117 protein-coding genes and 2 tRNA genes (2 of these 119 running past the window's edge) are annotated in these 106,876 nt (G+C 70.8%); 53 read left to right on the top strand and 66 right to left on the bottom strand.

The genetic code is table 11. The features are described 5' to 3' along the window. Positions 1–426 carry the 3' portion of a MarR family transcriptional regulator gene (locus tag ACIQID_RS16195; RefSeq protein ID WP_312675795.1) on the top strand. The gene continues 42 nt to the left of window position 1, outside the view, so only the last 426 of its 468 coding nucleotides appear in the window; its start codon lies beyond the left edge, outside the window; it ends in the stop codon at positions 424–426. Positions 427–488: 62 nt separating this feature from the next. Continuing rightward, entirely contained in the window at positions 489–1,577 is a 1,089-nt protein-coding gene (locus ACIQID_RS16190; protein WP_400287005.1) for an alkene reductase, read from the top strand. A gap of 17 nt (positions 1,578–1,594) precedes the next feature. Here the strand turns inward: ACIQID_RS16190 and ACIQID_RS16185 are convergent, their stop codons facing one another. Together ACIQID_RS16185 and ACIQID_RS16180 are read right to left on the bottom strand one after the other, a co-directional pair. Beyond that, on the bottom strand, positions 1,595–2,380 hold the full coding sequence (locus ACIQID_RS16185) for a DNA/RNA non-specific endonuclease (protein WP_400287003.1): 786 nt from the start codon (positions 2,378–2,380) through the stop codon (positions 1,595–1,597). A 43-nt stretch (positions 2,381–2,423) separates the two neighbouring features. Continuing rightward, entirely contained in the window at positions 2,424–3,113 is a 690-nt protein-coding gene (locus tag ACIQID_RS16180; protein WP_312675789.1) for a DedA family protein, read from the bottom strand. A gap of 194 nt (positions 3,114–3,307) precedes the next feature. Here ACIQID_RS16180 and ACIQID_RS16175 point away from each other — a divergent pair, with 194 nt between their 5' ends. The 4 genes from ACIQID_RS16175 (at position 3,308) to ACIQID_RS16160 (ending at position 6,191) form a co-directional block, all read left to right on the top strand. Beyond that, a complete protein-coding gene (locus ACIQID_RS16175; protein WP_153245002.1) occupies positions 3,308–3,457 on the top strand; it encodes a hypothetical protein in 150 nt (49 codons plus the stop codon). A gap of 50 nt (positions 3,458–3,507) precedes the next feature. Then, on the top strand, positions 3,508–4,863 hold the full coding sequence (locus tag ACIQID_RS16170; protein ID WP_400287000.1) for an aminotransferase class I/II-fold pyridoxal phosphate-dependent enzyme: 1,356 nt from the start codon (positions 3,508–3,510) through the stop codon (positions 4,861–4,863). Next, positions 4,860–6,107 carry an aminotransferase class I/II-fold pyridoxal phosphate-dependent enzyme gene (locus ACIQID_RS16165; protein WP_400286997.1) on the top strand — a complete coding sequence of 416 codons (1,248 nt, stop codon included), beginning with the start codon at positions 4,860–4,862 and terminating at the stop codon, positions 6,105–6,107. Before ACIQID_RS16170 ends, ACIQID_RS16165 begins: the two co-directional genes overlap by 4 nt. Positions 6,108–6,120: 13 nt before the next feature. After that, positions 6,121–6,191: transfer RNA gene (locus tag ACIQID_RS16160), tRNA-Cys, on the top strand. 25 nt (positions 6,192–6,216) lie between these two features. On the opposite strand, the gene ACIQID_RS16155 is transcribed toward ACIQID_RS16160, so the two are convergent. After that, on the bottom strand, positions 6,217–7,068 hold the full coding sequence (locus ACIQID_RS16155; RefSeq protein ID WP_331202114.1) for an AraC family transcriptional regulator: 852 nt from the start codon (positions 7,066–7,068) through the stop codon (positions 6,217–6,219). Between the two features lie 122 nt (positions 7,069–7,190). Here ACIQID_RS16155 and ACIQID_RS16150 point away from each other — a divergent pair, with 122 nt between their 5' ends. Continuing rightward, positions 7,191–7,736: a peroxidase-related enzyme gene (locus ACIQID_RS16150; protein WP_312675780.1), complete on the top strand. Its 546-nt coding sequence runs from the start codon at positions 7,191–7,193 to the stop codon at positions 7,734–7,736. A 65-nt stretch (positions 7,737–7,801) separates the two neighbouring features. Here ACIQID_RS16150 and ACIQID_RS16145 read toward each other — a convergent pair whose 3' ends face one another. Then, the gene (locus ACIQID_RS16145; protein ID WP_400286992.1) at positions 7,802–8,506 is read right to left on the bottom strand and encodes a glutamine amidotransferase; all 705 of its coding nucleotides are present in this window, start codon (positions 8,504–8,506) and stop codon (positions 7,802–7,804) included. A 26-nt stretch (positions 8,507–8,532) separates the two neighbouring features. Between ACIQID_RS16145 and ACIQID_RS16140 the strand changes: the two genes are divergently transcribed. Beyond that, positions 8,533–9,213 (top strand): HAD-IA family hydrolase, encoded by a 681-nt coding sequence (locus ACIQID_RS16140; RefSeq protein ID WP_400286989.1) that lies wholly within the window; start codon positions 8,533–8,535, stop codon positions 9,211–9,213. Here the strand turns inward: ACIQID_RS16140 and gabT are convergent. Beyond that, on the bottom strand, positions 9,197–10,540 hold the full coding sequence (gene gabT / locus ACIQID_RS16135) for a 4-aminobutyrate--2-oxoglutarate transaminase (RefSeq protein ID WP_400286986.1): 1,344 nt from the start codon (positions 10,538–10,540) through the stop codon (positions 9,197–9,199). The two genes, ACIQID_RS16140 and gabT, sit on opposite strands and share 17 nt — an antisense overlap. Before the next feature lie 74 nt (positions 10,541–10,614). Here gabT and ACIQID_RS16130 point away from each other — a divergent pair, with 74 nt between their 5' ends. After that, on the top strand, positions 10,615–11,394 hold the full coding sequence (locus ACIQID_RS16130; RefSeq protein ID WP_400286983.1) for a YggS family pyridoxal phosphate-dependent enzyme: 780 nt from the start codon (positions 10,615–10,617) through the stop codon (positions 11,392–11,394). A 7-nt stretch (positions 11,395–11,401) separates the two neighbouring features. On the opposite strand, the gene ACIQID_RS16125 is transcribed toward ACIQID_RS16130, so the two are convergent. From ACIQID_RS16125 to ACIQID_RS16100, 6 genes are all read right to left on the bottom strand, one after another. Next, a complete protein-coding gene (locus tag ACIQID_RS16125; RefSeq protein ID WP_060922967.1) occupies positions 11,402–11,608 on the bottom strand; it encodes a CDGSH iron-sulfur domain-containing protein in 207 nt (68 codons plus the stop codon). Next, the gene (locus ACIQID_RS16120; RefSeq protein WP_400286979.1) at positions 11,605–12,651 is read right to left on the bottom strand and encodes an iron-containing redox enzyme family protein; all 1,047 of its coding nucleotides are present in this window, start codon (positions 12,649–12,651) and stop codon (positions 11,605–11,607) included. The genes ACIQID_RS16125 and ACIQID_RS16120 overlap by 4 nt, the downstream gene beginning before the upstream one ends. A gap of 104 nt (positions 12,652–12,755) precedes the next feature. Beyond that, positions 12,756–13,625 carry an endo alpha-1,4 polygalactosaminidase gene (locus tag ACIQID_RS16115; RefSeq protein ID WP_400286976.1) on the bottom strand — a complete coding sequence of 290 codons (870 nt, stop codon included), beginning with the start codon at positions 13,623–13,625 and terminating at the stop codon, positions 12,756–12,758. Next, complete coding sequence (locus ACIQID_RS16110) at positions 13,622–15,028, bottom strand: MFS transporter (protein WP_400286973.1); 1,407 nt, start codon at positions 15,026–15,028, stop codon at positions 13,622–13,624. The genes ACIQID_RS16115 and ACIQID_RS16110 overlap by 4 nt, the downstream gene beginning before the upstream one ends. Before the next feature lie 38 nt (positions 15,029–15,066). Next, the gene (locus ACIQID_RS16105; protein WP_400286970.1) at positions 15,067–16,143 is read right to left on the bottom strand and encodes a YbdK family carboxylate-amine ligase; all 1,077 of its coding nucleotides are present in this window, start codon (positions 16,141–16,143) and stop codon (positions 15,067–15,069) included. 5 nt (positions 16,144–16,148) lie between these two features. Then, on the bottom strand, positions 16,149–16,415 hold the full coding sequence (locus tag ACIQID_RS16100; protein WP_187662351.1) for a Rho termination factor N-terminal domain-containing protein: 267 nt from the start codon (positions 16,413–16,415) through the stop codon (positions 16,149–16,151). Positions 16,416–16,536: 121 nt separating this feature from the next. Here ACIQID_RS16100 and ACIQID_RS16095 point away from each other — a divergent pair, with 121 nt between their 5' ends. Continuing rightward, complete coding sequence (locus ACIQID_RS16095; protein WP_164498167.1) at positions 16,537–16,701, top strand: hypothetical protein; 165 nt, start codon at positions 16,537–16,539, stop codon at positions 16,699–16,701. A gap of 69 nt (positions 16,702–16,770) precedes the next feature. Here ACIQID_RS16095 and ACIQID_RS16090 read toward each other — a convergent pair whose 3' ends face one another. Further along, complete coding sequence (locus ACIQID_RS16090; RefSeq protein WP_370670658.1) at positions 16,771–16,959, bottom strand: CsbD family protein; 189 nt, start codon at positions 16,957–16,959, stop codon at positions 16,771–16,773. Positions 16,960–17,168: 209 nt separating this feature from the next. Between ACIQID_RS16090 and ACIQID_RS16085 the strand changes: the two genes are divergently transcribed. Then, complete coding sequence (locus ACIQID_RS16085; RefSeq protein WP_025102514.1) at positions 17,169–17,570, top strand: hypothetical protein; 402 nt, start codon at positions 17,169–17,171, stop codon at positions 17,568–17,570. 21 nt (positions 17,571–17,591) lie between these two features. Here ACIQID_RS16085 and ACIQID_RS16080 read toward each other — a convergent pair whose 3' ends face one another. Further along, complete coding sequence (locus tag ACIQID_RS16080; RefSeq protein ID WP_400286963.1) at positions 17,592–17,939, bottom strand: hypothetical protein; 348 nt, start codon at positions 17,937–17,939, stop codon at positions 17,592–17,594. A 291-nt stretch (positions 17,940–18,230) separates the two neighbouring features. Here ACIQID_RS16080 and ACIQID_RS16075 point away from each other — a divergent pair, with 291 nt between their 5' ends. Then, positions 18,231–18,725 (top strand): FBP domain-containing protein, encoded by a 495-nt coding sequence (locus ACIQID_RS16075; RefSeq protein ID WP_400286960.1) that lies wholly within the window; start codon positions 18,231–18,233, stop codon positions 18,723–18,725. Here ACIQID_RS16075 and ACIQID_RS16070 read toward each other — a convergent pair. The 6 genes from ACIQID_RS16070 to ACIQID_RS16045 all read right to left on the bottom strand — a co-directional run bounded on the left by ACIQID_RS16070 (position 18,722) and on the right by ACIQID_RS16045 (position 24,399). Next, a complete protein-coding gene (locus tag ACIQID_RS16070) occupies positions 18,722–19,543 on the bottom strand; it encodes a PaaX family transcriptional regulator C-terminal domain-containing protein (protein WP_400286957.1) in 822 nt (273 codons plus the stop codon). The two genes, ACIQID_RS16075 and ACIQID_RS16070, sit on opposite strands and share 4 nt — an antisense overlap. Continuing rightward, positions 19,533–20,846, bottom strand: coding sequence for a kynureninase (locus ACIQID_RS16065; protein WP_400286954.1), 1,314 nt, complete (start codon positions 20,844–20,846; stop codon positions 19,533–19,535). Before ACIQID_RS16065 ends, ACIQID_RS16070 begins: the two co-directional genes overlap by 11 nt. A 1-nt stretch (position 20,847) precedes the next feature. Continuing rightward, the gene (locus ACIQID_RS16060) at positions 20,848–21,834 is read right to left on the bottom strand and encodes an amidohydrolase family protein (RefSeq protein ID WP_400286951.1); all 987 of its coding nucleotides are present in this window, start codon (positions 21,832–21,834) and stop codon (positions 20,848–20,850) included. Further along, positions 21,834–22,685, bottom strand: coding sequence for a tryptophan 2,3-dioxygenase (locus ACIQID_RS16055; protein ID WP_400286948.1), 852 nt, complete (start codon positions 22,683–22,685; stop codon positions 21,834–21,836). Before ACIQID_RS16055 ends, ACIQID_RS16060 begins: the two co-directional genes overlap by 1 nt. Positions 22,686–22,770: 85 nt before the next feature. Next, the gene (locus ACIQID_RS16050) at positions 22,771–23,823 is read right to left on the bottom strand and encodes an alpha/beta hydrolase (RefSeq protein ID WP_400286945.1); all 1,053 of its coding nucleotides are present in this window, start codon (positions 23,821–23,823) and stop codon (positions 22,771–22,773) included. A 51-nt stretch (positions 23,824–23,874) separates the two neighbouring features. Then, the gene (locus tag ACIQID_RS16045) at positions 23,875–24,399 is read right to left on the bottom strand and encodes a TetR/AcrR family transcriptional regulator (RefSeq protein ID WP_400286942.1); all 525 of its coding nucleotides are present in this window, start codon (positions 24,397–24,399) and stop codon (positions 23,875–23,877) included. 78 nt (positions 24,400–24,477) lie between these two features. On the opposite strand from ACIQID_RS16045, the gene ACIQID_RS16040 reads away from it, so the two are divergent. Next, positions 24,478–25,188, top strand: coding sequence for an MBL fold metallo-hydrolase (locus ACIQID_RS16040; RefSeq protein WP_400286939.1), 711 nt, complete (start codon positions 24,478–24,480; stop codon positions 25,186–25,188). A gap of 161 nt (positions 25,189–25,349) precedes the next feature. On the opposite strand, the gene ACIQID_RS16035 is transcribed toward ACIQID_RS16040, so the two are convergent. From ACIQID_RS16035 to ACIQID_RS16025, 3 genes are all read right to left on the bottom strand, one after another. Next, positions 25,350–25,877, bottom strand: a complete 528-nt coding sequence (locus ACIQID_RS16035) for a cysteine hydrolase family protein (RefSeq protein ID WP_400287142.1) — start codon at positions 25,875–25,877, stop codon at positions 25,350–25,352. A gap of 107 nt (positions 25,878–25,984) precedes the next feature. Next, positions 25,985–27,424 carry a purine-cytosine permease family protein gene (locus ACIQID_RS16030; protein WP_400286936.1) on the bottom strand — a complete coding sequence of 480 codons (1,440 nt, stop codon included), beginning with the start codon at positions 27,422–27,424 and terminating at the stop codon, positions 25,985–25,987. 44 nt (positions 27,425–27,468) lie between these two features. Beyond that, on the bottom strand, positions 27,469–28,752 hold the full coding sequence (locus ACIQID_RS16025) for a M18 family aminopeptidase (protein WP_400286933.1): 1,284 nt from the start codon (positions 28,750–28,752) through the stop codon (positions 27,469–27,471). A 227-nt stretch (positions 28,753–28,979) separates the two neighbouring features. Here ACIQID_RS16025 and ACIQID_RS16020 point away from each other — a divergent pair, with 227 nt between their 5' ends. Continuing rightward, positions 28,980–29,843 carry an EamA family transporter gene (locus ACIQID_RS16020; protein ID WP_400286930.1) on the top strand — a complete coding sequence of 288 codons (864 nt, stop codon included), beginning with the start codon at positions 28,980–28,982 and terminating at the stop codon, positions 29,841–29,843. Positions 29,844–29,852: 9 nt separating this feature from the next. Here ACIQID_RS16020 and ACIQID_RS16015 read toward each other — a convergent pair whose 3' ends face one another. After that, on the bottom strand, positions 29,853–30,506 hold the full coding sequence (locus ACIQID_RS16015; protein ID WP_231729504.1) for a response regulator transcription factor: 654 nt from the start codon (positions 30,504–30,506) through the stop codon (positions 29,853–29,855). Between the two features lie 334 nt (positions 30,507–30,840). On the opposite strand from ACIQID_RS16015, the gene ACIQID_RS16010 reads away from it, so the two are divergent. Beyond that, entirely contained in the window at positions 30,841–31,875 is a 1,035-nt protein-coding gene (locus ACIQID_RS16010) for a sensor histidine kinase (RefSeq protein WP_400286925.1), read from the top strand. 215 nt (positions 31,876–32,090) lie between these two features. Here ACIQID_RS16010 and ACIQID_RS16005 read toward each other — a convergent pair whose 3' ends face one another. After that, the gene (locus ACIQID_RS16005; RefSeq protein ID WP_331202092.1) at positions 32,091–32,834 is read right to left on the bottom strand and encodes a GntR family transcriptional regulator; all 744 of its coding nucleotides are present in this window, start codon (positions 32,832–32,834) and stop codon (positions 32,091–32,093) included. Positions 32,835–33,004: 170 nt separating this feature from the next. Here ACIQID_RS16005 and phnD point away from each other — a divergent pair, with 170 nt between their 5' ends. Genes phnD through ACIQID_RS15975 form a run of 6 tightly spaced genes read left to right on the top strand, consistent with a single transcriptional unit; the run spans position 33,005 to position 39,509 of the window. After that, positions 33,005–33,928, top strand: a complete 924-nt coding sequence (phnD, locus tag ACIQID_RS16000) for a phosphate/phosphite/phosphonate ABC transporter substrate-binding protein (RefSeq protein ID WP_312675746.1) — start codon at positions 33,005–33,007, stop codon at positions 33,926–33,928. A 28-nt stretch (positions 33,929–33,956) separates the two neighbouring features. Continuing rightward, positions 33,957–34,784, top strand: a complete 828-nt coding sequence (gene phnC, locus ACIQID_RS15995) for a phosphonate ABC transporter ATP-binding protein (protein ID WP_331202091.1) — start codon at positions 33,957–33,959, stop codon at positions 34,782–34,784. Next, a complete protein-coding gene (phnE, locus tag ACIQID_RS15990) occupies positions 34,781–36,571 on the top strand; it encodes a phosphonate ABC transporter, permease protein PhnE (protein WP_400286920.1) in 1,791 nt (596 codons plus the stop codon). Before phnC ends, phnE begins: the two co-directional genes overlap by 4 nt. Next, a complete protein-coding gene (locus tag ACIQID_RS15985; RefSeq protein WP_400286917.1) occupies positions 36,568–37,707 on the top strand; it encodes a TIGR03364 family FAD-dependent oxidoreductase in 1,140 nt (379 codons plus the stop codon). The genes phnE and ACIQID_RS15985 overlap by 4 nt, the downstream gene beginning before the upstream one ends. Next, positions 37,704–38,411, top strand: a complete 708-nt coding sequence (locus tag ACIQID_RS15980) for an HAD family hydrolase (protein WP_400286914.1) — start codon at positions 37,704–37,706, stop codon at positions 38,409–38,411. The genes ACIQID_RS15985 and ACIQID_RS15980 overlap by 4 nt, the downstream gene beginning before the upstream one ends. A 9-nt stretch (positions 38,412–38,420) precedes the next feature. Beyond that, positions 38,421–39,509, top strand: coding sequence for an alcohol dehydrogenase catalytic domain-containing protein (locus ACIQID_RS15975; RefSeq protein ID WP_400286911.1), 1,089 nt, complete (start codon positions 38,421–38,423; stop codon positions 39,507–39,509). A 3-nt stretch (positions 39,510–39,512) separates the two neighbouring features. Here the strand turns inward: ACIQID_RS15975 and ACIQID_RS15970 are convergent, their stop codons facing one another. Further along, entirely contained in the window at positions 39,513–40,022 is a 510-nt protein-coding gene (locus ACIQID_RS15970) for a CinA family protein (protein WP_312675737.1), read from the bottom strand. A gap of 266 nt (positions 40,023–40,288) precedes the next feature. On the opposite strand from ACIQID_RS15970, the gene ACIQID_RS15965 reads away from it, so the two are divergent. Continuing rightward, the gene (locus ACIQID_RS15965) at positions 40,289–40,966 is read left to right on the top strand and encodes a DUF6766 family protein (RefSeq protein ID WP_400287140.1); all 678 of its coding nucleotides are present in this window, start codon (positions 40,289–40,291) and stop codon (positions 40,964–40,966) included. On the opposite strand, the gene ACIQID_RS15960 is transcribed toward ACIQID_RS15965, so the two are convergent. After that, positions 40,942–41,475 carry an FHA domain-containing protein gene (locus ACIQID_RS15960; protein ID WP_400286907.1) on the bottom strand — a complete coding sequence of 178 codons (534 nt, stop codon included), beginning with the start codon at positions 41,473–41,475 and terminating at the stop codon, positions 40,942–40,944. The genes ACIQID_RS15965 and ACIQID_RS15960 overlap by 25 nt on opposite strands. Positions 41,476–41,673: 198 nt before the next feature. On the opposite strand from ACIQID_RS15960, the gene ACIQID_RS15955 reads away from it, so the two are divergent. The 3 genes from ACIQID_RS15955 (at position 41,674) to ACIQID_RS15945 (ending at position 44,001) form a co-directional block, all read left to right on the top strand. Beyond that, positions 41,674–42,012, top strand: coding sequence for an ATP-dependent DNA ligase (locus ACIQID_RS15955; protein WP_312675734.1), 339 nt, complete (start codon positions 41,674–41,676; stop codon positions 42,010–42,012). A gap of 112 nt (positions 42,013–42,124) precedes the next feature. Further along, entirely contained in the window at positions 42,125–43,024 is a 900-nt protein-coding gene (locus ACIQID_RS15950) for an SDR family oxidoreductase (protein WP_400286903.1), read from the top strand. Between the two features lie 59 nt (positions 43,025–43,083). Next, positions 43,084–44,001, top strand: coding sequence for a DMT family transporter (locus tag ACIQID_RS15945; protein WP_312675731.1), 918 nt, complete (start codon positions 43,084–43,086; stop codon positions 43,999–44,001). A 22-nt stretch (positions 44,002–44,023) separates the two neighbouring features. On the opposite strand, the gene ACIQID_RS15940 is transcribed toward ACIQID_RS15945, so the two are convergent. Together ACIQID_RS15940 and ACIQID_RS15935 are read right to left on the bottom strand one after the other, a co-directional pair. Next, positions 44,024–44,788 carry a YidC/Oxa1 family membrane protein insertase gene (locus ACIQID_RS15940; protein WP_400286899.1) on the bottom strand — a complete coding sequence of 255 codons (765 nt, stop codon included), beginning with the start codon at positions 44,786–44,788 and terminating at the stop codon, positions 44,024–44,026. Between the two features lie 64 nt (positions 44,789–44,852). Beyond that, a complete protein-coding gene (locus ACIQID_RS15935) occupies positions 44,853–45,125 on the bottom strand; it encodes a DUF6412 domain-containing protein (protein ID WP_280564960.1) in 273 nt (90 codons plus the stop codon). 93 nt (positions 45,126–45,218) lie between these two features. Between ACIQID_RS15935 and ACIQID_RS15930 the strand changes: the two genes are divergently transcribed. Continuing rightward, positions 45,219–46,256 (top strand): NAD(P)H-dependent flavin oxidoreductase, encoded by a 1,038-nt coding sequence (locus tag ACIQID_RS15930; RefSeq protein ID WP_400286895.1) that lies wholly within the window; start codon positions 45,219–45,221, stop codon positions 46,254–46,256. Between the two features lie 28 nt (positions 46,257–46,284). On the opposite strand, the gene purU is transcribed toward ACIQID_RS15930, so the two are convergent. Beyond that, the gene (purU, locus tag ACIQID_RS15925) at positions 46,285–47,136 is read right to left on the bottom strand and encodes a formyltetrahydrofolate deformylase (RefSeq protein ID WP_400286892.1); all 852 of its coding nucleotides are present in this window, start codon (positions 47,134–47,136) and stop codon (positions 46,285–46,287) included. Between the two features lie 83 nt (positions 47,137–47,219). Here purU and ACIQID_RS15920 point away from each other — a divergent pair, with 83 nt between their 5' ends. After that, positions 47,220–48,434 carry a cation:proton antiporter gene (locus ACIQID_RS15920; RefSeq protein ID WP_062632981.1) on the top strand — a complete coding sequence of 405 codons (1,215 nt, stop codon included), beginning with the start codon at positions 47,220–47,222 and terminating at the stop codon, positions 48,432–48,434. Beyond that, the gene (locus ACIQID_RS15915; RefSeq protein ID WP_400286888.1) at positions 48,431–48,901 is read left to right on the top strand and encodes a glutaminase; all 471 of its coding nucleotides are present in this window, start codon (positions 48,431–48,433) and stop codon (positions 48,899–48,901) included. Before ACIQID_RS15920 ends, ACIQID_RS15915 begins: the two co-directional genes overlap by 4 nt. Before the next feature lie 2 nt (positions 48,902–48,903). Here the strand turns inward: ACIQID_RS15915 and ACIQID_RS15910 are convergent, their stop codons facing one another. Genes ACIQID_RS15910 through ACIQID_RS15895 form a run of 4 tightly spaced genes read right to left on the bottom strand, consistent with a single transcriptional unit; the run spans position 48,904 to position 52,255 of the window. Further along, a complete protein-coding gene (locus ACIQID_RS15910; protein ID WP_400286885.1) occupies positions 48,904–49,620 on the bottom strand; it encodes a GMP synthase in 717 nt (238 codons plus the stop codon). Positions 49,621–49,660: 40 nt separating this feature from the next. Continuing rightward, entirely contained in the window at positions 49,661–50,410 is a 750-nt protein-coding gene (locus ACIQID_RS15905; RefSeq protein WP_400286882.1) for a LysR substrate-binding domain-containing protein, read from the bottom strand. A 10-nt stretch (positions 50,411–50,420) separates the two neighbouring features. Next, on the bottom strand, positions 50,421–50,696 hold the full coding sequence (locus tag ACIQID_RS15900) for a hypothetical protein (RefSeq protein WP_331202076.1): 276 nt from the start codon (positions 50,694–50,696) through the stop codon (positions 50,421–50,423). Then, on the bottom strand, positions 50,693–52,255 hold the full coding sequence (locus ACIQID_RS15895) for a PspC domain-containing protein (protein WP_400286878.1): 1,563 nt from the start codon (positions 52,253–52,255) through the stop codon (positions 50,693–50,695). Before ACIQID_RS15895 ends, ACIQID_RS15900 begins: the two co-directional genes overlap by 4 nt. Before the next feature lie 114 nt (positions 52,256–52,369). Here ACIQID_RS15895 and ACIQID_RS15890 point away from each other — a divergent pair, with 114 nt between their 5' ends. Beyond that, a complete protein-coding gene (locus ACIQID_RS15890; protein WP_400286875.1) occupies positions 52,370–53,596 on the top strand; it encodes a PspC domain-containing protein in 1,227 nt (408 codons plus the stop codon). Beyond that, positions 53,589–54,248, top strand: coding sequence for a LuxR C-terminal-related transcriptional regulator (locus ACIQID_RS15885; protein WP_400286872.1), 660 nt, complete (start codon positions 53,589–53,591; stop codon positions 54,246–54,248). Before ACIQID_RS15890 ends, ACIQID_RS15885 begins: the two co-directional genes overlap by 8 nt. 6 nt (positions 54,249–54,254) lie before the next feature. Here the strand turns inward: ACIQID_RS15885 and ACIQID_RS15880 are convergent, their stop codons facing one another. The 5 genes from ACIQID_RS15880 to ACIQID_RS15860 form a co-directional block, all read right to left on the bottom strand. Further along, complete coding sequence (locus ACIQID_RS15880; RefSeq protein WP_136050897.1) at positions 54,255–54,662, bottom strand: DapH/DapD/GlmU-related protein; 408 nt, start codon at positions 54,660–54,662, stop codon at positions 54,255–54,257. Positions 54,663–54,743: 81 nt separating this feature from the next. Further along, on the bottom strand, positions 54,744–55,517 hold the full coding sequence (locus tag ACIQID_RS15875; RefSeq protein WP_400286868.1) for a DNA-formamidopyrimidine glycosylase family protein: 774 nt from the start codon (positions 55,515–55,517) through the stop codon (positions 54,744–54,746). After that, positions 55,517–56,311 (bottom strand): EI24 domain-containing protein, encoded by a 795-nt coding sequence (locus ACIQID_RS15870; RefSeq protein WP_400286865.1) that lies wholly within the window; start codon positions 56,309–56,311, stop codon positions 55,517–55,519. Before ACIQID_RS15870 ends, ACIQID_RS15875 begins: the two co-directional genes overlap by 1 nt. A 47-nt stretch (positions 56,312–56,358) precedes the next feature. After that, positions 56,359–60,942, bottom strand: coding sequence for an ATP-dependent helicase (locus tag ACIQID_RS15865; RefSeq protein WP_400286862.1), 4,584 nt, complete (start codon positions 60,940–60,942; stop codon positions 56,359–56,361). 72 nt (positions 60,943–61,014) lie between these two features. Next, a complete protein-coding gene (locus tag ACIQID_RS15860) occupies positions 61,015–62,643 on the bottom strand; it encodes an ABC-F family ATP-binding cassette domain-containing protein (RefSeq protein ID WP_400286859.1) in 1,629 nt (542 codons plus the stop codon). A 283-nt stretch (positions 62,644–62,926) separates the two neighbouring features. Here ACIQID_RS15860 and ACIQID_RS15855 point away from each other — a divergent pair, with 283 nt between their 5' ends. Next, entirely contained in the window at positions 62,927–63,196 is a 270-nt protein-coding gene (locus ACIQID_RS15855) for a hypothetical protein (RefSeq protein ID WP_400286856.1), read from the top strand. Here the strand turns inward: ACIQID_RS15855 and ACIQID_RS15850 are convergent. Next, a complete protein-coding gene (locus ACIQID_RS15850) occupies positions 63,169–63,849 on the bottom strand; it encodes an alpha/beta hydrolase (RefSeq protein ID WP_400286853.1) in 681 nt (226 codons plus the stop codon). The genes ACIQID_RS15855 and ACIQID_RS15850 overlap by 28 nt on opposite strands. A gap of 66 nt (positions 63,850–63,915) precedes the next feature. Here ACIQID_RS15850 and ACIQID_RS15845 point away from each other — a divergent pair, with 66 nt between their 5' ends. Both ACIQID_RS15845 and ACIQID_RS15840 read left to right on the top strand, forming a co-directional pair. Continuing rightward, positions 63,916–64,521, top strand: coding sequence for an NUDIX hydrolase family protein (locus tag ACIQID_RS15845; RefSeq protein ID WP_259954327.1), 606 nt, complete (start codon positions 63,916–63,918; stop codon positions 64,519–64,521). A gap of 222 nt (positions 64,522–64,743) precedes the next feature. Further along, positions 64,744–66,519, top strand: a complete 1,776-nt coding sequence (locus tag ACIQID_RS15840) for a hypothetical protein (RefSeq protein ID WP_312675707.1) — start codon at positions 64,744–64,746, stop codon at positions 66,517–66,519. A 108-nt stretch (positions 66,520–66,627) separates the two neighbouring features. Here ACIQID_RS15840 and ACIQID_RS15835 read toward each other — a convergent pair whose 3' ends face one another. After that, positions 66,628–67,695 (bottom strand): threonine aldolase family protein, encoded by a 1,068-nt coding sequence (locus ACIQID_RS15835; RefSeq protein ID WP_400286848.1) that lies wholly within the window; start codon positions 67,693–67,695, stop codon positions 66,628–66,630. Between the two features lie 60 nt (positions 67,696–67,755). Here ACIQID_RS15835 and ACIQID_RS15830 point away from each other — a divergent pair, with 60 nt between their 5' ends. Next, positions 67,756–69,189, top strand: coding sequence for an MFS transporter (locus ACIQID_RS15830; protein WP_400286845.1), 1,434 nt, complete (start codon positions 67,756–67,758; stop codon positions 69,187–69,189). An 18-nt stretch (positions 69,190–69,207) separates the two neighbouring features. Here the strand turns inward: ACIQID_RS15830 and ACIQID_RS15825 are convergent, their stop codons facing one another. Together ACIQID_RS15825 and ACIQID_RS15820 are read right to left on the bottom strand one after the other, a co-directional pair. After that, complete coding sequence (locus tag ACIQID_RS15825; RefSeq protein WP_400286843.1) at positions 69,208–69,867, bottom strand: SDR family NAD(P)-dependent oxidoreductase; 660 nt, start codon at positions 69,865–69,867, stop codon at positions 69,208–69,210. 102 nt (positions 69,868–69,969) lie between these two features. Then, entirely contained in the window at positions 69,970–71,421 is a 1,452-nt protein-coding gene (locus ACIQID_RS15820; RefSeq protein ID WP_312675699.1) for a DUF6421 family protein, read from the bottom strand. 72 nt (positions 71,422–71,493) lie between these two features. Between ACIQID_RS15820 and ACIQID_RS15815 the strand changes: the two genes are divergently transcribed. Next, entirely contained in the window at positions 71,494–71,952 is a 459-nt protein-coding gene (locus ACIQID_RS15815) for an Lrp/AsnC family transcriptional regulator (protein WP_312675697.1), read from the top strand. A gap of 7 nt (positions 71,953–71,959) precedes the next feature. Here the strand turns inward: ACIQID_RS15815 and ACIQID_RS15810 are convergent, their stop codons facing one another. Next, entirely contained in the window at positions 71,960–72,985 is a 1,026-nt protein-coding gene (locus ACIQID_RS15810; protein WP_400286838.1) for a DUF5937 family protein, read from the bottom strand. Between the two features lie 45 nt (positions 72,986–73,030). On the opposite strand from ACIQID_RS15810, the gene ACIQID_RS15805 reads away from it, so the two are divergent. Genes ACIQID_RS15805 through ACIQID_RS15795 form a run of 3 tightly spaced genes read left to right on the top strand, consistent with a single transcriptional unit; the run spans position 73,031 to position 74,700 of the window. Further along, positions 73,031–73,390 carry a cupin domain-containing protein gene (locus ACIQID_RS15805; protein WP_312675694.1) on the top strand — a complete coding sequence of 120 codons (360 nt, stop codon included), beginning with the start codon at positions 73,031–73,033 and terminating at the stop codon, positions 73,388–73,390. Between the two features lie 14 nt (positions 73,391–73,404). Beyond that, the gene (locus ACIQID_RS15800; RefSeq protein WP_292786005.1) at positions 73,405–73,695 is read left to right on the top strand and encodes a DUF4287 domain-containing protein; all 291 of its coding nucleotides are present in this window, start codon (positions 73,405–73,407) and stop codon (positions 73,693–73,695) included. 36 nt (positions 73,696–73,731) lie between these two features. After that, positions 73,732–74,700 (top strand): 1,4-dihydroxy-2-naphthoate polyprenyltransferase, encoded by a 969-nt coding sequence (locus ACIQID_RS15795; protein WP_400286834.1) that lies wholly within the window; start codon positions 73,732–73,734, stop codon positions 74,698–74,700. A gap of 135 nt (positions 74,701–74,835) precedes the next feature. Here ACIQID_RS15795 and ACIQID_RS15790 read toward each other — a convergent pair whose 3' ends face one another. The 3 genes from ACIQID_RS15790 to ACIQID_RS15780 all read right to left on the bottom strand — a co-directional run bounded on the left by ACIQID_RS15790 (position 74,836) and on the right by ACIQID_RS15780 (position 77,193). Continuing rightward, positions 74,836–75,126, bottom strand: coding sequence for a DUF4229 domain-containing protein (locus tag ACIQID_RS15790; protein ID WP_312675691.1), 291 nt, complete (start codon positions 75,124–75,126; stop codon positions 74,836–74,838). A gap of 9 nt (positions 75,127–75,135) precedes the next feature. After that, on the bottom strand, positions 75,136–76,062 hold the full coding sequence (locus ACIQID_RS15785) for a hypothetical protein (protein WP_400286830.1): 927 nt from the start codon (positions 76,060–76,062) through the stop codon (positions 75,136–75,138). Positions 76,063–76,365: 303 nt separating this feature from the next. Continuing rightward, the gene (locus ACIQID_RS15780) at positions 76,366–77,193 is read right to left on the bottom strand and encodes an SDR family oxidoreductase (RefSeq protein WP_400287138.1); all 828 of its coding nucleotides are present in this window, start codon (positions 77,191–77,193) and stop codon (positions 76,366–76,368) included. Between the two features lie 220 nt (positions 77,194–77,413). Between ACIQID_RS15780 and ACIQID_RS15775 the strand changes: the two genes are divergently transcribed. Both ACIQID_RS15775 and arfB read left to right on the top strand, forming a co-directional pair. Then, positions 77,414–77,489 (top strand) — tRNA-Met (locus ACIQID_RS15775). 41 nt (positions 77,490–77,530) lie between these two features. Next, the gene (gene arfB, locus ACIQID_RS15770; RefSeq protein ID WP_312675689.1) at positions 77,531–77,971 is read left to right on the top strand and encodes an alternative ribosome rescue aminoacyl-tRNA hydrolase ArfB; all 441 of its coding nucleotides are present in this window, start codon (positions 77,531–77,533) and stop codon (positions 77,969–77,971) included. Here the strand turns inward: arfB and ACIQID_RS15765 are convergent. Next, complete coding sequence (locus tag ACIQID_RS15765; RefSeq protein WP_312675687.1) at positions 77,937–78,602, bottom strand: TetR/AcrR family transcriptional regulator; 666 nt, start codon at positions 78,600–78,602, stop codon at positions 77,937–77,939. The two genes, arfB and ACIQID_RS15765, sit on opposite strands and share 35 nt — an antisense overlap. 70 nt (positions 78,603–78,672) lie before the next feature. Here ACIQID_RS15765 and ACIQID_RS15760 point away from each other — a divergent pair, with 70 nt between their 5' ends. Continuing rightward, a complete protein-coding gene (locus tag ACIQID_RS15760; RefSeq protein ID WP_400286825.1) occupies positions 78,673–79,950 on the top strand; it encodes an MFS transporter in 1,278 nt (425 codons plus the stop codon). Between the two features lie 37 nt (positions 79,951–79,987). Here ACIQID_RS15760 and ACIQID_RS15755 read toward each other — a convergent pair whose 3' ends face one another. From ACIQID_RS15755 to ACIQID_RS15745, 3 genes are all read right to left on the bottom strand, one after another. Next, positions 79,988–82,060 (bottom strand): bifunctional lysylphosphatidylglycerol flippase/synthetase MprF, encoded by a 2,073-nt coding sequence (locus ACIQID_RS15755; protein WP_400286822.1) that lies wholly within the window; start codon positions 82,058–82,060, stop codon positions 79,988–79,990. 49 nt (positions 82,061–82,109) lie between these two features. Further along, positions 82,110–82,763 (bottom strand): DsbA family protein, encoded by a 654-nt coding sequence (locus ACIQID_RS15750; protein WP_400286819.1) that lies wholly within the window; start codon positions 82,761–82,763, stop codon positions 82,110–82,112. Positions 82,764–82,827: 64 nt separating this feature from the next. Then, positions 82,828–83,247: a hypothetical protein gene (locus ACIQID_RS15745; RefSeq protein ID WP_400286816.1), complete on the bottom strand. Its 420-nt coding sequence runs from the start codon at positions 83,245–83,247 to the stop codon at positions 82,828–82,830. 76 nt (positions 83,248–83,323) lie between these two features. Here ACIQID_RS15745 and ACIQID_RS15740 point away from each other — a divergent pair, with 76 nt between their 5' ends. The 3 genes from ACIQID_RS15740 to ACIQID_RS15730 are packed head-to-tail and all read left to right on the top strand — an operon-like array spanning position 83,324 to position 86,197. Beyond that, entirely contained in the window at positions 83,324–83,674 is a 351-nt protein-coding gene (locus tag ACIQID_RS15740) for a PLD nuclease N-terminal domain-containing protein (protein WP_136052640.1), read from the top strand. A gap of 14 nt (positions 83,675–83,688) precedes the next feature. Further along, entirely contained in the window at positions 83,689–85,338 is a 1,650-nt protein-coding gene (gene menD / locus ACIQID_RS15735) for a 2-succinyl-5-enolpyruvyl-6-hydroxy-3-cyclohexene-1-carboxylic-acid synthase (RefSeq protein ID WP_400287136.1), read from the top strand. Positions 85,339–85,354: 16 nt separating this feature from the next. Then, complete coding sequence (locus ACIQID_RS15730) at positions 85,355–86,197, top strand: polyphosphate kinase 2 family protein (RefSeq protein WP_312675682.1); 843 nt, start codon at positions 85,355–85,357, stop codon at positions 86,195–86,197. Between the two features lie 12 nt (positions 86,198–86,209). Here the strand turns inward: ACIQID_RS15730 and ACIQID_RS15725 are convergent, their stop codons facing one another. Further along, complete coding sequence (locus ACIQID_RS15725) at positions 86,210–87,463, bottom strand: isochorismate synthase MenF (protein ID WP_400286812.1); 1,254 nt, start codon at positions 87,461–87,463, stop codon at positions 86,210–86,212. Between the two features lie 55 nt (positions 87,464–87,518). On the opposite strand from ACIQID_RS15725, the gene ACIQID_RS15720 reads away from it, so the two are divergent. Genes ACIQID_RS15720 through ACIQID_RS15695 form a run of 6 tightly spaced genes read left to right on the top strand, consistent with a single transcriptional unit; the run spans position 87,519 to position 93,470 of the window. After that, positions 87,519–88,082, top strand: a complete 564-nt coding sequence (locus ACIQID_RS15720; RefSeq protein WP_400286809.1) for a hypothetical protein — start codon at positions 87,519–87,521, stop codon at positions 88,080–88,082. After that, positions 88,079–88,798: a class I SAM-dependent methyltransferase gene (locus tag ACIQID_RS15715; protein WP_259955222.1), complete on the top strand. Its 720-nt coding sequence runs from the start codon at positions 88,079–88,081 to the stop codon at positions 88,796–88,798. The genes ACIQID_RS15720 and ACIQID_RS15715 overlap by 4 nt, the downstream gene beginning before the upstream one ends. Before the next feature lie 43 nt (positions 88,799–88,841). Beyond that, positions 88,842–89,903 (top strand): polyprenyl synthetase family protein, encoded by a 1,062-nt coding sequence (locus ACIQID_RS15710; RefSeq protein ID WP_312675675.1) that lies wholly within the window; start codon positions 88,842–88,844, stop codon positions 89,901–89,903. A 56-nt stretch (positions 89,904–89,959) separates the two neighbouring features. Next, the gene (locus tag ACIQID_RS15705; RefSeq protein ID WP_400286804.1) at positions 89,960–91,333 is read left to right on the top strand and encodes an FAD-dependent oxidoreductase; all 1,374 of its coding nucleotides are present in this window, start codon (positions 89,960–89,962) and stop codon (positions 91,331–91,333) included. A 60-nt stretch (positions 91,334–91,393) separates the two neighbouring features. Continuing rightward, the gene (locus ACIQID_RS15700) at positions 91,394–92,422 is read left to right on the top strand and encodes a hypothetical protein (protein WP_312675673.1); all 1,029 of its coding nucleotides are present in this window, start codon (positions 91,394–91,396) and stop codon (positions 92,420–92,422) included. A gap of 37 nt (positions 92,423–92,459) precedes the next feature. Beyond that, positions 92,460–93,470 carry an alpha/beta hydrolase gene (locus tag ACIQID_RS15695; RefSeq protein WP_312675671.1) on the top strand — a complete coding sequence of 337 codons (1,011 nt, stop codon included), beginning with the start codon at positions 92,460–92,462 and terminating at the stop codon, positions 93,468–93,470. Here the strand turns inward: ACIQID_RS15695 and ACIQID_RS15690 are convergent. Next, positions 93,461–94,093 carry a GntR family transcriptional regulator gene (locus ACIQID_RS15690; RefSeq protein WP_312675669.1) on the bottom strand — a complete coding sequence of 211 codons (633 nt, stop codon included), beginning with the start codon at positions 94,091–94,093 and terminating at the stop codon, positions 93,461–93,463. The genes ACIQID_RS15695 and ACIQID_RS15690 overlap by 10 nt on opposite strands. A gap of 569 nt (positions 94,094–94,662) precedes the next feature. Further along, positions 94,663–94,995: a helix-turn-helix domain-containing protein gene (locus ACIQID_RS15685; RefSeq protein WP_400286799.1), complete on the bottom strand. Its 333-nt coding sequence runs from the start codon at positions 94,993–94,995 to the stop codon at positions 94,663–94,665. A gap of 67 nt (positions 94,996–95,062) precedes the next feature. Here ACIQID_RS15685 and ACIQID_RS15680 point away from each other — a divergent pair, with 67 nt between their 5' ends. Together ACIQID_RS15680 and ACIQID_RS15675 are read left to right on the top strand one after the other, a co-directional pair. Beyond that, complete coding sequence (locus ACIQID_RS15680; RefSeq protein WP_400286796.1) at positions 95,063–95,926, top strand: hypothetical protein; 864 nt, start codon at positions 95,063–95,065, stop codon at positions 95,924–95,926. A 93-nt stretch (positions 95,927–96,019) separates the two neighbouring features. After that, positions 96,020–96,805: a GAF domain-containing protein gene (locus ACIQID_RS15675; protein ID WP_400286793.1), complete on the top strand. Its 786-nt coding sequence runs from the start codon at positions 96,020–96,022 to the stop codon at positions 96,803–96,805. A gap of 839 nt (positions 96,806–97,644) precedes the next feature. On the opposite strand, the gene ACIQID_RS15670 is transcribed toward ACIQID_RS15675, so the two are convergent. From ACIQID_RS15670 to ACIQID_RS15645, 6 genes are all read right to left on the bottom strand, one after another. Then, positions 97,645–98,019 carry a hypothetical protein gene (locus tag ACIQID_RS15670; protein ID WP_400286790.1) on the bottom strand — a complete coding sequence of 125 codons (375 nt, stop codon included), beginning with the start codon at positions 98,017–98,019 and terminating at the stop codon, positions 97,645–97,647. Beyond that, the gene (locus ACIQID_RS15665; protein ID WP_400286787.1) at positions 98,016–98,450 is read right to left on the bottom strand and encodes a hypothetical protein; all 435 of its coding nucleotides are present in this window, start codon (positions 98,448–98,450) and stop codon (positions 98,016–98,018) included. Before ACIQID_RS15665 ends, ACIQID_RS15670 begins: the two co-directional genes overlap by 4 nt. A 107-nt stretch (positions 98,451–98,557) precedes the next feature. Beyond that, on the bottom strand, positions 98,558–100,030 hold the full coding sequence (locus ACIQID_RS15660) for a right-handed parallel beta-helix repeat-containing protein (RefSeq protein ID WP_400286784.1): 1,473 nt from the start codon (positions 100,028–100,030) through the stop codon (positions 98,558–98,560). A gap of 75 nt (positions 100,031–100,105) precedes the next feature. Next, the gene (locus tag ACIQID_RS15655) at positions 100,106–102,322 is read right to left on the bottom strand and encodes a tape measure protein (protein ID WP_400286781.1); all 2,217 of its coding nucleotides are present in this window, start codon (positions 102,320–102,322) and stop codon (positions 100,106–100,108) included. A gap of 116 nt (positions 102,323–102,438) precedes the next feature. After that, positions 102,439–102,672 (bottom strand): hypothetical protein, encoded by a 234-nt coding sequence (locus ACIQID_RS15650; RefSeq protein ID WP_144881133.1) that lies wholly within the window; start codon positions 102,670–102,672, stop codon positions 102,439–102,441. Beyond that, positions 102,665–102,826 carry a hypothetical protein gene (locus tag ACIQID_RS15645; protein WP_288873033.1) on the bottom strand — a complete coding sequence of 54 codons (162 nt, stop codon included), beginning with the start codon at positions 102,824–102,826 and terminating at the stop codon, positions 102,665–102,667. Before ACIQID_RS15645 ends, ACIQID_RS15650 begins: the two co-directional genes overlap by 8 nt. Before the next feature lie 558 nt (positions 102,827–103,384). Here ACIQID_RS15645 and ACIQID_RS15640 point away from each other — a divergent pair. Then, on the top strand, positions 103,385–103,606 hold the full coding sequence (locus tag ACIQID_RS15640) for a hypothetical protein (protein ID WP_400286777.1): 222 nt from the start codon (positions 103,385–103,387) through the stop codon (positions 103,604–103,606). Between the two features lie 49 nt (positions 103,607–103,655). Here the strand turns inward: ACIQID_RS15640 and ACIQID_RS15635 are convergent, their stop codons facing one another. The 7 genes from ACIQID_RS15635 to ACIQID_RS15605 all read right to left on the bottom strand — a co-directional run. After that, positions 103,656–104,234: a hypothetical protein gene (locus ACIQID_RS15635; RefSeq protein WP_400286774.1), complete on the bottom strand. Its 579-nt coding sequence runs from the start codon at positions 104,232–104,234 to the stop codon at positions 103,656–103,658. A gap of 9 nt (positions 104,235–104,243) precedes the next feature. Then, a complete protein-coding gene (locus tag ACIQID_RS15630; protein ID WP_400286771.1) occupies positions 104,244–104,462 on the bottom strand; it encodes a hypothetical protein in 219 nt (72 codons plus the stop codon). Next, entirely contained in the window at positions 104,459–104,596 is a 138-nt protein-coding gene (locus tag ACIQID_RS15625) for a hypothetical protein (RefSeq protein ID WP_400286768.1), read from the bottom strand. Before ACIQID_RS15625 ends, ACIQID_RS15630 begins: the two co-directional genes overlap by 4 nt. A gap of 214 nt (positions 104,597–104,810) precedes the next feature. Then, complete coding sequence (locus ACIQID_RS15620) at positions 104,811–105,602, bottom strand: helix-turn-helix domain-containing protein (RefSeq protein WP_400286765.1); 792 nt, start codon at positions 105,600–105,602, stop codon at positions 104,811–104,813. 202 nt (positions 105,603–105,804) lie between these two features. Next, entirely contained in the window at positions 105,805–106,224 is a 420-nt protein-coding gene (locus ACIQID_RS15615) for a hypothetical protein (protein WP_400286762.1), read from the bottom strand. Beyond that, a complete protein-coding gene (locus ACIQID_RS15610; RefSeq protein ID WP_400286759.1) occupies positions 106,221–106,544 on the bottom strand; it encodes a hypothetical protein in 324 nt (107 codons plus the stop codon). Before ACIQID_RS15610 ends, ACIQID_RS15615 begins: the two co-directional genes overlap by 4 nt. Continuing rightward, a protein-coding gene (locus ACIQID_RS15605) for a hypothetical protein (RefSeq protein WP_400286756.1) crosses the window boundary here: on the bottom strand, positions 106,544–106,876 show its 3' portion. Its footprint extends 159 nt past the window's final position; only the last 333 of its 492 coding nucleotides appear in the window; the start codon falls outside the window, past its right edge — the gene reads right to left on this strand; the stop codon is at positions 106,544–106,546. The genes ACIQID_RS15610 and ACIQID_RS15605 overlap by 1 nt, the downstream gene beginning before the upstream one ends.

Raw genomic sequence — 106,876 nt, 5'->3', positions numbered from 1 at the left:
GACGACCTCGATCAGGCGGTCGCGCGCGTCGAGCACGAGCTCGGCCGGCTGTTCGCGCGCATCCGCGTCGGGTGGCGAGAGGCCGCGGTCACCGTGCATCCGGATCTCCAACCGCTCGGGTACCAGGTCCTGACCTCGATCCTGGCCGGACGGGCGACCTCGGCCGGTGCCCTCATCGAGCGGCTGCAGACCGACAAGTCCGCCGTGAGCCGACAGGTCCGCCAGCTCGAGCAGCTCGGGCTCGTCGAGAGCATCCCGGATCCGGACGACCGCCGCGCCCGGGTCCTGGTGGCGACCCCGCTCGCCGAGGAGCGCGTCGCCCTCGCCCGCTCCCGCTACGAGGGACGCATCGGCGAGCGCCTGCGCGGCTGGACGGCCGCCGACCTCGACCACTTCGCGAACCTCGTCGCCGACCTGGGCGGTTGATACACCGGAACACCTGGTCGATTCACGGGAATACAGCGACGGGCCGTGTCCTTTGCCCCTCTGTGACTCTCTACGACTCCGCCGACTTCGGCGCGCTCCACCTGTCCAACCGTGTCGTCATGGCGCCGCTCACCCGCACGCGTGCGGACGCCGACGGCGTGCCGACCGCGATCATCGAGGAGTACTACCGCCAGCGCGCGGGGCAGGGTCTGATCATCTCGGAGGGGGTCTGGCCGGTCCTCGAAGGCAAGTCCTACCCCGGGCAGCCGGGCATCGTGACCCCGGCGCAGATCGATGGATGGCGTCGTGTGGCCGACGCCGTGCACGGCGAGGGCGGCACCATCGTCATGCAGCTCATGCACGGGGGTCGTGTCGGGCACCCGGACATCTCGGGCGAGCCGCGCGTCGTCGCGCCGAGCGCCCTGGCCGCCCCCGGCCAGACGCGGACGCCTCGGGGCAAGGCCGATCTGCCGGTCGCGCACGCCCTCACCCTCGACGAGATCCCGGTGGTCGTCGAGCAGTTCGTCCAGGCCGCGCGCAACGCGATCGCGGCCGGCTTCGACGGCGTCGAGGTGCACGGCGCCAACGGCTACCTCGTCCACGAGTTCCTGTCTCCCGTCTCCAACGTCCGCGACGATCAGTACGGCGGCTCGCCGGAGAACCGCGCGCGCTTCGCGATCGAGGTGACCACGGCGGTCGCCGCCGCCGTGGGTGCCGACCGGACCGGCATCCGGCTCTCGCCGGCCCACGGCATCCAGGGCGTCATCGAGGACGACGCCGCCGACGTGCGCGCGACCTACACCGCGCTGGCCGAGGGACTCGCACCTCTGGGGCTGGCCTTCGTCGACGTGCTGCACCCCGAGCCCTCCGGAGACCTCGTCCAGGCCATCCGCCGGGCGGCGGGCGCGCCGCTGATCGTCAACACCGGCTTCGGCGTCGAGACCACCCGTGCGGTGGCCGAGGAGCTCGTTGCCGAGGACTGGGCCGACGCGGTCGCGGCGGGGCGTCCCGTCATCGCCAACCCCGACCTCGTGGAGCGGTGGCGGACCGGGGCCGAGCTGAACGAGCCGCGTCCGGAGCTGTTCTACGGGTCGACCGCCGAGGGCTACATCGACTACCCGTCGCTGGAGGTCGCGCGCGCCGGCGAATGACGCGGGGGCGCCCGCTGTCAGAGGACGATGTCGTCGGCGGTGTGCAGCGGGCGCCATCCGGTCTCGCGGATCCCGCGTCGGGGGAGGACGTCGGCGTCGGGCAGGGGGCCGAGGTCGACCCCGGTGAGGACGGCGATCTCGGAGACCGGCACCTGGAACGTGCGGAAGGCCCCGAGCGACGCCACGGCGAGGGCACCCTCCCGGGTGTCGACGAGCTCGGTCTGGTCGAGGAGGAACGCGGCGGCGGCGAGTCGGCCCTCGGCATTCCAGGCCGCGATCTTCCAATACCGGAGGGGGACGCGGATGCCGCGGTACGGCGGGTCGGTGTCGGCCAGGACGGGAGCGGTGAACACGGACAGGCGCTGCGCGGTGGCCTCCGCATACGCGAGCACATGATCCTCCAGTCCGAGCCAGAGGTCTTTCGACTGGTTGAACACGGCCGCCTGGGGCGCGGCATTGGTGTACGTGAAGGTCGCCTCCATGGCCGCGCGGGCCTCGGCGAGCTCGCCCCAGCCCGGATCGCGTCGGCGCACGAGATGCCCGCGGTCGAGGTCGTTCCGGGCGTAGACGGCAGGCCCCGCCTGCTCCTCCGCCGGCACCCGGGGATCGAGGCGCCACTCACCCGTCCGAGGGAGATCCCGCAGGCGGGCGCCGTCGATGGTGACGGCGGTCACCGCGGCGAGCCGCCGTTCCGGATCCAGCAGCACCGTGAACCGGGGTGCGGGGAGCGTGCGCACCGGCATCGGCGGCACGGGCAGCGGGAGCGGGATGCCGAGGAACCCGGGGTCGTAGCCGTCCGTCATGTCTCCATCGTGCCGCGCCCCGCTGACATCGCGGAGCCGTCGCTCAGGCGGGACCGTTGTCCTCGGCGCGCCGTGCGGCGGCCTCGCGCATGCGGCGGCGGATGCGCAGGGCGATGAACACCAGGAGCAGCAGGATGAGCAGGCCGACGACCACGTCGGAGATCACGCCGCTCCACTGCTCGAGGATCGGCCGGATGGCGGGGCCGAAGGCGAAGCCGAGGCCGATCCAGATCCCGTTCCAGACCGCGGATCCGACCAAGGTGTACAGCGTGAACTTCCACAGCGCCATGCGTTCGATGCCGGCGGGGATCGAGATGAAGGAGCGCACGAGGGGAACGCAGCGTCCGAACAGCACGGCCCCGCCGCCCCAGCGGGCGAAGAACGCCTCGGCCTTGTCGAAGTCGTCGTGGTCGAGGAGGGGGATGCGTCCGACGATGCGCCGCGTGCGGTCGCGGCCGACGGCGGCACCGAGCGCGTACCAGATCCACGCGCCGACGAGCCCGCCGATGGTGGCAGCGGCCCAGGCGCCCCAGGCGTTCATCCGCCCGTCGTAGGCGAGGAAGCCCGCCGCGGGCAGGATCGCCTCGGACGGGATCGGCGGGACGAACGTCTCGATGAGCACGGCTAGGCCGACGCCGACCTCACCCAGGGTCTCGATCAGGCTGAGCACCCAGCCGATGAAGCCGTCGTAGCCGGGGGCCGAAGCGGCGAGGGGCAGGGAGCCGGGGGTCATCGTGTCCTCTGTCGGGGGATCGCGGTGATCGTGCGGAGAGCGGGCCCGACGAACGGACACCGCCTCTGCACGGTATCGCCCTTCCCTGGACTCCGCCTGCGTGCGCAGGGAGCGGGAGGAGTCGGCGTTGTCAAGGCGCTCGCCGCCGTGCGACGGCACGCCGATCATGGAACCCCATCGACCGAGGAGGCACCATGACCGATCCGCGACAGGACGAGACGACCGGGTTCCAGGGGGAGCCCCCGACCGCGAACAACGGCGAAGGCGACGCACCGGAGGTCGACGTGACCGATCTGGAGCCGGAGGAGATCGAGGACGGGGTGGAGGTCGACGACCGTCCCTGAGCGGTAGGGGAGATTTTGACATAGGTCAAAATCTCCCCTACCGTCGAGTCATGGGCACGGCGGAGAGCAGAGACGGCGAGACCGACGCGATCAGCGGTGTCACCGCCGCCGAGATCACGGAGAGCGTGCGCGACCTCGTGGAGCGGGGCACCCTCGTCGCCGGCGACCGCCTCCCTCCTGTCCGCACCCTCGCGCAGCGCCTCGGCGTCAACCGCAACACCGTGCTCGCGGCCTATCGCTCCCTCGTGACGGCGCGCATCGCGACCACCGGCGGGCGCACCGGCACGACGGTGCTCGGGCCGGCCGCCACCCCGGACGAGGGCTTCACGCCCGGGACGGCCCTGCGCGACATCGCCAGCGGCAACCCCCAGACGGCCCTGCTGCCCGATCTCGCCGCGGCCCTCGCGACCGTGCATCCCCGGTCCGTCCTCTACGGCGAGTCCGTCATCGACGCCGATCTCGCCGAGTGGGCGACCCGATGGATCGCCGAAGACCAGCCGCGCCCCTTCCGGCTCTCGGTCACCGCGGGCGCCGTCGACGCCGTGGAGCGGCTGCTCGCCCAGACGCTCGTGCACGGCGACCGGGTGGGCCTCGAGGACCCCTGCTTCCTCTCCAGCATCCAGACGGCGCGGCTGGCCGGATACACCCCCGTCGCGATCCCGGTCGACGAGGAGGGGATGACCGTGGAGGGAGTGCGCGAGGCTCTGGAGGCCGGCGTGCGCGCCATCGTCTGCACGGCACGTGCGCACAACCCCACCGGGGTCAGCACCAGCCCCGCCCGTGCCGCCGAGCTGCGGGAGGTGCTCGCGCCCCATCCCCACGTCCTGGTGATCGAGGACGACCACTTCTCCCTGCTCGCCCCCACGCCCTACGCGAGCATCATCGGCCCCGCGCACGAACGCTGGGCCCTCGTGCGGTCGGTGTCGAAGTTCCTCGGACCGGACATGCGCCTGGCGGTGACGGCGTCGGACCCCGTCACGGCGGAGCGCCTCGCCCTCCGGCTCAGCCCCGGGACCATGTGGGTGAGCCACGTCATGCAGCAACTCGCCGCGGCCATGCTCCGTGACGAGGAGGTCCATCGGCTGATCGCGGCGGCCGGCGCCCGCTATGCCGCCCGCAACCGGTCCTTCGTGGCACTCCTCGCCGCTCGCGGGGTGGAAGCCTTCGGGGAGAGCGGCCTGAACGTGTGGGTCGACGTCCGCGAAGAGGCCGCCGTGGTCGCGGCGCGACTGGCACGACGCGGGTGGCTCGTCCGCCCGGGGTCCGACTTCGCGCTGGAGGAGGAATCCGCCGGAGGGCGCCATGTGCGGGTGACCGTGCACGATCTCGACGACGCGGAGCTTCGACGTCTCGCCGACGACGTCGCCGCAGCCGCAGGCCCCGCCTCGACCGAGGAGGACGCGTGACGCCGGGCGAGCCCGCGGGGGTCTTCCGGGTCGGGCGGTCGTCGCGACTGGACGGCGTGCTCTACGACCTGCGCGGTCCGGTGGCCGAGCGCGCCGCGGAGCTGGAGGCCCGCGGCGAGCAGATCCTCCGCCTGAACATCGGCAATCCCGCGCCGTTCGGCTTCGAGGCGCCGCCGGTCATCGTGGAGGCGCTGCGTGCGGCGCTTCCCCGTGCCCACGGCTACTCCGAGTCCCCCGGTCTGCCGGAGACGCGCGAGGCGATCCGTGCGCACTATGCGCGCCGTCCCGGGTTCCCCGCGGTCGGGATCGATGCGGTGACCGTGGGCAACGGGGTGTCCGAGCTCGTGGGCCTCACCCTTCAGGCCCTGCTGGAACCGGGAGACGAGGTGCTCATCCCGAGCCCCGACTACCCGCTGTGGACGGCATCGACCGTCCTCGCCGGAGGAGAGCCCGTCCACTACCCGTGCGTGGAGGAGGCCGGCTGGCTCCCCGATCTGGAGGCCATGGCCGCGGCGATCGGCCCGCGCACGGTGGCGATCGTCGTCATCAATCCGAACAACCCGACCGGCGCGGTGTACGACCGTGCGACGCTGGAGGGCATCGCGGATCTCGCTCGACGCCACGGTCTGCTCCTCCTCTCGGACGAGATCTATGACCGCGTCGTGTACCCCGGCTTCACGCACCTCTCCACGGCGCAGGTCGCTCCCGACGTGCCGTGCGTGACCTTCGCGGGACTCTCGAAGACGCATCGCGTCGCCGGATACCGGGCGGCCTGGGCGCTGACGACCGGGTTCGCCGCAGACGATGCGTTCCTCTCCGGGGTGCGGCTGCTCGCCTCGATGCGGATGTGCGCGTCCGTTCCGGCACAGCATGCGATCACGGCGGCGCTGGAGCGCGACACGTCGCTCGACGCCCTCGTCGCGGCGGACGGGCGGCTGACGATGCAGCGCGACGCGGCGACGGCGGCGCTGCGGGAGATCCCCGGTGTCGAGGTCCAGGAGGCCGGTGGCGGGCTCTACCTCTTCCCGAGGCTCGACCCGGAGGTCTACGGCATCCAGGACGACGAACGCCTGGTGCTCGACTTCCTCGACGCGGAGCGCGTGCTCCTCGTGCACGGGCGGGCGTTCAACGGCGCGGACTCGAACCACGTGCGCATCGCCTTCCTGCCCGAGACGGAGGTCCTCGTCGATGCCGTGCAGCGTTTCGGCAGGTTCCTGCAGGGGTACTCGCCGCCCGGCGCGTGAGGACGCCTGACCCGGTGGAGTGACCGAGTGGCCAGGTCGCGGTCCGCAAGACCGTGCACGCAGGTTCGATTCCTGCCTCCACCTCCGAGCCGGTACCCCGCGGCCGGCGTCAGGCCGCGAGGCCGAGCCAGGCGCGCGGCGAATGACCGAGCCGCTGAGCGAACGCGCGGGAGAACGCCGAGGCACTGGCGTAGCCCAGATCGGCGGCGACCGCACTCACCGACATGCCGGCGCGCAGCTGCTCCTGGGCGATCGTGAGCCGCCACTCCGTCAGGTAGTCGCCCGGCGCGCGGCCGACGACCTCCTTGAAGCGCGCCGCGAAGGCGCTGCGCGACATGGCTGCGGTGCGCGCGAGCGTGTCGAGACTCCAGGGCTCGCCGGGCGCCTCGTGCATCGCCACGAGTGCGGGTGCCAGACGCTCGTCCGACAGTCCGGGCAGCAGTCCCGGGGGAAGCGCCAGCTCACCGGAGTGGTCGAGCATCCAGCGGAGGAGCTGGATGAGCACGACCTCGAACATCCGGTCGGCGAGCAGGGGACGACCGCAGCGCACGTTGTCGACCTCGGCGAAGAGGAGGTCGAGCGCAGGCGCGAGGGTGGCCACTTCGTCGAGCGGCAGGACGATCACGGAGGGGAGGGTGCGCACGAGCGGGTGCGTCGCCCCGCCGTCGAAGTCGATCGTGGCGCAGGCGAAGTCGGACTCCTCGGTCGGGGCGTTGAGGAAGGTGTGATCGATCGGGCGGGGGAAGAACAGCAGGCTCGGGCGGGTGATGGTCTCGCGCTCGATGCGTCCGTCCGGGCGCTGATGCGTCACCTCCATCTCCCCGCGACGCAGCACATGGAGGAAGCCGTGCCCCGCGCTCGCCGCGAAGACCGTGGTCCCGCAGAGCGGTCCGGTGTGGAACAGCCGGCTGCGCACCCGGAAGCGGTCGAGCAGGGGGGTGAGGCGGTCGAGCGGCGGCATCCCTCCATTCTTCTGGACGATGTGTCATGAATGCAAGACCAAATGATGCGTATCGTACTGACACTCGCGGAAGACTGGAGGGGACGCCGAACCCGGCTCGTCCCGAAACAAAGGAGCAACCCATGCCCAACGTCCCTCTCGTCGACCGTGAGACCGCCACCGGCCCCGTCAAGGACCAGCTCGAGCAGATCGGCTCCGCCTTCGGTGCCGTTCCCGCCATGTTCCGCGCGGTCGCGAACTCGCCTGCGGCTCTGACCAGCATGTGGAGCGCGTTCGGCGCCTACGGCGGGGGCACGCTCGGTGCGGCCCTGGGCGAGCAGATCGCCGTCGCCGTCGCGAACCGCAACTCGTGCGGCTACTGCCTTGCCGCGCACACCGCGCTCGGCAAGAAGGCCGGCCTCACGACCGAGGTGCTCGCCGCCGCCCAGGACGGCACCTCTGAGGATCCCCGCACCGCGGCCCTGCTGGCCTTCGCGCTCAAGCTCGTCGAGGAGCGGGGCCAGGTGACCTCGGCCGACGTCGACGCCCTCCGCGCGCACGGCTGGAACGACGAGCAGATCGTCGAGACCATCGGCCAGGTCGCGCTGAACCTCTTCACGAACTACGTGAACATCGCGCTCGACGTGCCGATCGACTTCCCGACGGTGCCGCTGCGTCGCGCCGCCTGAGGTCGAGGGGAGCAGAGGCCGGATTCGCTGGGGGTCCGGCCTCTTCCGCTGCCCGGGCGGTCTCGCTAGGCCTCGACCGCATCCAGCCAGTCGGTGAGGACCCGGGTGGCGAGCGTCTCGAGTCGGGGGCCGAGCGTGCGTGCCTGTTCCCGGATCGTCCGCGGGTCGATGCCGTGGTGATGCAGCTCGTGGGCGTGGCCGATGAGCCAGCGCTCGATGACGCGGTGGTCGGCTTCCAGGTGGAACTGGAGCCCGAGAGTACGCCCCACCGCGAAGGCCTGATGGGGGAAGCCGGGGGTGTGCGCCAGGGACTGCGCGCCGGCGGGGATCGCGAACTCGTCCCCATGCCAGTGGAGCACGGGCTCGCCGTCGAGAGGAGCCAGGACGGACTCCCGGCCCTCGGGCGTCAGCGTGAGCGGGCCGAAGCCGATCTCGACCGCCCCGGTCGGCCGGACCGCTGCGCCCAGGGACTCGGCCAGGAGCTGCGCGCCGAGGCAGACGCCGAGCGTGGCGCCGCCGCTGTCGAGTCGCGCCGCGACGGCGGCCTTCGAGGAGCGCAGGAAGGGGTAGCGATCGTCGTCGTACACCCCGATCGGTCCGCCGAGGACGATGAGCAGGTCGGCGCCTGCGACGGCGTCCGCGTCGACCTCGTCGATGCCGGCGTCGAGGAGGGTGGTCTCGTAGCCGCGTTCCGCCAGCAGGGGAGCAAGGACCCCGAGGTCTTCGAAGGGGACGTGGCGGACGGCGACGGCCGTGCGGGACGCGGACATGCACTCTCCTCGGATAGATTTGACCTATGCCAAAAATAGCACACGAGGTTCAGGGTGCCGAGGTGATCGTGCGGGCCGCCGGGGTGCTGTTCGACTGCGACGGCGTGCTGGTGGATTCCGTCCCCTCGGCGGCGATCGCGTGGGACGCTTGGGCCCGCCGGTACGCCCCGGGATTCGACTTCCTCCGAGACGCCCCGCACGGTATGCGACCGAGTGAGGTGGTCGCGACGCTCGTGGAGCCGGAGCGGGCCGGCGAGGCGACGGCCGACCTCCTCGCGCGGGAGCTCGCCGTCGCGTCGGCGACGGTGGGGATCCCCGGGGCGGCCGCTCTGCTCGCCGCGCTGCCGCCTGACCTGTGGGCGGTCGCGACGAGCAGCAACAGGGCCGTCGCGACCGCGCGGATGCGCGGAGCCGGCATCCCGGCCCCCGCCCTGCTCGTCGCCGCCGAAGACGTGGACAACGGCAAGCCTGCGCCCGACCCCTACCTCCGCAGCGCGCTTCTGCTCGGGCGGGACCCCGGGGACTGCGTGGTCTTCGAGGACTCGGCTCCGGGGATCCGCGCGGCGAGGGCGGCCGGCGCGGGGCTCGTGGTCGGGGTGGGCGCAGCCTCTGCGTCGGCGCACCCCGACCTGATCGTCCGCGACCTCGCCCGGGTGCGCTGGAGCGGCGAAGCGCTGCGTCTCCCGGCGCTCAACGGAGCGCGCTGAGGGCTTCGTCGATCACGTCGACCGCGACGTCGAGCTGCTCGTCCGTCGTCGTGAGGGTGGGCAGGAAGCGGATCACGTTGCCGTCGCTGCCGGCGGTGAGCAGCAGGATGCCGCGCTGGGCGGCGAACTCCGCGACCATGGACGCGGCCCCGGCCAGCGGTCGTGTCGTGCCCGGCGTGCTCAGCTCGAACGCCTGCATGGCGCCGATCCCGCGGACGTCACCGATCACGGCGTGGCGGGCGCGCAGCCCCTCGAGCCGCGCGGACAGGTGGGCGCCGATCCGACGGGCGTCAGCGAAGAAGGTCCCGTGCTCGAGCTCGTCGAACACCGCGAGGGCGGCGGCGATCGAGACCGGGTTGCCGCCGAACGTGCCGCCGAGACCGCCCGGGTCGGGCGCGTCCATGATCTCGGCGCGGCCGGTCACTCCCGCGAGGGGCAGCCCGCCGGCGATGCCCTTCGCCGTGAGCACGAGGTCGGGCACGAGGTCGAAGTGCGTGCTCGCGAACCACGTCCCGGTGCGCCCGAGACCCGTCTGGATCTCGTCGGCGATGAACACGACGCCGTTCCGGGTGCACCACTCCTGCAGGGCGGGCAGGTAGCCGGCGGCCGGGACGACGAAGCCGCCCTCGCCCTGGATGGGCTCGGCGATGACGGCGGCGAGGTCGTGGACGCCGATGCGCTGTTCGAGGTGGGCGATCGTGCGCGCCGCGGCCTCCGCACCGTCGAGTCCGTCCCGGTAGGGGTAGGAGTTGGGCACGCGATGGATGTCGGGCGCGAACGGGCCGAACCCGGTCCCGTACGGCGCCGCCTTGTGGTTCATCGCGAGCGCGAGGTTGGTGCGCCCGTGGAACGCGTGGTCCAGGGCGGCGACGACGCGACGCCCGGTGTGCCGTCGGGCGATCTTCACCGCGTTCTCGACGGCTTCCGCCCCGGAGTTCGCGAAGGCCGTGCGGGTCTCGTGGGTGCCGGGGACCTTCTCCGCGAGCAGCTCGGCGAGGCGCACGTACCCCTCGTACGGGGTGACGGTGAAGAGCGTGTGCGTGACCCGGTCGAGCTGCTCCGCCGCGGCGGTGACGGCGGCGAGGTTGGTGTGGCCGATCGTCGTCACACCGATGCCGCTGCCGAGGTCGAGGAAGCGGTTGCCGTCGACGTCGGTGACCCAGGGGCCGTCGGCGTGCTCGATGTAGACGGGGAGCACGCTGCCGACGCCGCGGGGGACGACCCGCTGCCGGCGCTCGTGCAGCGCCCGGCTGCGCGGCCCTGGGACCTCGGTGCGCAGGCGCGGAGCCGTCAGTGCGGTGTCGGAGAACAGTCCGGGTGCGGACATGGGCGGGCTCCTTCGTGGGGGGGGGCGTCGGCGGGCGCGCGACGTGGTCCCGAAGCTATGTTAGATTTTGACCTATGTCAAAGTCCGAGCCTGTCGGAGAGGGCGCAGCGCGCTACCCGACGGCCGTCACCGCCGCGGATTTCCGCGCCAACGTCGCCGCCGTCCGCGCCCGCATCGACGCCGCCGCCGAGCGTGCAGGCCGGGATCCGGGTGCGGTGCACCTGCTCCCGGTGAGCAAGACGGTCCCGACCGATCGCGTGCGGGTGGCCATCGCCGCCGGCCTGCGCCGGCTCGGCGAGAACAAGGTGCAGGAAGCCGTGCGCAAGCACCGGGAGACGGCCGACCTGGAGGTGGACTGGGTCGTCATCGGGCACCTGCAGACCAACAAGGCGAGAGACGTCGCCTCCTTCGCCGCCGAGTTCCAGGCGCTCGACCGGCTCCGGGTCGCGGAGGCCCTCGACCGGCGTCTGCAGGCCGCGGGACGCAGCCTCGACGTGTACGTGCAGGTGAACACCTCGGCCGAGGACTCGAAGTTCGGGATGCCGCCCGAGGAGCTCCCGGGGTTCCTGAAGGCCCTGCCGACGTACGGCGCCCTCCGCGTCCGCGGTCTGATGACCCTCGCGCTGCTCACGCCCGACGACTCCCGGGTGCGGGAGTGCTTCGCGCTGCTGCGCACCCTCCGCGACAGGGCCCGCGAAGAGACTCCCGAGCTCATCGGCGACGGCGCGCTGTCGATGGGCATGTCCGGTGACTACGAGATCGCCGTCGAGGAGGGGGCGACGTGCGTGCGGGTCGGGCAGGCGATCTTCGGGGCGCGATCCGTCCCCGACAGCCACTACTGGCCGGAGGGCTGAACTCGGCTCAGTCCTCGGTGCGGAATCCGGCCGCCTTGTGCGTGCCGTCGCAGAACGGCTTGAGCGCGGAGAGTCCGCAGCGGCACAGCGCCACCGTGCGGCGCCGAGGGTCGATGACCGTGCCGTCACTCGCGTGCAGCTCGATCTCGCCCCGCACGAGCAGGGGGCCGTCCGGGTACGCCGTGACGGTCACCGGCTCCTCCCGACCGCTCATGCCGTCGTCCTCTCCCGCAGTGCCGAGCGCCCCTCGGTCCAGGCGTCCAGGATGTGGGCTCCGGCCCAGCCGTCGACCGTGAGGCACGCCGCCGCGCCGAACAGGATGTCCGCCAGTAGTTCCGGGCGGTCCTCGGCGAGGCTGCCCGCGAGGTCACGGGCGGCGATCTGCTCGTGCACCGCGTCGGCCTCCACATGCTCCTCGAAGTACGCGGCGACCTCGTCGGCGAACCCCAGCCGGTGCAGGCCGTCGGCGTAGAACCGGCAGGGGATCGACGAGGTCATCTCGTAGGCGGCGAGGTGGCCGACGATCGCGCCGACGAGCCGGCGGTTGAGTCCGAACAGGCTCATCATGTTGTGCGAGGCGAGCGTGATCGCCGGGGCGTCGTCGACATAGGCGCCGTACGTGTCGTCGAGTCCTGCGGCGCGCAGGGCCCGCGCATAGAGCTCGGCATGCACCCGCTGGGGGCGGCCGCCGCCGTACTCGTCGGACTGGATCTCGACGAGGGCGGCCTTGGGGCGGCCGGTCAGCCGCGGAATCGCCCAGGAGTGCGGATCGGCCTCCCGCAGCGTGTACACCGATCGCAGGATCAGGGACTCCTCGGCCTGCTCGCGGGTGGCCTTCCTGGCGATGTGCCGCGACAGGCTGGGGCCGGTGTCCGCGGCGGCGAGGGCGAACAGGGCACGACCCACGGCGTCGACCGTGGCCTCCGGAAGCTCCGGCACCGGCACGGTCTCACGAAGCACGGCCTCGAAGGCGTCCTCGAGGATCCGGCGCGCGGTGACCACCCCGGCCTCCCACTCGAGAGCCGCATCGAGCTGCGGAAGCGAGCCGTAGGAGGAGGCGTAGAGGACGAACAGGGCGAGCTGGATGTCGTCGTCCCGGACCACGTCGTCGCTCGCGGCGACGGCCGCGGCGGCGAGGTCGGGGAGGGCCGCGGCGTCGTCACCGCGACCCGTGAGGACGCCGAGGACGGCGCTCGACAGGGGGCCGCGCGGGGAGAAGGCGACGGCGGTGTCGGCGTCGAGGGTGGAAACGGTCATGAGGAGGGGCTCCCATCGGATCGATCACCCGCATCCTCACCCGCGCGAGCGGAGACCACCAGGGACTTGACGCCGAGCCGGTCGGCAGGCAAGCGCGCCCGCCGTCACGGGCACCCGGCGAACACGTACCCGTCATCGTCCGGAGTGACGAGCTCGCGATCGCGGAGCACGGTCGACGCCGGGGTGTCCGGGTCGGCGCACAGCTTCGCGAACGGCCGCGGGAGCTGATCCGTGTACTCGATGTCGATCACGTGCGGCCCGTAGACCGCGGTGTACGCGCCGCACTCCGCGTATGCGGCGCACTCCTCCGTCACGGCGAAGTCGAAGCCCGCGTGCTCCTGCAGGGCGTCCGCATGCTCGGCCGCGTTCTTCTGCCCGGCGGCGAGGCCGACGCCGTGCGCCGCGTCGACGAGAAGCTCCGCGAGCGCGAGGTTGTCATCCAGGCTCAGGGCGCCGCGTGAGCGCGAGAAGGAATCCAGGTTGTCGAACTCGACCGCCCGGAAGCCGGAGTCCGCGCAGCCCTCGATCCACGGGACCACGATCTCGGCGATGCGGGACCGCTGTGCCGCGCTGCCGGTGTCCAGGAGGGCCTCGTCGGGCCAGTCGGGGTCGAAGACCACCGCGTCGCCGTCGTGCAGGAGAAGGTCGTCGGGCCAGGCGTCGAGCTCGCCCGGCTGGGTCTGGAAGCCGTTGACGTAGCAGACGGAGTAGAGGCCGGCGGCCGGCTCCGCGCTACGGTCGCGCCCGACGATGCCCACCCCCTCGGGCGGATCGTAGGCGCCGCCGAGCTGGTAGTCGGGGAGGGCGCCGGTCGGAGGAAGTGCGACATCGGCCGACGACCCCGTTCCCTCCGCGGGGAGAGCGGGCGGCGCGGTGCAGGCGGCGAGGGCGAGGACCGCGACCGCGACCAACGCCGCCGGCGCCAGGGAGAGGCGTGTCGTGCGTCGACGGCGCCGCGGACGCGGGACGGTCATCGCGGCTGAGGCGTCGGCTGCGCGGGGGCGTCGACGGGCGGGGCCGCCGCCTCCGAGGGGTTCCGGCGGATGCCGATCCACGACACCACGCCGCCGAGCACGAGGAGTGCCGCCGTGACCCAGGCCGCGTTGTGGAACCCGTCGAGGTCGAGGGTGCCCCCGACGATGGTCGACAGCATCGCGACCACGAGCAGACCCGCGACGCGGGAGACGGCGTTGTTCACGGCGGAGGCGATGCCGGAGTGGTTCTCGTCGATGGCCCCGAGGATCGCGGCGGTCAGCGGGGCGACGGTGAGCGACAGGCCGAGGCCCATCACGATCATGGCCGGGAGAACCTGCGCCCAGTAGTCGAAGGTGGCGTTCACGGTCAGCAGCATGAGCGCTCCGACGGCCATGATCAGCGGACCGACCGTCATGAAGATGCGCGGGCCCCAGCGCCCCGCCCACCCGCCGGCACGGGAGCTCAGCAGGATCATGAGGATGGTCATCGGCAGGCTCGCGAGTCCGGCCGCCGTCGCGCTCAGTCCCGCGCCCTGCTGGAGGTAGACGCCGACGACGAAGCCGTTGAGGGAGAGCGCGGCGTACACGAAGAGCGTGGCGAGGTTGCCCCACCCGAAGTCGCGCACCCGGAACAGCCAGAGCGGCATGAGCGGCGTGGCCGAGCGGCCCTGGCGCCACAGGAAGACGGCGAAGAGCGCGGCCCCGACCACGGCGGGGATCCAGATCGCGGGGGAGGCCCACCCGAGGTTCGGCTGCTCGATGAGGGCGAAGACGATGGCGCCGAGCCCCAGCGCGCACAGTGCTCCGCTCCACCAGTCCACGCGGACGCCCCGCGGGTGCTCCGGCAGATGCAGACGGGCGAGCAGCACCAGTGTCACCCCGATGGGGAGGACGTTGATGAGGAAGACGAAGCGCCAGGACAGGAAGTCGACGAAGAGCCCGCCGAGCAGGGGGCCGACCAGCTGGGCGGCCGTGGTGAAGGCCGTCCAGACGCCGATGGCCCTCGCCTGCAGGTCGCCGCGCATGGTCGCGGTGATGAGCGCGAGGGAGCTCGGGACGAGCAGGGCGCCTGCCGCCCCCTGCGCCCCGCGCGCCACGATGAGCATGAGCGGATCGATCGCGGCGGCGACGGCGACGGACGCGATGCCGAAGGCGATGAGCCCGATCCGCATCACCAGCACCCGCCCGTAGGCGTCGGACAGGGAGCCGGCGAGCAGGATCAGTGCGCTGAGGGTGATGAGGTAGGCGTCGACGACCCACTGCTGCGTGGTGATCCCGCCGCCGAGCTCCTCGCTGATGGCGGGAAGGGCGACGTTCACCACCGTCCCGTCGAGGAACGTGACGAACGAGGCCAGCACGGCGATCGCGATGACGAGCCGCTGGAGCGGAGCGAAGGATGACACAGGCCGACCCTACTCCGGGCGACGGACGCGAGGGCCGGTCAGGCGGCCGGTGTGCCGGTACCTTCCTGCAGGAGCCGTCGGAGCGCGGGGAGCCCGTCCCGTGCGTGCGCCGCACGCTGTCGCGCCGCACCGGTCCCGTCGACCCGCAGCCGGTCGAGGCCGGCCCGCACGGCGGCCGCATCGCCGAGGTCGTCCAGCACCGGGCCGATGTCGTCGAGCAGGTGCTCCGCCACGGTCCAGGCCGGGGAGACCTCTCCGGTGAGCGGATCCACGATGCGGGCCGTCATCCCCGCTCTCGACGCCATCCAGATGGAAGCGTCGATCGTCTCCGTCTCGTCCGCGACGATCCGCTGCCCGGACGACAGGGCGATCCCGCGCGTCAGCAGCGCGGAGAGCACGGCGTCGTCCGCCGTGAGCTGCGTGTCCGCGACGCGCGCCTCGACCGTCGGGTAGCGCTCCGAGAGTCGGACCGCCCAGGAGAGGGAGGTCGCCTCGCCGATGGTCCCGAGGTCGAGGAGCTGGTCCACGCGTACGCGGTAGTCGCCGAGGTCGGCGAACCGGGGCGGACACCAGGACGAGGGAAGCCGGCGGATGAGCATGCTCCGCCAGCTCGCGAATCCCGTGTCGAGACCGTTGCCGAACGGGCTGTTCGCGCTGAGGGCGAGCAGCAGCGGCAGCCAGGCGCGGAGACGGTTCAGGGCGCGGACCCGCTCCTCCTCGTCCGGCACCTCGATGTGCACGTGCAGACCGTTCACCTCGTGCTCACGGGTGAGGTGCGCCAGCCGCCGCGCGACGTCGTCGTAGTGCGCCGACGGCGAGAGACGCGGCGAGCGGAGAGTGGTGAACGGCGAGCCGGTCGGTGCCGCGATCGCGCGCCGGGCGCGTGCCTGCGTGCCGATGGCCGTGCGCAACGCCGACAGCTGCTGGACGGCCTCGGCGCCGGTCCGCACCGGATCGGTGAGGGCCTCGACCTGCGAGGCCAGGTACTCGGTGGTCACGCGTCCGGCGATCACGTCATCGCCGATGCGCTCCAGGATGTCACCGCTGAGGGCGACGGGGACGAGCGAATCCTCATCGAGCAGAAGGAACTCCTCCTCGATCCCGAAGCGCGTCATCCGGGTCAGTGGTTTCGCAGTTCGGAGATGAGCTCGGCCTTGCGCTTGCCGCTGTAGCCGGTGAGGCCCAGCTCCTTGGCGCGCTTCCGCAGCTCGGGAACGGTCCAGTCCTCGTAGTCCCCGTGCTCCCCGCCGCGGCGGCCGACCGAGCTGCGGCCGTCTCGTGCGGCGGCGTTCGAGATGCGGGCGGCCTTCTCCTTCGACGCGCCGTCGTCGCGCAGCTCTTCGTACAGTTCCGGATCCTTCAGGGAGTTGTTGCGTCGTCCTGGCATTGCTCTGCTCCTTCGCGCATCGGGAGGGTCGAAGTCAACCCCCTCCAGAGAGGGTGTGGTTCGGGTCTAGCGTGGTCTCACCGCAGTCGGGCGCCCGCGCCCCCAGAGAAGGGAAAGACCGATGAACATCCTCCTGATCATCGTCATCGTCATCGCCGTGATCCTCGCGATCACCGGAGGACTGGTGCAGTCGCTCCAGTTCCTGCTGTGGGTCGGTCTGGTGCTCCTGGCCATCGCCGTGATCGCCTGGCTGATCCGAGCGATCACCGGCAGCCGCAAGGTCTGACCCGAGTGCGGAGGGGGAGGCTCGCCATCGGCGAGCCTCCCCCTCTTCATGGGTTCAGCGGGTGGGGGATCAGCGGTTGAACGCGTCCTTGACGCTGTCGCCGGCTTTGCCCGCGGCGTCCTTCACGTTCTCGCCGGCCTGCTTCGCGTCGGCCTTGACCTGATCCGCCTGGCCCTCGGCCTCGAGCTTCTCGTTGTCGGTCAGCTTGCCGAAGCCTTCCTTGACCTTGCCACCCAGCTTCTCAGCGGAATTCTTCATGTCATCTGCGCCACTCATAAGAGGCTCCTCTCCTGGACGGATCGATTGCTCTTCGAGCGTCGCACCGCCGCGACGGTCCGTCCACGGGATTGACATTCACGGAGTGGCGTGTCAGCGTTCCGTCCCCATCGACTCCCGCCCGCACAGGGGTTAGCCTGGCGCCAGGCGGGTGTCCTGCCCGTCGTCCTCGACGAAGGGAGCGGTGTGCGATGGACGCGATGATGATGGGTGCCATGTCCAAGAACATGGAGTCGATGCCGGACATGGCGATGATGGACATGTCGGTGCTGCAGGCCTGTATGGACGCGTGTGCCGCCTGCGAGCAGGCCTGCACCGTGTGCGCGACGCAGGAGATGGACTGCGCCCCCGCATGCATGAACTGCGCGGACATGTGCCACACGATGATGCGATCGATGCTCCGCATGCAGGGGATGACCCCGGCCACGATGATGGCGATGCTGGACGCCTGCATCGCGATGTGCCAGATGTGCATGGACGAGTGCATGCAGCACGCCGATCACAGCGACGTCTGCCGCCTGTGCGCTCAGGCGTGCCAGGCCTGCATGAACGCCTGCATGGCCGTCCGCGACATGATGATGGCGAGCGCCTGACCCGGAGGGATCAGGGCATCGTCACACGACGGCGACGTTGAAGCGGGTGCGCCCGACGGCGAGGACGGCGTAGTCGAGGTGGAGGGCGACCGGGCTGCCGATCGCGGCCTCCAGCGCCGCGCCGGAGCCGTTCCACAGCGCGTGCGTGGTGCCGTCGAACGTGCGGACGACGAGGTCTCCGGCGACCGGATCCGCTGCGGTCACGAACGCATCCGCCCATCCCGCCGGGGTCGCCGCCGCGAGGCGCTCCTGGATCAGGTGCAGGGCGTGGCCGGGGGCCGACGAGGAGCAGCGGCCGCCGTTCCCGCACATGCACGTCGCACGCTCACGCACCTCGAGGGGCGGACGGCGGTGCAGCGGCGTGGACACGGGGACTCCTTCGGATCGGCGTCCGGCCAGAGTACGTCGATCGTGTCGGGATCCCGCAGCGCTCCCGACACGCGACGAAACAAACGGGTGTAGGCTCGCCGGGTGCTGTCGTCGATGAGCGCCCTCGGGGCGCGGAGCGGAGCTGCAGGCGCGTTCAGCGCCGCAGGCAGAGGCTGAGGACCGGCCGGAGGCGGAACCCCGTCCCCGGTGCTGCGTCGTACCCCGGCATCGTCCGGGTGATCCTCCGATCCGTCTCGCCGTTCCGGCGATCACACCGAAAGCCCTTCCCTCATGCGTCCCATCGACGAGCGCGCCCTCCGCGCCTCCTTCTGCAACGCCTCCCGCAAGGAGGTCTCCGACATCACTCTGCCGCCCGACTTCGCCCAGACGGACTTCGACCGACTCGACTACCTCGGCTGGGTCGACCCGAAGCTGCCGCGGCGCGCCTATGTGGTCGTGTGGATCGACGATGAGCCCGTGGGCGTCGTGCTGCAGCGCGCCGAGCAGCGCGTGCTCGCCCGTGCCCAGTGCTCGTGGTGCGAGGACGTGACGCTCCGCAACGACGTGCAGCTGTACGTGGCCCGCCGCGCCGGGGCCGCCGGTCGCAAGGGCGACACCGTCGGCGTGCTCGCGTGCGCGGAGTTCGGGTGCAATGTCGCGGTGCGCAGGCTCCCGCCGCTGGCCTATCCGGGATACGACCGCGAGCTCGCGCGCGAGATGCGGATCCTGCGGCTGCAGGAGCACGTGACCGGGTTCGTGCGCGAGGTGGCCACCCGGAACGGCTAGGCCGTCACGGCTCGCACGTGAGCCAGGGCGGGTGCCTCCCACGCCGCCGACAGCCGGGCGAACGCCTCGAAGCTGCGTCCGCCCGGCCAGTCGGCCGGCAGCATCGCCGGGGGCAGCCCCGGATCGGTGTAGGGCAGCACCCGCCACCGGTCGATGAGGTGCACGTAGGCCGGGAAGGGCTGCTCGGGCAGGGCCGTGAGCGATGCCTGGAAGGCCTCGTGCTCGGCGCGCAGCCCGTCCAGGTCCCACCACGCCGCAGCGGCCTCGGCCAGGGTGCCGGCCGGGGCCGGGGCCGAGGCGTCGAACAGGGTCGCCCAGCGGCGGGCATCCAGCTCGTCGAGGATCTGCTCCGCCTCCTCCCTGAGGTGCCCGGGACAGATCCACAGGGCGGGGGAGACGACGCCGGCGCCGATCCAGTGCAGTCGACGGCGCAGTTGATGGCGCACGCTGCGCGCGCTCTCCGGGATCGAGAACGACACGAGGCACCACGGATCGTCGTCGGTCATCTCCTGCATCCGGAAGATCCGGCGGTCGCCGCGCTCCAGCATCGGCATCGCCGCAGGGCTCAGGCCGTAGCCGATCGCCTCGCGCCGCTCTGGGAGCAGCAGACCCTTCTGCTTGAGACGGGCGATGCCCGTCCGGGCGGGAGCCGCCGGAATGCCGAGGTCGGCGGACAGAGCTACGAGATCGGCGGCCGAGATCCAGCCCCCGAGCGGGCGCAGATACAGGCCGATCAGGGTGCGCAGGAGCGAGGCGGTGCTGCCGGGGCGGGCGTCGATGTCATCGAGCACGACCGGCGCCGCGGGGTCAGGAGACACCGGACTCCAACGCATCCCTGACCGCGAGCACCCCGGTGACGGTCTCGGCGTGCGAGGTGCTCAGCGGCGACAGCCCGAGCCGGATCCCGTCCGGGAAGCGGAAGTCGGGGATGACGCCGTCGGCCCAGAGCCTCCGGGTGACCTCCCGGAAGTCGGGGTGGCCGATCGTGATGTGGCCGCCGCGTCGCGCCGGGTCGCGGGGGCTCAGCAGGCGGACGTCCAGCGGCGCGAGCAGCTCGTCGTACGCCCGCACGGCGAGCGCGGTGAGCGACTCCGACTTCGCGCGCACGCCGTCGATCCCCGACTGTTCGATGAGGTCGATCATGCCCTGCATCGCGAGCATCGAGGTCACCGGCGGGGTGCCGCTGAGGAGCTGACGGATGCCGTCGGCGGGGACGTACTCCGGGCCCATGGCGAAGATGTCGGCCGCGCTCCACCATCCCTGGATCGGCTGCCGCAGCAGGCCCTGCAGGTCGTGGCGGAGGTAGGCGAACGCGGGCGAACCCGGACCGCCGTTGAGGTACTTGTAGGTGCAGCCGACGGCCATGTCGACGCCCCAGTCGTCGAGCTGCATCGGCACGACGCCCGCCGAGTGGCAGAGGTCCCACATCATCAGCGCCCCGGCCTCGTGGACGACGGCCGTGATGCCGGGCATGTCGGCGAGGGCGCCGGAGCGGTAGTCGACGTGGCTGAGCGAGACGAGCGCCGTCCGCTCCGAGACCACGGCCGCGACGTCGTCGATCGTGACGCCGTGCACCGGATCGGGGGTGATCCAGCGCAGCGTGGCCCCCATCTCCGCCGCCACGCCCTCGGCGAGGAACCGGTCGGTGGGGAAGTTCCCCTCCTCGATCACGAGCTCCGTCCGCCCCGTGGGCCCCTGAGCCGCGCCCGTGGGTCCCTGAGCCGCGCCCCTGGGGCCCTGAGCCGCGCCCCTGGGTTCCTGAGCCTGTCGAAGGGCCCCGCGCATGAGCTTGTACAGGAGGACGCTCGTGGAGTCGGACACGACCGTCTGCCCCGCGCCCGCGCCGAGGGCGACGGCGCCGATGCGGTCGCCGAGCTCCATCGGCAGGGCCATCCACTGCTCGTCCCAGGAGCGGATGAGGCGGGTGCCCCAGTCCTCGCGCACGAACGCGGCGAGCTTCTCCGGAACGTCGCGCAGCGGGCGGCCGAGCGAGTTGCCGTCCAGGTAGGCGGTGACGCCCGGGGCCTCGACGAACGCGTCGAGGTGCGCGGCGAGCGGGTCGGCGGCGTCCAGGGCGCGGGCGGCGTCGAGGAGGGCGGTGTCGGCGGAGCGGTCGGTCATGTCACACCTTCAGGTCGGCGGGGGTGAGGGGGCGGGCGGTCAGGGGATCGGCGGATCCCGGTGGCAGCAGGAGGAGGAGAGAGCGGGGATCGAGCGGGTCGACGGGCGCGAGGGCGCGGAGGAGGGCGCCGTCGTCGAGGCCGGCGGTGCGGAGCGCGGCGACCTCGGCCGGGTTCAGGTCGACGGGGGTCGGGCCGTTGCCCATGTCGGTGCCGTAGCGGACGGTGCCGCCGGCGGCGTGGAACCGCGCGACGTTGTCGATCGCGATGGCCCTCGCGGTGGGGTCATGGATGGCGAGGGTGCTAACCCAGGCGGCGCGGGCGGCCTGCTCCGCGATCTCCTCGTCGTCCAGGCGCTCGGTGAACGGGGCGTGCGCGAGCTGCGTCGCACCGAGGCGGACGACGCGCTGCGCCTCGCCGGGGCCCTCCGCGTGGACGACGACGGGGAGGCCGTGCGCAGCGGCGAGCTCCACGATCGCGCGGAAGAGGGCATCGGAGAAGACCGGGCCGGCGGTGCTGTTGCTCGCGACCTTGATGCCGGAGGCACCGGCCGCCGCCATCTCCGCGACCGCCGTCGCCGCCGCCGCGGGGTCGGCGATCTCGCGGACGGAACCCGCCGGCGCCCATGCGCGGTCCGAAGGGTAACCGCCCGGAGGAGTGAGGAACGCGCCTGCGTAGTGGACAGCGCGCGACGCAGCAGAACCGCGTCCGGTGGACGGATCTCCGGAGTGGTGCCGGACGATCCCCGCGACCGTGGACGGATCGCCTCCGAGATCGACCACCCGTCCGAGGCGCGACGAGGCGAGGAGCGTCTGTTCGACGAGTTGCAGATGCACGTGGTGATCCGTGAAGCCGCCCACGATGCGTCCGACCAGGTCCGGGGTGCCGGGGAAGGGCGCCTCATCGCGGAGCTGGGGGCGCCCGTCGGCGCCGAGCCCGACGACGCCATCGCGCCACCGCTCGCCGTCGAAGAACGTCGCCGACCGCATCAGGAGCCGATCTCGGTGCGGACGGTGTAGAGCTCCGGGAAGAACGTGAGGTCGAGGGCACGCTGAAGGAAGCCGACGCCGCTCGATCCACCGGTGCCGACCTTCATCCCGATGGTCCGGGACACGGTCTTGAGGTGACGGAAGCGCCAGAACTGGAAGTTGTCCTCGAGGTCGACGAGGTCTTCGCAGGCCTCGTAGAGGTCCCAGTGGGTGCGCGGGTCCTGGTAGATCGCGCGGATGGCGGGCACGAGGGCCGGGGTCTCGCGGTACGGCTCCCGCACGTCCCGGTCGAGGATCTCGCGCGGGACGGGGAGCCCGCGGCGCGAGGCGTAGCGGAGGAACTCGTCGTACAGCGTGGGCTTCTCCCACTCGGCGGTGAGGAGCGCGAGGTTCGCGGGGTGGTCGCGGAAGACGCTCAGCATCTTCTCGTTCTTGTTGCCCAGCGCGAACTCGACGGCGCGGTACTGCACCGACTGGAAGCCGGACGAGTTGCCGAGGGCGCCACGGAACTGGGCGTACTCCGTCGGGGTCAGCGTCGCCAGGACCGACCACTGCTGCGTCATCACGTCCTGGATGCGCTTGACCCTGGCGATGCGCTTGAGGGCGTCGCGCAGGTCGTCGGCCGCGAGCAGCTCCCGAGCGGAGCTGAGCTCATGCAGCAGCTGCTTCACCCAGAGCTCCGTCGTCTGGTGCTGGATGATGAACAGCATCTCGTCGTGGTGCTGCGGGTCGCTCACCGGGTGCTGTGCCGTGAGGAGCTGGTCGAGCGCGAGGTACGAGCCGTAGGTCATGCGGCCGGAGAGGTCCGTGACGATCCCGGACTCGAGTGCGCGTTCGTTCTCGGTGTGCATCCCGCGAACATATCACTTTCATGCCGGTCGTCACAGACATGTTATGTCCGGATCGGAGCACCGGGCTCGCACGAAAGAGGCCGGTTCAGCGGGTGTGTGCGTCGAGGAAGGCGATGGTGTCCGCGAGCGCCTTCCGGGCCTCGGGCAGATCGAGGTGGAACTGGTACTCGTGCGGGAGGGCGGGCTCGTGTGGCGCGGGCCAGAACACCGGAGTCACCTCGACGCCGAGCTCCTGCAGCCGTTTCGCCATCGGGATCGACTGCAGCCAGGTGAGCCCGTCGCCGTTGCCGCCCGAGATGTAGGTCGCGGGGAAGTCGGCGGTGACCCAGTCCACGGTCGACATCGTGGCACCGGTCGAGTCCTCCGCCCAGGTCTTCGTCCCGGCGTAGGCCCACATCGCCGATTTGAAGCCCCACCCCGGGACCCCGTCGAGCTCGGCCAGCGCGGCGAGGTCGTAGACGCCGCAGTTCAGCACGGTCGCGACGAGCTGGTCGGCGCGGATCGACGGGCGGATGCCGAGGATCTCGGCGTAGTCCGGATTCGTGATGAGCGTCGCCATCTGGCTGGCGAGCTGGGCCCCGGCGGAGTCTCCCGCCAGCACGATGCGGCGCGGATCGACGCCCAGCTCCGCCGCGTGCGCGTCGATGTACGCCAGGGCCTCGTCGAGCTGGTGGACGGCGAGCGGATACACGCCCTCGGGTCCGCGGGTGTAGTTCACGCCGATGGTCGTGTAGCCCTCGGCGGCGAGGATGCGGAGGTAGGGGTCGACGTCGTCCTTCGAGCCCGAGATCCAGGCGCCTCCGTGGATCCACACCACGGTCGGCAGCGCGCCGCCGGCGGAGGCGGGACGGAAGACGTCCATCGTCGTGTCCGCGCCGGCATCCCCGTAGGCGACGTCCTTGCGTTCGTCGAGCGCGGTGTCCGGGACATGCTTCGTCATCTCCGCCGCGGTCTCGTCGCCGCCCTTCGTGAACACGGAGCGGATGACCATCGCCGAGGGCCACGGGGTGAGCGCGCCGACGATCGCGACGACGGCGGCGACCGCGGCGAGGACGCCCACGGCGATCTTCGTGCGACGCCAGGGCGTCCGGCCGGTCTTCGCGGCCACGGTTCCGGCGGTGCTGCGGGAGTCTTCCACGGCCTCAGTGTGCCAGCATCCGCCGTCGTGGACCGGGAATGACGGGCGTCCTCACCCGGCGAGGCTCGCGAGGAGACGCCGGAGACCGTACTCGAAGGCGCGGTCGACGTCACCGCCGAGTCGGAACGCCCCGGACAGCTCCATCTGCAGGAATCCGGTGGCCCAGGCGGTGAAGAGACGCGCGGCGTCGAGAGCATCCGCCTCGCCGACCGCGGTGGCGCAGGCGCGGATGACCGGGGCGGCGGAGCGTTCCAGGGTCTCGCGGGGGACCGCCGCGTTGAACATGAGGCGGAAGCCCTCCGGGTGCGCGTGAGCGAAGGCGCGATAGGTCCGGGCGAGGGTGGAGAGGTCGTCGCGGGCCGCCTCGAGCCGGGTCGCGAGGGCGACGACGGATGCCGTGGCGACCGCGACACGCAAGGCCTCACGATCGCGCACGCGCTTGTAGAGGGAGGGCGCGCGCACGCCCACGCGCTCCGCGACCGCCTGCATCGTGAGTCCCGCAGGGCCGTCGGCCTCGATGATCTCCTGGCCGGCCGCGACGATGGCATCGAGCGACGTGCGTTCGGGGGTGGGCATGGATCCTCCTCGATGGCTATTGACAGTAGCCATGATAGCTACGTAACGTAGCCATCGCAATCGCCCGAGAGGATCATCATGAAGCTCGCCCCGCACCTCCACCGCCTCGGCAACGACATCGTCGCCTCGTACCTCATCGACCTGCCCGAGGGCATCACCCTCGTCGACGCCGGGTTGCCCGGGCACTGGCATGACCTTCAGCGGGAGCTCGCGGTGATCGGCCGCCCGCTGTCCGACATCCGCGGACTCGTGCTGACCCACGGCGACAGCGACCACATCGGATTCGCGGAACGACTGCGTCGCGAATCCGGCGTCCCGGTGTTCATCCACGGCGCCGATGCACACCGCGTGCGTACCGGGGAGAAGCCGAAGACCCCGATGGGCCCTGCCCGGCTCGGTCCGATGCTCGGCTTCCTCGCCTACGGCCTCCGCAAGAGTGCGCTCCGCACGCACCACGTCACCAAGGTGTCCGAGGTCGCGGACGGTGACGTGCTCGACCTCCCAGGGGCGCCGGTCGTCGTGGGTCTTCCGGGGCACTCGCCGGGGAGCGTCGCGGTGCACGTCCCGGCGGTCGGCGCGGTGTTCGTCGGCGACGCCCTGACGACGCGGCATGTGCTCACGGGGGAGGAGGGCGCGCAACCCGCCCCGTTCACCGACGAGCCCACAACAGCCCTGGCCTCGCTCGACCGCCTCGCGGCGCTCGACGCCGAGTGGGTCCTTCCCGGCCATGGTGCTCCGTGGCGCGGAACTCCCGCCGACATCGCCGCCGCGGTCCGCGCCCACGCCTGACGCTCGCCCCTGTCGGGTTCAACAACGCCCCTCCCCGCGGCTGCCGACGTGCACTTTCCGTCCCGCCCGAACGCCACGCCCGCGCGCGGGATCGAAAACGGGCGGGGAACGGTGTGCGGAGGTGCGATTTCCGTCCCGCACGGGCGGGGCGGGGGCGGGGGTCAGGGGGAGAGGAGGGTGGCGGTGTCGGTCACGGTGATCTGGGGCGGATACAGCGACATGACCTGCACGGCGGCGGCGTGGTTCTCGGCCGTGGAGCCGGCGCAGGCGTCGGCGGCGAGCGTCACCCGTGCCCCGGCGTCCGCGGCGGCGAGAGCGGTGGACACGACGCAGCAGTCCGTGGACACACCCGCGAGCACGATCCGGCCACCGCGCCCCACGATGGCCTCCAGCTCCTGCCCCCACTTGCCGAACGTCGGCAGGTCCACGGTGGGATGAGGCGACAGGCCTTCCGCCTCGGGGACCAGCGCGAACAACGGGTCGTCGGCGGGCCGGTCGGCGAACGGCCACGCCGCGAAGTACTCGCCCCAGGAGGTGGAGCGGTCAGCCGTCGGAAGCCACCGGGTCACGAGCACGCGCTCGCCGAAGGCGTCCGCGAGGCGCCGGATGTTCGTCATCGCGTCGGCGAAGAACGGCGAGCCCCAGGCGGAGTCGGGCGACGCGAAGATCACCTGCGGGTCGACCACCACGAGCCAGCTCTCGGCCCCGGATCCCGCCGCCTCCAGGGACCCGGATCCTGCCGCCTCCTGGGCCCCGGAGCCTGCCGCCTCCTGGGTCCCTGAGCCTGTCGAAGGGCTCACGACTCCTGCCGCCGGATCTTCCCGGCCCGGGCGAACCAGGTCACGAGGAATGAGAGCACGAGGGCGACGAACACCCCGAGGTTCGCGTACGCCCAGTCTCCGTCCGCCCCGCCGACGAGGAACAGGAGGTATCCCTGCCAGTTGTTCCACGGCGCGGCGTCCGCGAAGCCGTTGAGCACGAGACCCCACCCGATCACGCTCGCGACGACCATGGTGCCGATCGAGGTCCAGTCCCAGGCGCCGTAGCGGCCGCGGCTGTCGAACAGGGCCGCCTCGTCGTAGTCCTTCCGCCGCCGAAGGATGTCGGCGATGAGGATGCCGGCCCACGAGGCCAGCGGCACGCCGAGGGTGATGAGGAAGCTCTGGAACGGGCCGAGGAAGTCGGTCGCGAAGAACACCACGAAGATGGTCCCCGCGGTGAGGATCGCGCCGTCGATCGCCGCCGCGGACGGCCGCGGGATGCGGATGCCGAGGCTGAGCAGGGTCAGGCCGGAGGAGTAGATGCCGAGCACCGCGCCGGAGACGAGCGCGAGCACGGCCGTGAACAGGAACGGCACGAGGACCCACACCGGCAGGATGCTCGCGAGCGCGCCGATCGGGTCCGCGGCGATCGCGTCCATGAGCTCGGCGTCCGATCCGGCGAGGAGCAGACCGAAGACGACGAGGATGACCGGTGCCACCGAGCCGCCGATGGTGTTCCAGGCGACGATCGCCCCGTCCGACGCGGTGCGCTTCTGATAGCGCGACCAGTCCGCGGCGATGTTGATCCACCCCAGCCCGAATCCGGTCATCACCATCACGAGCGCCCCGACGACCTGACCGATGCCGCCGTCCGGCCGGGCCAGCACCGCGGCGAGGTCGATGGTGGGCGCGGCGAGGATGATGTAGACGATCGTCACGACACCGGTGATCCACGTCAGCACCGACTGCAGCCGCATGATCGTGTGATAGCCGAGCACGGAGGCGGCGACGATCAGCGCCGCGACGATCACGGTGGCGAGGATCTTCAGCCACAGGCTGTCGCCGTCGCCGCCGAGCTGCGTGATGACGGTCGCTGTGGCGAGCACCGCCATGATCGCGAGGAACGTCTCCCACCCGATCGACGTCAGCCAGGACACGATCCCTGGCACCTTCTGCCCCTGCACCCCGAAGGCGGCCCGGGAGAGCACCATCGTCGGCGCCGACCCCCGCTTGCCCGCGATCGCGATGAGGCCGCACAGCAGGAACGACACGACGATGCCGACGACCGACACCACCGTCGCCTGCCAGAACGAGATGCCGAAGCCGAGCACGAACGAGCCGTACGACATCCCGAACACCGAGACGTTCGCCGCGAACCACGGCCAGAACAGGTCACGGGGCTGGGCGGTCCGCTCGGACTCGGGGATGATCTCGATGCCTGCACGCTCGATGAGAGCCGGCCTGATGTCGGTCATCCTCACATCCTGACACTCCGGAGGCGCACTCCGCGCGGCCCGATTCAGCCGGCGAAGAAGGCCCCGGCCACGCGCGTCAGGTCGTGCAGGTCCGAGACCCCGGCGAGCTCGCGGGCGGAGTGCATCGAGAGGATCGGGATGCCCACGTCGACCGTGCGGATGCCGAGCCGGGTCGCGGTGATCGGGCCGATGGTCGAGCCGCACGGCACGCTGTTGTTCGAGACGAACTCCTGCGTCACCACCTCGGCCCGATCGCACCAGTTCCGCCAGGACGCGGCGCCGACCGCATCGGTCGCGTAGCGCTGGTTGGCGTTGAGCTTGAGGATGGGTCCGGAGCCGAGCACGGGCTGCACGACGGGGTCGTGCCGGCCGATGTAGTTCGGGTGGACGGAGTGCCCCACGTCGCTGGACAGGCACCACGACGACGCGTACGCCTGGCGGCGGGCGGAGCCGTCGGCGCCGAGCCCCGCGTAGAGCCGCTCCAGCACGTCCTCGAGGAAGGGGCCTGCGGCACCGGAGCGCGACTCGGAGCCGAGCTCTTCGTGATCGAACGCGGCGAGGATCGCGACGGGCGCGTCCGCGGCGGGTTCGTGTGCCGCAAGGGCCACGACGCCCGCGTGCACCGAGGCGAGGTCGTCGAGCCGGCCGGAGGCGAAGAACGCGTCGTCCTTGCCGAACACCGCACCCCGCGCGGCATCGGCGACGACGACGTCGTACCCGCGGATGTCCGCGACGGCCACTCCGGCGGAAGCGGCGAGCTCGCCCAGCACATCGGCCTCGGTCGGATCCCCCAGGCCCCACACCGGCTGCGTCTCGGTCTGCTTGTCGAGCGTGAGGCCGTTGTTGACGCCGCGATCGAGGTGGATGGCGAGCTGGGGGAGGCGCAGCAGCGGGCCGGTGTGGGCGAGGACGACCCGGCCGTCGGCGAGGGCCAGCCGGCCGGCGAGGCGCAGCTCCCGGTCGAGCCAGGAGTTCAGCAGCGGACCGCCGTACACCTCGACGGCGGCCTGCAGCCATCCGCGGGCTCCGGTGGTCGGCTGCGGCTTGAGCTTGAAGCCGGGGGAGTCGGTGTGCGCCCCGAACACGTGCACGGGCGTCGTGGCGGTCGCATCCTCCGGCACCACCCACGCGATCGTCGCGCCGTCGCGGACCACGAGGTACCGGCCGCCGGGCTGCGCGGGCCAGGCGTCCTCCTCCTGCAGCCGCGTGAAGCCGGCCTCCTCCAGGCGGCGGGCCGTCTCGGCGGCTGCGTGGTAGCTCGACGGGGAAGCGGCGACGAAGTCGGCGAGGTCCTCGGCGTGGGCGAGGGCGTCCGGGGTGACGGGCATGGCGTGACCTTCCTGCGCGGGGTGTCCTTCGAGCGTAGTCGCGCCCGGCCACCGCACCCTTCCCGGTCGGGGATAGGGTGGTGGCGATAGCGCCTAGGGTTCCGGGGTCTGCACCCGTCTGGTCCGAGCGGCGCCACGGTCCTCCTCCGCAGGGGGACCGTCATCTGACAGGACAAAAGCCCGGAGGACCCGATTCGTCGCGCCCGCGGCGGAGGGAAGGGTCTGCCGTGTCCGCTGTCGCTCTCGTCCTCGTCCTCGCCGCCGCGATCGCCCACGCGTCCTGGAACGTCATCGCGCACGGCATCAGTCGCGCCGGCTCGCCGTTCCTGTGGTGGGGTGCGGTCGCCAGCACGGTCGTCTGGATCGGCGCCGTGCCGTTCACGGGCGGACTCGGTGCGGCCGACCTCGGCTCGTTCGCGCTCGGGGTCTCCGTCTCCGCGGTCCTGCACGTCGCCTACATGGCCGTGCTGCAGCGCGGTTACCGGGAGGGCAGCCTGTCGACCGTCTACGCGACGGCGCGCGGCACCGGCCCCTTCCTCTCCGTGATCGTCGCCGTGCTCCTGCTCGGCGAACGCCCCTCGGCCCTGGCGCTCGTCGGCGTCGCGGCGGTGATCGTCGGTGTGGTGGCGATCGGGTTCGTCGACCGCCGTCCGGCCGGCAGCGGGCGCCGCATCGACCCCGGGCTGGTGTTCGGCGCCCTCACCGGCGTGGCGATCGCGGCCTACACGATCTGGGACGCCCACGCGGTGCGCGCGTGGGAGCTGTCACCCGTGGCGTTCATGGTCGGGACGACGCTGCTGCAGGTGCCGTTCTACTCCGTCGCGGTGCGCGGACGATGGGGTGCGGTCCTAGCGCTGGGGCGCACGCAATGGCGCCGCATCCTGGCCTTCGGCATCCTGTCGCCGCTGTCCTACATCCTCGTGCTGACCGCCATCCAGATCGCTCCGGTGGCGCTCGTGGCGCCGCTCCGCGAGGTCAGCGTCGTGCTCGTGAGCCTGTTCGGCGCCTTCGTCCTGCGCGAGTCCCGGCCGGGATGGCGGATCGGCGCCTCGCTGATCGTCCTCGTCGGGATCGTGCTGCTCGCGCTCTGAGGCCGCGGCTCAGCGGAAGGTGACGAGTCCGGCGTGGGCGGCCGTGACGAGGATCTGCACGCGGTCCCGAAGGTGCCACTTCGACATCATGCGACCGAGGTGGGCCTTCACGGTTCCCTCCGAGACGATGAGCGCCTTGGCGATCTCGGCATTGGACATGCCCTTCGCGAGGCACTGCAGCACTTCCTCCTCGCGCTCGGTGAGCGGTTCGAGGGTCTCCGCGGCCGCGGTGGGAGTGGAGTCGCGTACGTGGCGGATGAGCATCGACGCGATGCGGGGCGACAGCGAGCTCGCTCCGGCGAACACCTCGCGCACACCCGTGACGATCTCCTCTGCGCTGGAGTCCTTGAGCAGGTAGCCGGAGGCGCCGGCGCTCAGCATCGGCAGCACGGTGTCGCTCCCGTCGAGCGTGGTCACGGCGAGGATGCGCACGTCAGGCCACCGTTCGGCGATCGCCGCGGTCGCCTCGATGCCGTTCATCTCCGGCATCTGGACGTCCATCATCACGACGTCCGGCTTCTCGCGCTCCACCGTCGTGAGGGCCTCCACACCGTCCTCCGCCTGCGCCACGACCGTGATCTCGGGCGCGCGCGACACGAAGTGCGACAGCGCGGAGCGGACCAGAGGATCGTCATCGACGATCACGACGCGGATTTCCTGCATGGAGGAAGCCTAACGGCGTGAAGCGGGCGCTCTGAGGATGTAGACCTTTGGCTATCGAGGTCTGGACGAACGCCAGATGTGCGCTCCGCGCGCCGCCGAGAAGATGAATACAGACATCGACAAACGACCACATCAAGGAGGTGAACGGTATGTCTTTCTGGCAGCAGGTTGGCAAGCTCTTCGGTCTCTACCGCTAGAATAGCTGGCAAATAGGAGATAGTGCACCATGGCCTTCGACCAGACGAAACGGGCGACGCCCGAAATCTTCCGCCTCGGTCGAGGGGAACGGCTAAGCCGCGTGGAGCGCTATGTCATCCTCGCGATCATTTGCATCATGATCGCCGTTGACGTGAGCGGACTCATCACCGATCCGAACGTCAATCCCCTTACCTCTGCGGTCAGCATCGCTTCGACCGCAGTCTTCGCCCTCTTTCTTTGGTCCCCCCTCGTCGCAACCTGTGCGATGGGTGTGGCCCTCGGACTCTCCTTCCTCACCGGAACCGAGACCCAGGTGCTCATCACCGCCGCTTTTGCGGCGGCCCTGGTGATGCGGCTGGGATGGACGTCGCTCGTCCTCTCCTACACGGCTGGATTTCTCGTCGCGACAGGTGTGATCGCCTACGGTGACTCAGAAGTGCCGGTGAATGTCGGCATCTATCTGATCTTCGCAACCGCGGCCGGTGCCGTAGGGCTCGCGCTTCGCCTCGCTTTCGCGCGGGGACGTCGCCTCGAGCACGAGCTGGAGGCTGCGGCCGAGCAGGAACGGGAAGCCGTCCTCGCCGAGCGACGATGGATCGCCGGCGAGCTGCACGACAGCATCGCCCACCACCTCACCGTGGTGTCGTTGCACGTGCAGATGCTCGAAGACCCCGACGCGAGCGATGGCTCCCGGGAGGCGATCCGCGTCGCCGCCCGCAAGGCCATGACGGACCTCCGCTTCGTGATCGACCTCGCCGACGATGGTCCGCGTGCCGCGGGCATGCCGACCGGCGACCTCGTCGCAGCGGTCGAGGAGGCGCAGGCCGAGTTCGAAGCGGCCGGCCACGAGGTCATCCTCGACGGAGACCCCGGCGACGAACGGATCCCGCGCGCCGTGGAGATCGTGCTCGCGCGCATCGTGCGCGAGTCGGCCACGAACGTCCTGAAGTACGCCGGCCCCGGCCCCGTCGAGATCCGTCTCGCCGTGGACGACGACAAGGCGCATCTGTCGCTGCGGAGTCCGCTGCCCACAACACCGCGTCGGGAGCTCTCGTCCAGCCAGACCGGGCTCGGGCGGATGGCCGAACGCGTCATGGGCGCCAGCGGCGACTTCAGCGCCGGGGAGGTGGACGGGCACTGGCTCGTCTCCGCCGTGTTGCCGGTGGTGTGACCCCCGCGTATCCTGAGACGACGCCTGCGATCCCGGGCTCGAGGCCGTAGACGAAAGTCTACGAGTGTCTCGACATTCGGTACTTCATCGGCTTCACGACGCCGACATATCCTGAAGGCTCCCCAGATAAAGCGTCCCCAGCGCTGCGATCGCGGGCGCGATCTTTCTGGCTTCTTAGACTCCCGCGCCCGCGGTCGCGAATCTGTCTCCGGGCCTCAGCCGCCCACCGCTCTCATGAAGTGCCCGTCCGTCGATATCCCGGACGCCGCCACCGTGAAGCGCACCACCTCGCTGAGGTAGCGGTCCTCCGACGCCTCGAAGATGCGCCCGTCCGCGTCCCTGGACGTCCGCGTCAGCCGCAGGATGGGCGTTCCTCGAGGCACGCGCAGGAGCGCCGAGTCCTGATCATCGGCGGCCACGGCATCGATCACGTGCTGCAGCGTCACGATCGGGTGCCCGACCGCCGCGAGGTGCTCGGTGATCGAGACCGCGTCGAGGTCGACGTCGAACAGCCGACGGCCCACGTCCTCCGTGTAGGCCAGGCGCTCCAGCATGGTCGGCCGCCCGTCCAGCAGCCGCAGTCGCACCACGCTCACGATCGTGTCGTCGGGTCCGACGCCGAGTGCCGGTCCGAGGTCGCCCGCGCGGCGCAGGCTCAGCTCCTGCGTCTGCGCGCCCGGAGTGACGCCGAGGTCCCGCGCCCACCGGGTGAACGGAACCGAGACGTCGACTGCCTGATTCGCCTTGCGCGCCACCACGCGGGCGGGGCGCCCCCGGCCGGTCTCGATCAGCCCCTCCGCGCGGAGCGCCGCCAGCGCGTTGCGGATCGGTCCGCGCGACGTGTGCCACCGCTCCGCGAGCTCCGCCTCCGTGGGGACATCGTCCCCGGGCCGAAGCGTGCCGTCGGCGATCCGTGCGCGGAGCTCATCGGCGATCTGCGTGTACACAACTTCGGCCACATAGGTACATTACTTGGTTCGTCGCCATCGGGATGAGGGTGTTGCCGCCGTGTTCATCCAGAAGAATCGCGGGTGAACGCCGCTTGAACACTTCCGAGATAGGTATACATGTCGGCCTGACGGCTGGGAGAGTCGTCCCTGGATCACTCCTCCCACCCTGAAAGGTCCTCATGAAGCTCCGCGCTCTCCCCGCCCTCGCCGGCGCTGCGATCCTCGCGTTCGGCCTCGCCGCCTGCTCCGGATCGGCCGATGCCACCGACGCCCCCGGCGACGCACAGTCCGCCGGTGGATTCGCCGTCGACGAGAACACCCTCGTCTTCGGCGTCGTCCCCGACTCGGTGGACACCGAGACGAACTACCAGCCGCTCATGGACTACATCGCCGAGGTCACCGGCAAGACCGTCGAGTACCACGAGTCGACCGACTACGCCGCGCTCATCGAGGCCGCCGTCGCCGGCAAGGTCGACGTCGCCTCGTTCTCGGGGTTCACCTACGTCACCGCGACGAACAACGGCGCGAAGCTCACCCCGATCTCCTCCATCGTGACCGCCGAGGGCCAGGAGCCCGGCTACTACTCGCAGGCGATCGTGCCGGCGGACAGCGACATCTCCAGCCTCGAGGACTTCGCGGGCAAGAAGGTCTGCTTCGTGGACCCCTCGTCCACCTCCGGCTACCTCTTCCCGTCGTACAACCTCCTCGAGGCGGGCGTCGACCCGAAGACCGACATCACGCCCGTGTTCGCGGGCAAGCACGACGTGAGCGTGCAGAAGGTCGGCGAGGGCGTCGAGTGCGAGGCCGGCTTCGCCGAGGACTCCGAGGTCGAGAAGTCCGACAAGGTGAAGGTCATCGCCGAGACGATGGTCCCGGGCGCTCCGCTCGTCTACTCCTCGTCCCTGCCGGACGACGTGGCTCAGCAGCTCGTCGACGCCCTCGGCGAGGTCACCGTCGACGACATCATCGCGGCGGGCATCGACAGCGCGGACTCCGACGCGTTCCGCAGCGTGTTCTTCGCCACCAAGCCGGTGGACGACGCCTACTACGACCTCATCCGCGACATCTGCGCCGAGACCGAAGCCGAGCAGTGCCAGGGCTGACGCCCCGCGCCTGACGACAGGAGAAGCCATGATCGCGGCATCCGACACCCTCATCCGCCTCGCCGGCGTCACGAAGACCTTCGGCAGCACCACCGCCCTCAAGGACGTCACGCTCGAGGTGGCGCAGGGAGAGATCGTCGTGCTGCTCGGGCTCTCCGGTTCCGGCAAGTCCACGCTGCTGCGGCATCTCGACGGCCTGGAGCTGCCCAGCTCCGGGTCCGTCGAGGTGCTCGGCGCGTCCGTGCCCTCGATGAAGGGCCGGGCGCTGCGACAGCTTCGCAGCAGCGTGGGCTTCATCTTCCAGCAGTTCGAGCTCGTGCCTTCGCTGACCGTTCTGGAGAACGTGCTGACCGGGGCGCTCTCGCGGATGCGCGGCCCGCGGCTCGGGCTGTGGAGCTACCCCCGCGCCGCCAGGCTGACCGCCCTCGAGCACCTCGACCGCGTCGGTCTGCTCGACCGCGCCTACCAGCGCAGCGACACGCTGTCCGGCGGCCAGCAGCAGCGGGTGGCCATCGCCAGGGCGCTGATGCAGAAGCCGGCGATCCTCCTGGCCGACGAGCCCGTCGCCTCCCTCGACCCGGAGTCGAGCGAGCAGGTGATGGCCCTCATCCGCGAGATCGCCGCCGACGAAGGTCTCACCGTGGTGTGCAGCCTGCACCAGGTCGACCTCGCGATCAGCTGGGCCGACCGGATCGTCGGGCTCCGGCACGGCGAAGTGGTCCTGGACACCCCGACGGACGGACTCACCAAGGCCGAGGTGATGGAGATCTACGGCCGCGTCGCGACGACCACGGCCGAGATCCGCGCCGTGCAGGTGGAGCTCGTCGACGCCGTGACCACGGTGGCGGCGTCATGACGGCGGTGGAGGCCTCGACACGGGGCGCTTCGACAGGCTCAGCGACCCACGGAGGGGGCTCAGCGACCCACGGAGGGGGCTCGGCGACCCACGGAGGGGGGAGCGTTGCGGAGCGGGCGCCGAAGCGGCCGCTCTCGGCCGAGCGCATCGCCGCCGGGCTCACGCTCGTCGTCCTCGTCGTGCTCGGCATCCTGGCGGTGCGCGACGTCGGCATCTCGATCCCCGCGATGGTGCAGAGCTGGGGCAACGCGGAGAACTTCCTCGCGCGGGTCGGCGGACTCTCCTTCCCCTCACCGGCCGACCTCGCCTGGCTCATCGCCCTGACCGTGGGCCTCGTGCTCGTCGGCACGCTGCTGGCGGCCGTGCTCTCCGTGCCCCTCGCCTTCCTCGCCGCCGCCAACACCACCCCGGGTGCCGGGTGGCGCGCGGCCGTCCGGTTCTTCGGCGTCCTCACCCGCGCCCTGCCGGACGTCGTGCTGGCCATGGCGTTCGTGCTCATGTTCTCGCTCGGCACGCTGCCGGGCATCCTCGCCATCGGCATCCACTCGATCGGGATGATCTCCAAGATGTTCGCGGATGCCATCGAGCAGATCGACGAAGGGCCGCGTCTCGCGATCCGCGCCGCCGGTGGCTCGAAGCTCCAGGAGTTCACCGCGGGCATCCTCCCGCAGGTGCTGCCGAGCTGGGTGGCCACCGTGCTGCACCGCAACGACATCAACCTGCGCGGGAGCGTCGTGCTCGGCTATGTGGGCGTCGCCGGCCTCGGGCTCGAGATGTCGTATGCGTTCAAGGCGCTGAACTACGGCAAGGGTCTCGGGATCGCGCTCGTCATCTTCGTGCTCTGCATCGTGATGGAGATCGTCTCGAGCACGGTGCGCGGCGCGATGCTCGGCGAGCAGAAGCACACCCGGTCGTGGATGGACCGCATCGTGCACCCGCGCCTGCGCCGGCGGTCGCACGCACCCGCCGAGGGCCGCCCGGAGTGGGCGGCGAGCCCGGAGACCGCGGTGCGCCGTCCGTGGACCGCCCAGCGGGTGCGCCACACCGCCGCCGGGATCGTCGCGGTCCTCGTCGTGGTCGGCAGCGTCGTCGTGAGCCAGATCACCTGGTCCGACCTGTTCACCTTCTGGGCGAAGCTGCCCGACGTCGCCGCCCGCTTCTGGCCGCCGTCGTTCGGCAGCTACGACACGGTCGCGATGCTGGAGGCCATGCGGGAGACCGTCGCCATCGCGCTCGCCGCGACCGTCCTCACCCTCCTGCCCTCGCTGCTGCTCGGCTCGTTCGCCGCGCGCAACGTGGCCCCGCACGCCGCAGGGCGCGGCACCGCCCGTCTGCTGCTCGTCGGCATCCGCGGCATCCCCGAGCTGATCCTCGCCATCGTCCTCGTCGTCATCACGGGTCTCGGCGCGCAGGCCGGCGTCATCGCGCTCGCGATCGGCGGGGTCGGACTGCTCGGCAAGCTCATCGCCGACTCCTTCGAGGAGGTCGACCGCGGGCCCGAGCGCGCCCTGCGGGCGGTGGGCGCCACGCGGATGCAGACGTACACGTCGGCCACGCTGACCCAGGGCACCCGAGCCCTCATCGGGCACAGCTTCTACATGCTCGACACCAACATCCGCGCGGCCACGATCCTCGGCATCGTCGGCGGCGGCGGTGTCGGCTACTACCTGCTGAACGCCAGCCAGGGTTCGCGCTACGAGACCGTGACCGCGATCGTCCTGATGATCCTCGTGACCGTGCTCGCCGTCGAGGGGCTCGCGATGTGGATGAGGAAGGTGTTCCGATGATCGGGGCGGACCAGAATCCCGACGTCGTCGTGGTGGGGGCCGGCATCGTCGGTCTCGGCGCCGCCTTCGCCGGCGTGCGCCGCGGGCTCCGGGTCGTCGTCGTCGAGCGCGGCGCGGCTCCGACCGGCGCCACGATCCGCAACTTCGGCCACCTCTGCATCGGCGCCCAGGGCGGAGCGGCACGGCGGTACGCCGACGCCTCCCGTGAGCTTTGGCTGCAGCTCGCCAGGGACGCGGGGTTCTGGCTCCGCGAGTCGGGCACGCTCGTGGCCGCCCGCCACGAGGACGAGCTCGCCGTGCTCTCCGCGGCGGCGCAGGACGGCGGCATCCGGATGCTGGAGGCCGCCGAGCTCCTGCGCCGTGCCCCGCTGCGCCGGGACGGGCTCGTCGGCGGCGCCCTCATCGAGGCCGATCTGCAGACGGATCCGCGCACGGCGGCGACCGCGATCGTGCGCTACCTGACGGCACAGGGCGTCGAGTTCCGCTTCCGCACCGCGGTGACGGCCCTCGGCCCCGGCCGGGTGGAGACCACGCGCGGGGCGATCGACACCGGGGCGGTGGTCGTGGCCGTCAACCACGACATCGACCAGCTCCTGCCTGAGGTCGCGGAACGGCACGGCGTGGTGCGCTGTGCGCTGGACATGATGCGGGCGGCCGTCTCCTTCCCGCGACCGTTGACCGCGCCCCTGCTGACCGGCTGGTCCCTCATCCGGTACGGGCGGTTCGCCGACAGCCCCGAGGCCCGCACCCTCCGCGAGCGCCTGCACGCCGAGCGGCCCGACCTCGCCGCCCTCGACCTCAACCAGATGTACACGCAGCTGCCGGACGGCACGCTCATCCTCGGCGACTCGCATGCCACCGACGCCGCCCCCTCGCCGTTCCAGCCGGAGGCCGCCTTCACCGCGTTCCTGAGCGAGGCCGAGGCCCTGTTCGACGGGGCGGCGCCGCGGGTCATCGAGCGCTGGCAGGGCGTCTACGCGAAAGCGCCCGGCGAGTTCCTCGTCGACCGCGGAGACGACGGTGCCCTCGTGCTCGCCGCGACCACCGGCATCGGCATGACCTGCGGCCTCGGCCTCGCCGACCTGCACCTCACCGCCGCCCTCGGCGGCACCCCTGCTCTGGAAGGAACACCATGACCACTCCGATCGAACTCGTCGTCCTCGACATGGCCGGCACCACCGTCGTGGACGACGGCGTGGTGGAGCAGGCGTTCCAACGGGCCGCCGAGCGCACCGGCGTCGCCGCGCGGCTGCCCTGGGAGCACGCCCTCGGCTACGTCCGGGAGACGATGGGGCAGTCCAAGTTCGACGTCTTCCTCCACCTCGCCGGCGGCGATGCGAGCGCGGCGCGGCAGGCCACGGCGGCGTTCGAGGACGCGTACGCCGAGATCGTCGCCGAGGACGGCGTCGCGGAGATCCCCGGAGCGGCGGACGCGATCCAGGGCCTGAAGGACGCCGGGCTCACCGTCGTCCTGACCACCGGCTTCGCACCGGTCACGCGACAGGCGATCCTCGACGGCCTCGGGTGGGGAGGACTCGTCGACCTCGCGCTCTCTCCGATCGATGCCGGCCGCGGACGCCCTGCGCCCGACCTCGTCCTCACCGCCCTTCTGCGCAGCGGAGCATCCGCGGTGCAGGCCGTGGCCGTCGCCGGCGACACCGTGAGCGACGTCGAGTCGGGCCGCCGTGCGGGTGCCGGCTTCGTCGCGGGCGTGCTCACCGGGGCGCACGACCGCGCGGCCCTGAGCGGAGCCGGGGCCCACATCGTGCTCTCCGACGTCACGGCGTTGCGAGCCGCGCTGGCGCAGCGCGAGCTCCTTCCTGCCGTCGCCTCCGTCTGACGGGCTGACATGGGAACGCTGCTCATCCGCCCGCCCGGACATCGGAGGGACGTCGCGCTGCGCCCCGCCGCCACCGCGATGGTCTGGATCGGCGAAGGCCACCGGCACGAGACGATCGCGGTCCCCGGGGTCGCGCTCGCGGACCGGGACGTGCTCGTCGCCGTGGAGATGTCGACGATCTGCGGATCGGACGTGCACACCGTGCAGGGGCGCCGGTCCGCACCTGCGCCTCTCGTCCTCGGGCACGAGAGCGTCGGACGGGTCATCGCGATGGGCGACGACGGGGCGGCGGCGGTGGACGGCACCCCGCTGCGCATCGGCGACCGCGTGGTGTGGTCGGTCACGGTGTCGTGCGGCACCTGCGACCGCTGTCGGCGGGGCCTCACCCAGAAGTGCCGCGAGCTCGGCAAGTACGGCCACGACCGCGTCGGCGCCCACGGCGACCTGACCGGGGCGTTCGCCAGCCACGTGCAGCTGCGGGCAGGTACCGCGATCGTGCGCGTGCCGGAGGCGCTGCCGGCCGCGGTGCTGGCTCCGGCCGGATGCGCGACGGCGACCGCGTGGGCCGCCGTGGCGAGGGCCGCTCGCGACATCGATCTCGACGGCGCCGCGGTGCGCATCCACGGCGCGGGATTGGTGGGGATCAGCGCTGCGGCGATCGCGGCCGAGCACGGCGCCGTCGTCGAGGTCCGGGACTCGGACGACGATCGCCGGGCCTTCGCCTCCCGTTTCGGAGCCACCGCGCTCGACCGTGACCCGGACGTGGTCATCGAGGCATCCGGGCATGCGGTGGGGGAGGCCCTCGCCGGCGTCGCCGTCGGCGGCACGGTCGTCCTCGTCGGGAGCGTGTTCCCGGCGGCACCGATTCCGCTGGACGCGGAGGATCTCGTCCGCCGGCTGGTCACGGTGGCCGGGGTGCACAACTACGGCGCCGACGACCTCGCCGCGGCAGCGTCGTTCCTCGCGGGGCGGGGGCGCGCGTATCCGTTCGCCGAAGCCGTGGGCGCCGTGCGACCGCTGCTCGACATCGACGCCGCCCTCACGGACGCCGCGGCGCCGGGCGCTCCGCTGCGGGTCGGGCTGGTGCCGGGGCGCTGAGCCTCAGTCGGACCCGGTGCGCCGGGGACCGGCGGCGTGCAGTCCTTCGGCGCGGAAGGCGAGCAGTCGCACCGCGGCGTCGACGCTCGCCGACAGGATCTCGTCCGGGTCGCCGGTCAGGGCCAGCCTCCGGTGCCCGGCGTCGTCGGCGGTCGCCCAGCCGAGGTACACCGTGCCCGCGGGGTGGCCGCCCTCCGGACCCGGTCCGCCCACGCCCGTCGTCGAGACGCAGATGTCGGCGTCGAAGAGCTCCCGCGCCCCCCTGGCGAGCTGCTCCGCGCAGGCGGCGGAGGTCGGGTCGGTGCCCGGGGTGAGCCCCAGCACCCTCTCCTTGACCTCCGTGAAGTACGCGACGATGCCGCCGGCGAACCAGCCCGAGGCGCCCTCGCCGGCACCGATCGTGTTCGCGAGGCGTCCGGAGGTGAGCGACTCCGCCACGCTCACGCGCAGACCTCGACTGCGGGCGAGCTCGCCCAGGTGTTCGAGGTCGGGGGTCTCGTTCGGTGCGGTCATCGGGGCGCTCCTCTCGTCGGTTCCCCCTACGCTACGGACCCCGCGGCGCCCTGTCGCAGGGGATTGACAACGGCGTCCGCGTCAAGCCCCTGGAGGGCCGTCGTCCCGGGCGCCATCGTCGAGGGAGTCACACCGACGAAGGAGGCGGACATGGCGGAGGATGCGCGGGACACCGCGGGAATGCGGGCGGTCTTCTGGATCTGGGCGGGGATCATCGGCGTCGGTCTCGCCGTGATGATCGGCCTCCCGCTCGGAGGGCGATGACGATGGGCTCGCGGATCAAGGACCACGCTCTCAGTCTCTTCTTCCTCGCGCTCTTCGCGCTCGCGCTGGCAGGCCAGGCCGTCGCCGGCTACCTCCGCAACAACGACGAGCTCCTCGATCATGGGCAGCCCACGATCGGCTTCGGCGACTTCCTCTGGTCGTCGGACTTCGCCGTGGACGTCGCCGAGAACTGGCAGTCGGAGTTCCTGCAGTTCTTCCTCTTCATCGCCGCGACGATCTGGTTCGTGCAGAAGGGCTCGCCGGAGTCGAAGAAGCCCGGCGACGAGGGGCCGGGCAGCGATGCGGATCAGCTCGTCGGCGCGCACGCCCGCCCGGACTCTCCGCGGTGGGCCCGGGCGGGCGGATGGCGAGCGGCGGTGTTCGGCAACTCGCTGCTGCTCGTGATGGGGGCGGTGTTCGTGCTGTCCTGGTTCGCGCAGTCGCTCGCCGGGACGGTCGTCATGAACGAGGAGAACGCGATGCACGGCCTCGCCGCGATCACCTGGGGCGACTACGTGACCAGCTCCGACTTCTGGGACCGCACGCTGCAGAACTGGCAGTCCGAGTTCCTCGCGGTCGGGACGATGGTCGCGTTCGCGATCTACCTGCGGCAGCGGGGGTCAGCGGAGTCGAAGCCCGTCGGCACCCCGCACCATCAGTCGGCCTTGGAGTCCGACTGAGACAGCTCGTCGTTGACGTCGGCCTGCGAGAGCCGCTCGTCGTCGGCGTCGTAGCCCGGACGCACCTCCTGCAGCGGCTGGTCGGAGTACTCGCCGCCCTGGCGTCCGCCGAAGGGACGGCCGTGGTCGGCGAACTCCTCGCGGGCGAAGACCAGCTCCCACGGGCCCACCGTGAAGCGCGATCCGGTACGCAGCGTCTCCGTGCGCTCGCCGGGGTGGGTCGCGTCGGCGTCGGGGTTGGAGTTCATCTCGCCGTCGGCGTGCAGGGTCACGACGTACTCGTCGCGGTCGTCGTGCACGACCGTCGCATGGACGGGCTCGGTGTCGGCCAGGCGCAGCTCGTTGCCCGCGGCGGAGCCGATGCGGACCTCTTCCACGTCGAGCGCGAACTCCGTGCGCTCGTCGTCGCGCCGCACGCGCAGTCGCGGGTTGCCCGCGCCGCGCTCGGCGTGGGTGGTGCCGGGCGTGTAGCCCTCCTCGGGGCGGTCGTCGATGTGGCGGTCAGTCATGGCGGTGCCCTCCTCGGGTGTCGATGATTCGAGGCTAATCGCCGCGCGGATCGTGCGCAGGGCCTTGACTTCGGCATCCGCGCCTCCCTTGCCGGCTGATTTGCCGTGCGCCCCGTCCGAGGGCTTACCCTCTACCCATAGGCCGATCCCGGCAGTGTCCGCCGGGCTGAGGACCACCCGACCGAGGAGCATCACCCGATGGGCAAGTTCATCTACGAAGGCAGCGTGAAGACCGAGATCGAGGACCGGGCGCTCACGCACCTGCAGCTCGTCATCACGGCCAAGCTGCGTCGCGGCGAGCCGTTCCCGTTCAGCTGGCGCGAGGACGCCAGCGTCGGCGGCGGCCGGACCACCGTCTGGATCCAGCCGGGCAGCTCGCTCGTCTTCAAGTACTTCGGCAGCCGCCAGCCCGCCGTCAACCGGGCCTGGGTCGAAGCGCTCGCCTTCACCGCGAACTCCCCCAGCGGGCTCTATCTCGTCCCCGAGCCCGCCGAGGGCGCCGAGCCCCCGCACGGCGACGCCTCCTCCGCCGGCTGATACCTGCTTTCGCGGAGACCGCCCCGGGCTGTCAACCCCCTGCCGTCCGCCCTCCGAAGCCGCGAGGCTCGATCACGACCCGATCGACAGCCCCATGACAGGAGGAGCGGACATGACCGACACCACCCGCGACGGCGGCCTCACCGACCCCCGAAGCGCACATCGTGAGGACGGCTTCCCGGCGCAGAGCCAGGACCAGCCGGGCTTGACCGAGAAGACGACCCCGGAGCCGGACCACGGCGAGCAGTCCTACGTCGGCCACGGGCGGCTCGAGGGGCGGCGTGCTCTCATCACCGGCGGCGACTCCGGCATCGGACGGGCGGTCGCCATCGCGTTCGCCCGCGAGGGCGCCGACGTGGCCATCGTGCACATGCCCGAGGAGCAGGCGGACGCGGAGGAGACGCTCGCGCTCGTCCGCGAAGCCGGTCGCACCGGCGTCAGCATCCCCGGCGACGTCCGCGAAGAGGCCTTCGCGACCGACGCCGTGCACCGCGCGCGCCGCGAGCTCGGCGGCCTCGATGTGCTCGTCCTCAACGCGGCCTACCAGCACGACATCGACGGGTTCGAGAACCTCGACACCGAGAAGATGCGCCGCGTGTTCGACACGAACCTCGCCGGCCTCGTGTTCTCGGCCCGTGCCGCCTTCCCCGACCTCGAGCCCGGATCCAGCATCATCGTGACCTCGTCGGTGCAGTCGGCGCAGCCGTCACCGGGGCTCATCGACTACGCCATGACGAAGGCGGCGCAGGTCGCGTTCGTCAAGGCGCTCGCGGAGGAGGCCGGGCCGCGCGGCGTGCGCGTCAACGCCGTCGCGCCGGGTCCGATCTGGACGCCGCTGATCCCCGCGACCGGATGGGGGCCGGAGCGCCTGGAGACGTTCGGTCAGGACACCCCGCTCGGACGCGCGGGGCAGCCCGCAGAACTCGCCGGCGCGTACGTGTACCTCGCCTCGGCGGAGTCGTCGTACGTATCCGGCGCGGTGCTCGCGGTGACGGGGGGCAAGCCGCTCTGATCCGTGCGCGAACGGCGCAGGCGGCGGGGAGGCAGGGCCCCGCCGCCTAAGCTTGTCTGGTGCAGAGACCCGCGGCATCCGGACCCCTCGTGGGCGTCGCGCTCGTCATCGGATCCTGCCTCTCGCTGCCGTTCGGCGCCGCCGTGGCCGCGCAGCTCTTCCCCGTCCTCGGGCCGTGGGGCGTGACGTCGCTCCGCGTCGCGATCGCCGCGCTGCTGCTTGTCGTCATCGTGCGCCCGCGGCCCCGCGCCTGGACCCGGTCGCAGTGGCTCGCCGCCGCGCTGTTCGGGGTGTCCCTGGCCGCGATGAACGGGTTCTTCTACGCGGCCATCGACCGCATCCCCCTGGGGCCGGCTGTGGCCATCGAGTTCCTCGGGCCGCTCGTGCTCGCCGCCGTGCTCACGCGTCGTCTCGCCGACGCGGTCTGGGTGGGCGTGGCCCTGCTGGGCATGGCGCTGCTCGGGGTCGACGGCCTCGTCGGCGCCGAGCCCCTCGATCCGCTCGGCGTGGTCTTCATCCTCATCGCGGCCGGATTCTGGGTCATGTACATCCGGATGAGCGCGCGCGTCGGTGCCCTCATCCCCGGCAGCAGCGGGCTCGCGATGGGACTCGTCGTCGCGGCCGTGCTCCTCATCCCCGTGGGCGTGCCCGCGGCGGCGACGGTGGCGCTGGACCCGCAGCTCCTCCTGCTCGCCGCGGTCACCGCCGTGCTGTCGTCCGTGATCCCGTACAGCTTCGAGCTCGCGGCGCTCCGGCGGCTCCCGCAGCGGGTGTTCGGCGTGCTGCTGAGCCTGGAGCCCGCGTTCGCGACCCTCGCCGGGTGGCTCATCCTCGGACAGGACGCCACGCCGCTGCGGCTGCTCGCGGTGGCGCTCGTGATCGCCGCGAGCGTGGGGACGACGCTGGGCGTGCGCCGCGACCGGAGGGGTGACGGCCCCGCGGGACCGTTCACCGCGCCGATCCCGCTCCCCGACTGACGCCCCTCCGATCGGGCGGCTCTCACGCCCGGACGGCCACCGGCTGCGGCAGCGGGTAACGGCGGCGCAGGATCACCCGCTGCACGAGGGTCCACACCACCGTGACCGTGAGGTAGAGCGCGGCGGCCAGGGGCACGAAGGCCGCGAAGACCGCGGTGAGGTAGTGCAGCGCCGACATCATCCGGAGCACGCCGGGGGAGCTGAGCGGGGAGTCGTCGCCCTCGACGGGGGCCGGTCGGAACACCCGCCGGGTGACCTCGGCGACGGCGATCATCACGGCCAGCAGCACCCCGAAGACCGCGAACGTCGCCGGGGTCGCGGTGCCGCCGAACAGCGCCGACACCAGGCTCGTGCCGAGCGGGGCGCCGAAGAGGTCGTGGGTGAGCAGCTCGTTCGGGTGTCCGGCGATCTCCGGTCGCAGGAACAGCGTGTAGAGCAGGCCGACGACCGGTGCCTGCGCCAGCACGGGCAGCATCCCGGCGAAGGGCGAGGTGTTCTCGGCTCGGTAGAGCGCCAACATCTCCTGCTGCAGGCGCTCCGGGTTCTTCCGGTGGCGTTGCTGCAACGCGCGCAGCTTCGGGGCGAGGCGGGCCCTGGTCTGCTCGGCCCGGGCCTGGGAGATGCCGACGGGGATGAGGAGGGCGCGCACGAGGAGGGTCACGAGGACCACGGCGAGGGCGGCGGCGGAGGGGCCGGCGAGGGGTTCGAGAAGGGTGGAGAGGCCGTTCAGGGCACCGTAGGCGGCGTCCAGGAGCGCGGCGAGGGGAGGGAAGGCGAAGATGTCCACGGGAAGGTCCGTTCGATGAGGTCGGGAGGGGTCGGCGAAGGCCGCGCGGTCCCGGTCGGACGGACTACGCGGCGGTCGCGACTCCCGGCGCTCGCGGACGAGGGTGTCCTGCGGCATCCGGATCGCTCTGCGGGAGGAGCGTTCCGACATCGATCGCCCGCAGCGGGTGCGGGGCATCGGCGGAGGTCTGGTGGCGCACGCTCAGCGCGAGTGCGAGCGTGAGGACGGTGACGGCGAGCAGCGCGATGGCGAGGCCGAGCGCGGCGGCGTCCGGCATCGTCACGAGGCCGATCGCGGCCGCGACGAAGCCGAGCATCTGCCCGAACCACTCGCTCATGCCGCGAGCTTACCCCGTTCGAATCGCCTGAATTGCTGTATCCGGGCCCCCGATGGAGCCATTCAGGCGATTCGAAGGGCGTAGCGTCGGGGTATGGCGACAGAACTTCTGGGAGTCGAGCATCCGATCGTGCTGGGACCGTTCGGGGGGAGCTCGTCGGTGGAGCTGACGGCCGCGGTCAGTGCCGCCGGTGGTCTGGGATCGTATGGGCTATACGGGTACGACGGCGACCGGATCCGCGCCGTCGGAGCCGAGCTGCGCCACGCCACGGACCGGCCTTTCGCCCTCAACATCTGGCTGCCGCTGGGGGACGAGGTCGCGCCGAACCCGCAGCACGCGGTCTTCGCACAGGCGCTGGAGCCGTTCTACGAGGCCGTCGGGGTTCCGGTGCCGGCCCGCCCCGAGCGCTACACCCCCGACCTCGACGAGCAGCTCGACGCGGTGTGGGAGGTCGCTCCGGCCGTGCTGAGCGTGGTGTTCGGCGTGCCGTCCGCCGCTCTCGTCGCCGAGGCCCGGGGCCGCGGCATCCGCGTCGTGGGCACCGCCACCACCGTCGCGGAAGCCGTCGCGCTCGCCGAGGCCGGAGTCGATGCGGTCGTCGCGTCGGGAGCCGAGGCGGCCGGGCACCGCGTGTCCTTCCTCCGCCCCGCTGCCGAGTCGCTCGTGGGCACCGTCGCGCTCGTGCCGCAGGTCGTGGACGCCGTCGACGTGCCGGTCATCGCCGCCGGCGGGATCGCGGACCGCCGCGGGGTCGCTGCGGCCTTCGCCCTCGGTGCCTCCGGCGTCCAGGTGGGGACGGCGTTCCTCGCGACCGCCGAGTCCGCCGCGACGGCCGCACACCGCGACGCCATCCGGACCACCGCCGCCGACGAGACCGTGCTGACCAGGGCGATGAGCGGACGCCTCGCCCGCGGAGCCCGCAACCGCGCGGTGCGGGCGATCGAGGCGAGCGGCACGATCGCCCCGTTCCCGATGCAGAACTGGCTCACCGGACGCTTCCGCGCGGCGGCAGGAGAGCAGAATCTCGGCGAGTTGCAGTCGCTGTGGATGGGGCAGGCCGCCCCTCTCGCCCGGGGGACGACCGCCGCCGAGGTCTTCGCAGAGCTCGCCGCCGGAGTCCCCGGCCGGTGAAGAACGCCGACCGCTGAGCGGCGGAGCGCTACAGGATGACGGTGGAGCGGCCGTGCACGATCACGCGGTCCTCGGCATGCCACTGCACGGCACGGGCGAGCACCAGACGCTCGACGTCGGCACCCCGGCTCTGCAGCTCGGCCGCGGACTCGGAGTGCGTGACCCGCGTGACGTCCTGCTCGATGATCGGCCCCTCGTCGAGGTCGGCCGTGGCGTAGTGCGCCGTGGCCCCGATCAGCTTCACGCCGCGCTCCTTCGCCCTGGCGTAGGGGTTCGCGCCGATGAACGCGGGCAGGAACGAGTGGTGGATGTTGATGACGGGGGCTTCGAGCCGGGTGATGAAGTCGTCGCTGAGGATCTGCATGTACCGGGCGAGCACGACGAGGTCGACGTTGCCGCGGAGCAGGTCGAGCTGACGCTCCTCCATCGCCTGCTTGTCCGCAGAGGGGATGTGCACGAAAGGCACTCCGAAGGAGCGGACGGCCTCGGCGAGGTCCGGGTGGTTCGAGACGACCATGGTGATGTCGATGTCGAGCTGACCCCGCTGCGTGCGCCAGAGCAGCTCCATCAGGCAGTGGTCGTACTTCGAGACGAAGATCGCCACGCGCTTGCGGCGGGCGACGTCGTGCAGCGACCACTCCATGCCGAAGCGCTCCGCGACCGTCGCGATGTCGGCCTCCAGGGCGGGGCGCGCGGCGGACAGACCGTCGAGGTGGATGACCGTCCGCTGGAAGAATCGGCCACCCTCGGAGTCGGTCGAGTGCTGGTCGAGCGAGATGATGTTCGCCCCGTGCCGGGCGAGCACGCCGGCGACCGCGGCGACGATGCCGGGCTGGTCGTCGCAGGCGATCAGCAGTCGGGCGGTATCGGGCTGGGTCATGGCTGCTCCTCGGGGTGTGCATCGATTCTGCCGTGTCGCGCGGGCGGGGAGCGAATCGCCCGCGGCGTCGCTACCCTGAGACCGTGGATGCGAGCGACGTCGGACTGGTGCTGATCCCGCTGCTGGCGGTGGCCGCACCGCTTCTCGCACGCGGCGTCCGTCCGCTCGTCCGGGTGCCGATCGTCGTGTTCGAGCTCGTCCTCGGGATCCTCGTCGGTCCTGCGGTGCTCGGCTGGGTGGAGCCAGGGCCCCTCCTGGAGAAGCTCAGCGACTTCGGCCTGGCCGTGCTGTTCTTCGTCGCCGGCTCCGAGATCGACTTCCGCCAAGTGGCCGGCAAGCCCCTGGCCCGGGCGTCGCTGGGCTGGCTGCTCAGCGTGCTGCTGGGCATCGGGCTCGGATTCTTCTTCGCTCCCGGCGAGGGCATGGTCGTCATCGGGATCGCGTTGAGCTCGACCGCCCTCGGCACGCTGATGCCGATCCTGCGCGATGCGAAGGAGCTGGACACCCCGTTCGGCCGTGCCATCAGCACCATCGGCGCCGTGGGGGAGTTCCTGCCGCTGATCGCGATCTCGATCTTCCTCAGCACCCGGACGACGCCCCTGGCGACGGCGGTGCTGCTGACCTTCGTCGTGCTGGCGGGACTCGCCGTCCTCGTCGCGCACCGGGTGCCGCACGGGCGCCTGCACGGCATCGTGCGCGCGACCCTCCACACCTCCGACCAGTTCGGGGTGCGCTTCGTGATCCTCCTCATCGCGGCCCTCGTCGGCCTCAGCGTGATGCTCGACCTGGACATGCTCCTCGGGGCTTTCGTCGCGGGGGCCATCTGGCGCATCATCATGGCGCGGGCGCCCGAGAAGGATGCGGCCGAGGTCGAGAGCAAGATCGAGGGTCTCGCGTTCGGCTTCCTCGTCCCGGTGTTCTTCCTCTACACGGGGGTGACCTTCGACCTGCAGGCGCTGCTGACATCTCCCTCGGCGATGTCCCTGGTGCCGGTGTTCCTGCTGGCGCTCCTGGTGATCCGCGGATCGGCCGCGCAGCTGTCCGCCCCGGCGGGCGCGAGCGGACGCGACCGCGCCGCGCTCGGCCTGCTCGCGGCCACCGGGCTGCCGATCATCGTCGCGGTCACCGCGATCGGTGTGGATCAGGACATGCTCGACTCCGGGACCGCGGCCGCGCTCGTCGGGGCGGGCATGCTGTCGGTGCTCCTCTACCCGCTGATCGGGATGACGCTGCGTGGCGATCGTGCGCAGGTCGCCGGCCCGCGCCTCGCCGACCAGACCACGCTGGGGGAGCTGTGACCACCGCCTCCGCCCTCTTGACCCAGGCCGTGCAGGAGCTGGCCGGTGCACCCCGCGAGGGCCTCGGCGAGGAGAAGGACTCGCGCTGGCGCGGGCGGCGGATCGTCCGTGTCGGCGAGGCCTGGCACCTCGGCGTCATCCTGCTCACCGACACGCATGCGCTGGCGACGGCGGAGGTGCTGCGAGCCGCCGACCCCGGACGGCGGGGATACACCGCCGAGTCGGCGCGCGCACGGGCCGAGCGCCGGGCCCTCGCCCTCCGCGGCGGCTTCCACGAGGGGGATGTCGTGCACGTCGGCTGGAGCGTGATCGACGTCGACGCGGTCGACGCCGGAGGCTCCTCCGGTCCGCTCGCGCTCATCGACGGCGTGCCGTCCGTGCGCTGGAGTCAGGCCGGCGGGTTCAAGCCGCTGGAGGCTTACCTGCGCGAGCGCGTCCCGCTGCTCCGCGGCGATGCCCCGGTCTGATCTCAGCCGAACAGCTCGGCGAAGCGGCGGAGCAGGGCGGCACCCTCGGTGACCGAGGCCGCGAGGACCTCCTGCTGCACCGCGTCGAACTGCGCCGGATCGAAGTACCCCGTCGTGCGATAGAACGTCATCCGATCGGCGAAGTCGCGCGGCGTCGGCTCGGGATGGAACTGCGCGGCGTACAGGTGGGTGCCCACCCGGTAGGCCTGCACGGGGCAGACCGCGTTGGTGGCGAGCAGCACCGCCCCCGGCGGGGTCGCCGCGGCGCTCTCCTTGTGCGCGGTGAACACGGTGAGCGCGGGGCCGGAGGGGCCGAACACGGGATCGACCGCGCCGTCGGGCGTCGTGTCGATGACCGTCGCGCTCGCCGCCTCCGGCATGGTCGTCACGACCTCGCCGCCGAGGAGCCGGGTGAGCACCCCGATGCTGAAGCAGGTGAAGAACGCGGCGATCCGCTGTTCCCGTGCGGCGCGGGCGAGCGTTTCCAGATCGGCCTCCACGCGCCGCTGCACCGGGGTCTTCTCGATATCGGTGACATTGAAGGGAGAACCGCCGATGACGACGCCGCGGTAGCGGTCGAGGTGGGCCTCGGTCAGCGGCTCGTGCAGCAGATCGAGACGATCGACCACGTCGACTCCGAGCGCCCGCCGGAACGAGGCGTGCTCGGCATCCGCCGCCCCGGTCTCGGGTCGCACGCAGACGTAGAGAAGCGAGGCCATCAGGCGATTCTAACGAGGGGGAGGGTGCCGGCCCGACGGCTCAGCGCGAGGAGTTCGCGGTGCGGCCACGGACGATCCCGACGAACGTCTCCACATCGGGCGTCGTGCGGGCACGGGGCCAGGCGAGGGCCACGGTCGAGACCGGACCGTCGGCCAGGATGCGGTGATCCACGTCCTTCCGGTGGTGCAGACGGGCGAGCGACATGGGCACGATGACCACGCCCACTCCGGTCGCTGCGGTGGCGATCGCATCCGCCGTGGACAGCGGTCCGACGCGGGCGGGGGCGGTGCCGGGCAGGTCCAGCGGTCCGAGCACACCGTCGGACAGCGGGAGCACCACTTCGCCGTCGAGGTCGGCCGCCGTCAGCTCATCGGCGGCGAGGAGGTGGGAGTCCGTAGACGTGATCACCACCGGGACCTCGTCGTAGAGCGCGATCACGTGCAGGGCGTCGTCGTCCAGCGGGAGGCGCACGAGGGCGGCGTCGAGATCGTCGAGCGCCTCTCGCTGCCCGGCGACCTCGATCGCGACGAGCTCGAGGGCCACATGGGGCAGACGCCTCTTCCAGGTGTCGATCCACTTGCCCGGCGTCGCTCCGGGCACGGCGCCGAGGCGGAGCGTCCGCGGTTCCTCGGGTACGGGGACCGGTGCGTCGAACACCACCTTCTCGGCGCGGGGTGAGCGGCGCGGGGCCGGCTTCCCCTGGCGTGAGCCGCCGCCCGCGGCACGGCCCCGGTGGGCGGGTGAGCCCTTGCCGGAGCCCTTCGCGGGTCGTCGTCCCTGGTGCGCCATGGGATCCAGGCTACTCGGCGTCCTCCGAGTCCTCGGCGGGGGAGCTCCGCTGGGTCCGCCGGACCAGTCCGGCGACACCGCCCACGAGGAACAGCGCCCCCGCGGTGAGGAGCACGATCGTGAGCAGGGTGGCGGGAGTCATCGTCCCCACGCCGTCGGCCAGCGCGGCGCGGCGATCCGCGTCGGCGAGGAACCACAGCGCCCCTGCGGCGACCGCGGCGAAGGTCATCCCCCAGATGACGGCTGCCCAGCGCACCCGGGGTGCGGTGATGGTCTCGGTGCTCATTCCTGGCCCTCCTCGGGCTCCTGCAGGGTCACGACGATGAGGCCGCTCGCCTGGTCGATGGTCACGGGCTGGATCGTGGAGGGACTGCCCTCCCCGGCGGAGATGTTCGCGGAGATGACGTTCTCCTCGCCCCGCGGCGTCGCGGCGATGACGCCGGTGTCCATGACCATCGGATCGTCCGGGTCGAAGCGGATCCAGTTCACCTCCACGTCGTCGCCGACGGTGCCGCGCAACTGCAGCTGGACCCCGGCGTCGACGAAGATCTCGGTCCGCCCCGAGCCCTTCTCGATCTCGATGGGGCGGGGGCCGCCGTCGTGCCGGTGGAGCTGCAGGTACAGGTCGCCGAACGGCTGTCGCACGTGCGCCTCCTGGTTGTTCGTGAGCGAGGCGTACCCGAGGGTGAGGCGGGGCATCGTGGACAGGAAGCCCGTGAGGAGGCCGGTGGCCAGCGTCAGCACGGTGAGGAAGGCCAGGGCGCCACTGCGGCGACGGAGGGCTCCGGCCGTGATCATCGCCAGGGCCAGGACCAGCGCGCCGGACAACAGGCCCAGCGCGCCGCCGAGGGCTTCACCGACGGCGAGTCCCACGCCGGCGCCGACGACGATCGCGAGTCCGAGGGCGGTCATGACGAAGGCGAAGCCGGCGCGCGGATTCGACGCGCGGCGGACACGTCGGCGCTCCGCGGCTGCGGCGGCGAACACGGCCGCCTCGGCCTGACGCTCCCGGCGGAGCTGGTCGCGGGCGGCGCGCTCCGCATCCTGCTGCTGGCGGCGCCAGGCCTGATCCTGCTCCTTCCAGGCGGCGTGCTGGGCGCGCCAGGCCTCCAGCGCGGCGGGGTCCTGGGTGCCCGGAGGCAGGGGCGCCGGAGGTGCGGGGATGGCGAGGATGTCGTGCCCGGCGGCGTCGGCGAGCGGTAGCGAGACCGGCGTGTCCGTCGCCGGGGAAGGAATGGCGTCCGCCCCCGTGGCGGGACCCGAACCCGCGTCGGGGGCGGACGCGGCCGGGGCCGCCGGATCGGCGGAAGCCCCCGCCGGATCCGGCGCGGAAGCGCCCGGAGTGCGGCGCGCCGCACGCACGATGAGGAAGAGCAAGGCGCCGGCGAGCACGAGGCCGACCACCCAGGTGAAGGTCGACAGTGCCGACCAGCCGTCGTAGCCGAGGCCGAACAGGCGCCCGGTGAGCGGCGCCGTCGGGAAGAGACCGATCACGGCGAGGGCGAGGATGCCGAGCTGCACGGGGTCGAACCGGCGCTGCAGCAGATCGCGCAGATGCACCCGGCCGTCGACGTCCGGCAGCACAGCCCAGGCGAGGGCGTACAGGAACAGGGCCGGAAGACCGAAGAGGGCCGCGACGACGAGGACGCCGCGCACGATCAGCGGATCGATCCGGAGGCGGATCGCGATGCCGGCGGCCACGCCACCCAGCCAGCCGTCCGTGCGGACCACGCCGAGGCCGGCGACCCACAGCAGGAACCGGTCGGCGCCCCGCGGTCGGCGGGGGACATCCGGTGCCGGCGCCTCGTGGTCGGCGGGCGGTGGCGGAGCGGTCGGAATCGTCATGAGTCGATCCTCGCGGCCGGCGGTGCCGTGGGGCCATGGGGGGATCCCCTGAGCGCACCCTGATTCCGCGCCGGGGAGGTCCCGGAGACGCGAGGCGGATGATTGGATGACGGTATGCCCTCCGCCGTCTCCACGCTCCCCGGCCCCGCGCCGGCGACCGTGCGTCCGGCGCTGACCCGCGACCGCGACGCCCTCGTGACCGGAGTGAGCGCCGGGCTCGCGCGGCACCTTGGAGTGCACGTGCGCCTGGTCCGGGCGCTGTTCGTCGCCCTGACGCTCTGCGGGGGTGCGGGCGTGCTCCTGTACGCCTGGTGCTGGACTTTCATGCCGTGGACGGAGGGGACGACGGCGCCGACGCGTCGCCTCCCGGTCGCCTGGCTCCTGCTGGTCCCCGCGGCCGTCGGCGCCCTCGTCGTCGTGGTGTGGCGCGGGGGCAGCGACTGGTTGAACGGCTCGATCCCTCCGGGGGCGGCGGCCGTGGTGGTCGGCGGGACCACGCTGTGCGCGACCGCCTCCGGGCTGTGGGCGACGCTCATCGATCGCACCGACACGGCCCGCGGTCCTCGGCACACCACCACCGTCCGCATCCTCGCGGTGCTCATCCTCGGCCTCGTGGTCCTCCTGCTCCTCTCGTGGCCGATCGCACGCTCGGGCGTCGTGCTCGTGCTGCTCCCGTCGACCGGGCTGGTGGCGGTGGTGGCCTCAGCCCTCATCCCGCGCTGGCGGGAGCTCGCGGGGGAGCGCGTGCGCCGCATCCGGGAGGAGCAGCGCAGCGTCATGGCCGCCCACCTGCACGACTCGGTGCTGCAGACGCTCGCCCTCATCCAGAACCGGGCCGGGGCATCGAGCGAGGCGGCACGGCTGGCCCGTGCGCAGGAGCGGGAGCTGCGCGCGTGGCTGTACGACGGCGATGCCCCGGCCGACAGCGACCTGCCGACCGACCTGCGGGACTACGCCGGAGCGCTCGAGATCGACCACCCGGTCCGGATCGACGTGGTCTCCGCCGGGCTGTCGGCGGAGCGGGCGAGCGGGGAACTGGCGGCCGCAGCCCGGGAGGCGATGCTGAACGCCGCCCGGCACGCGGGCGGTGAGATCTCCGTCTACATCGAGGGTCGGGTCGACGGCGTCGACGTGTTCGTCCGCGACCGCGGTCCCGGATTCCGGCTCGACGAGGTGCCGGGCGACCGTCTGGGCGTGCGGGAGTCGATCATCGGGCGCCTGCGTCGCGCGGGCGGCACGGGTTCGGTGCGCAGCGACGACGCCGGTACCGAGGTGCATCTGCGCCTGCCCACCGTCTCGTCCCCGGAACGGGGCGCCGGCCGACAGGAGCCCCGTGGCTGACCGCCTCCGCGTCGTGATCGTCGACGACCACTCCATCTTCCGCTCAGGTCTGCGGGCCGACCTCGATGCGAGCGTCGAGGTCGTGGGCGAGGCGGCGGACGTGCCCTCGGCGATCGCCGTCATCGTGCAGACCGCCCCCGACGTGGTGCTCCTCGACGTGCACCTCCCCGGCGGCGAGGGCGACGACGCGGCGGGCGGGGAGGCCGTGATCCGAGGGACGGGACCGAGCACGACGCGGTTCCTCGCGCTGAGCGTCTCCGATGCGGCGGCCGACGTCGTGCGGGTGATCCGGGCCGGTGCGCGCGGCTACATCACGAAGGGCTCCTCGGGTCGCGAGGTGAGCGCCGCCGTGCACGCCGTCGCCGAGGGGGACGCGGTGTTCTCGCCGCGGCTTGCGGGATTCGTGCTCGACGCGTTCGGCGCCGTGGCCGGCGAGACCGCCACCGCGACGGACGAACTCGACCGCCTCTCCGCACGCGAGCAGGAGGTGATGCGGCTGATCGCCCGCGGCTATGCCTACAAAGAGGTCGCCGCAGCCCTCTTCATCTCGATCAAGACCGTCGAGACGCACGTGTCGTCGGTGCTGCGCAAGCTGCAGCTCTCCTCCCGCCACGAGCTCACCGCCTGGGCGTCGGAGCGGCGCCTGCTCTGAGAGCGGTCAGGCCGCCAGCCAGAGGCCCTTCTGATCGGTGGCGACGGTGAGTCCCGCCGCGACCGTCTCGTCGTCGCCGATGCGGGCGCCCCGCACGATGCGGGCCCCGGCGCCGATGTCGGTGCGGACGCCGACGTGCGCGTGATCGCCGATCGCTGCGCCCTGCCCGACGTGCGCGTGGGCGTCGATGTACGCGCCCTCGCCGATCACGGCATCCTCGTCCACCCACGCACCGCGGGCGATGATGGCCCCCGCCCCGACGCGTGCTCCCGGTTCGATGTAGGCTCCCGCCTCGATGTGCGCCTTCGGATGCACCTTGGCGCCATGCGCGACGAGACCGCGACCGTTGGCGTGCTTGCGGTACCGCAGCGTCGCTCCGTGGTCGTTCTCGATGTCGACGTAGTTCTTGCCCACGATTCCTCCCGTGCTCCGGAGTTCTCCGGATATATCAACAACCATGGGAGGGGGAGATTCATTCCCGCGGATGGATACGGCTCAGCGCTGGCACCGGGGGCACCAGAACGTGATCCGCTCTCGGGTGGGATCGGCCCCCAGCTCCCCGCGACGGATGAGCGTTCCGCAGCGTCGGCAGGGGCGTCCGGCGCGTCCGTAGACCCACGTGGCCTGCCCGGGGCGGTCGATGCCGGTGAAGGTGCGATTGCGGCGGTCGCGGTTCGCGCGGATGGTCCGCACGCCCAGGTCGAGCAGGGCGGCGACGTCGACCTCCGGGGTCGGCGTGGTCGGCAGGATTCCGCGGAGGAACAGGAGTTCTGCCGCGTACTCGTTGCCGAACCCCGCGACGTTGCGCTGATCGAGCAGGGCGACGTGGATGGCCCGGGTGTCGGCGCCGAGCCGCCGCGCGGCCTCCATCGGGTCCCAGTCGGCGGCGAGCGGATCGGGGCCGAGGTAGCCGACGAGGTCGTCCTCGTCGCGGGTGGGGACCACCTCGACTTCGGCGATGTCCACGCCCACCGCCTCGCGTTCGGCCGTGCCCACGATCGCCCGCACCTTGAATGCGGGATGCCGCCACTTCTCACCCGGCCGGTACACGAACCAGGCGCCGTCCATGCGCAGATGCGAATGCAGCGTGCTCTCGCCGATCCGCAGCAGCAGGTGCTTCCCCCGAGGAACGGCGCCCTGCACGCGCTGCCCGGTGAGGTCGAGGGTCGCGAAGCGCGGAACACGGAGGTCGAAGCGGGTCACCTCCCCACCCGCGAGGGCCTCGTCCAGACGGCGGGCCGTGCGGAAGACGGTATCGCCCTCGGGCATCAGTCGATCCCGGGTGTGCGGTCGTGCGGTCCCGGGGTCGGCGCGGGGGCGGCGACGGCGAGCGGGGTGCGGACCAGCATGTCGCGTGCCAGCATCGTGCTTCCCGCGACCGCGGCCGGCATCACGGCGACCGCGCCGCCCGGGATGAGGAAGCAGAGCTGGGTGGCGACGCCGAAGCCCAGCACGCGGGCGCGACTGCCCGAGAACAGCGCGGCGCGGGCGGCGGGGCTGAGATCCCGGGCATCGAAGGCGCGACCGGTCAGCTCCCGCGCGAGCAGGCGGCCCGTGAGGACGACGCCGGACACGGCGCCGAGGACGCCGCCGACACCGGGAACGAGGCCGATGAGGAGCACGAGGACGGCGATCAGGATGCCGAGCACGACGAGCCGGAGCCCTTCGCCGACGGTGGTCCAGAAGCTGCCGCCGTCGGCGGGGGGCGGGTCGCCGAGATCCTTCTCCACGGCGTGCCAGATGCGCTGGTAGAACGGGTCGCCGATCGTGAGGGCGAGGGCACTGAACACGGAACTGGCCAGAGCGAGCGCGGCGGCGACCACCACGAGGCTGACCGCGGTCCGCAGGAACCCGCGCCAGGGCTCCACCCAGCCGTCGGCGAACGGGGTGAGCCAGGCCGACAGCGAAGGCATCGACAGGATCAGCGGCACGAGGACGGCGGCGAGGAGCACGAGCGCGATGATCGCGGGGACGAGCCCGAGCGCCATCAGCCCCGGGCGGGTGCGCCATACGCCGAACCCGCGGGACAGGGTGCGGACGCCGGCGGCGAACTCTCGGATCATGGCTCCAGGGTAGGGGTGGGTCGGTGGTGGTCGGGGTGATGTCGGGGTCAGACGGCCTTGCGGAGCGTGAAGCCGCGCGGGGTCTGCACGAAGCCCGCCTCCTGCAGAGCCCGCCCGAGGATCGTGCCGTACACCCCCTCGCCGTTCACCTTCTCGACGGTGAGGGTGTCGAGGCGGCGGTCTCTGGCCGTCGTCGCGAGGTCGGCGGCGGCGGCCTGCAGCACCTCCTCGTCGTCCGTGAAGCACAGCACGGTCCGTCCGCCGCGCTCGAGCGACAGGACGAGGGCGCCGTCGACGAGAACCACGAGGCCCCCGGCCTTGCGGCCGGGTCGATGCGACACGCCCTCGAGCTTCGGCCACCCCAGCGCCGCGCCGTACGGGTTCGCCGGGTCGGTGGCCGCCAGGGTGACGGCCTTCCGCGGCGGGGGGTCGGCGAGGCCGGCGTACGTGCGGAGACGGTCGACCGTGGCCGATGCCGCGAACTGTGCCGCGCCGAGCTTCTCGATCACGTAGCCGCGACGGCAGTGCCCCGCCTCCTCGAACCCGGCCAGCACGCGGTACGCCTGCGCGAAACCGCCGGGGACACCCTCCGACTGCACGGCTCCGCGGGTGACCACCCCGTAGCGGTCGAGGAGCAGTCCGGCGGTGACGGTCGCGCGGCGCGCCGGATCGGTCTCGACCTCGGGGAGCAGCGACCACCGACCGCCGATGGAGGTCGGGCGCGGAGCGGTGCGCGTGAGCGACATGCCGCGATAGGTGCGCGCACGCGGAGCGCGGCGCTTGACCTTGTGGGCCTGAGAACCCCCGGCCAGCAGCGAGCGGATCGGCGCGAACGTGTCGTTGGTGACGTGCCCGGACCAGGTCAGCGACCACAGGGCTTCCAACACCGACTGCTCGTTCTCGGCGCCGGTCATCTCCTTGAGCTGCGTGGCGAAGTACGCGCCACCCGCCGCGAGGGCCGCGAGGAGGCGTGCCTCCAGGGACTCCGCGGCGATCTCCGCGTCCGGATCGGGCAGGGTGAACGGGGCGAGATCGGCCGGGTGCAGCGAGACCCACCCGTCGCGCCCGGGGAGCGTGCCGTGTCCGGACCAGATCACCTCGCCCGCGGCCGTGAGCTCGTCGAGCATCGCCGGGCTGTAGTCGCGCACCCGCGACGGCAGGACGAGCGACTCCCAGGCGCTGGCGGGGATGGGGACGCCGGCGAACTGCTCGATCACCGTGAGCACGCCGTCGATGCCCTCCAGGGGCCGACCGAGGTGCTGCCAGTCCGGCAGGAACCGCGCATAGGCCTCCGGGGAGACCGGTTCGACCGACCCGCGGATCGCCGCGAGCGACCGCATGCGCAGCCGCCGCAGCACCTCGGTGTCGCACCACTCGATGTCGTCGCCGCTGCCGGCCGCGGTGGGGAGGAAGTACCCGCTCGTGAGGCGGCCGTTCGTCTCCAGGCGCTGCAGGGTGTGCCGGGCGACCGCGGTGCCGAGACCGAATCGCTCGGCGACGGCTGAGGTGGTGAACGGGCCGTGGGTACGGGCGTGACGGGCCACGAGGTCGCCGAGGGGATCCGCCAGAGGCTCGAGGAAGGCCACCGGGATGCCGGTCGGCAGGGCCGCTCCGAGAGCGTCGCGCAGGCGCCCGGCGTCCTCGATCGCGGCGACCCTGGCCACCCCGGCGATCGTGACGGGGATGGCCCGTCGCGCGGTCACGAGGTCGTCGAGCAGCGTCGCCGCGGTCGCTCCGCCGGTGGACTCCGGATCGAGGCGTGCCGCCACCTCGTCGGCGTCGAGCGGTCCGAGCAGCCGGAGCAGGTCGGCGACGCCCTCCAGGCCGCGCGCCCGACGCTCCGGGTCGAGGCGCTGGGCCTCGCGCTCGAACTGCGCGATGACGTCGGGGTCGAGGAGCTCGCGCAGCTCGACCGTGCCCAGCAGCTCGCCCAGCAGCGCGGGATCGACGGACAGGGCGGCGGCCCGGCGCTCGGCCAGAGGGGAGTCGCCCTCGTACATGAACGCGCCGACGTAGCCGAAGAGGAGGTCGCGCGCGAACGGCGACGGCTGCCCCGGCTGCGTCTCGACGAGGCGGATGCGGCGGTCGGAGATGCTCGTCGCCAGCCGGCGCAGCGAGGGCAGGTCGTAGACGTCCTGCAGCACCTCGCGCAGGGTCTCCAGGATCACGGGGAACGTGGGGTGCCGGCGTGCGACCTCGAGGAGTTGGGCCGAGCGCTGGCGCTGCTGCCACAGCGGCGTGCGGCGGTTGGGGTTCGTGCGGGGCATGAGCAGCGCCCGCGCGGCGCACTCGCGGAACCGCGAGGCGAACAGCGCCGAGCCGCCGACCTCCTGCGTGACGACCTGCTCCAGCTCGTCGGGGTCGAACACGAAGAGCTCCGCACCGGGCGGCTCCGACTCGGCGTCGGGGATGCGCACGATGATGCCGTCGTCGCTCGCCACCGCGGAGCCCTCGACGCCGAGACGCTCCCGCACCCGAGCATTGATCGCGAGCGCCCAGGGCGCATGCACCTTCATGCCGTACGGGGAATGCAGGATGACGCGCCAGTCGCCGACCTCGTCGTGTCCGCGCTCCACCGTCAGCGTGCGGTCCGTCGGCAGGGTGCCCGTGGCCTCCCGCTGCTCGGAGAGATGCGCGAGGAGGTTGGCGCGCGCCTGCTCGTCGAGCCCGGCCGCGATGAGACGCTGCTCCGCCTTCTCCGGCTTCGCGGCGGACACCTCGCGGGAGAACGCCCCGAGCGCCTCGCCCAGCTCGAACGGGCGGCCGATGCCGTCGCCGTGCCAGAACGGCACCTTGCCGGGCTGGCCGTAGGCGGGGACGACATTGACCCGGTCGTGGGTGATCTCGGCGATGCGCCAGCTCGTCGTGCCCAGGGTGAACACGTCCCCGACGCGGGACTCGTACACCATCTCCTCATCGAGCTCGCCCACGCGGGCGCCGGTGGACTCGCCGGCCACGAAGACGCCGAAGAGGCCACGGTCGGGGATGGTGCCGCCGCTGGTGACCGCGATCCGCTGCGCGCCGGGACGGCCGGTGAGGGTGCCGGCGTCGCGATCCCAGACGAGGCGCGGCCGCAGCTCGGCGAACTCGTCGGAGGGGAAGCGACCGGCCAGCAGGTCGAGCGTGGCCTCGTACGCGGAGCGGGGGAGCGACTGGAACGGGGCCGAGCGGCGGACGGTCTCGAACCACTCCTCGACGCTGATGGCGGCCAGGGCGCTGGCGGCGACGGTCTGCTGGGCGAGGATGTCGAGCGGGTTCCGCGGCACCTGGATGGCCTCGATCTTCCCCGCCAGCATCCGCTCCGTCACGATCGCGGTGTGCAGCACGTCGCCCCGGTGCTTCGGGAACAGGGCCGCGCGGCTGATCTCGCCGACCTGGTGTCCGGCCCGTCCCACGCGCTGGAGCCCGGAGGCCGCGGACGGCGGCGCCTCGACCTGGATCACGAGGTCGACGGCGCCCATGTCGATGCCGAGCTCCAGGCTGCTCGTGGCGACCACACAGCGGAGCACCCCCGACTTCAGCTCCTCCTCGACCTGCGCGCGCTGCTCTTTCGACACCGAGCCGTGGTGGGCCTTGGCGAGCACGGGATCGGCGCCGGCGGTGGACCCCGCCTGCGCCATCATCGCGGCGGGCACGGTCGGCTCCGGAAGCGCGACCCCGATCCGCTCCGCATAGATCTCGTTCAGCCGTCCGGTCAGCCGTTCGGCGAGGCGGCGGGAGTTCGCGAAGACGATGGTCGAGTTGTTCTGGAGGATGCGGTCGACGATCGCCTCCTCGACGTGCGGCCACACCGAGCCGGTGACCTCGGTGTACTCCGCATCGATTCCCGGGGCCTCCGGCGGCGCCCCGGGCGGCGGTGGCGGGTTGGTCATGTCGTCCATCGGCACGACGACGCCGAGCTCGAAGGTCTTCGACGCCGGGGGAGCGACGATCTCGACCGGGTCGGCGCCGCCGAGGAAGCGCGCGACCTCGTCGATCGGGCGGACGGTGGCCGAGAGGCCGATGCGCTGCGCTGCGGTCTCCGCGCCGTGGGAGCGGCGGAGGGCGTCCAGGCGCTCCAGGCTCACCGCGAGGTGCGCGCCGCGCTTGGTGGCGGCGACCGCGTGCACCTCGTCGATGATGACCGTGTGCACGTCGCGCAGGGTGTCGCCGGCCCGGCTCGTGAGCATGAGGTACAGCGACTCGGGCGTGGTGATGAGGATGTCGGGGGGATCGGACACGAGCTTGCGGCGATCGCTCGACGTGGTGTCGCCGGAGCGGACGCCCACCGTGATGCCGGGGGCGGTGAGACCGAGTCGCCGCGCGGACTGCCCGATGCCGATGAGGGGCGAGCGCAGGTTGCGCTCCACGTCCACACCGAGAGCCTTGAGCGGCGAGATGTAGAGGATCCGCGTGCGGGACCCGTCCTTCTTCGGCTCCTCCGGGAGGTCGGCGCGCTCGCGGAACACGCTGTCGATCGCCCAGAGGAACGCCGACAGGGTCTTGCCGGAACCGGTCGGGGCGACGACGAGGGCGTGCTTGCCGGCGGAGATCGCCTCCCACGCGCCCGCCTGTGCCGGTGTGGGTGCGGTGAAGGCACCCCGGAACCAGTCCTGTGTGGCCGGGGTGAAGCGGTCGAGCACGTCGCTCATGCCTCCATCATTCCCGACCCCACCGACATCCGGCTCGGACCTTGACACCGTGCAGACGGAAGGAGTGACGGGTCACCCCACCTCCCGCAACCCGCCGTCGGCATCGATCTCGAGGGTCAGGTCGAGGTCGAGCCGGGCGAGGAAGGCGTCGTCGTGGCTCACGACGAGCACCGCCCCTCGGTAGGCCCGCAGCGCCTCGACGAGCTGGTCGACCGTGTCGAGGTCGAGGTTGTTCGTCGGCTCGTCGAGGACGACGAGGTGCGGCGCCGGATCCGTGAGGAGCAGCCGGGCCAGGGCGACCCGGAATCTCTCCCCGCCGGAGAGCGCCGATACCGGGCGGTCGGTCGTCCCGCCCCGGATGAGGAACCGGGCGAGCCGGTTGCGGAGCTCCTTCTCCGGGACCTGCGGTGCCGCGGCGGCCACGTTCGCGAAGACGGACAGGCCCTCGTCGAGACCGTCGACCCGCTGCGGCAGGTAGCCGATCCGGTCGGTGAGCGCCTCCACCCGGAGCTCCGGCCGCTCCCGTGCCTCGTGTCCGGAGTCGGGCGCGACGCCGGAGACCAGCCGCTCCAGCAGCGTCGTCTTGCCGGCGCCGTTGCGGCCGATGAGAGCCACGCGCTCCGGACCCTGGATCACCCACGACCGTTCCGGATCGCCGAGCTCGGCGATCCGCCGGCTCCGCGACACGTCGGGGTCCGGCAGCTCGATCTTCATCGACGCGTCGGAGCGGACCCGTCGCCCCGCGGCATCGTGTGCCGCGCGGGCCGCGTCCTCCTTCGCGCCGACCTCGGTGCGCAGCCTTCCCGCGGACACCTCGGCGGCCATCTTCCGACCGTGCGCGACGATCTTCGGGACGCGCTTCTCGACCTCGGCCTTCTTGGCGGTCCGGGCCCGGTGGGCGAGCTTGACCTCGGCTTCGATCCGCTGGCGCTTCTCCTTGCGGAGCACCTGGGCGGCGGCGACCTCGGCCTGCTTCGCCGCGTCCTGCTCCGCGTCGAGCCACGCGCGCCACTCGGAGTAGGGGCCGCCGAACACGGAGAGGTTCCGTCCGTACAGCTCGGCGGTGTCGTCCATGAGCTCGAGCAGAGCGAGGTCGTGGCTCACGACGATGAGCGTGCCCTTCCACGACTGCACCATCGCGGCGAGGGCCGCCCTGGCGTCGCGGTCGAGATTGTTCGTCGGCTCGTCGAGGAGGGTGATGGGAGCCCGCCGCAGCCGGATGCCGGCGATCGCGACGAGCACGGCCTCCCCTCCGGACAGCTCGCCGACCGTGCGGTCGAGGAACGCGGGGGCGAGCCCGGCCTCCGCGAGGGAGGCCTCCGCCCGCGCCTCGATGTCCCAGTCGTCGCCGACCGCGTCGAAGTGCGCGGGATCGACGTCACCGGCGGTGATGGCCCGCACGGCATCGAGGGCTGCCGTCACCCCGAGGAGGTCGGACACCCGGCGGTCCACGTCGAGCGTGAGCTGCTGGGGGAGGAAGGCGACCTCGCCCGAGGCGCTGAGGGTTCCGGAGGTGGGGGCGAGCTCCCCGGCGATCAGCCGGAGCAGCGTGGACTTGCCGGCGCCGTTGCGGCCGACCAGTCCTGTGCGCCCGGCGCCGAAGGCTCCGGACACGCCGTCGAGGGCGACCGTGCCGTCGGGCCAGGTGAAGGACAGCCGGTCGAGGACGACGGCGGCGTGCGAGGAAGAGGGCTGTGACATGGGGTGTCTCCTGTCGAGTGCGAGGCTGCACTGACACCGAGCCCCTGCCGGACCGTGGAGTCACGGAAGCGGAGGAGGGCGTCTGCCGGGGAGTCGGCGATCGTCGGGTCAGCGCGCGAGAAGAGGGGCGCGGAGGCGACGATTCAGATCAAAGGACTTCCAGACACGGCGGACAGGACGCCACGACGATACCCGGGCGTGTCGCGCCGCGCAACTCCCGGGCGTGTCGCCGGTCCGTCGCGCGGGGGATGCGGGGCCGCGCGACGGCTCATACCGTGGAGGCATGGCAGACGATCGGAACCCCAGTCCCGACGAGATGCGCGCACGGACGGGCCTCGGCATCGGTCTCGCGCTCGGTGTGGCGATCGGCGTCTCGATGGGGATGGCGCTGGGCAACTGGGCCCTCGGCATCGGGATCGGACTCGCGATCGGCATCGCCCTGTCCGTGGCCTTCCGGGGTTCCGGGGGCGGCAGGGGAGACAGGGAGCAGGACGATGTCGACGACCCGGACTCCGCCGACGGCGCTCAGGACGGCCGGGACCCCTCCGCCTGATCCGCGCCGATCCCCTCGACCCAGGTCGTGAGGAACCGGTGCACGTCTCCGAGCTCCTCCTCGGAGATGCTGTGGGTGAGGCCGCTGTAGACGCGACCGGAGAGGGTCGTGTGCGTGGGGAGCCATTGCGCCGTGTGGGCGATCAGCGGCGCGGGGATGACGTCGTCGTGCGAACCGCGGCCCCAGAACACCGGGGGGCTGACCTCCGCGAGGTGCGCATCGCCGGGGAGGGGGTCCGGGGCGGCGTACCCGCTCAGCGCGACGACCGCACCGAACCGCTCGGGGGCCAGCCGCAGGGCCTGCAGCGACACTGCGGCGCCCTGGGAGAATCCGAGCAGCGCCACCGACGGCGCGTCCGTCGCGGCGTCGTCGAGCCAGCGCAGGAACGCCTCGGCCGCGGGGGTGACGGTGGCGGAGCTGCGTCCGTCGAGCCCCTCGATCGGGTACCAGGAGCGACCGGGGGTCGGCCAGGGCGGGGTCAGCGGCGCGGCGACGGAGGCCACCGCGATCCCCGGGGGCAGATACGGGACGAGGCCGAAGAGGTCGTGCTCGTCGGCGCCGTACCCGTGCAGCAGCACGAGCAGCGGGAGCCCGGCGCGGTCGGTGGGCGACCAGCGGGTCGCCGCATCGTCGATCGTCAGGTTCTCGGTCACACCGTCATCCTGCCAGGGCTCGCGCCGGTGCTGCCCCGGAGCGAGGACGGCTGGTAGAAAGGAGGCATGGCGGTGCGCACACCCGATCCGGAGCCGGAGCCCGAAGACGAGGGCCTCGGCTCGTTCCGCGACGCGAACCCGCCGAGCCCGGACGCGAACCCCGGCTGGCTGAGCGACGTCGAGCTGGAAGAGGCGCGGCGCCATCTGCCCATGCTGTACGTCGAGGCGATCCCCGTGCGCACCGATGGCTCCGGTCAGGTCACCGAGATCGGCGTGCTGCTGCGGTCCACCCCGCTCGGCGAGATCACGCGCACGATCGTGTCCGGTCGCGTGCGCTTCGGGGAGACGATCCGCGACGCCCTGTTCCGCCACGTCGAGAACGACCTCGGTCCCATGGCCTTCCCGCTCCTGCCGCCGCAGCCGCTGCCGTTCACGGTGGCCGAGTACTTCCCGATCCCGGGGGTGAGTGCGTATCACGACGACCGTCAGCACGCGGTCTCCCTCGCCTTCGTGGTGCCCGTGACCGGGACGTGCGAGCCGCGTCAGGACGCCCTCGAGGTGACGTGGTTCTCCCCGGAGGCCGCCGCCTCCGACGCCGTCGCCGCGGAGATGGAGGGCGGCCGCGGCACCCTCATCCGCCACGCGCTCGCCAGCCTCGGCCTCCTCCGCTGACCCCCTTCTCCTCCCTCCTTCTTCTCCCCGAGACCCCGGGTTCGCGTCGAGACCCCGGTGTCGCCGCGCGCTGAAGGCGGGGTCTCGACGAGAGCTCGGGGTCTCGGCGGAAGATGAAAGCTTGTCCTCCGAGCCGGGGAACCGGTATTCATGACGAAGGTGATCTGCTCAGAACGCCCTGATCCGCGCGGTCGTCGACCGCGTCCGTCCCGAAGGATGCCCATGGCGTTCGCCGCTCCTCTCCGCAGCCTCCGTGCGCTGGCCGTCACGGTCGCCGCCGCCCTCCTCGCCTCCGGCCTGGTCTTCGTCGCGACACCGGCGACCGCGGCCACGACCGCGCTCGACCCGGCCTTCCCGGGAGTCGCGGAAGCGCTTCCCGCGGCCGTCGCGAGGGCGGCGTCGGTCGCCGAGGCCCCCGCGCCGACCGACCCCGACCGCACCGCCACCGTCTCCGGCCGCGTCACGTTCCCGAGCGGCGCCGACCTGTCCCGCGGGCGCACCTTCGTCGCGGCCTACGCCCCCGGTGTCGACACCCCCGTCGCCGCGGCCGCGCTCACCGACGGCTCCTACTCCCTGCGCGTGCCGCAGGGCGACATCGTCCTCGGTGTGGTGTCCGAGGGGCGCGCCGTGTTCGACCTGGGCGGTCCGCAGCGCGGCGAGGTCCTGGCCGTCGGACCCGAGGGCGTCGTCCGTGACATGCGGCTCGAGCCCTCCGCCCTGATCTCCGGGAGCGTGACCGCGCCGAAGGGGACCGACATCACCGGGCAGCGGGTCGTCGTCGCCGTGTACCCGGTCTCGGGAGCGGGGACGGCGGTGACGGCCGCCACCCCGGTGACCGACGCCGGCACCTTCGCCGTCGGCGGACTGCCCGCGGGCGCGTATCGTGTGGCCTTCGTCTCGGGATCGGCGGGAGCGGTCTCGGAGTGGTGGGACGATGCTCCTCGTTTCGAGAAGGCGCGGACCATCACGCTTGCCGCCGGGGCCACGCAGTCCGGAGTCGTCGCCGCGCTCGAGCCGCTGCACCGGATGGAGACGTCCGTTCCCACGATCAGCGGGACGGCGACGGTCGGGCAGACGCTCCGCGCGGCGCCGGGGGCCTGGACGTCGGGCGCCGCGCTCGGATACCAGTGGTACGCGAACGGCGTCGCGATCTCGAAGGCCACCGCGTCGTCCCTGACCCTCACGACCGCGCACGCGGGCGCCCGCATCACGGTGCGCGTGACGGGGAAGAAGGCGGCCTTCGCATCGGCGACCGTCGCGTCGGCGGCGACGTCGGCCGTGCTGCGCGCGCTGAGCGCGCCGACCCCCGCCATCACCGGCACCGCCACCGTCGGACAGACCCTCAAGGTCAAGACCGGGACGTGGACGGCGGGGACGCGCGTAACCTACCAGTGGTACGTCGACGGCGTGGCCGTGTCCCGAGCGACCGGGACCTCCTTCAAGATCCCGTCCTCCGCGGCACTGAAGCCGGTGACGGTCGTCGTGTCAGGGACGAAGTCGGGGTACGCCGCAGCATCGAAGCGCTCGAAGCCGACGGCCGCGGTCAAGGGGATCCTCACCGCTCCGACGCCCCGGATCACCGGCTCCGCGATCGTGGGTTCCCGGCTCACGGCGGTCGCCTCGACATGGACCGGCGGGACGCGCCTGAGCTATCAGTGGTACATGAACGGTCGCGCGATCGCGCGGGCGACCGGCTCCACGCTGGTCGTCACGGCGGCCATGGTGAAGTCGAGGATCACGGTCAAGGTCACCGGGACGAAGAGCGGCTACGTCACGGCCGCGCGCACCTCCGCGCAGACCGCCGCCGTGACGTATCCCGCCCGCACCACGCCGGTCTCCACGTGGAACTGCCCGGCTTGGGCTCCCATCAAGGGCAACGCGCAGTCGATGATCTACCACGTGCGGAGCGGGGCGTACTACGCGAAGACCAAGCCCGAGGTGTGCTTCTCCACGGAGAGCGCCGCCGTCAAGGCCGGCTACCGCAAGTCGAAGCGGTAGGCCTCCCTCCGCCGAGACCCCGGGTTCCCGCCCACACCCCGGCGTAGACCCGCGGGCACCCCGGGGTCTCGACGAGAACCCGGGGTCTCGGCGGGTCAGGGGGGCGGGTCAGGGGCGGGTCAGGCGGGCGAGGGCGTCGACGAAGGCGTCGACGTCGGACTCCTCGGTGTCGAAGCCGCACATCCAGCGCACCTCGCGGCGGGCGGCGTCCCAGTCGTAGAAGCGGAACACGTCGCGGAGCTGATCGGCGATGCCCTCGGGCAGGGTCGCGAACACGCCGTTCGCCTGCGTCGGCTGCGTGAACTCCACCCCGACGATCGATCCGTCGGCGAGGCCGTCCTCGATCCGCCCGCGGAGCCGGGCCGCCATGGCGTTGGCGTGCCGGGCGTTGCGCAGCCAGAGGTCGCCGTCGAGCAGCGCGATGAGCTGGGCCGAGACGAAGCGCATCTTCGACGAGAGCTGCATGTTGAACTTGCGGGCGTAGTTGAGGCCGACGGCGGCGTCCGGGTTCAGCACGACGATGGCCTCGCCGAGCATGGCCCCGTTCTTCGTGCCGCCGAAGGTCAGCACGTCCACCCCGACGTCGGTCGTGAACGCCCGCAGCGGCAGGTCGAGGGCGGCGGCCGCGTTCGACAGGCGCGCGCCGTCGACGTGCAGCTTCATGCCGCGCTCGTGCACGTGATCGGCGATCATGCGGATCTCCTCCGCGGTGTACAGCGTGCCGAGCTCGGTGGACTGCGTGATCGAGACCACGAGCGGCTGCGCGCGGTGCTCGTCGCCCCAGCCCCAGGCCTCGCGGTCGATGAGCTCGGGGGTCAGCTTGCCGTCGTCGGTGGGGACGGTGAGGAGCTTGAAGCCGCCGATCTTCTCGGGCGCTCCGCCCTCGTCGACGTTGATGTGCGCGGTCGAGGCCGCGATCACGGCGCCCCAGCGCGGCAGCATCGACTGCAGGCCGGTGACGTTCGCCCCGGTGCCGTTGAACACGGGGAACGCGGCGGCGGTGTCGCCGAAGTGCGCCTGGAACACCTCCTGCAGGCGGGCGGTGTAGGCGTCCTCGCCGTAGGCCACCTGATGGCCCCCGTTCGCGGCCGCGAGGGCCGCCAGGACCTCGGGGTGGATGCCGGAGTAGTTGTCACTGGCGAAGCCCCGGATGGCGGGGTCGTGCGGGATGCTCACCGGACAAGCCTAATCGCCTTCCCCTACCGGATGTCCGAGGCCCGCTCTACCCTCGAACCCATGGAGCGCAGCGCGGCGAAGACCGCTTTCGCGAACGTCCTCGTCAACACGTTGATCGCCAACGTCACGACGAGCTTCCTGTGGTTCGCCCTCACCTTCTGGGTCTACATCGAGACCCGGTCGGTGCTGGCCACGGGCATCATCGGCGGCGCGTACATGCTGTTCGTCGCGTTCTTCGCGATGGTGTTCGGCACCATCGTCGACCGGCATCGCAAGCACCGCGTCATGCTCCTGTCGAGCGTCATCTCGGCGGTGGCCTTCCTCGTCGCGGGCGTGCTCTACCTGTGGCAGCCCGAGGCGTCCCTGCTCGACCTCGGCGGACCATGGTTCTGGTTGTTCTCGGGCGTCATCCTGTTCGGCGGAGTGATCGAACAGCTCCGCAACATCGCCCTGTCCACCACGGTCACGCTGCTGGTGCCGGAGGAGAAGCGGGCGAACGCCAACGGTCTCGTCGGCACGGTGCAGGGGCTCGCCTTCCTCGTCACGAGCGTCTTCTCCGGTCTGTCCATCGGCTTCCTCGGCATGGGGTGGACGCTGGGGATCGCGATCGCGGCGATGGCCCTCACCTTCGCCCACCTGCTGTTCATCCGGATCCCGGAGGCGGAGCCCGAGGTCGACCCGGAGGCGAAGAGCGCCGTCGATCTCCGCGGCAGCATCCGGGCGATCCGCCAGGCGCCAGGACTGTTCGCGCTCATCGTCTTCTCGACGTTCAACAACCTCATCGGCGGCGTCTACATGGCGCTCATGGATCCGTACGGACTCACCCTGTTCGACGCGCAGATGTGGGGGTTCGCCCTCGCTTTCGCCTCGACCGGCTTCCTGATCGGCGGCGGGCTCGTGGCCAAGTTCGGCCTCGGCAGGAAGCCCGTGCGCACGATGCTGCTCGTCGTGATCGCGATGGGGCTCCTCGGGGCGATCTTCATGCTGCGGGAGTGGTGGCCGCTGTACGTCCTCGGCATGTGGGTGTACATGGCGCTCGTGCCGCCCGTCGAGGCCGCGGAGCAGACGGTCATCCAGAAGGTCGTGCCGTTCGCGCGGCAGGGGCGGGTGTTCGGCACCGCGGCGGCGATGGAGGCGGCGGCGGCTCCGATCACCGCGTTCCTCATCGCTCCGATCGCCGAGTTCCTCGTGATCCCGTACATGGACAGCGCGCAGGGGCAGCGGCAGTGGGGGTGGCTCCTCGGCGAGGGCGAAGCGCGGGGCATCGCGCTGATCTGCCTCTTCGCGGGGCTGATCATGGTGGTGGCCGCGACCCTGGCCTTCTTCACCCGGTCGTACCGCACGCTCACCGAGCTGTACGCGACCGCCCCCGACCCGGCTCCGGAGGAGGCTCCCGAACCGGCAGCCGACGCCGTGGACGAAGCGGGCGACGGCCCGCACGCGTTCCGTGACGCCCCGCCGATCGTCCCCGGCATACCGCCCGAAACCCGGTGATCGTCCGAGGAGGGGGACTCAGCCCAGGTCGAGCACCCGGTCGTTGAGGTCCGCGGCGTCGACGTTCCAGAGCCCCACGAGACGCGCGGCGAGGACATCAGGGTCGAGGGCCTTGGCGCGGAACACGACGGCAGCGGCCCGCAGCGGTTCGTCGGCCTCCCGCGCCGCCTTGGAGAATCCCTGGGCGACGGCGCGGGTCCAGGCCTCGCTCGCCGCTTTGACCGCTGCATAGTTCGCTCCGCCGGCGAGGGGGCGTGCGACGGCGGTCGACGACACGATCGCGAATCGTCCGGCAGCGGAGGCGCGGAGGTGGGCATCGAAGGCGCGGCTCGTCGCCCGCACCGCCTCCAGCGCCGGCAGCAGTGCCGCGAAGTCGTCGTCGGTCTGCCCGGCGAGGCCGCCGCCGCCCCGCCAGCCACCCACGAGGGGCACGACCGCATCGACCGTCTCGAGTCGCGCGGCGAGCGCCGTCATCTCGGCGAGGGAGGTCGCATCGGCGAGCTCGGTCTCGGCGCCCGCCTCGGCCAGCGGACGCAGCCGCTCGTCCGTACGGCCGGTGGCGATCACCCGCGCCCCGGCGTCGCGCAGCGCCCTCGTCGCCGCGAGGCCCGCGGCGCTTGTCGCCCCCGCCAGCACGACCACCCGGTCCCCAGCTCCCTGGCTCGTCGACGTCGTCATGCGGTGTCCTCTCGGTCGGAGATGCCTCTGCGGCCGGACCCGGGATCCGGGTCTCCGGCCGCAGAGGTGGTGCGCCCCAGCGTCACAACGAAGCGGTGCGGATCAGTCGTCCGTACCGCGGATGCCGACCGTCGACTCGATGACCGGCTTCATCTTCTTGTCGAGCGTCTCGAAGAACATCGACAGCGGGAACTCGTCGTCCAGGACCGCGTCGGTGTAGCCCTTCGGCGCTCCGGCGAGGATCTCGTCCGACAGCCCGCGGGCCCACTGCGAGGCAGGATGCGGAGTCAGCGTGCCGCGGACCAGATCGTAGGCGGCGAGCCAGTGCGCGACCTTGGGGCGGTCGATCGAGTGCCAGTACAGGTCGTCGATCGCGTCCCCGAGGGCCACGACGGCGTCCGGCACGTTCTCCCAGTCGAAGGCGAGCGCCGTGTCGGTCCAGTGCAGCACGCCGCGCTGGTGCAGCCAGGCGAACAGGAGCTGGCCACCCACCGCGTCGTAGTTGCGCACGCGCGTGCCGGTGATGGCGAAGCGGAAGATGCGGTCGAAGATCACGGCGTACTGCACGAGGTGCGCATACTCGTGCATCTCCCGCTCGGTCTCCGTGAGCTCCTCGCCCGCCGCGACCCGGGCATCCAGGGCCCGCTCGATCTTCACCGACTCGCGGAACGCCGTCATGTCGCAGCGCATCTCCTCCAGCGAGTAGAGGAAGAACGGCATCCGCTGCTTGATCATGAACGGGTCGAAGGGCAGGTCTCCGCGCATGTGGGTGCGGTCGTGGATGATGTCCCACATCACGAAGGTCTTCTCGGCGACCTCCTGGTCCTCCAGCATCGCCGCCGCGCGCTCGGGAAGATCGAGGTTGGTGATCTCCGAGGCCGCGCGGACCACGCGGCGGTAACGGGCGGCCTCACGGTCCTGGAAGATCGCGCCCCAGGTGAAGGTCGGGATCTCGCGCATGGCGACGGTCTCCGGGAAGAGCACCGCGGAGTTCGTGTCGTAGCCGGGCGTGAAGTCGACGAGTCGCAGCGAGACGAAGAGCTTGTTGCCGTAGTCGCCCGCCTCGAGCGCGGCGATGAACTCCGGCCAGATGGTCTCGACGATGAGCGCCTCGACCAGGCGGTCGCTCGAACCGTTCTGGGTGTACATCGGGAAGACGACCAGGTGGCGGATGCCGTCGACGCGATGCTGCTGCGGCTGGAAGGCCACGAGCGAGTCGAGGAAGTCCGGCACGCCGAAGTCCTCGGCCGCCCAGCGCTCGAAGTCGGCGACGGAGGCGGCGAGGTAGTCCGCGTCGTGGGGGAAAGCGGGGGCGAGTGCCCGGATCGCCGCGGTGATCTCCCCGACGAGTGCGGTCGCCTGGTCCCGGGTCGCTGAGCTCGTCGAAGCGCCAGGGATCGAGCCGTCCTTGATCTGCAGCTCCCGGATGGCGATCGCCGCCTGCTTGAGCTGCGCCCAGGCGGCGGAGTTCTCGACGATCGACGCATCCTCGACGACCTCGGGTTCGCCGACGACGGCCTGAACAGCGGAACTGTTGGCGGAAACGAGGGACATCGGAACCTCCGATCGCAGTGAAAAACGGAAAGATTCCGGTGATAACGGAATCCTGACGATAATCTTACAGCTATGGATGATTCTGTCGACCGTTCGATCCTGGCGACCATCTCCCGTGACGGGCGGGCCACGCTGTCTCAGCTCTCCGACGCCGTCGGGCTGTCGGTGTCGGCGGTGCAGTCGCGGCTGCGGCGGCTCGAGACCCGCGGGGTCATCACCGGCTACCGCGCGATCCTCGACCCCGAGCAGGCGGGCACTCCGTTGTCCGCCTTCATCGAGATCACGCCGCTCGATCCGGCCCAGCCGGACAACGCCCCCGAGCTCCTGGAGCACCTCGATGCGATCGAGGCCTGCCACTCCATCGCCGGCGACGCGAGCTACATGCTCTTCGTCCGCGTGCCGACGCCGCGCGATCTGGAGCAGCTCGTCCGCGACGTCCGGCTCGCGGCGAACGTGAGCACGCGCACGACCGTGGTCCTGCAGACGTACTACGAGCACCGGCCCATCATTCCTGTCGCCACCGCCGAGTAGGGCGGCGTCAGAGCAGCGCGCCGACGAGCGCCTCGCCCAAGGGTGTGCGCACGTGCTGCATGCGGGAGCCGTCCCGCTCGCTTGCCACGAGCCCGGCGTCCCGCAGCACGGTGAGATGGTGCGACGCCGTCGACAGCGCGAGCCCCGCATCGGCGGCCACCTCCGAGGTCGTGCGCGGCGTCCCCGCGGTGAGGAGGATGCCGGCGCGCGCTGGGCCGAGCAGGGCCCCCAGGGCTGCCACGGTCTCGCCCGTGTCCCGTGCCCACCCCGCGGTCACGCCACGGGCGGGATAGAACAGCGTCGGCTGTGCCGGCGGCTCGGTGAGCACAAGGCAGCCCCAGGACGAGAGGACGGAGGGCACCAGCACGAGGCCGCTGCCGCGACAGTCCACCTCCTCACTGTGCCGGCGGAGCGAGACCCGCACCGCACCCGCGCCCCATGAGACCTGGGGATGGAGGGCGCCGGCCATCCCGGCGATGCCGGTCGTCGCGATCACCCGGGCACGAACGGCGATGTCGGCCCGGAGGAGTCGCTCCAGCTGAGGCCAGGTCGGTGCCAACGCGGCCTCCCAGACCTCCTCCCAGGCGTCGGCGATCATCGCACGTGCGCGCGCCGGCCGGGCGGACAGGTCGCGCAGGGCCTGACGCTGTGCGCCCGTCGAGCGCTGGATCCGCTTGCCGAGGTCGACGCGCAGCGGGTCGAGCGCCGCCTCCCGCAGGGCGGCGAGCTCGGCCTCGGGGGTCAGGTCGTCGCGCGGAGTGCTGGTGAGGAAGTCCGGAAGGTAGCCGTCGTCGCCGATCACCGTCGCCAGGAGCGCGAAGGCGTCGCGCGGCAGCCCCTCCCGCGCGGTGCGGAGCCACCCCCACTGCAGAGGGTGCGCCGCCGGGCGGAGGAGCACGCGCACCGCGTGCGCCAGTTCGTGCCCGGGGGAGATGCCGAGCCGCACCGCCTGGATGTCACCGGGACTCAGGTGGAACTCGACCCGGTGATCCGGGTGGTCGACGCCCTCGACGGGCACGGAGTTTCGATCCACGTCGAAACTCTAGGAGGTCCCCCGTGTGCTGTCGACACTGGGGTCATGACCGAGATCGACCTTCCCGTCCTCGTCCCGAGTGGGGCGATCCGCATCGGCACAGGGCGCAGCCGCCGATTCGTCGGCGCCGAGCACGGAGCCGCCGTCTCCTACTTCTTCGTCGAGAACCAGCCAGGGGAGGGGCCGGGGCTGCACTGGCACCCCTACTCTGAGACCTGGATCGTGCTCGAGGGCACGGTGCGTATCCGGATCGGCGACGACGCCCTCGTCGCGCGAGCCGGAGATACCGCCACCGCGCCCGCCTTCACGCCACATGGCTTCACCAACGCGGGGACCGGGCTCCTCCGGATCCTCTGCATCCACGCGTCCGACACGATCATCCAGACGTTCCTCGACGAGGACTGAGAGCGGAGACCACCATGTCCTTCCAGGCATACCTCGACAAGGTCGAGACCCAGACCGGGCTGACGCCGCGGCAGTTCATCGACCTCGCCCACGAGCAGGGCTTCGACGAGAGCACGAAGTCCACCGTCGTCCTCAACTGGCTCAAGCAGGAGTACGGGCTCGGCCACGGCCACGCGCAGGCGATGGTCCACGTCATCCTCAAGGGACCGAAGATCAGCGACAAGCACGTCGGCACGACCGGGTCGCACGCCGACAAGACCGACGAGCTCTGGCTCGACGGCAAGGACAGCAACCCGCACCGCTGAGCTCGTCGCCTCGCCGCGACGACTAGGATTCCGTGGGTGGCAGCATCCTCCCAGCGCAAGAAGAAGTCCGGTCGTCGCACCCCGCCGCGCACCAGCGGCAACCCGGCCAAGCGGCCGGTCGTCGAAGCGGGTCCCGTGACGATCGGCGACTGGATCGGTGCGGCGCGTCTGCGAACGCTGCCCCTCGCGATCGCCCCCGTCGTCATCGGTACGGGAGCCGCGCGGAGCACGGGCCCGGAGTTCCACTGGGTGATCGCGCTCGCGTGCCTCGCCGTGGCGGTCCTGCTGCAGATCGGCGTGAACTTCACCAACGACTACAGCGACGGCATCCGCGGCACCGACGCCCATCGGGTGGGCCCGGCGCGGCTCACGGCCTCCGGCCGCGTGAAGCCGCGCACGGTGCTCGTCATCGGCCTCGTCTTCTTCGCGCTCGCCGCCGTGGTCGGCGTCGCGATCGTCGTACGCACGGAGCAGTGGTGGATGCTCGCGGTCGGCGCGGCCTGCATCGTCGCCGCGTGGTTCTACACCGGCGGGAAGCGGCCGTACGGGTACTACGGCCTCGGCGAGGTCTTCGTCTTCGTGTTCTTCGGGCTCGTCGCCACCCTCGGCACCACCTGGGTGCAGGTCTTCATGCTCCCGCAGCAGGCCTGGCTGGGAGCGATCGCCGCCGGACTGTTCGCCTGCGCGGTGCTGCTGGCCAACAATCTCCGCGACATCGATCAGGACCGCGAGGTCGGCAAGCGCACGCTGACGGTCCTCATCGGCCGCCGCGCCACGCAGGTCCTCTTCACGCTCTTCGTGCTCGTGCCGTTCGGCATCGCTGTGTTCCTCGCGTTGCTGTTCCCGATCGCCTGGCTCGCGCTGCTCGCGCTCCTGGCCGGTCTCCCCGCGATCGTGATCGTCTGGACCTACCGGCAGCCGCGGGAACTGGTGATCGCCCTCGCGCTCACCTCTTTGACCTCACTGCTCTACGCGGGGGCCCTCTTCTGGGCCTTCGCCGGCTGACCCGTCCCCGTCGCCCGCGCCGCCGGGCACAGGGACCGAGATGCCGCTCGAACCTATGGGTCAGCCGAGAGTTTTACGACCCGGTCCAACAATCGGACCTGCCTCGGGCCTCCGAAGCTGTGCGCGGCGGGGCCGTCAGGGGCGGTCGTCGGGGGCGCGGTCGACGAGTTCGTCCTCCGCGTCGGCGTCGGCCTGCTGCCCGGACACCTTCCCCTGCCGGCGCTCGTGCAGGCGTGCCGAGGCGTCGGAGAGCGGAGCGCGGAGGAACAGCATCGAGATGCTCACGCCGATGAGGGCGGCGAAGATGGCGGCCAGCCACCAGAACTCGCGGAAGATCGGGAAGAAGAGCCACAGGATGGCCAGCGGGACGAGGAACGCCAGCAGGCGCAGCACGGTGTAGACGAGGAGGGGGGCGGGCTTCTTCACCCCTCCAGTCTACGTTCGCGGATCTGTGCCCCCTCCGTGACGCCGGAGCCCGAGGGCCGCGAACGGGATGCCCCGCACCACGCGCCGCCACGGATGCTCGCCCAGGGTCCACAGCATGTCGTCGTCGGGATCGAGGGCCAGATCCTCGCAGCCGACCGGCAGGGCCACGGGGTGTCGGGTGAGCGCCGGGCGAGGCCCCGACCACAGCACCCCGGGGCGCAGGTGGTCGGACTGCGACACGAAGTAGCGGTCGCCCCACCGCACGGCTCCCTGCATGTGCCGGATCCCGGGGGTGAAGCGCTCCCGTTCCACGAAGCCGCCGTCGGTGCCGTCGGGGACCGTGAACTCGCCGATCGCCCCGGTCTCCTGACCCCGGTACTCGCCGATGAGCACGCGGGGGAGCGGCGTCCCGTCCGCGTCGAACACCCGACCGAGGAAGGAGCACCGCAGGGCGACCGGGTGGCGCCGCGTCCGCACCGCGACGATCGTCGTCCGTCGGTCCCGGCGGCTGGTGCCTCCGCGGATCCGCTGCGCTTCCGTGCCGTGCACGCGCCGGAGCGCCCCCAGGTCGAACTCCCAGATGCCCTGACCTGTCGCCGCCGCGAACAGGCGGTCGCCGAACCAGGCGAGACCGCCCGCATGGATGGGCGCGGGCTGCAGGACGCCGTCGTCGTCGGCGACCGCCAGCACGATGTCGATGCGGCGGGCGCGCTCGCGGTCCACGAGCACGACCCGCGAGGCGAGGTGGCGCCCCGAAGCATCCTGGCGGAACCAGCTCACCGCGAGGGCGCGCCGTCCGCGGCGCTCGCCGACGTCGATGCCCTGGGGGTACCAGCGCTGCGTCCAGGAGCGGGCGGTGAGCCAGCGCAGCTCGATGCCGCTGCGCCGGCGACGCCGACGCATCGGACGCCACATCGTGTTCCACGGCCACCGCATCCGTCCATCGTCGCCGATCCGGAGACCGCATGCGAATTTTCACGGATTGACCTAGGTCGATTCGCACGATCGAACAGACAGTTGTATCGTGTTACGTGTTGAGTGCTGATCTTCATGGAGTCGCGCTCGACGACGCCTCGCGGTCCGCTGGTGGGGGCCAGTACCGCCGCGAGGTGGCCGTCGCCTCACGGTGACGGTTCACCGGATGCTCGCATCCGGCAGTGCAACGCACTGGGGGTGTGGCTCGTTCGGGTGCGGGCCACACCTCAGCGTTCGCCCTCCTCGACGCCGCCCGTATCGTGCTCAGACCGTGCGCCAGTCGTGGCTCTCGATCGCCGCACCCGCCTGTGGTCCCATCTGGAGCATCCCGCCGTCGATCACGACGGAGGCGCCGGAGATGTACGCGGCCTCCGGCGAGGCGAGGAAGGCGATCAGGGCGGCCACCTCGCGCGCGTCCCCGGGGCGTCCGAGCGGGATGCCGGGGCGGTCCTCGGCGTGCGGGTCGGTGTCGGTCTGCCCGGTCATCGGGGTCGCGATCTCGCCCGGGGCGACGCTCACCGCGCTGATCCCGTGCCGACCGAGCTCCAGCGCGAGGTTCTTCATGAGTCCGCCGAGGCCGTGCTTGGCGGTGTCATACGCGCTCGCCCCCACCATCGGCTGGTGCTCGTGCACGCTGGTCACGGAGATGAGCCGCCCCCCGCGCCCCGCGGCGACCATCGACCGGGCCGCCCGCTGCAGGCACGCGAACGCGCCGGTGAGGTCGGTGTCGAGCACGCGGTTCCACTCCTCGAGCGTGACGTCGAGGAACGGGGTCTGGAGTCCGGCGCCGGCATTGTTGACGAACACGTCGACGCCGCCGAGTTCCGCGATCAGCTCGTCGATCACGTCGCCGCACGCGGGGATGTCGGAGACGTCGAGCTGCGTCACCACCGCGCGGGCGCCGTGACTGCGCACCTCGTCCGCGGTCTCCTGGGCGCCGGCCTCGTCGCTGTGCCAGGTGATGCCGACGTCGATCCCGGCTGCGGCGAGGGCGACGGCGGTGGCGCGGCCGATCCCGGAGTCGGCGCCGGTCACGATCGCGCGGCGGGCCTCGGCCTCCAGCCGTGCCTGCGGGTCTCCGGCTTCCGCCATCGGCGTCGGGGTCTTGTCGTTGTGCTGAGATTCGGACATGTCGGCCTCCTGCTCGGTCGTCATCGGTGCGAGCGACGGTACGGGGGCGGCTCGGCGCGGGCGAACCGGTTGACGGAGAGCGGCGGCGACGCTAGCCGTCTCCGTCATCCGGCGACTCATGGTGTTATCCCAGGCAACGGTCCTGGCGGGAAGGATCACGGCCGGGTAACGTCATCCCCATCGCGGCGATCCGGGCGGTCCCGGGCCCCGGCTCATATCCGGAGGCGTTGCGGGTTCGACTCCCGCCGTCGCGTCCACTTGGTCCCGTGCGCGGCCGCTCATCCCGGATGATGGAGGCATGCCTTCCGCCCCTCGCCCCGGACTCCGGGTCTCCGCGGGTTTGACGATCCCGGAGGTCGAGCTGTCCTGGCGGTTCTCCCGATCGTCGGGCCCCGGCGGTCAGGGCGTGAACACCACCGACTCCCGGGTCGAGCTGGTGTGGGATGCGGCGAACTCCGCGGCCCTGTCGTCGACGCAGCGGGAGCGGATCCTGGAGCGGCTCCGCGGACGGCTGGTCGACGGCGTGCTGACGATCGCCGCCTCCGAGCACCGCGCGCAGCTGCGCAATCGGGAAGCGGCCAGGGAGAGGCTCGCCGCGCTCGTCGCGGAGGCGATGCGTCCGCCGGCGCCGGCCCGGCGGGCGACGAAGCCGAGTCGGGGATCGAAGGAGCGGCGGCTGACGGCGAAGCGCCGCCGCACCGACGTCAAGAGCCTGCGGCGGCGCCCCCGCGAGGACTGACGTCCGCCGGCCGCTCTGCGCTCGGCGAGCCGGTGAGCCGCTCCTCGATCGGGGCCCAGCCGTGTTCGAGGAGCGCGGAGCCGGCGTCGAGCACCTCCTGCTGATCGTCGCTCTCGGTGACGAGGATCTGCATCTGCAGGACGAACCGCGCGTACACCCGGACCTCGGGGGTGGGGGTCGGGATGCCGAGCTCGTCGGCGATGGCCGCGGCGAGCGCATCCTCATGGCGCAGCCACATCTTCGACGCGTAGTCGCGGAGCGCCGGCGTCTCGTTGAGGAAGCGCAGGAAGACGCGGGCCACGTCGTCGCCGTGCTCGTCGAGGTTGGCGCCGACCTCGGCCGCGTAGAAGTCGTGGATGGCCCGATTGATCGTCACGCCGGTCGGCCGGTCGCGCACCGCCGAGACGAGGCGATCGCGCTGCTCGTCGTCCTCGTCGAAGACGAGAGCCTCCTTCTGCGGGAAGTGGGCGAACACGGTGGTGGGGGAGACATCGGCGGCGTCGGCGACCTCGCGGATGCTCACGTTGTCGAATCCGCGCTCCAGGAACATCCGGGTGGCCACGTCGGAGATGTTCTTGCGGGTCGCGGCCTTCTTGCGCTCGCGGCGGCCCGGGGGCGGGGGCGTCGTCATGCGGCCACCCTATCGCGCATCGGAACCAAAACTGAATTGACACCAAAACTGGTATCGCTACACTTTCGGTATGACTTCACCTCATCTTCCCGTTCGCGGCGCCGGCCGCGCCTGGGTCATGCTCGTCGTCCTGACGATGCTCACGGTCATCGGCATGACCGTCGTCCTTCCCGTCCTGCCGTTCGTCGTGCTGCAGTACGTCGCGCACGAACACGACCTCGCTCTCTGGGTCGGGGTGCTGGAAGCGGTCAACGGGCTGTGCGCCTTCCTCGCCGCACCGCTCCTCGGGCGGCTCTCCGACCGGTTCGGACGACGACCCGTCATCATCGTCGCGGCGTTCGGCGCGGCCTTCTCGATGGCGCTTTTCGGCGTGGGCGGGGCGATCTGGGTGCTCGTGCTCGCCCGTGTCATCCAGGGGCTGACGGCCGGAGACCTTCCCGCCCTGTTCGCCTACCTGGCCGACATCACGCCGCCCGAGAAGCGCGCGCAGCGCTTCGGGCTCCTCGGCGCACTGACCGGCATCGGCACCATGATCGGTCCCGCCATCGGCGGTCTGCTCGCCGCGGTCGATCTGCGCCTGCCCGTATTCCTGACCACGGCGGTCGGTCTCACGATCGCGGTCCTCAGCATCTTCCTGCTGCCGGAGAGCCTGCGGCCGGAGAACCGCATCGCCCGGATCGCTCTCCGCGATGTCCAGCCGTTCGGCGTGTTCCGTACCGCGTTCGGCCGGCCCGAGCTCCGAGGGCTGATGATCGCGTTCGCACTGCTCGCGCTGCCGTTCGGCTTCTTCGTGAACAACTTCAGCGTGCTCGCCCTCGACGCCATCCAGTGGGGACCGACGCAGATCGGCCTGCTCACGGCGGGGGTCGGCATCATCGACATCCTCATCCAGGGCGTGCTGCTCGGCATCCTGCTGCCGCGGATGGGGGAGCGCGGCGTGATCGTCAGCGCCATCACCGCGCAGGCGATCGGTCTCGCCGGTCTCGCGGTCGTGGCCTCGCTGCTCGCCCAGCCGTGGCTCTTCATCGTCGGCGCGCTCCTGCTCGCCGCCGGTCAGGGCGCGGCGCAGGCCGCGATGGACGGGGCGATGTCCAACGCCGTCGGCGACGACGAGCAGGGCTGGCTCGGAGGCGCCACGCAGTCCCTCAACGCCGCGATGGGCACGATCGCCCCGTTGATCGCGGCGGCCCTCTACACCGCGGTCAGCCATGCCGCGCCGTACTGGCTGGGCGTCGGGATCATGGTCGTCGCCGCGCTCGTCGTCGCGCGGGCGCACATCGCGAACACCGCGAAGCGTCCCGTCTCGGAGGCGCAGGACGCCGTCGGGGTCGCCGAAGCGCGGGTCTGAGCCGGGGCCCGGCGCGGGCGTCGAGGGTCCGCGGGGGTCAGCGCTCGCCGCGGACGAGCTCCACTCCCGCCCCGGCGAACTGCCGCAAAGTGGCATCGGGGAGGAAGGCCCGAGTGAGGGCGCCGCCGATGCGGGTGAGGTCGCTCTCGTCCCGGAAGAGGAGGTACATGGTCTCGTAGCGGGGGTGGAACTTCTCCTTGAAGCGGTGCAGCGAACGGAAGCCGTAGACGGGCTCGAGCGCGTCGGCCAGACGCTCGCTCAGCGCGGCGATCACCCCCGCGTCCGGCGGGTAGTCGTGCGCGAGGGGGGCGCCGGAGAGCGACATGATCTCGGCGCCCTCCTCCGAGAACTGCTGGGCGGAGGCGCCGATCAGATACTCCATCACCGGTCCGAAGCCGCCCTCGCGGCGTCGCATGAGGTCGAGGGTCCAGCCGCGCACCACCCCGCCCTCCCCGTACACGGGCAGCCAGGACAGGAAGCCGTCGACATCGCCGTTCGGAGCGATCGCGAGGGCGAGTCGCACCTCGGGATCCTCCGCCTCCTCCAGGGTTCCCAGCGTGAACCGCATCTCCGGAAGATCCTTGTCGCCGACCCACGCCTCCGAGATCCCGCGGAGCTGCTGCCGCAGACCCCAGGTCTCCGCGGTCAGATGGGTGAGTCGGAAGGTCATCTGCTCCCGCCCTGCCCGGTTGAGGGAGGTGCGCACGGGCTGCCAGCGCTTGCCCGTGAAGGTGAGACCGGGGAGGTCGACGATCGTGTCATCGGCCACCACGAGGCTGCGCCACGTCTCCGGGACCGCCGCCCTCGTCGCCTCGTCCGCACTGAAGAAGCACGGCACGAGACCGGCGTCCTCGGCCGCGTGGATGAAGTCGCGCACCGCCGTCGCACGGGACTCCGCCGGGCCGATCGGGTCGGCGAGGGTCAGGGCCACGCCGTTGCGGCGCTGGTACGCGACGATCCCGCCGTCCACGCGGGCATAGCCGTTGCCCTCCCAGGTCGTCATCCAGGAGAGCGTGCCCCCGCCATGTGCCCGCAGTTCGCGACGGAGCTCGTCCGTCGTCGGGGCGGGCTGCCGGCCGAGTCCGGTCGAGCGGCGCGCGCGGAAGGCCCGGCGCACCGCGATGAGGTAGACCAGCACGAGCGCCCAGAGCACGCCCGTGGCGAGCGTCAGCTCGGTCTCCGCATCGATCACCGTCTCGAGCTGCGCTTCGCTCGTGAGGGTGATGAGCACGAGCACGAGGGTGGCGGCCAGCACGTTGAGCGGACCGAGGACGATGGCCACCACCCAGGCCCAGCGGCGACCGCGCCGCAGGCCGTTCGCGATGAACAGGATCACCGCGACGTCGATCGCCGTGTCGATGAAGCCGCCGGACGCCGGTTCCGTCGGGCCGAACGGACCGTCGGTCGGTACGAGGACCGTGATGATCTCGATGGCCACGAGCGTGAGCACCGCCATCACGGCGATCAGCCGCTGCTCCCGGACGGTCGTGCGCCGCACACGCAGGCTCCGGTCGACGAAGAGGATGAGCAGCACCGCGAACAGGTGCTCGAGGTCGGCCAGCTTTCCCCAGAACATCATCGCGACGAAGACGAATCCGAGGAGCACCAGCCACGCGCGCACCCGCCAGGGCGGACGGAACAGGCCGACGGCGGCGGCGATGCAGGCCATGGTCCCGCCGGACGCCCCGACGTCGAGGGCCTGCGCCTGGGTCTGCGCCCACGCCCACGGCAGCTGCGACACCAGCAGCAGGAACAGGGCGGTGGCGAAGACGGCGAAGAGCTGCCCGACCGTGAAGTAGGCGATGGCGACCCGGGTGCCGCGACGGTGCTCCAGGAAGCCCATGCCCCAGAACCCGGCGATGGTGAAGATGTACACCCAGGGTTCATTGACGAAGAACGTCCCCGTGACCGGCGTCCACCACTTGCCCTCGGCCAGGCTCGGCAGCCCGTAGGCGACGGCGGGGAAGAGGGCCGAGTCCTCGAACGGCCGCCACAGCCCCTGCCAGATCACGCCGGTGAGCAGTACGAGACCGATCATCGTCAGCGTCGCCGGCGTCGTCCGCAGGGCCCCGAACAGGAGGCGGGCCGACGAGGGGCGCTCCGAGGTCATGCGCTCAGCGTAGAGGTGGGGCCGCCGCACGGCGACCCCACCCACCGGATCACTCGGCGACGGCCTCCGCGATCGCTTCCTCCAGGTCGTTCCACTCGACGAGCTCGACCTTCTCGCCGTCGACGAAGAAGGTCGGGGTGCTGCTCACTCCCAGCCGCTCGCCGTCGCGCTTGTCCTGTTGCACGCGGGCGAGGGTCGCCGGATCGGCGACCGCGGCATCGTACGCGGCCATGTCGAGCCCGAGTTCCTCGGCGAACGCACGGAACACCTCGGGCGTCTCCGCCGACTGCTCGCCCCACTGAGCCTGCGTCTCGAACAGCCGGTGGAACATCTCCTCGTAGCGGTCCTGCTGCGCGGCGGCCTCGGCGGCGAGAGCGGCCTGGGTCGAGTTCACGTGCCCGGGCAGGGGGAAGTACCGGGTCACGTAGCGGATGTCGCCCTCGTAGGTGGCGCGCAGCTCCTCCACGATCGGGTAGAAGGCGCCGCACGCCTCGCACTCGAAGTCGAGGAACTCGACGACCGTGACGGCATCGGGGCCGCCCTCGTCGAGCACGTGGGAGTCGGTGCGGACGGTGGGCAGTTTCTCGCCGGCCTCGGGATCGGGCTGCGCGGGCTGCTGGCTGAGGGCGTAGACGATGCCGACGACGAGCAGCGCGACGGCGACGGCGACGGCGACCAGGGTCGCCTTGACGGGGGTCTTCATGGGGTCTCCAAACACGGGTGATACGACGAGGGGTGCCGCGGAGGCGGCCGGAGCCGGCGTCGGATCAGGTGCGGGAGATGGAGAGCTGGATGAGCGAGACCGCGGGCAGGAACGGGCGGGGGCCGACGCGGAACCGTGCGGTCGTCCGCGGAACGAGACCGCGGAGCCGCAGGCCGCTGCGGGTGCGCAGGTGCCGGAAGAGGAGGACGAGGGCGACGCAGCAGAGGGCTGCCGCCGCGCACGCCGCCGCGGCGGCCGGATCCGCCGGTGCGGTCTCGGCGACCGGTCCCGCCGCCGAGGCGTCGACCGGCTGCGAGACGCCCGGGGCGAGGCACAGGGTCGCATGCGCATCCGCCGACCCGTGGGAGGCCGACCACGCGCCGACGACGAGGAGGAGCGCGAGGCCGACGGCGATCACGATCCGGCTGCGCAGGATCCGCTCGGCGCGCGCTCGCGGCGTCGGAACGGGGGCGAGGGGCGGCATGTCCCGCGCAGTCTAGCAACGGGGTCTTTGCCGTCCCCCGGGGCCCGTCCGGCCCCGACATGCCTAGACTGGAGGGGTGGCGAGACTACTGATCGTCGGCGGCTTCCTCGCCGCCGTGTTCTGGGTGTACAGCATCGTCGACTGCGCCGTGCAGCCGGCGACGCGGCACCGGGGCGTGCCCAAGGCCGCCTGGGTCGCCATCGTCGTCCTCATCCCCGTCATCGGCGGGATCCTCTGGTTCGTCATCGGCCGCCGACGGGCGAACGACCAGGGCGTGCCGCGCGTCGTCGCCCCCGACGACGACCCCGCGTTCCTCCGCAGCATCAGCAAGGCGGAGCAGGATGCCCGGATCCGGCGCCTGGAGGAGGAGCTCGCGCGGCTCGACGAGGAGACCGACGAGCCGCCCGCCGCGGACCCGCGCCCGTGACCTCGTCTCCGGCGATGGAGGCCGCGGCCTCCCTGTTCGCCGATCTCGTGGCCCACGGCGTCCGTGACGTCGTGCTGTCCCCGGGGTCGCGCTCGCAGGCTCTCGCGCTCGCCGCGGCGACCTTCGCCGATGAGGGCGCGCTCCGCGTGCACGTGCGGATCGACGAACGCGTCGCCGGGTTCACCGCGCTGGGCCTCGCCAGGGAGACGCGGGTCCCCGTCGCGGTCGTGTGCACCAGTGGCACAGCCGTCGCGAACCTCCTCCCGGCGACGATGGAGGCGTTCCATTCCGGCGTCCCGCTGCTGCTGCTGACCGCGGACCGGCCTCCCGAGCTGCGGGGCGTCGGCGCGAATCAGGCCACCGTCCAGGACGGCCTCTTCCACCCCTGGGTGCGGGCGGAGATCGACGCCGCCGTCCCCGGAGACGGTGACTGGGACGGCCTCGCCGCGCGCGTGGTCGCCCTCGCGCTCGGAGCGGCGGAACCCGAATCCGGGCTTCCCGGCGTCGCCGGGCCCGTGCACCTGAACCTGCCGTCCCGCGAGCCGCTGTCGGGCGCGATGCCCGCGCGCACGCTGTCGCCGGGGGAGGCGCCGCGGCTTCCGGAGCCGGAGGCGTTCCCGCTGGAGCGCGGCCCGCGCACGGTGGTCCTCGCGGGCGCCGATGCGGGCGCCGAGGCCGAGGAGATCGCTCATGCCGGGGGGTGGCCGCTCATCGCGGAGATCGTCAGCGGCGCACGGTTCGGACGCCAGGTGGTCCACGGGTATCGCCGGCTGCTGTCCCGCGACGACCTCGGCGGGCGCATCGAGCGGGTGGTCGTGCTCGGACACCCCACGCTCAGCCGCGAGGCCGCGCGCCTGCTGTCCCGCGCCGACGTGGAGGTGATCGCGGTCCGGAAGGGCGGCGAGGAGCTGAACCTCAATCACCGCACCCGCGCCGTCGCGGCCGTCACGGTCGCCGCGGGGGAGACCGACCGGGAGTGGCTCGGCGGGTGGATGCGGGCCGCGGCCGACGAGGCCGTGGATCTCAGCGAGAACGCCCCCGACACCGAAGGACTCTCCTCCACCGACTTCGCCGCCCGTCGCGACGCCGTGCGCGCGGAACTCGACGCCGTGCGACGCCCGCTCGACCGCGAGCGCCTCGTCGATGCGGTGTGGCGGGCGACCTGGCCGCACGACCGTCTCGTCTTCGGATCGTCACGCCTCGTCCGCGTCGCCGACGAGGTGCTCGGCGGCAAGAAGGTCCCGGTGCACGCCAACCGCGGACTGGCCGGGATCGACGGCACGATCGCCACCGCCACGGGCATCGCCGTCGCGAGCCAGGCCGCCGGGGCGCCGGGCGTGACCCGCGTGCTGCTCGGCGACCTCGCGTTCCTCCACGACGTGGGGGCGCTGCTGTTCCCGGACGACGAGACGGAGCCGCGCCTCCAGGTCATCGTCGGCAACGACGGAGGCGGGACGATCTTCGACGGCCTGGAGGTGGCGGGCACCGCGCCGGCCGCACAGCTCGATCGCGTGTTCTACACCCCGCACGGTGTCCGCCTGGAGCACCTCGCGCTCGCCTACGGCTGGGAGTATCAGCGGGTCACCACGCGCACCGCTCTCGACCAGGCGCTGACGACGCCGCGCGGCGGCCGCCAGATCATCGAGGTGCCGCTGCCGCGGTGAGTGGCATCATGTGCGTATGAACGCGCACACCTGGACGCAGAACCTGCGGGTGCGGCCCGGCTTCCGCCTCGCCGAGGTCGATCCCGACGGCAAGCCCGGCTACGACCACGGCAAGTCCCGCGGCACGGCCGACCTCGAGGCCGGTCTCGAGCAGCTCAACGACCTGCAGGAGCGGCTGTTCGCCCAGAGCCGGACGGGCACCGCACAGGATGCGGTGCTGCTCGTCCTGCAGGCGATGGACTCGGCGGGCAAGGGCGGCATCGTCCGACACGTCGTCGGCGGCGTCGATCCGCAGGGCGTCGCGCTCGCCGCGTTCAAGGCGCCGACGGAGGAGGAGCGCCGGCACGACTTCCTGTGGCGCGTCGAGAAGCGGGTGCCGGAGCCCGGGTTCATCGGGGTCTTCGACCGCTCGCACTACGAAGACGTGCTCATCGGACGGGTGCGGCACCTCGCCGATCCCGCGGAGATCGAACGGCGCTATGACGCGATCAACGCGTTCGAGGAGCGCGTCGCGGCCTCCGGCGTCCGCATCGTCAAGGTCATGCTCCACATCTCGCCGGAGGAGCAGAAGGCCCGGCTGATGGAGCGCCTGGAACGCCCCGACAAGCACTGGAAGTACAACCCGGGCGACGTCGACGAGCGGATGCTGTGGCCCGAGTACATGGAGGCGTATCAGACCGTCTTCGACCGCACGTCCACGGAGGCCGCCCCCTGGTACGTCGTACCGGCGAATGCGAAGTGGTACGCGCGTCTCGCCGTGCAGGAGCTGCTGCTCGCCGCCCTGGAGGACATCGATCCGCAGTGGCCGGTCGCCGACTTCGACGTCGAGGCCGAGAAGAAGCGCCTCGCCGCGAGCTGACCGCGTGGGGGCTCAGGCCAGCGCGTCGACGAGCGGGCGGAACTTCACCCGGGTCTCGAGGAGCTCGCTCTCCGGGTCGGACCCGGCGACGATCCCGGCCCCGGCGTACGCCGTGACCGCGATCGCGTCGTCCGTCGTCGTGAACTGCGCGCACCGCAGGGCGATGGCCCACTCGCCGTTGCCGTCGGCGTCGACCCAGCCGACCGGTCCGGCGTAGCGCCCGCGGTCGAACGGCTCGAGCTCCCGGATCGCGGCGATGGCCGTCGGTGTCGGGGTGCCGGCGACGGCGGCGGTCGGATGCAGGGCGCGCACGAGATCGAGGGCCGAGCGGCCGTTCTCCAGCTCGCCTTCCACATCGGTCGCGAGGTGGAAGAGGTTGGGCAGCTTGAGCAGGAAGGGCTGCTCGCTCGCCGCGAGGGCCCTGGTGTACGGGCGGAGGGACGCGAGCACGCTCTGCACGGCGTACTGGTGCTCGTCGAGGTCCTTGGTGCTGGAGGCGAGGTGCGCGGACGCGGCGGTGTCGGCGTCGGCGTCGGCCCCGCGTCCGATCGTCCCGGCGAGCACCCGAGCGGTCACCGTCCGGTCCTGCACCGTGACGAGGGTCTCCGGGCTCGCGCCGATGAGTCCGTCGACCGCGAAGACCCAGGTGTCCGGGTATCCGGTGGCCAGCGCGCGGACGAGTCGCCGCAGGTCGGAGCCCGCGGGGATGGTGCCCTGGAGGTCGCGGGCGAGGACCACCTTGCTGAGCTCGCCGTCCGCGATGCGGGCCAGCGCTCCCCGCACGGCGTCCTGGTAGCCCTGGGGGCTCTGCTCTCCGGGGCCGACGGTGCCCGCCCAATGCGGTCCGTACTCCGCGGGCTTGACGGCACCCGGTGCACGCTCGTCGTCGGAGCGGCGGATGCGGGTCTCCCAGAAGCGGTCGCCGTGGCGGCCGAGGATCCGCGAGGGGATCGTGAGCACGCTGTCGGCGCGCGAGTCCTCGTCGAAGGCGAAGGCCCCGAACGCGACGAGTCCGGTTCCGGGGAGTCGCAGCGGGTCGGAGACCTCGGCCGCCGCCGCGAGGCCCTGCCAGAGCGCTGCGAGGGTCTCGGCGCGGGTGCGCCCCTCCTCGGCCGACGGGCGGAGCTCGGCGAACGGCTCGCCCACCGCCACGATCCCGTCGCCGCGGCGGAACCAGGCGAGCGGGCGGGCGGGGTCCGCGAAGGAGAGGAGGTCTTCGACCGGATCGATCTCTCGGGTCTCCACGACCAGGGGGGTGTGCTGCACGACTCCAGCCTATTCCGCGGGGCGTGCCCGCAGCCCGCGGACGTAGGGTGGGCGGATGAGCGATGCGCGTCCCGCAGCCGGTGCCGAGATGATCTTCCAGTGGCGCAAGTGGGATGGGTCGCCGCACTGGCGTCACGAGTGCGTGTACCTCGGCGCCGATCGCTGGGGCGACTGGGTGGGGCAGCCCGCCGGATGGCACAGCGCCCGTCCGGGGGCCGAGTTCCACGCCGCCACGCCGAACGTCACCCTCGTCCCGCCGAGCGCCGACTTCGCGCTCACCGTCAACCGCCGCCACCCCCGGGGGATGCGCGTCTACATCGACCTCGGGTGGGATGTCCGGTGGTCGGACGATCCCCTGCTCGCGACCGGGATCGACATGGACCTCGACGTCGTCCGGGTGGAGGGGGAGCGCGGCACCTGGGTCGACGATCGCGACGAATGGGCGGAGCACAGCGCCCGCTACGGCTACCCGGCCACCGTCATGCGGCATCTGGAGGAGCTGGCGCTCGACCTCGAGACGCGGGTCAGGGAACGCACGGCGCCGTTCGACGACGCCACGGCCGATCCCTGGCTGGACCGGCTCGAAGCGCTGGAGCTCGCACCTAGACTGGACGCGTGACCGCGAACGACAAGAACCGCGCCGATCTCGGCAAGGACCCCGCCCGCGTCAGCGGCATGTTCGACCAGGTCGCCGCCGGGTACGACCGCACGAACACGGCGATGACGTTCGGCAACGACGCGCTGTGGCGGGCCGCGACCACCCGCGCCGTGGCCCCGAAGCCGGGCGAGCGCATCCTCGACCTCGGCGCGGGCACGGCGTCCTCCTCCGCCTCCCTCGCCCGCAGCGGCGCGCAGGTCGTCGCGGCGGACTTCTCGCCCGGCATGCTCGCCGAGGGGCAGCGCCGCCACGGCGCGATGCGCAACCTCTCCTTCGTGCAGGCGGACGCCACCGCCCTGCCGTTCGCGGACGACGAGTTCGACGCGGTGACGATGTCCTACGCCCTGCGCAACGTGAACGACCCGAAGAAGGCGCTGCGCGAGCTCTACCGGGTGACCAAGCCGGGGGGACGGCTGGTCATCAACGAGTTCTCCACCCCGCCGGGGAAGCTCTTCCGCGGGGCCTACCGGTTCTACAACGCGCAGGTACTCCCGCGCGTGGCCCGCGTCGCCGGCACCAACGGCGACGCCTACGACTATCTGAACGAGTCGATCCGCGACTGGCCCGACCAGAAGCGGCTGTCCGAATGGATCAGGGAGGCCGGCTGGCGCGACGTCGCGTACCGCAACCTCACCTTCGGCATCGTGGCCCTGCACCGGGCCCGCAAGCCCGCGTGAGCGCGGCGCGAACGGCGGCACCCGACGCAGGTAGGCTGGGACCGTGACTTCGAGCCCCCGCGCCCCGGGTTCGCGACTGGCGAGCCGTCTCGGCTTCAGCGATCGCGTCTTCGTCGGTCCCGCCGCGCGTCGCATCGCCCGCACCATCGAGGACGGACTGGAGCTGGTGGAGACCGGGCTCGCGGACGACGTCCGCGTCGCCGATCCGCTCGCCGACGCCGCCAGCCGCTATCTGTACGAGGCGGGCGGCAAGCGCATCCGTCCCGTTCTCACGCTGCTCGCGGCCCAGCTCGGCGATGGGAACACCCGAGAGGTGATCGACGTCGCGAAGGCGCTGGAGATCACCCACCTCGGCTCGCTGTACCACGACGACGTCATGGACGGCGCCGACCGCCGCCGCGGGGTCCCGGCCGCGCAGACGGTGTGGGGCAACAACATCGCCATCCTCACCGGCGACATCCTCTTCTCGCGGGCCAGCCAGCTCATGTCGCGCCTCGGCGAGCGGGCCATCCGGCTCCAGGCCGACACGTTCGAGCGGCTCGTCCTCGGGCAGATGCACGAGACCCTCGGCCCGCAGCCGGACGACGACCCGATCGCGTTCTACATCCAGGTCCTCGCCGACAAGACCGGTTCGCTGATCGCCGCGGCCACCCAGGGCGGCGTGATCTTCTCGAACGCCCCCGCGGAGTACGAGGAGCCGCTGCGCGTCTACGGCGAGAAGATCGGCGTCGCCTTCCAGCTCCTCGACGACGTGATCGACCTGTCTGCCAAGCCCGAGGAGACCGGAAAGGTCCCGGGCACCGACCTGCGCGCGGGGGTCCCGACCATGCCGTACCTCCTGCTCAAGGCGGAAGACGACGACGCCGCGGCCGATCTCGCCGCCCGCATCGACGACGGCGTGGCCCTCATCGCCGACGGCGCCGACCCCGCGATCCTCGACGGCCCCCTGGACGAGCTCCGCGACCACGCCGTCACCCAGAAGACCCTCGAGCTCGCCCACGCGTGGACGCAGGAGGCGATCGACGCCCTCACCGCACTTCCGCGCGGCACCGTGCGCGAAGCGCTCACCCGATTCGCCGAGACCCTCGCCGAGCGCTCCAGCTGACACCGCGCGGGCCCCGGGCCCGGGTGTCTGCCGCGACGGCACACGAAAGGACCTCCATGACCAAGCTGAGACTGGCCATCGTCGGCGCCGGCCCCGCGGGCATCTACGCCGCGGACATCCTGCTGAAGGCCGAGCGCAAGTTCGACGTGTCCATCGACCTGTTCGAGCAGCTCCCCGCGCCCTACGGGCTCGTCCGGTACGGCGTCGCCCCCGACCATCCCCGCATCAAGGGCATCATCACCGCCCTGCGCGACGTGCTCGACCGCGGCGACATCCGCCTCTTCGGCAATGTCCGCTTCGGTGAGGACATCACGCTCGACGACCTCAAGAAGCACTACAACGCGGTCATCTTCGCCACCGGAGCGATACGCGACACGTCGCTCGACATCCCCGGCATCGACGCGCTGGGCTCGTACGGCGCCGCCGACTACGTGAGCTGGTTCGACGGCCACCCCGACGTGCCGCGCGAGTGGCCGCTGGACGCCGCGTCGGTGGCCGTCCTCGGCAACGGCAACGTCGCCCTCGACGTCTCCCGCATGCTCGCGAAGCACGCGGAGGACCTCCTCGTCACCGAGGTCCCCGAGAACGTGTACGAGGGACTCAAGGCGAGCGCCGTGACCGACGTGCACGTGTTCGGCCGCCGGGGACCGGCTCAGGTGAAGTTCACGCCGCTGGAGCTCCGCGAGCTGGGGGAGCTGCGCGACGTCGACATGGTCGTCTACGACGAGGACTTCGACTACGACGAGGCCTCGAAGGACGCGGTCGCGAGCAACAAGCAGGTCATGGTCATCGACCGCATCCTGCAGTCGTGGCGCAAGCGCGACTCCGTCAACAACGCCGGCGGCACCGCCTCGCGCCGACTGCACCTGCACTTCTGGGCTCGCCCGGTCGAGGTCCGCACCGACGAGAACGGCCGTGTCGCGGCTCTCGTGTACGAGCGCACCCAGCCGGACGGCCAGGGTGGTGCGGTCGGCACCGGAGAGCTGCGCGAGGTGCCCGTGCAGGCGCTGTATCGCGCGATCGGCTACTTCGGCTCGCCGCTGCCCGGCGTCCCCTTCGACAAGAAGCACGGCGTCATCCCGAACCACGAGGGCCAGGTGCTCGCGAAGGACTCCAACGACCGCGTCCCCGGCGTGTACGCCACGGGGTGGATCAAGCGCGGCCCGGTCGGCCTCATCGGCCACACGAAGTCCGACGCCATGGAGACCGTCCGTCACCTCATCAACGACCAGGGCTCGTGGTGGCACCCGGAGGACCCCTCCGAGGAGGCCATCCCGGCGCTGCTCGCCGAGCGCGGCGTCGCCTGGACCGACCTGGACGGCTGGCACCGCCTCGACGAGCACGAGATCGGCCTCGGCGCCCCGCAGGACCGGGCACGCGTGAAGGTCGTCCCGCGCGACGAGATGGTGCGCGTCTCCCGCGGCGAGTGAGTCGTCTCGGCGCCGGGGCGTGCTCCCGGCGCCGGGTCCCCGCAGCCCTAGGCTGAGGCCATGCGACCTCGTGCACTCCTGGCCCTCGGCGCCGTGGCCGTGCTCCTGCTGTCCGGTTGTGCGCCGGAACCCGAGGTGAAGCCGACCAGGACGCCGTCGGCCGCGGTCACGCCCGCGGCCACCCCCGCGTCGGAGGCGCCGACGCCCGCCTTCGACGTGGACTGCGCCGATGTCGACGCGGCCATGTCGAATGCGCTCGGAGCGGCCGGCGGTGACGTCGCCGAGGTCCTCGGTGTCTGGTCCTCCCCGAGCTGGTACCCCGGACCCGCGCAGCACATGTTCCAGCGAGCCGGCGGGATCGCGTGTTCGGCGGGGACGACGGAGCGCAACTGGGAGGTCACGATCCTCCCGGATGCGGACGAGGTCACCACGGGGGCGGAGTCCCGCGGCGGATACTTCGGTGAGGAGGCGCGCTGCGAAGGCGGTGGGTACTGCTTCTTCCAGATCGTCGACGGGGACGTGCTCGTCTCGGCCGCGGTCGTCGACCCGGAGCGCGGTCCGGACGACACCGCGCCGCTCGAGGAAGAGCTGCGCGGCCTCGCTGCCGCCGCGGCCGCCTCGCTGCGCCCCGTGGAGGTGCCGGAGAGCGCTGTCGCCGGGGTGGACTGCACGCGCTTCCTCACGGCCACCGAGCTCGCGGAGCGGGTCGGCGCCGAGGTGCACGTCGTCGACGGCTTCGGCGGCTGGTCCATCCCCGCCGAGGTGTACCAGGAGCGCAACGGCTCCCGCATCTGCTACTACGCCTCGGCCGAGGACGAGTACGCGGGACAGGGATACCTCACCCTCACCACGCTTCCCGGCGGAGCCTGGGCCTTCGACCGGCTGGACGGCGAGGACGCCGTCGACGTCGAGGGGGCGGACGCCGCCGTGACCGGCGTCGACGAGCTCGGCCGGTCGGTGCTCGACCTCCGGGTGGGGCAGGACTGGCTGCGTCTCACCACGTTCGAGGGGTCCGGGATCGACGACCTCGCCCCCATCGGCGCCGCCATCGCGGACGACTTCTCCGTGGCCCGCCCCGGCGGCGAATGACCGCCGTGGGCTAGCCTGGGCACGAGGGGGAGGACGCATGGCCGAGTGGATCCCGGATGTGCTCGGAGACGAGTTCGCCCAGCTCACCCTCGACCTCGGCAGTGACGAGCAGGGTCCGGTCGTGGCCACTCTCGTCCGAGCACTGCCGGACCCGGTCCCGTGGTGGGAGCGCGCCCGGCGCCGTCGCCCGCTGCTGGAGGGCGTGGACGTGCTCTACATCCACGGCTGGTCGGACTACTTCTTCCAGAAGCGGTTGGCCCGATTCTGGACCGCTCGCGGCGCCCGCTTCTTCGCCCTCGACCTGCGCAAGTACGGGCGCAGCCTGCGCGAGGGCCAGACGCCGGGCTACATCACCGACCTGTCCACCTACGACGAGGACATCGCCGCGGCGCTGGACGCGATGGGGCGCGGCGAGGGTGGCGAGGAGAGCGGGCGACGCCTGATCCTGCTCGGACACTCGACCGGCGGGCTGACGCTGAGCCTGTGGGCGTCCCGGCATCCCGGTGCGGCCGATGCCCTCATCCTGAACAGCCCCTGGCTCGAGTTCCAGTTCGCCCCCGTGCGCGCCGCGATCGCTCCGATGGTGGAGTTCCAGGCGCGGATCCGACCGCTCGACGTCGCCCCGCAGGTCGACCTCGGCTACTACACCCGGGCGCAGCAGGAGGTGGCCGACCCCGACGACCCGATGGAGGTCAACACCGCCTGGCGTCCCGTGCAGACGATGGCCGTGTACGCCGGGTGGCTCAACGCGATCCTCACCGGGCACAAGGCCGTCGCCGCCGGCCTGGACATCGCCGCGCCGGTCTGCGTCCTGCTGTCGAAGCGGTTCGTGCCGCCGACCCGGTGGTCGGACGAGCTGACCTCCGCCGACTCGGTCCTCGTCGTCGACGACATCGCCCGGGCGGCCCTGCGGCTCGGCTCCTCCGTGACCGTCGAACGGATCGACGGCGCCCTGCACGACGTCTTCCTGTCCCGGCATGAAGCCCGGGAGGACGCGTATCGCCGCCTGCACCGCTGGGTCGTCGGCTGGCGCGCCGCTCAGACGTAGTACATCGCGCGTGCGAGGCGCTCCGCCTCGTCGCCGTCACCGGTGCGCACGGCCTCGGCGAAGTCGGCGTACACCTGTCGCATCCGCTCGCGGTCGCCCGGGCGCACCACCCAGGCGCGCAGGTTCCGGGTCACCGCGACGGCGACATCGTCGATGAGCATCCGGTGCTGACGGTTTCCGCTGTGGTCGGCGAGGTAGGCGAAGACCGCCCATCGCGCCCGCGCCGTCGACGCGCCGTCGGTGAGCGCGTCCTGCATCCGCGCGATGAGTTCCTGCGCCCGCTCGCGTTGCACGGCACTGAGTCGGGGCACCGCCATCCGGGCCGTGATGCCGCCCTGGTAGCCGGCGAACTCCAGCGATTCGGCCACCACCTGCGGCGTGACCATCGTCACCTCCGTGTACCGGCTCGGGTACATCGTCACCAGCCCCAGCCGCTCCAAGCGCTGCAGCGCTTCGCGCACCGGCGTCCGTGAGACGTGGAGCTCGTCCGCCACGTCGACGTCCCGGATCCGGTCGCCTTCGGCGAACTCTCCCTCCGTGATCAGCCGCCCGATGTGGTGGAACACCTCATCCGCCAGCAACTGCTTGTTCTCTCCGATGCTCTTCGACTCGATCTGCGCCATGGCCCAGCCCCCGGTGGTTCTTGGTCTGCGACCGACGTCCACTCCCGGGCGATGAGGGGAGCGACGGCCGCAGGATTGCCGTCCTGCCTCCTCGGGGGGCCGATCCGCGTGGGGGCGCGCAGCGGGCGGGGAGGCCTGTCATGAACCCGGGACCCGTCGGCGTGCGACGTCGGCAGACCCCAGGCCGACGCGAGCTCCGGGGGCCCGTGCCGCTCCCTCCCCTGAGCCGGCCTGGCATCCTCGAAGCGCATCCGCCGCGGCGATCGGGCGTCGGGCGGGGATGGCGTCGGAGTCGTGACGAGTCACGACCGCTTCCAGTCTCGACGAAGAACACCGATATCTCGGTATGCGTTGACCGGGGAAAAGAAAGGGCTCGGGATCACTCCCGAGCCCTGGCCTCCGACGCGAGTGGCGTCAGCGGTAGTTGATGAACAGTGCCCGATTGGTTGGTGATCGTTGCTGGCTAACGTGTCCGCTGGGATTCCGCGGGATTGGGCGTTGGCAGTGGCTGGCCGATGATGGTCAGATCGGCATGTTTTGCGGACTCCGTGCGGACTGAATCGCATTATTCATGAAAGCCGTCGACGCCTGAACGAACCTCGTGGCTGGCTCCATGTATCGCGGCTCGGCGCAGACAGCGGCGCGACCCCCAAGGGACGGTCCGTCCCGAAGCGCTCTGCGAGCGCGGCTGAAAGCATGATTTCATGCGCCGTGATGCCAATGAACGCTGCGACCTTCTCTAGCTCTGCTGTCGTGAAGGGGTATGCGCCGGACATACGGCCGTAGATCGTTGGTCTGGTCAGGCCTAGGACATTTACGAGTTCGCTGGGCTTCTTTTTCGCCCGAGCTAGCTCGGCCCTGACGGCTCCTGCCACCGCGGATTGGAAGGTCTGGTCGCCCATCTGGTCGAGAGTAGCGGGACGGCAAACAAACAGTGTGGAGAGCGACCAGAGATAGGATCTGTGTCCCATGGAGCTTGTCTACGAGCGGCTGCCAGCGCCAGCGGACGAGGAATCTGAATGGTTGTACTGGGACCCGCCTCGGAAGCGCTGGCATCGGGTCATCCTTCTCACGGTCCCCGAGTCGCCTACGCGAGTGCGCATCCAACATCTCGACGCCGACACGCGTGGGAAAGCAGAGTGGGTGCCGGCCAGACGATGCAAGGTGCCATGGAGTCTGCGTGATGCGTTTGATGCGACGAAGGCCGCGTGGACCCGGTTGGCCTCACATGATCCCGAAGCCTCATATCGCCGCGCTGCGGAGTTTGTCACCCTTGAGCTCCTTGAGGAGTCGATCGCGACTCCTGCTCTCCGCTCGGCCGCCCTCGAAATCTCCAACCTCGACGGACTCAGCGCAGCGACAGGTATCGCCACGCGCGAGCTTTCCGGCCACCCCGACACCATCGTCGAGGGCGGTGTCACCCACGTGCCCTGGCCCACCGTCGCTCGTGTTGTACAGGAGCTTTGCCGGCGTTACCCGGACGCAATCACGAGCTACGTCTCGCAGCGCGAGCGGGAGGAGCACGAGCTCAGTATTCGTCGTCAGGCAGAGGGTGGAGCTTGGTACGACGACGAGACCTTCGCAGATGATCGGTTTGCCAAGAGGGTCAAACGGTGGGCGCGGGAAGATCAAGCCATGCGGCGGATTCTGATGCAGTGGGCGGACGTCGACATGCCGGGCATCGCGAGCCGCTACGCGGAACTGCGTGACCGCCACATCGAACTCACGCTGGCCATTCTCCCTGCCCTCGACCAACTCTCCCGAATTCGCTCTCGAAAATCTGACCTCATCGCCTCTGAGATTCGATCGATCATCGTTCAGCCATTGCCTTGATGGGCTATTACACACGCGCGCTCACAGACGAGCACCGAACGCTTAAGCGGCAGAGGCCGCCATCGCGACGAGGGCCTGCAATATGCTGGGCGGATGCTCAGGGCCATCGGTGCAGTATTGGATCGCGTGTGGCCCCATGCGGTAGCAATCGTGGGGGCCCTAGTCTTAGCGCTCAGCCCCTTGTTTCTTGATCACCTCAGGACTTGGGGCGCCCACATCGGCGCTGACGACTGGATCGCCGCCGCAGTACTTGTGCTTGCGTCTGTCGCCGCGGGCGGCGGCGTGATCTTCGGCGCGTGGCGCTACGAGCGTGCCACGGTGCAGGGTCAAGCGGAGCTCATGGTAGCCGTCCGGTCGTCCTTGGTGCCGGCCGCTAACCACTTCATTCGCCTCCCGCGCCCGGTGACTGACGCGATGTTCGAGGACGCAATAACTGAACTCACGGCGCGTTGTCAATTGTTTGCCAAGAAGGACAACGATAGTCCGGATGCGAATGTCTACCTCCTGGAGAGAGGGCGGCTGGTCCGAGTCAACCGCTCAGCCGGTAATGCCAGGGCGGTATTCGAGACGATCGCCCGGGGGCGGCCGGCAGACGTCGTCGCCGAGGAACGGCAGGTTATCGAGCGCGTGAAGGGAGGAGTGGCAGCGATCTGTACTGACGTGCGGTCGAAGAAGCACCGTCGCGAGCTTCGACTTGCGGACGTCGAACGAAGCTACCGCTCATTCATCTCGCTTCCAATCCTTCGCGAGGATGGATCACCGCTAGGGATGATCTCGCTCAACAGCAGTCGTAAGAGAGGACTGGGCGAGTTGCACGTCCGGTATCTCACCAGCATCGCTGTGCTGGTCGCGGCGCTTGAAGCCGCGCGAGCATCTTGAAATGTAGGTCGATGTCGGTACTGTGCGGCATGATGGTAGGAGGAGGAATGACGATGAGTGCAGGTAACTACACCAAGCATGATCGCGATCGCTTCGACGAGCTTGAGCGAGAGTTCCGAATCATCCGTGACGACGAGGCTCGTCGTGTTCATGAGAACCCCTGGGGGCACCTTAAAACGGCCGCGACTCGGATCGGCTTTCAGCCGAACCCGCGGGACTAAGGCACGTTCACTGCCGCGACTGGTAGCACCCGGAACAGGGTCGCTACTACTCTGCCTGTATGACCCCCAAGACGGTGCTACATCTCGTCGGCCCCGAAGAGGTACACGAGCGCAAGGTTGACCGTTTCGACCCGGACGAGCCGCAGTACCGGAAGGTCGACGGTACCCGAGTAGAGGTCTATCACTTCAAAGGGCGAACGCAAGACGGAAGATTGATCTACGAGCTAGTCGGCATGGAGGAACGAGTAGTTCCGAGCGTCCGATCATCGTCTTAGCTCGCATCACGGGCGTTTTCGGCGCTGGGCATCCCGCCGACGTGGTGGCGTTAGCTGGCTTCGAACAGCACGGCCAAAGGCGTTTTGAAAGCTGTCCCCCCTCTGCGGGGAGGCAGAGAGGGGACCGAGCCAGTATGCCGGTCTGACTGCGCTCGAGGCAATGATCGCTGTTGTCCTGATGCTGATGTCGCTCCCGCGGCTTACACTCGACAGGCACGCCGACCCGGAGAACGCGAACATGTCCGACATCGTTGACACACTGCTCGCGCTCGCTGAGGCCCAAGCCCGGATCATCGCGAGATTGGATCTGAGGATTCAGTCGCTTGAACGCAGGCGGCCGTAACTAGTTCTCCTGGTGGTCGGAGGCTGCGGCGGGGCCGCCACCGGACACGCCTCGCTTCCGACCCCCGCTCTCTCGGAGCTTGTCGATGCCGACAGCCGCGACCACGAAGGCCACCATGCCGAAAGCGGTGAACACCACGAACAGAGTGACCCCACTTGTTGATGCTCCGACGTCACCTCTCATGTCATCGATGATCGCCACGATGGCGGATAACACCGACACAATCGCTAGTACCCACTGAGCTGCGGTCAGGATCGGGCCTGCCGGCAGGATGTTCTTGCTCAGCAGCAGGTGCGTCACCATCGCCCCGAGCGCGAGGAATGACGCGAAGATGCCTGCGTAGGTTGCAACGAAACTGAAGTCCACGAGGTTCACGACGGGAAGTGCTCAGAGAGCTCGTCGAGGATCTCGATCGCTCGTCTGATAGAGGACTCATTGCGGGCAAGCGCGAACGCTACTTCATGCTCGTGGATGACATCGTGGTCGTCCTGAGTTGCGTTGATTTCACCGCGCGCCGCCATCATTTGTTGGTTGGTTGACATGGTGTACTCGAGCAACGACTCGAGTTCCGCGCGGGTCGGGTGTGTGGCAAGCAGGTGCCCGACCCCCGGCGTCTCGGGTTTGAGGATTCCCGCTGTTCCGACCGTGACAGCGGCATACATATCGACGTTCCGTGGACTCGCCGATCCTTGACTCATCGCAGCGATCCGATTAGCGACTTCGCTGCGGATCTGGGTCAGCTCCTCAAAGAGAAACTGCAGATCTACGAGTTCGGTTGGATACTCGAACTGCTCGGGTAGTGGCATAGCTCCTCGAATCCTCGTCGGTAGTGGTTTCAACGTAGCGGGTCGCATGGAGTGACGTCTCTCCGTGCGGCTATCGAATTGATAGACCCACACGGAGAGACGTCATCTCAGGCGGTGGTGCCGTCGACGATGATGCCGCGCGCGGTGAGCGCAGTAATCAGCGACGCAAGGGCTGCGTTTCCACCGCGCGATCCGGCGACCGTCGGGGTTGCGACCGTATCCAGGTCGAGGCGGGAGGACGCCGTATCGGCCAAGCTCCGGGCGCCGAGAGAGTTGTCCCGGTAGGTGTTTCCAACGAGCATGACTCGCGTGATGGGAGCCGAGCTCGTGGTTTGGAAGCCGTACCTCTGGCTCACACCCTCCGACGTGTTCCCGAGATAACGGATGTTCGTCGAAGCGAGCTGCGGGTTGATGATGCAACCGGCGTAGCTTCCCGGGTTGCCGGTCCCGTTGTCGCGGATCGTGCAGCCGATGATGGCGAGGTCATCGACGCCGGAGCGCACATGGAATCCGTGCTGACTGTTGCCCTCAATCGTCACGCCCTGGAACTTGATGCCTCGTGAGATCGCGGTCCAGTCAATGAAGACGCCGGGGCCGATGTTGTTTCGGATGACTCCGCCGGTCATGGTGAAGTCTCGCGCCGCGCGGAGGTTGAGCCCGCCGCCGAAGTTGACGCTGTCCACCCCGTTTCCCTCGATGGTGCAGCCCATCAGATCGATCCCGCCTTGATTCACGGTGGGCGTGTATGCGAACGCGACGAGGAAACCGAAGTGCCCGTTGCCGGAGAAGGTGCACGAGACAAACTTGATGTTCTCGCACACCACGCTGCCGGTGTTCGGTTCGATGTCTACGCCCGCTCGCGGGTTGGTTCCCGACGTGGTGCGGAACGTGCATCCGATCGCGGTGAGCCCCGAAACGTGGCTCACCGACATGCCCTGCCTGTTGTTGCCGTATGAGTGCACGTTGATGAGCGTGATGTTCTTCGACGCCCCGCCTTGGTGGCCGATGTAGATGCCGTCGCCGTTGCAGTTGAATACCTCGACGTCGCGCAGGGTGATGCGCTGAGCGTTCGGTGCGATGTAGAAGCCATGCTGGTGTTCTGACGAAGCGAACAGTGCGCGTTGCCCGTCGACGCGTAGCCCGTCGATCGTCACGTCTGAGACGCCGGCGATCACGAAGGCGCTCGAGGCCAGCGCGGCCGACTTTCGAATCGTCGCACGGTTGCCGTACACCCGGGTGCCGGTCGGCACTGTGATCGCGACACCAAGCAGGAGAGTGCTTCCTGCTTCGAGCGTCACGGACGCCCCGAACGCGGCGGCCCTATTGAGCAGGGCTTGAAGCGCCGGGCCGTCATCTGCTGCACCATCGCCCACAACGCCGTATGCCGAGGCATACAGCGTCGTACCGTACCGTTCATCTGCCGCACGCTGCGCCGCGGATGGCGTCGTGGAGTTCAGGAACCCCGCCATCGCCTGATCGTTCTCCTCCGTCGAAAGAGATGCCAGAAGAACGGGCGTTGGAAGCCGGTAGTCCGAGTCGTCAACGGCTACAAGTCTGTTGACCATATGCAGGTACTCCAATCATGAGTCTGTCGGGAGAAATGAAACGGGCCCGTGTCACCGACATCTGACACGGGCCCTGAAAGGGGGGCGGGGCTAGGACCGAACACCACCACGCGACCACGCCTGGGAGGACCGGTCGTAGCTGTTGATGCGCGAATCCGCCTCAATACCCATACGGCCAACCAACTGATCGTTCACGTCACGAATGACAAGCTCAGCCGGCATGCGCGGCGTAGAGGATGCCGCGGCCCCCGTCAGACCGACAAGGTTCGAGAACGAGAACTCCGGACGGAACGACTCCGCACCAACAGCGAACTGCTCCATCAACGACTGACCGCCATCGAACACGGCAGCCCAGCCCTGGCCCGAGAACGGGCCACGGAGAGCGGGCGAATGGGGGAAGAACCCCTGCGCCCAACTCAGCACGCCACCAATCGCGTCACCGACACTCCCGATCATCGAACGGATTCCGTCTATAAACCCCTGCAGAAGTGCGCGGCCGGAACTGACCAGCCACGACCCAGCGCCCGCAAACAGGTTCTGAATGTGGCGTGGCAGCCCTGAGAAGATAGCCACCACGCGACTCACGCCACTGCTGAACACCGACGTCAACGTCGCCCAAATCCGCGAAGCCGTACCGCCGATGTTCGCCGCCGCCGAGTTGAAGAAAGACGTGACCCGCGACCAGCCAGCAGTCCAGGTAGATGCCACCTGCGACACCAACCCCATGAGGAAGTTAAGGGCCGGCGCCAACCACTCGTTGATCCCGCGAGCGACATCGATGATCGGCCCATGCGTGCCCTCGACCTGCCTTCCCCAGTCCTCGAGAGTTTTGTTGCCGTTCAGGAACAGCAGCAGGTTCACCACGAACGCCGTCAACTCCGCAAGACCCTGAATCAACGGCACAAGAACCGGGATGAGCATCTGAAGCGCCTGCGTGAGGATCGGCAAAATGTCCACGGCCAGTTCGATCAACGGAGGCAGGAGCGGAAGCAACGCCACCAGCAGCTCTACCAGCGGCGGGGCCAGTTGCGAGATCGCGTCCACCAGGACGTCGGCGAGCAGCGGCACAACCTCAGCGAGTTGGTCACCGAGCCGCGCGAGCAAGTCCGCCACCACTGGCCCGACCGTTGTCCCCAACTCTTGCAGCACAGCGCCGAGAGGCTTGAACGTCTCACCGAGCCCGAGAAGCGAAGACTGCAAGGCGTCGGACTCGATCACCAGGCCAGCGATCAAACCGATCACGGCGCCCACGGGCCCAGAGACCACCGGAAGGAACCGGCCGATGATCGGTAGAGCGGCCACCATCGGAGCCATCGCGCCGGCAAGCGCCGTGAAGACCGGTGTGAGCCCCTCCATTCCAGAGAAGGTGCCCTTGAGCTCAGAGAACCCCGACACCATCCGATCGAGAGTGTTCAACACCGAATCGGAGAACTGGAAGTCGATGCCATCCAGCGTCCACTGCAACTTCTCCACGACCGGCTGCACCCGAGCGGTGATCCCATCCGCGATCGTCGTCAGTTCACCGAAGAAGTCCCTAGCGAGCCCCAGAGCAGGGCCAGCGAACGCCTCCCCGAGCCGACTGAGTGCGGCGCCGAGGTTGGCGAGCGACCCACGCGTCGTGTTGCCTGACTCCAGAGCGGCGCCGCCGATGTTGTCCTCGATCGCCTTACGGAACGTGGCCGCGTCGATCTCACCCCGAGACACCATCTTCTGAAGCTCGTCCGCGGTGACCCCATACTCCTTCTGTAGCCACTGCATGATCGGAATACCCCGCTCCGTCAGACGATTCAGGTTCTCCATCCCCGCGTAACCCTTAGAGGTCACCTGGTTGATGATGTCGCCCATCTCACCCATCGACGTGCCAGCAATCGTCGCCGCATCCGCCGTCAACCGCAGATACCGCTCCAACTCCTGACCAGGCTTGATACCCGCAGCAACCGCAGAAGCCGCAGTCGTCGCCGCAGCATCCAAACCAAACGCCGTGCCCTTCACCGAAGCAAGAGCGTCCTGCATGATCGCCTCAACGGCCTTCGTGTCATGCCCCAGACCCTTGAGCTTCGCCGTCGCATCCTCAATGTTCAGAGCACGCGAGATGCCCCCACCGATAGCGATCGCCCCGACCGTGCCGGCAAGCAACCCCACACCGCCCACGATCTTCCCCACACCGCTCCGCAAAGACGCGAAGAAGCCCGTAGAACGCTTCTCAGCGGCCGAAAACGACTGCTGTGCCTCCTTGTCCACCGCCTTCGAAAAACCCGTCCCAGAAGGCAGCAGGCTCACATAGGCAACACCGATTTCTTGTGCCACTACGGCACCTCCAAACAGCCCGAAGGCCATGCAGAGGGTTAGGCGACATCCCCTGTTGAATTACGAAGGGCGCCCCGACCGATGAGGTCGAGACGCCCTGTCCGGCTCAATCGCCGCTACTGCTTCGTTTCCTGCAAGAACGTACGCAGGACCCCGTGGACAGCCAGCCGGTGCCGCTTATCCCGCGCAACGATCGAATCGACCGTCGCCGCCATCACCCCAGGCAACAGCGCAAGCACACGAGCAAACCGGTCCAAGGGGATCTCCCTCTGCAGAACCGACTCCCGCTCAGACGGCTCCGCCAGGATCACCATCGCGGACACCCGCCGCGCCAAATCCAGATCATCCACGCGAGTCACCCCCAAGCCGCCGCGCCATCCGATCAACGGGATGCTCCGGCGACGACGGCTTCACCAGACCCTTCACGAACACGACCAGCAGGCCGATGATCACAATTGACACTGCAATCGCGCCGATCCAACTAACGATTTCCCAAGGGTTCATCGCTCCAACTCCTTCTCATCAATGACTTTGCGGGGCGGGGAGTCCCTCCCGCCCCCTTCACGGCCCTCCCAGAGGTTAGGGCCGTTCTCTCCCCGCCGTTTTTTTCCACACGCCCCCGGGCGGCCTTGTATGGCCTCGGTAACGCCCGAACTGGGGGGTGAGCCCGCGGAGCGTTTCTGGCGCTGGTGGCCGCTCGGGCGCCGCGTCCGAACAGGAACGCTGCAATTCCGGGCTTTATCGGTAACACGGGGCCCGCCGGTCTCGTCCCCCTGTAACGCTTCCTAGCGCACGACGCGATCTAAGCGCCTGACCGGAAAAGACCCCAGCAGCACTCGCTCTGGGGTCTTTTCGCGCCGCCACCATCGACACGCAACCACCCAGCGGCAACCCTGACGCGCTCCGTGTGTGAAAAGGCCCTAACCTCTCGGGGTGGCCTTGGGTGGGGGCGGGAGGGGGTGTGGCCCCGTCGCCATGACTGGTTTGTCGGTGCCTCGCGATAACTTCTCGGCCAACCGCCTATGCGCTCCTGCAAACGGCAACCAAGGAAAGGAACCGATGATGACCATCACCACCGCAAAGAACCAGGCACGCATGATCGCTCAGGCGATCAACGGCAGCAGCTCTTCGCTTCAGACATTGGGCAACATCGGGACCGACCCTCACCCTGAGCGGCTTCTCGCCGTTGCGGTGGCCCACGCCGGCAATGCAATCGAGGCCCTGATCAAGGTGGTTGACGACCTCGAAAGCGAGGTCGCCTACCTGCGTTCGCGAGTTCGCTGACGGGCACCCGACGCGGTAACCCCCGGCCTGAGCACCGACCTGTGCCCCGTTAGGCGATCGGCCCTTCATGTACCGGTCGCAGGCGTGCTTCGGGGAGCTGATAGGACATGGCGCGCTGTAGTTCGTTCTGCACGTTGTCGGTCCACCTGTGGAGGTCGTACAGGTCGCTGATGGTGGTGGCCATGTCGGGGTTCGCGCTCGTATAGGAGGTGACGGCGTCGTCCCATCCCTTGCTGATGGCGGTGTCGAGGATGGCTTTCGCGAGAGCCCGGTCTCCGACGTCGAGCGCGCGGGACATAGCATCGCGGGCGTCGTGTGCGGTCTTGAGTGTTGCTGCTCGGTCGTGGGCGTCACGGAAGGCGATGACGTCCCCGTCCATGGCGGTTCCGGTGATCTGTCGGCGGAGGCTCTGACGGGTGTTCTCGAGCGCGGCGGTTTCACGGCTGCTGAGCTCGGTGAGCTTGGCGCGGTACTCGGGCTCGCGGCGGTCCAGTTCGGCGCGCTTGCCGGCCATCGAGAGCTTGTCGTTGGCGTTGAGGGCGTCGACTTCTGTGGCGAAGTCGCTGCGGATCTTGGAGGCGGTGTCGCGGAGGTTGTTGAGTTCGTTGTTCAGATTGGTCAGGGCCATGGTGTCTCCTTAGTTGTTCTGATTGGTTGCAGCATCCGCGATGTCTGTGGCGATGCGGATTGCGTCTGATGTAGGGATCACGAGTTTCGGTAGCCGGCCGACGATGATCGCGATCCCTGGTTCTGTTGCGCCGGTCGGGTTTCGGAGGACGGCCGGCGTGACTGCTGCTTCGTGGCCGTCGTTGATGTTCTGTTGGTATCTGTGTGGTGCGGAGTAGAAGCGGGTCATGTGTCGTCCTGGGGGACGTAGAGTCCTTCGGCGGCTCGCTTCATGCCCTCGGGTTCGTAGAGCTCTGGTTCGGTCTTGTTGAGGCCGGCTGGGTCTCTGAGCCCGGTTGTGGGGTCGTCCTCGTTGGTGTTCATTGGTTTCTCCTTTCGAAGCGCGGTGGTCCAGTCGCGCGTGGGCTGTCTGTGTCCCGAGGCTTCGAGTTGTGAGTAGTAGCGGCTCAGTTCGCGGGCGAATGCGAGTGGGTCGTCCCAGGCGTTGCTTAGTGCTCGGAAGTTGAGTGGCTTTGGGGCTGATGTGCCCATCGGGTTCTCCCTTCTTTGAGTTGCGGTCCGGACGCGTCGGGTCAGTTCATGCGGCTTCTCCGGTCAGGACGTTGTCGGGGATCATCCCGCCATCGGCCCACTTTTTGCCGCGCTCGGTTAGTTCCGCGTAGGCGGGCGTTCCGAACTCGGGACCGGTGTAGTCGTCGTTCCTGCCAACGTTCGAGTAGAAGCGGCCGATGAGCTCGCGAGCGTCGTCGGAGCTCAGTACGCGCCATTCGGCTTGAGTGCGGTCACTTGGCGTTTTGCCTGTGAGGTGAATGTAGAGGTCGGAGAGAAGCCACCATTGAGCTTCTGTTATCCCCAGGTTGCTGAACTCGAATGCGTCGTTTTCGACGCTAAGAGTCTTCTTCAATGGATCTTCTTGTAGTGGTTCTTCTTCCCCAGTCACCGTGACACCACCCCACCGGTCACCCTGAAAGGGGGGTACTGTCACCGTGGAACCACCCCAGTCACTGTGACTGCCATTCGAAACGTCATCATGCGGTTCGGGCGGCAAGTTATCCACAGGGTCGTCCTCGACGAACTTGACCGGTGGGCGCTTCGGCAACGCGACCTGATAGAGGTTCGAGTCGTTCCGTGAATCGCCGATCATCCGCCGCGTCACAGTCACGAGACCTTTATCGACCAAGCGCTTGCGGGTACGGCGAACCGTGCTCTCCGACATCCGCGCTTCCTTGGCCAGCAGGCTGACGCTCGGGAAGCAGATCCCCTTCGAGTTCGCGCGGCTCAGCATCGCGATGTACAGCAGCAATTCGTTGCCGTCGAGGTCACTCTCCCTGATCAGCCAGTGCGGGAGCTTCGTGAACAGATCGGTCATCGTCACCTCCCTTTGCCCGCTGCCGGCTGGCTGCGTTCCGCTCGCGTGCTTTGTGAAACTCCTTCATGCGTCTCTCGAACGCGCTCTCCTTCTTCTGAGTGGTCATGTGGTCCCCTTCCCCAGGGTCTGTGTTCAGTTGAAACGGACGGTGCCCCTCATCGCTGGGGATAAGGGGCACCGGATCAGGGCACGAGGCGGTCCGTCAGGCAGCAGCGTTCCGCATCCAGCCCTGCACAAGGAGTGCTTCGGCTGCCTCTCGGACGGAAGGAGAACCGCCGACATGCTGTGCGATCGCGTCCGCGAGGTCGTCCCGAATTCTGAGCCACTCAGCCAGAGACCGCGGCTCTTCACGCCGCTGTTCGTCCGCCGGCGGCTCGAAGCTCAAACGGCCGGTGCGCACCATCTCTGCTTCGACCATGTCGTCAGCGAGGGCGAACAGATCTGGACGGGAAGCGCGTGCTTGCAGCTCGGTGTCCGGTTCTGCGACGTACTGCGGGTGCGCTTCGGCGTAGCATTCCCGAACGTGGAGTGCGATCTTGCCGGTCTTGCTTACGGGGATACCGTTCGCGCGCGCCCAGGCACGTACTGCTCCCGGATTCAGTTTGGTTTCGAGCGCGCTCATTTCTCCGTCTCCCTGGCATCCTTTGCCTTCATGGCTATGACCTCGTCGGCGAACACCGGGTCATTGATGAGCGACTCCCGGAACTCTCGGTAGTGCTTCGGGAGATCGCGGAGCAGGGTCGCGACCTCGCCATATTCGGTGTCGATCTCCTCGGGCTTGTTGATCCACCACCCCTGCCAGTCGGGCATCCAGTTCGTGATCGGCATGCCGTTCATGTCAACCGTGAGCAGCATCCCGTGACCGAGATCGCGGGTGTGGTGGCTGACGTCGTCGGCATGGATGTTGGCGGGCGTGTCGCACCAGCCGAACCGGCAGGCCATCAGATGTCCAGCCTCTGCAACTCGGCGTCGACCTGAGCGGGCCGCCGCAGCAACTTCGGCTCTGCGCGCAACAACAAAGCAGCGGCCACGAGGTCTTCTGCCACGTCCATCGCCCAACGCGCGACGTCCGGGTCTTGGTCGGCGCGAAGTTCCGCACGGATATAGATGTTGGGCACGCCGTTGTCGTAGAGCTCGACGCGGCCGTCCGGGTGGAGGCGTCCCCCGCCGTAGAGCTCGACATCCCGGATGGTCCGAGAGAAGGAGAAGACAGTTCCCTCCACCTCGTCTTCGATGTCCAGGAACTCGAGCTCCTCGGTCCACGAGGGCGCCGC

It is taken from the genome of Microbacterium sp. NPDC091676, from assembly GCF_044756645.1.
Taxonomy (GTDB): Bacteria; Actinomycetota; Actinomycetes; order Actinomycetales; family Microbacteriaceae; genus Microbacterium; species Microbacterium paraoxydans_D.
Note: the sequence above shows the minus strand (reverse complement) of the source record. Positions and strands in the feature narration are given on the sequence as shown.

What these genes read in the sequence shown, in the direction of transcription:
- ACIQID_RS15900 (WP_331202076.1), bottom strand. Translation starts at nt 50,696, where the DNA reads ATGAGCACCGAGACCATCACCGCACCCCGGGTGCGCTGGGCAGCCGTC.
- ACIQID_RS15635 (WP_400286774.1), bottom strand. Translation starts at nt 104,234, where the DNA reads ATGGCCCTGACCAATCTGAACAACGAACTCAACAACCTCCGCGACACC.
- ACIQID_RS15970 (WP_312675737.1), bottom strand. Translation starts at nt 40,022, where the DNA reads ATGACCGCACCGAACGAGACCCCCGACCTCGAACACCTGGGCGAGCTC.
- ACIQID_RS15860 (WP_400286859.1), bottom strand. Translation starts at nt 62,643, where the DNA reads ATGTCACAGCCCTCTTCCTCGCACGCCGCCGTCGTCCTCGACCGGCTG.
- ACIQID_RS15665 (WP_400286787.1), bottom strand. Translation starts at nt 98,450, where the DNA reads ATGCCACTACCCGAGCAGTTCGAGTATCCAACCGAACTCGTAGATCTG.
- ACIQID_RS15625 (WP_400286768.1), bottom strand. Translation starts at nt 104,596, where the DNA reads ATGAACACCAACGAGGACGACCCCACAACCGGGCTCAGAGACCCAGCC.
- ACIQID_RS15785 (WP_400286830.1), bottom strand. Translation starts at nt 76,062, where the DNA reads ATGCGGTGGCCGTGGAACACGATGTGGCGTCCGATGCGTCGGCGTCGC.
- ACIQID_RS16040 (WP_400286939.1), top strand. Translation starts at nt 24,478, where the DNA reads ATGAAGCTCGCCCCGCACCTCCACCGCCTCGGCAACGACATCGTCGCC.
- ACIQID_RS15680 (WP_400286796.1), top strand. Translation starts at nt 95,063, where the DNA reads ATGGAGCTTGTCTACGAGCGGCTGCCAGCGCCAGCGGACGAGGAATCT.
- ACIQID_RS16105 (WP_400286970.1), bottom strand. Translation starts at nt 16,143, where the DNA reads ATGACGCGCTTCGGGATCGAGGAGGAGTTCCTTCTGCTCGATGAGGAT.
- ACIQID_RS16085 (WP_025102514.1), top strand. Translation starts at nt 17,169, where the DNA reads ATGGACGCGATGATGATGGGTGCCATGTCCAAGAACATGGAGTCGATG.
- menD (WP_400287136.1), top strand. Translation starts at nt 83,689, where the DNA reads ATGGAGGCCGCGGCCTCCCTGTTCGCCGATCTCGTGGCCCACGGCGTC.
- ACIQID_RS15950 (WP_400286903.1), top strand. Translation starts at nt 42,125, where the DNA reads ATGACCGACACCACCCGCGACGGCGGCCTCACCGACCCCCGAAGCGCA.
- ACIQID_RS15755 (WP_400286822.1), bottom strand. Translation starts at nt 82,060, where the DNA reads ATGACCTCGGAGCGCCCCTCGTCGGCCCGCCTCCTGTTCGGGGCCCTG.
- ACIQID_RS15870 (WP_400286865.1), bottom strand. Translation starts at nt 56,311, where the DNA reads ATGATCCGAGAGTTCGCCGCCGGCGTCCGCACCCTGTCCCGCGGGTTC.
- ACIQID_RS15825 (WP_400286843.1), bottom strand. Translation starts at nt 69,867, where the DNA reads ATGACGACGTCGACGAGCCAGGGAGCTGGGGACCGGGTGGTCGTGCTG.
- ACIQID_RS16120 (WP_400286979.1), bottom strand. Translation starts at nt 12,651, where the DNA reads ATGACCGTTTCCACCCTCGACGCCGACACCGCCGTCGCCTTCTCCCCG.
- ACIQID_RS16065 (WP_400286954.1), bottom strand. Translation starts at nt 20,846, where the DNA reads ATGACCGACCGCTCCGCCGACACCGCCCTCCTCGACGCCGCCCGCGCC.
- ACIQID_RS15895 (WP_400286878.1), bottom strand. Translation starts at nt 52,255, where the DNA reads ATGACGATTCCGACCGCTCCGCCACCGCCCGCCGACCACGAGGCGCCG.
- ACIQID_RS15830 (WP_400286845.1), top strand. Translation starts at nt 67,756, where the DNA reads ATGGAGCGCAGCGCGGCGAAGACCGCTTTCGCGAACGTCCTCGTCAAC.
- ACIQID_RS15700 (WP_312675673.1), top strand. Translation starts at nt 91,394, where the DNA reads ATGCGACCTCGTGCACTCCTGGCCCTCGGCGCCGTGGCCGTGCTCCTG.
- ACIQID_RS15980 (WP_400286914.1), top strand. Translation starts at nt 37,704, where the DNA reads ATGACCACTCCGATCGAACTCGTCGTCCTCGACATGGCCGGCACCACC.
- arfB (WP_312675689.1), top strand. Translation starts at nt 77,531, where the DNA reads ATGCCTTCCGCCCCTCGCCCCGGACTCCGGGTCTCCGCGGGTTTGACG.
- ACIQID_RS15705 (WP_400286804.1), top strand. Translation starts at nt 89,960, where the DNA reads ATGACCAAGCTGAGACTGGCCATCGTCGGCGCCGGCCCCGCGGGCATC.
- ACIQID_RS16125 (WP_060922967.1), bottom strand. Translation starts at nt 11,608, where the DNA reads ATGAGCGGTCGGGAGGAGCCGGTGACCGTCACGGCGTACCCGGACGGC.
- ACIQID_RS16030 (WP_400286936.1), bottom strand. Translation starts at nt 27,424, where the DNA reads ATGACCGACATCAGGCCGGCTCTCATCGAGCGTGCAGGCATCGAGATC.
- ACIQID_RS15960 (WP_400286907.1), bottom strand. Translation starts at nt 41,475, where the DNA reads ATGACTGACCGCCACATCGACGACCGCCCCGAGGAGGGCTACACGCCC.
- ACIQID_RS16025 (WP_400286933.1), bottom strand. Translation starts at nt 28,752, where the DNA reads ATGCCCGTCACCCCGGACGCCCTCGCCCACGCCGAGGACCTCGCCGAC.
- ACIQID_RS15865 (WP_400286862.1), bottom strand. Translation starts at nt 60,942, where the DNA reads ATGAGCGACGTGCTCGACCGCTTCACCCCGGCCACACAGGACTGGTTC.
- ACIQID_RS16145 (WP_400286992.1), bottom strand. Translation starts at nt 8,506, where the DNA reads ATGTCCGCGTCCCGCACGGCCGTCGCCGTCCGCCACGTCCCCTTCGAA.
- ACIQID_RS16075 (WP_400286960.1), top strand. Translation starts at nt 18,231, where the DNA reads ATGCGTCCCATCGACGAGCGCGCCCTCCGCGCCTCCTTCTGCAACGCC.
- ACIQID_RS15620 (WP_400286765.1), bottom strand. Translation starts at nt 105,602, where the DNA reads ATGACCGATCTGTTCACGAAGCTCCCGCACTGGCTGATCAGGGAGAGT.
- ACIQID_RS15845 (WP_259954327.1), top strand. Translation starts at nt 63,916, where the DNA reads ATGGCGGTGCGCACACCCGATCCGGAGCCGGAGCCCGAAGACGAGGGC.
- phnE (WP_400286920.1), top strand. Translation starts at nt 34,781, where the DNA reads ATGACGGCGGTGGAGGCCTCGACACGGGGCGCTTCGACAGGCTCAGCG.
- ACIQID_RS16090 (WP_370670658.1), bottom strand. Translation starts at nt 16,959, where the DNA reads ATGAAGAATTCCGCTGAGAAGCTGGGTGGCAAGGTCAAGGAAGGCTTC.
- ACIQID_RS15815 (WP_312675697.1), top strand. Translation starts at nt 71,494, where the DNA reads ATGGATGATTCTGTCGACCGTTCGATCCTGGCGACCATCTCCCGTGAC.
- ACIQID_RS15855 (WP_400286856.1), top strand. Translation starts at nt 62,927, where the DNA reads ATGGCAGACGATCGGAACCCCAGTCCCGACGAGATGCGCGCACGGACG.
- ACIQID_RS15985 (WP_400286917.1), top strand. Translation starts at nt 36,568, where the DNA reads ATGATCGGGGCGGACCAGAATCCCGACGTCGTCGTGGTGGGGGCCGGC.
- ACIQID_RS15745 (WP_400286816.1), bottom strand. Translation starts at nt 83,247, where the DNA reads ATGCCGCCCCTCGCCCCCGTTCCGACGCCGCGAGCGCGCGCCGAGCGG.
- ACIQID_RS15690 (WP_312675669.1), bottom strand. Translation starts at nt 94,093, where the DNA reads ATGGCGCAGATCGAGTCGAAGAGCATCGGAGAGAACAAGCAGTTGCTG.
- ACIQID_RS15765 (WP_312675687.1), bottom strand. Translation starts at nt 78,602, where the DNA reads ATGACGACGCCCCCGCCCCCGGGCCGCCGCGAGCGCAAGAAGGCCGCG.
- ACIQID_RS15720 (WP_400286809.1), top strand. Translation starts at nt 87,519, where the DNA reads ATGAGCGATGCGCGTCCCGCAGCCGGTGCCGAGATGATCTTCCAGTGG.
- ACIQID_RS15935 (WP_280564960.1), bottom strand. Translation starts at nt 45,125, where the DNA reads ATGAGCGAGTGGTTCGGGCAGATGCTCGGCTTCGTCGCGGCCGCGATC.
- ACIQID_RS15675 (WP_400286793.1), top strand. Translation starts at nt 96,020, where the DNA reads ATGCTCAGGGCCATCGGTGCAGTATTGGATCGCGTGTGGCCCCATGCG.
- ACIQID_RS15820 (WP_312675699.1), bottom strand. Translation starts at nt 71,421, where the DNA reads ATGTCCCTCGTTTCCGCCAACAGTTCCGCTGTTCAGGCCGTCGTCGGC.
- ACIQID_RS15890 (WP_400286875.1), top strand. Translation starts at nt 52,370, where the DNA reads ATGCCCTCCGCCGTCTCCACGCTCCCCGGCCCCGCGCCGGCGACCGTG.
- ACIQID_RS15695 (WP_312675671.1), top strand. Translation starts at nt 92,460, where the DNA reads ATGGCCGAGTGGATCCCGGATGTGCTCGGAGACGAGTTCGCCCAGCTC.
- ACIQID_RS16155 (WP_331202114.1), bottom strand. Translation starts at nt 7,068, where the DNA reads ATGCCGCCGCTCGACCGCCTCACCCCCCTGCTCGACCGCTTCCGGGTG.
- ACIQID_RS15965 (WP_400287140.1), top strand. Translation starts at nt 40,289, where the DNA reads ATGGGCTCGCGGATCAAGGACCACGCTCTCAGTCTCTTCTTCCTCGCG.
- ACIQID_RS15750 (WP_400286819.1), bottom strand. Translation starts at nt 82,763, where the DNA reads ATGAAGACCCCCGTCAAGGCGACCCTGGTCGCCGTCGCCGTCGCCGTC.
- ACIQID_RS16010 (WP_400286925.1), top strand. Translation starts at nt 30,841, where the DNA reads ATGATCGCCGTTGACGTGAGCGGACTCATCACCGATCCGAACGTCAAT.
- ACIQID_RS16130 (WP_400286983.1), top strand. Translation starts at nt 10,615, where the DNA reads ATGTCAAAGTCCGAGCCTGTCGGAGAGGGCGCAGCGCGCTACCCGACG.
- ACIQID_RS15780 (WP_400287138.1), bottom strand. Translation starts at nt 77,193, where the DNA reads ATGGCGGAAGCCGGAGACCCGCAGGCACGGCTGGAGGCCGAGGCCCGC.
- ACIQID_RS15975 (WP_400286911.1), top strand. Translation starts at nt 38,421, where the DNA reads ATGGGAACGCTGCTCATCCGCCCGCCCGGACATCGGAGGGACGTCGCG.
- ACIQID_RS15730 (WP_312675682.1), top strand. Translation starts at nt 85,355, where the DNA reads ATGAACGCGCACACCTGGACGCAGAACCTGCGGGTGCGGCCCGGCTTC.
- ACIQID_RS15760 (WP_400286825.1), top strand. Translation starts at nt 78,673, where the DNA reads ATGACTTCACCTCATCTTCCCGTTCGCGGCGCCGGCCGCGCCTGGGTC.
- ACIQID_RS15615 (WP_400286762.1), bottom strand. Translation starts at nt 106,224, where the DNA reads ATGAGCGCGCTCGAAACCAAACTGAATCCGGGAGCAGTACGTGCCTGG.
- ACIQID_RS16045 (WP_400286942.1), bottom strand. Translation starts at nt 24,399, where the DNA reads ATGCCCACCCCCGAACGCACGTCGCTCGATGCCATCGTCGCGGCCGGC.
- phnC (WP_331202091.1), top strand. Translation starts at nt 33,957, where the DNA reads ATGATCGCGGCATCCGACACCCTCATCCGCCTCGCCGGCGTCACGAAG.
- ACIQID_RS15875 (WP_400286868.1), bottom strand. Translation starts at nt 55,517, where the DNA reads ATGCCCGAGGGCGATACCGTCTTCCGCACGGCCCGCCGTCTGGACGAG.
- ACIQID_RS16015 (WP_231729504.1), bottom strand. Translation starts at nt 30,506, where the DNA reads ATGCAGGAAATCCGCGTCGTGATCGTCGATGACGATCCTCTGGTCCGC.
- ACIQID_RS16150 (WP_312675780.1), top strand. Translation starts at nt 7,191, where the DNA reads ATGCCCAACGTCCCTCTCGTCGACCGTGAGACCGCCACCGGCCCCGTC.
- ACIQID_RS15955 (WP_312675734.1), top strand. Translation starts at nt 41,674, where the DNA reads ATGGGCAAGTTCATCTACGAAGGCAGCGTGAAGACCGAGATCGAGGAC.
- ACIQID_RS15645 (WP_288873033.1), bottom strand. Translation starts at nt 102,826, where the DNA reads ATGAACCCTTGGGAAATCGTTAGTTGGATCGGCGCGATTGCAGTGTCA.
- ACIQID_RS16115 (WP_400286976.1), bottom strand. Translation starts at nt 13,625, where the DNA reads ATGACCGTCCCGCGTCCGCGGCGCCGTCGACGCACGACACGCCTCTCC.
- ACIQID_RS15905 (WP_400286882.1), bottom strand. Translation starts at nt 50,410, where the DNA reads ATGGCGCACCAGGGACGACGACCCGCGAAGGGCTCCGGCAAGGGCTCA.
- ACIQID_RS16055 (WP_400286948.1), bottom strand. Translation starts at nt 22,685, where the DNA reads ATGCACACCGAGAACGAACGCGCACTCGAGTCCGGGATCGTCACGGAC.
- ACIQID_RS15630 (WP_400286771.1), bottom strand. Translation starts at nt 104,462, where the DNA reads ATGACCCGCTTCTACTCCGCACCACACAGATACCAACAGAACATCAAC.
- ACIQID_RS16095 (WP_164498167.1), top strand. Translation starts at nt 16,537, where the DNA reads ATGAACATCCTCCTGATCATCGTCATCGTCATCGCCGTGATCCTCGCG.
- ACIQID_RS16175 (WP_153245002.1), top strand. Translation starts at nt 3,308, where the DNA reads ATGACCGATCCGCGACAGGACGAGACGACCGGGTTCCAGGGGGAGCCC.
- ACIQID_RS16185 (WP_400287003.1), bottom strand. Translation starts at nt 2,380, where the DNA reads ATGACGGACGGCTACGACCCCGGGTTCCTCGGCATCCCGCTCCCGCTG.
- ACIQID_RS16100 (WP_187662351.1), bottom strand. Translation starts at nt 16,415, where the DNA reads ATGCCAGGACGACGCAACAACTCCCTGAAGGATCCGGAACTGTACGAA.
- ACIQID_RS15930 (WP_400286895.1), top strand. Translation starts at nt 45,219, where the DNA reads ATGGCGACAGAACTTCTGGGAGTCGAGCATCCGATCGTGCTGGGACCG.
- ACIQID_RS16170 (WP_400287000.1), top strand. Translation starts at nt 3,508, where the DNA reads ATGGGCACGGCGGAGAGCAGAGACGGCGAGACCGACGCGATCAGCGGT.
- ACIQID_RS15640 (WP_400286777.1), top strand. Translation starts at nt 103,385, where the DNA reads ATGACCATCACCACCGCAAAGAACCAGGCACGCATGATCGCTCAGGCG.
- ACIQID_RS16180 (WP_312675789.1), bottom strand. Translation starts at nt 3,113, where the DNA reads ATGACCCCCGGCTCCCTGCCCCTCGCCGCTTCGGCCCCCGGCTACGAC.
- ACIQID_RS15805 (WP_312675694.1), top strand. Translation starts at nt 73,031, where the DNA reads ATGACCGAGATCGACCTTCCCGTCCTCGTCCCGAGTGGGGCGATCCGC.
- ACIQID_RS16060 (WP_400286951.1), bottom strand. Translation starts at nt 21,834, where the DNA reads ATGCGGTCGGCGACGTTCTTCGACGGCGAGCGGTGGCGCGATGGCGTC.
- ACIQID_RS15685 (WP_400286799.1), bottom strand. Translation starts at nt 94,995, where the DNA reads ATGGGCGACCAGACCTTCCAATCCGCGGTGGCAGGAGCCGTCAGGGCC.
- phnD (WP_312675746.1), top strand. Translation starts at nt 33,005, where the DNA reads ATGAAGCTCCGCGCTCTCCCCGCCCTCGCCGGCGCTGCGATCCTCGCG.
- ACIQID_RS15910 (WP_400286885.1), bottom strand. Translation starts at nt 49,620, where the DNA reads ATGGCCTCGCTTCTCTACGTCTGCGTGCGACCCGAGACCGGGGCGGCG.
- ACIQID_RS15840 (WP_312675707.1), top strand. Translation starts at nt 64,744, where the DNA reads ATGGCGTTCGCCGCTCCTCTCCGCAGCCTCCGTGCGCTGGCCGTCACG.
- ACIQID_RS15800 (WP_292786005.1), top strand. Translation starts at nt 73,405, where the DNA reads ATGTCCTTCCAGGCATACCTCGACAAGGTCGAGACCCAGACCGGGCTG.
- gabT (WP_400286986.1), bottom strand. Translation starts at nt 10,540, where the DNA reads ATGTCCGCACCCGGACTGTTCTCCGACACCGCACTGACGGCTCCGCGC.
- ACIQID_RS15610 (WP_400286759.1), bottom strand. Translation starts at nt 106,544, where the DNA reads ATGGCCTGCCGGTTCGGCTGGTGCGACACGCCCGCCAACATCCATGCC.
- ACIQID_RS16140 (WP_400286989.1), top strand. Translation starts at nt 8,533, where the DNA reads ATGCCAAAAATAGCACACGAGGTTCAGGGTGCCGAGGTGATCGTGCGG.
- purU (WP_400286892.1), bottom strand. Translation starts at nt 47,136, where the DNA reads ATGACCCAGCCCGATACCGCCCGACTGCTGATCGCCTGCGACGACCAG.